The sequence below is a fragment of the Colwellia sp. M166 genome, from assembly GCF_024585285.1.
Taxonomy (GTDB): domain Bacteria; phylum Pseudomonadota; class Gammaproteobacteria; order Enterobacterales; family Alteromonadaceae; genus Cognaticolwellia.
The window spans coordinates 749,728-865,070 of record NZ_CP040755.1 but is presented as its reverse complement, the minus strand read 5'-3'; the positions used below and the strand labels follow the sequence as shown (position 1 = coordinate 865,070).

Annotated in this window: 96 protein-coding genes and 8 tRNA genes (2 of these 104 only partly in view); 87 read left to right on the top strand and 17 right to left on the bottom strand. The window is 35.3% G+C overall.

Annotated features, from left to right (window positions below):
- Window positions 1-1,257, top strand: the 3' portion of a protein-coding gene (gene gltX / locus FGD67_RS03900; protein WP_257173791.1) for a glutamate--tRNA ligase. 156 nt of this gene lie to the left of the window's left edge; 1,257 of the gene's 1,413 nt are visible here — the last part of the coding sequence; its start codon lies beyond the left edge, outside the window; it ends in the stop codon at window positions 1,255-1,257.
- A 126-nt stretch (window positions 1,258-1,383) separates the two neighbouring features.
- Here gltX and fabA read toward each other — a convergent pair whose 3' ends face one another.
- Window positions 1,384-1,899 (bottom strand): bifunctional 3-hydroxydecanoyl-ACP dehydratase/trans-2-decenoyl-ACP isomerase, encoded by a 516-nt coding sequence (fabA, locus tag FGD67_RS03895; protein WP_257173790.1) that lies wholly within the window; start codon window positions 1,897-1,899, stop codon window positions 1,384-1,386.
- Between the two features lie 176 nt (window positions 1,900-2,075).
- On the opposite strand from fabA, the gene FGD67_RS03890 reads away from it, so the two are divergent.
- The 13 genes from FGD67_RS03890 to FGD67_RS03830 all read left to right on the top strand — a co-directional run bounded on the left by FGD67_RS03890 (window position 2,076) and on the right by FGD67_RS03830 (window position 8,342).
- Complete coding sequence (locus FGD67_RS03890) at window positions 2,076-2,330, top strand: hypothetical protein (protein WP_257173789.1); 255 nt, start codon at window positions 2,076-2,078, stop codon at window positions 2,328-2,330.
- A 130-nt stretch (window positions 2,331-2,460) separates the two neighbouring features.
- Window positions 2,461-3,105: a UvrY/SirA/GacA family response regulator transcription factor gene (gene uvrY, locus FGD67_RS03885; protein WP_257173788.1), complete on the top strand. Its 645-nt coding sequence runs from the start codon at window positions 2,461-2,463 to the stop codon at window positions 3,103-3,105.
- A gap of 3 nt (window positions 3,106-3,108) precedes the next feature.
- On the top strand, window positions 3,109-4,962 hold the full coding sequence (uvrC, locus tag FGD67_RS03880) for an excinuclease ABC subunit UvrC (RefSeq protein ID WP_257173787.1): 1,854 nt from the start codon (window positions 3,109-3,111) through the stop codon (window positions 4,960-4,962).
- Window positions 4,963-5,036: 74 nt separating this feature from the next.
- A complete protein-coding gene (pgsA, locus tag FGD67_RS03875) occupies window positions 5,037-5,615 on the top strand; it encodes a CDP-diacylglycerol--glycerol-3-phosphate 3-phosphatidyltransferase (RefSeq protein ID WP_257173786.1) in 579 nt (192 codons plus the stop codon).
- 147 nt (window positions 5,616-5,762) lie between these two features.
- Window positions 5,763-5,838 (top strand) — tRNA-Gly (locus FGD67_RS03870).
- A gap of 57 nt (window positions 5,839-5,895) precedes the next feature.
- Window positions 5,896-5,969: transfer RNA gene (locus FGD67_RS03865), tRNA-Cys, on the top strand.
- A gap of 3 nt (window positions 5,970-5,972) precedes the next feature.
- A tRNA-Leu gene (locus FGD67_RS03860) sits at window positions 5,973-6,058 on the top strand.
- A 65-nt stretch (window positions 6,059-6,123) separates the two neighbouring features.
- Window positions 6,124-6,199, top strand: a tRNA-Gly gene (locus FGD67_RS03855).
- A 52-nt stretch (window positions 6,200-6,251) separates the two neighbouring features.
- Window positions 6,252-6,327 (top strand) — tRNA-Gly (locus FGD67_RS03850).
- 68 nt (window positions 6,328-6,395) lie between these two features.
- Window positions 6,396-6,481, top strand: a tRNA-Leu gene (locus tag FGD67_RS03845).
- Window positions 6,482-6,515: 34 nt separating this feature from the next.
- Window positions 6,516-6,591 (top strand) — tRNA-Gly (locus FGD67_RS03840).
- Between the two features lie 79 nt (window positions 6,592-6,670).
- Window positions 6,671-6,756 (top strand) — tRNA-Leu (locus FGD67_RS03835).
- A gap of 269 nt (window positions 6,757-7,025) precedes the next feature.
- Window positions 7,026-8,342 carry an outer membrane protein transport protein gene (locus FGD67_RS03830; RefSeq protein WP_257173785.1) on the top strand — a complete coding sequence of 439 codons (1,317 nt, stop codon included), beginning with the start codon at window positions 7,026-7,028 and terminating at the stop codon, window positions 8,340-8,342.
- A gap of 137 nt (window positions 8,343-8,479) precedes the next feature.
- Here FGD67_RS03830 and prsT read toward each other — a convergent pair whose 3' ends face one another.
- Window positions 8,480-11,269 (bottom strand): XrtA/PEP-CTERM system TPR-repeat protein PrsT, encoded by a 2,790-nt coding sequence (gene prsT / locus FGD67_RS03825; RefSeq protein WP_257173784.1) that lies wholly within the window; start codon window positions 11,267-11,269, stop codon window positions 8,480-8,482.
- A gap of 470 nt (window positions 11,270-11,739) precedes the next feature.
- Here prsT and FGD67_RS03820 point away from each other — a divergent pair, with 470 nt between their 5' ends.
- The 6 genes from FGD67_RS03820 to FGD67_RS03795 all read left to right on the top strand — a co-directional run bounded on the left by FGD67_RS03820 (window position 11,740) and on the right by FGD67_RS03795 (window position 18,753).
- A complete protein-coding gene (locus FGD67_RS03820) occupies window positions 11,740-12,528 on the top strand; it encodes a PEP-CTERM sorting domain-containing protein (RefSeq protein WP_257173783.1) in 789 nt (262 codons plus the stop codon).
- Window positions 12,529-13,110: 582 nt separating this feature from the next.
- Window positions 13,111-13,341, top strand: coding sequence for a hypothetical protein (locus FGD67_RS03815; RefSeq protein ID WP_257173782.1), 231 nt, complete (start codon window positions 13,111-13,113; stop codon window positions 13,339-13,341).
- A 29-nt stretch (window positions 13,342-13,370) separates the two neighbouring features.
- Complete coding sequence (locus FGD67_RS03810) at window positions 13,371-14,012, top strand: DUF2959 domain-containing protein (protein ID WP_257173781.1); 642 nt, start codon at window positions 13,371-13,373, stop codon at window positions 14,010-14,012.
- A 114-nt stretch (window positions 14,013-14,126) separates the two neighbouring features.
- Window positions 14,127-16,529: a DUF748 domain-containing protein gene (locus tag FGD67_RS03805; protein ID WP_257173780.1), complete on the top strand. Its 2,403-nt coding sequence runs from the start codon at window positions 14,127-14,129 to the stop codon at window positions 16,527-16,529.
- Between the two features lie 512 nt (window positions 16,530-17,041).
- Window positions 17,042-17,857 (top strand): ABC transporter permease subunit, encoded by an 816-nt coding sequence (locus tag FGD67_RS03800; RefSeq protein ID WP_257173779.1) that lies wholly within the window; start codon window positions 17,042-17,044, stop codon window positions 17,855-17,857.
- Window positions 17,854-18,753: an ABC transporter ATP-binding protein gene (locus tag FGD67_RS03795; protein ID WP_257173778.1), complete on the top strand. Its 900-nt coding sequence runs from the start codon at window positions 17,854-17,856 to the stop codon at window positions 18,751-18,753. The genes FGD67_RS03800 and FGD67_RS03795 overlap by 4 nt, the downstream gene beginning before the upstream one ends.
- 459 nt (window positions 18,754-19,212) lie before the next feature.
- On the opposite strand, the gene FGD67_RS03790 is transcribed toward FGD67_RS03795, so the two are convergent.
- Window positions 19,213-21,825, bottom strand: coding sequence for an EAL domain-containing protein (locus FGD67_RS03790; RefSeq protein ID WP_257173777.1), 2,613 nt, complete (start codon window positions 21,823-21,825; stop codon window positions 19,213-19,215).
- A gap of 423 nt (window positions 21,826-22,248) precedes the next feature.
- Between FGD67_RS03790 and FGD67_RS03785 the strand changes: the two genes are divergently transcribed.
- The 3 genes from FGD67_RS03785 to FGD67_RS03775 all read left to right on the top strand — a co-directional run bounded on the left by FGD67_RS03785 (window position 22,249) and on the right by FGD67_RS03775 (window position 24,608).
- Window positions 22,249-22,902 carry a cupin domain-containing protein gene (locus FGD67_RS03785; protein WP_257173776.1) on the top strand — a complete coding sequence of 218 codons (654 nt, stop codon included), beginning with the start codon at window positions 22,249-22,251 and terminating at the stop codon, window positions 22,900-22,902.
- Between the two features lie 536 nt (window positions 22,903-23,438).
- Entirely contained in the window at window positions 23,439-23,909 is a 471-nt protein-coding gene (locus FGD67_RS03780; protein ID WP_257173775.1) for a Pycsar system effector family protein, read from the top strand.
- 24 nt (window positions 23,910-23,933) lie between these two features.
- Window positions 23,934-24,608 carry an adenylate/guanylate cyclase domain-containing protein gene (locus FGD67_RS03775; RefSeq protein WP_257173774.1) on the top strand — a complete coding sequence of 225 codons (675 nt, stop codon included), beginning with the start codon at window positions 23,934-23,936 and terminating at the stop codon, window positions 24,606-24,608.
- A 140-nt stretch (window positions 24,609-24,748) separates the two neighbouring features.
- On the opposite strand, the gene FGD67_RS03770 is transcribed toward FGD67_RS03775, so the two are convergent.
- From FGD67_RS03770 to FGD67_RS03745, 6 genes are all read right to left on the bottom strand, one after another.
- Window positions 24,749-26,014 carry a tyrosine-type recombinase/integrase gene (locus FGD67_RS03770; protein WP_257173773.1) on the bottom strand — a complete coding sequence of 422 codons (1,266 nt, stop codon included), beginning with the start codon at window positions 26,012-26,014 and terminating at the stop codon, window positions 24,749-24,751.
- Entirely contained in the window at window positions 26,007-26,276 is a 270-nt protein-coding gene (locus FGD67_RS03765; RefSeq protein ID WP_257173772.1) for an excisionase, read from the bottom strand. The genes FGD67_RS03770 and FGD67_RS03765 overlap by 8 nt, the downstream gene beginning before the upstream one ends.
- Window positions 26,277-26,980: 704 nt before the next feature.
- On the bottom strand, window positions 26,981-27,484 hold the full coding sequence (locus FGD67_RS03760; RefSeq protein ID WP_257173771.1) for a hypothetical protein: 504 nt from the start codon (window positions 27,482-27,484) through the stop codon (window positions 26,981-26,983).
- A gap of 942 nt (window positions 27,485-28,426) precedes the next feature.
- Complete coding sequence (locus tag FGD67_RS03755; protein ID WP_257173770.1) at window positions 28,427-29,383, bottom strand: hypothetical protein; 957 nt, start codon at window positions 29,381-29,383, stop codon at window positions 28,427-28,429.
- A 90-nt stretch (window positions 29,384-29,473) separates the two neighbouring features.
- Window positions 29,474-30,691, bottom strand: a complete 1,218-nt coding sequence (locus tag FGD67_RS03750) for a relaxase/mobilization nuclease domain-containing protein (RefSeq protein WP_257173769.1) — start codon at window positions 30,689-30,691, stop codon at window positions 29,474-29,476.
- Window positions 30,681-31,217 (bottom strand): hypothetical protein, encoded by a 537-nt coding sequence (locus tag FGD67_RS03745; protein ID WP_257173768.1) that lies wholly within the window; start codon window positions 31,215-31,217, stop codon window positions 30,681-30,683. The genes FGD67_RS03750 and FGD67_RS03745 overlap by 11 nt, the downstream gene beginning before the upstream one ends.
- 250 nt (window positions 31,218-31,467) lie before the next feature.
- On the opposite strand from FGD67_RS03745, the gene FGD67_RS03740 reads away from it, so the two are divergent.
- The 6 genes from FGD67_RS03740 to FGD67_RS03715 all read left to right on the top strand — a co-directional run bounded on the left by FGD67_RS03740 (window position 31,468) and on the right by FGD67_RS03715 (window position 38,186).
- On the top strand, window positions 31,468-32,025 hold the full coding sequence (locus FGD67_RS03740) for a hypothetical protein (RefSeq protein WP_257173767.1): 558 nt from the start codon (window positions 31,468-31,470) through the stop codon (window positions 32,023-32,025).
- 348 nt (window positions 32,026-32,373) lie between these two features.
- Window positions 32,374-33,333 carry a hypothetical protein gene (locus FGD67_RS03735; protein WP_257173766.1) on the top strand — a complete coding sequence of 320 codons (960 nt, stop codon included), beginning with the start codon at window positions 32,374-32,376 and terminating at the stop codon, window positions 33,331-33,333.
- Window positions 33,334-33,523: 190 nt separating this feature from the next.
- Window positions 33,524-34,126 (top strand): ECF-type sigma factor, encoded by a 603-nt coding sequence (locus FGD67_RS03730; protein WP_257173765.1) that lies wholly within the window; start codon window positions 33,524-33,526, stop codon window positions 34,124-34,126.
- A gap of 24 nt (window positions 34,127-34,150) precedes the next feature.
- Complete coding sequence (locus FGD67_RS03725) at window positions 34,151-37,009, top strand: serine/threonine-protein kinase (RefSeq protein ID WP_257173764.1); 2,859 nt, start codon at window positions 34,151-34,153, stop codon at window positions 37,007-37,009.
- A 197-nt stretch (window positions 37,010-37,206) separates the two neighbouring features.
- Window positions 37,207-37,377 carry a hypothetical protein gene (locus FGD67_RS03720; RefSeq protein WP_257173763.1) on the top strand — a complete coding sequence of 57 codons (171 nt, stop codon included), beginning with the start codon at window positions 37,207-37,209 and terminating at the stop codon, window positions 37,375-37,377.
- Window positions 37,378-37,586: 209 nt separating this feature from the next.
- Entirely contained in the window at window positions 37,587-38,186 is a 600-nt protein-coding gene (locus FGD67_RS03715) for a hypothetical protein (protein WP_257173762.1), read from the top strand.
- 72 nt (window positions 38,187-38,258) lie between these two features.
- Here FGD67_RS03715 and istB read toward each other — a convergent pair whose 3' ends face one another.
- Window positions 38,259-39,023, bottom strand: coding sequence for an IS21-like element ISShfr5 family helper ATPase IstB (gene istB / locus FGD67_RS03710; RefSeq protein ID WP_257172029.1), 765 nt, complete (start codon window positions 39,021-39,023; stop codon window positions 38,259-38,261).
- A 28-nt stretch (window positions 39,024-39,051) separates the two neighbouring features.
- Window positions 39,052-40,596: an IS21 family transposase gene (gene istA, locus FGD67_RS03705; protein WP_257173761.1), complete on the bottom strand. Its 1,545-nt coding sequence runs from the start codon at window positions 40,594-40,596 to the stop codon at window positions 39,052-39,054.
- A gap of 702 nt (window positions 40,597-41,298) precedes the next feature.
- On the opposite strand from istA, the gene FGD67_RS03700 reads away from it, so the two are divergent.
- Both FGD67_RS03700 and FGD67_RS03695 read left to right on the top strand, forming a co-directional pair.
- Window positions 41,299-43,173 (top strand): ATP-dependent endonuclease, encoded by a 1,875-nt coding sequence (locus FGD67_RS03700; protein ID WP_257173760.1) that lies wholly within the window; start codon window positions 41,299-41,301, stop codon window positions 43,171-43,173.
- Window positions 43,174-43,175: 2 nt separating this feature from the next.
- On the top strand, window positions 43,176-45,083 hold the full coding sequence (locus tag FGD67_RS03695; RefSeq protein WP_257173759.1) for a UvrD-helicase domain-containing protein: 1,908 nt from the start codon (window positions 43,176-43,178) through the stop codon (window positions 45,081-45,083).
- A gap of 381 nt (window positions 45,084-45,464) precedes the next feature.
- On the opposite strand, the gene FGD67_RS03690 is transcribed toward FGD67_RS03695, so the two are convergent.
- The gene (locus tag FGD67_RS03690; protein ID WP_257173758.1) at window positions 45,465-45,719 is read right to left on the bottom strand and encodes a helix-turn-helix domain-containing protein; all 255 of its coding nucleotides are present in this window, start codon (window positions 45,717-45,719) and stop codon (window positions 45,465-45,467) included.
- Window positions 45,720-45,867: 148 nt separating this feature from the next.
- Between FGD67_RS03690 and FGD67_RS03685 the strand changes: the two genes are divergently transcribed.
- The 20 genes from FGD67_RS03685 to FGD67_RS03590 all read left to right on the top strand — a co-directional run bounded on the left by FGD67_RS03685 (window position 45,868) and on the right by FGD67_RS03590 (window position 64,910).
- Window positions 45,868-46,284, top strand: a complete 417-nt coding sequence (locus FGD67_RS03685) for a hypothetical protein (RefSeq protein WP_257173757.1) — start codon at window positions 45,868-45,870, stop codon at window positions 46,282-46,284.
- A gap of 60 nt (window positions 46,285-46,344) precedes the next feature.
- Window positions 46,345-47,166, top strand: coding sequence for a hypothetical protein (locus FGD67_RS03680; protein WP_257173756.1), 822 nt, complete (start codon window positions 46,345-46,347; stop codon window positions 47,164-47,166).
- 49 nt (window positions 47,167-47,215) lie between these two features.
- A complete protein-coding gene (locus FGD67_RS03675; RefSeq protein WP_257173755.1) occupies window positions 47,216-47,593 on the top strand; it encodes a hypothetical protein in 378 nt (125 codons plus the stop codon).
- 7 nt (window positions 47,594-47,600) lie between these two features.
- Complete coding sequence (locus FGD67_RS03670; RefSeq protein ID WP_257173754.1) at window positions 47,601-47,951, top strand: hypothetical protein; 351 nt, start codon at window positions 47,601-47,603, stop codon at window positions 47,949-47,951.
- Between the two features lie 138 nt (window positions 47,952-48,089).
- Window positions 48,090-50,075: a M10 family metallopeptidase C-terminal domain-containing protein gene (locus FGD67_RS03665; protein WP_257173753.1), complete on the top strand. Its 1,986-nt coding sequence runs from the start codon at window positions 48,090-48,092 to the stop codon at window positions 50,073-50,075.
- Window positions 50,076-50,397: 322 nt separating this feature from the next.
- Window positions 50,398-50,823, top strand: a complete 426-nt coding sequence (locus FGD67_RS03660; protein ID WP_257173752.1) for a hypothetical protein — start codon at window positions 50,398-50,400, stop codon at window positions 50,821-50,823.
- 19 nt (window positions 50,824-50,842) lie between these two features.
- The gene (locus tag FGD67_RS03655) at window positions 50,843-51,094 is read left to right on the top strand and encodes a DUF4113 domain-containing protein (protein ID WP_257173751.1); all 252 of its coding nucleotides are present in this window, start codon (window positions 50,843-50,845) and stop codon (window positions 51,092-51,094) included.
- Between the two features lie 287 nt (window positions 51,095-51,381).
- Entirely contained in the window at window positions 51,382-52,401 is a 1,020-nt protein-coding gene (locus tag FGD67_RS03650; protein ID WP_257173750.1) for a hypothetical protein, read from the top strand.
- A 143-nt stretch (window positions 52,402-52,544) separates the two neighbouring features.
- Window positions 52,545-53,507, top strand: a complete 963-nt coding sequence (locus tag FGD67_RS03645; protein ID WP_257173749.1) for a hypothetical protein — start codon at window positions 52,545-52,547, stop codon at window positions 53,505-53,507.
- A 211-nt stretch (window positions 53,508-53,718) separates the two neighbouring features.
- Complete coding sequence (locus FGD67_RS03640; protein WP_257173748.1) at window positions 53,719-54,978, top strand: hypothetical protein; 1,260 nt, start codon at window positions 53,719-53,721, stop codon at window positions 54,976-54,978.
- A complete protein-coding gene (locus tag FGD67_RS03635; protein WP_257173747.1) occupies window positions 54,978-56,114 on the top strand; it encodes a hypothetical protein in 1,137 nt (378 codons plus the stop codon). The genes FGD67_RS03640 and FGD67_RS03635 overlap by 1 nt, the downstream gene beginning before the upstream one ends.
- A gap of 138 nt (window positions 56,115-56,252) precedes the next feature.
- Window positions 56,253-56,801 (top strand): recombinase family protein, encoded by a 549-nt coding sequence (locus FGD67_RS03630; RefSeq protein WP_257173746.1) that lies wholly within the window; start codon window positions 56,253-56,255, stop codon window positions 56,799-56,801.
- A 199-nt stretch (window positions 56,802-57,000) separates the two neighbouring features.
- Window positions 57,001-57,402, top strand: a complete 402-nt coding sequence (locus FGD67_RS03625; protein ID WP_257173745.1) for a hypothetical protein — start codon at window positions 57,001-57,003, stop codon at window positions 57,400-57,402.
- A gap of 13 nt (window positions 57,403-57,415) precedes the next feature.
- On the top strand, window positions 57,416-58,474 hold the full coding sequence (locus FGD67_RS03620) for a ComEC/Rec2 family competence protein (protein WP_257173744.1): 1,059 nt from the start codon (window positions 57,416-57,418) through the stop codon (window positions 58,472-58,474).
- Entirely contained in the window at window positions 58,474-59,769 is a 1,296-nt protein-coding gene (locus tag FGD67_RS03615; RefSeq protein ID WP_257173743.1) for an ABC-three component system protein, read from the top strand. Before FGD67_RS03620 ends, FGD67_RS03615 begins: the two co-directional genes overlap by 1 nt.
- A complete protein-coding gene (locus tag FGD67_RS03610; protein ID WP_257173742.1) occupies window positions 59,747-60,322 on the top strand; it encodes an ABC-three component system middle component 1 in 576 nt (191 codons plus the stop codon). Before FGD67_RS03615 ends, FGD67_RS03610 begins: the two co-directional genes overlap by 23 nt.
- On the top strand, window positions 60,312-60,758 hold the full coding sequence (locus FGD67_RS03605; protein WP_257173741.1) for an AAA family ATPase: 447 nt from the start codon (window positions 60,312-60,314) through the stop codon (window positions 60,756-60,758). Before FGD67_RS03610 ends, FGD67_RS03605 begins: the two co-directional genes overlap by 11 nt.
- Window positions 60,758-63,484, top strand: a complete 2,727-nt coding sequence (locus tag FGD67_RS03600) for a hypothetical protein (RefSeq protein WP_257173740.1) — start codon at window positions 60,758-60,760, stop codon at window positions 63,482-63,484. The genes FGD67_RS03605 and FGD67_RS03600 overlap by 1 nt, the downstream gene beginning before the upstream one ends.
- Before the next feature lie 29 nt (window positions 63,485-63,513).
- Complete coding sequence (locus FGD67_RS03595) at window positions 63,514-64,272, top strand: DUF4145 domain-containing protein (protein ID WP_257173739.1); 759 nt, start codon at window positions 63,514-63,516, stop codon at window positions 64,270-64,272.
- A gap of 44 nt (window positions 64,273-64,316) precedes the next feature.
- Window positions 64,317-64,910: a hypothetical protein gene (locus FGD67_RS03590; protein WP_257173738.1), complete on the top strand. Its 594-nt coding sequence runs from the start codon at window positions 64,317-64,319 to the stop codon at window positions 64,908-64,910.
- A gap of 8 nt (window positions 64,911-64,918) precedes the next feature.
- Here the strand turns inward: FGD67_RS03590 and FGD67_RS03585 are convergent, their stop codons facing one another.
- Complete coding sequence (locus tag FGD67_RS03585; protein WP_257173737.1) at window positions 64,919-65,767, bottom strand: WYL domain-containing protein; 849 nt, start codon at window positions 65,765-65,767, stop codon at window positions 64,919-64,921.
- A 98-nt stretch (window positions 65,768-65,865) separates the two neighbouring features.
- On the opposite strand from FGD67_RS03585, the gene FGD67_RS03580 reads away from it, so the two are divergent.
- The 8 genes from FGD67_RS03580 (at window position 65,866) to FGD67_RS03545 (ending at window position 78,995) form a co-directional block, all read left to right on the top strand.
- Window positions 65,866-66,663, top strand: coding sequence for a hypothetical protein (locus FGD67_RS03580; protein ID WP_257173736.1), 798 nt, complete (start codon window positions 65,866-65,868; stop codon window positions 66,661-66,663).
- On the top strand, window positions 66,663-69,602 hold the full coding sequence (locus FGD67_RS03575) for a hypothetical protein (RefSeq protein ID WP_257173735.1): 2,940 nt from the start codon (window positions 66,663-66,665) through the stop codon (window positions 69,600-69,602). Before FGD67_RS03580 ends, FGD67_RS03575 begins: the two co-directional genes overlap by 1 nt.
- On the top strand, window positions 69,602-71,032 hold the full coding sequence (locus FGD67_RS03570) for a hypothetical protein (RefSeq protein WP_257173734.1): 1,431 nt from the start codon (window positions 69,602-69,604) through the stop codon (window positions 71,030-71,032). The genes FGD67_RS03575 and FGD67_RS03570 overlap by 1 nt, the downstream gene beginning before the upstream one ends.
- Window positions 71,029-71,580 (top strand): hypothetical protein, encoded by a 552-nt coding sequence (locus tag FGD67_RS03565; RefSeq protein ID WP_257173733.1) that lies wholly within the window; start codon window positions 71,029-71,031, stop codon window positions 71,578-71,580. The genes FGD67_RS03570 and FGD67_RS03565 overlap by 4 nt, the downstream gene beginning before the upstream one ends.
- A gap of 66 nt (window positions 71,581-71,646) precedes the next feature.
- The gene (locus tag FGD67_RS03560; RefSeq protein WP_257173732.1) at window positions 71,647-75,324 is read left to right on the top strand and encodes a hypothetical protein; all 3,678 of its coding nucleotides are present in this window, start codon (window positions 71,647-71,649) and stop codon (window positions 75,322-75,324) included.
- Complete coding sequence (locus tag FGD67_RS03555) at window positions 75,324-76,655, top strand: hypothetical protein (protein WP_257173731.1); 1,332 nt, start codon at window positions 75,324-75,326, stop codon at window positions 76,653-76,655. The genes FGD67_RS03560 and FGD67_RS03555 overlap by 1 nt, the downstream gene beginning before the upstream one ends.
- A gap of 426 nt (window positions 76,656-77,081) precedes the next feature.
- Window positions 77,082-78,252, top strand: a protein-coding gene (locus FGD67_RS03550; protein WP_257172610.1) for an IS3 family transposase whose coding sequence is annotated in 2 segments (ribosomal slippage) — window positions 77,082-77,294 and window positions 77,296-78,252 — 1,170 coding nt in all. Because the reading frame shifts where the segments join, the coding sequence is not laid out codon by codon here.
- Window positions 78,253-78,509: 257 nt separating this feature from the next.
- On the top strand, window positions 78,510-78,995 hold the full coding sequence (locus FGD67_RS03545; RefSeq protein ID WP_257173730.1) for a low molecular weight protein-tyrosine-phosphatase: 486 nt from the start codon (window positions 78,510-78,512) through the stop codon (window positions 78,993-78,995).
- Between the two features lie 306 nt (window positions 78,996-79,301).
- Here FGD67_RS03545 and rne read toward each other — a convergent pair whose 3' ends face one another.
- Window positions 79,302-82,406: a ribonuclease E gene (rne, locus tag FGD67_RS03540; protein WP_257173729.1), complete on the bottom strand. Its 3,105-nt coding sequence runs from the start codon at window positions 82,404-82,406 to the stop codon at window positions 79,302-79,304.
- Window positions 82,407-83,044: 638 nt separating this feature from the next.
- Here rne and rluC point away from each other — a divergent pair.
- On the top strand, window positions 83,045-84,007 hold the full coding sequence (rluC, locus tag FGD67_RS03535; protein ID WP_257173728.1) for a 23S rRNA pseudouridine(955/2504/2580) synthase RluC: 963 nt from the start codon (window positions 83,045-83,047) through the stop codon (window positions 84,005-84,007).
- A 617-nt stretch (window positions 84,008-84,624) separates the two neighbouring features.
- Here the strand turns inward: rluC and FGD67_RS03530 are convergent.
- The 3 genes from FGD67_RS03530 to FGD67_RS03520 all read right to left on the bottom strand — a co-directional run bounded on the left by FGD67_RS03530 (window position 84,625) and on the right by FGD67_RS03520 (window position 86,808).
- Window positions 84,625-85,200 (bottom strand): CBS domain-containing protein, encoded by a 576-nt coding sequence (locus FGD67_RS03530; RefSeq protein ID WP_257173727.1) that lies wholly within the window; start codon window positions 85,198-85,200, stop codon window positions 84,625-84,627.
- 264 nt (window positions 85,201-85,464) lie between these two features.
- A complete protein-coding gene (locus FGD67_RS03525; protein ID WP_257173726.1) occupies window positions 85,465-85,761 on the bottom strand; it encodes a hypothetical protein in 297 nt (98 codons plus the stop codon).
- A 450-nt stretch (window positions 85,762-86,211) separates the two neighbouring features.
- On the bottom strand, window positions 86,212-86,808 hold the full coding sequence (locus FGD67_RS03520; RefSeq protein WP_257173725.1) for a nucleoside triphosphate pyrophosphatase: 597 nt from the start codon (window positions 86,806-86,808) through the stop codon (window positions 86,212-86,214).
- Between the two features lie 119 nt (window positions 86,809-86,927).
- On the opposite strand from FGD67_RS03520, the gene yceD reads away from it, so the two are divergent.
- The 27 genes from yceD to FGD67_RS03385 all read left to right on the top strand — a co-directional run.
- Window positions 86,928-87,443 (top strand): 23S rRNA accumulation protein YceD, encoded by a 516-nt coding sequence (gene yceD, locus FGD67_RS03515; protein WP_257173724.1) that lies wholly within the window; start codon window positions 86,928-86,930, stop codon window positions 87,441-87,443.
- A 35-nt stretch (window positions 87,444-87,478) separates the two neighbouring features.
- Complete coding sequence (gene rpmF / locus FGD67_RS03510; protein ID WP_077286058.1) at window positions 87,479-87,649, top strand: 50S ribosomal protein L32; 171 nt, start codon at window positions 87,479-87,481, stop codon at window positions 87,647-87,649.
- Window positions 87,650-87,658: 9 nt separating this feature from the next.
- Window positions 87,659-88,693, top strand: coding sequence for a phosphate acyltransferase PlsX (plsX, locus tag FGD67_RS03505; RefSeq protein WP_257175059.1), 1,035 nt, complete (start codon window positions 87,659-87,661; stop codon window positions 88,691-88,693).
- 114 nt (window positions 88,694-88,807) lie between these two features.
- Window positions 88,808-89,743 carry an ACP S-malonyltransferase gene (gene fabD, locus FGD67_RS03500; protein WP_257173723.1) on the top strand — a complete coding sequence of 312 codons (936 nt, stop codon included), beginning with the start codon at window positions 88,808-88,810 and terminating at the stop codon, window positions 89,741-89,743.
- Window positions 89,744-89,749: 6 nt separating this feature from the next.
- On the top strand, window positions 89,750-90,484 hold the full coding sequence (fabG, locus tag FGD67_RS03495; RefSeq protein WP_257173722.1) for a 3-oxoacyl-ACP reductase FabG: 735 nt from the start codon (window positions 89,750-89,752) through the stop codon (window positions 90,482-90,484).
- A 164-nt stretch (window positions 90,485-90,648) separates the two neighbouring features.
- The gene (gene acpP / locus FGD67_RS03490) at window positions 90,649-90,882 is read left to right on the top strand and encodes an acyl carrier protein (RefSeq protein WP_077286054.1); all 234 of its coding nucleotides are present in this window, start codon (window positions 90,649-90,651) and stop codon (window positions 90,880-90,882) included.
- Window positions 90,883-91,042: 160 nt separating this feature from the next.
- Window positions 91,043-92,275, top strand: coding sequence for a beta-ketoacyl-ACP synthase II (gene fabF / locus FGD67_RS03485; RefSeq protein ID WP_257173721.1), 1,233 nt, complete (start codon window positions 91,043-91,045; stop codon window positions 92,273-92,275).
- Between the two features lie 120 nt (window positions 92,276-92,395).
- A complete protein-coding gene (gene pabC, locus FGD67_RS03480; protein ID WP_257173720.1) occupies window positions 92,396-93,199 on the top strand; it encodes an aminodeoxychorismate lyase in 804 nt (267 codons plus the stop codon).
- Between the two features lie 8 nt (window positions 93,200-93,207).
- A complete protein-coding gene (gene mltG / locus FGD67_RS03475; RefSeq protein ID WP_257173719.1) occupies window positions 93,208-94,245 on the top strand; it encodes an endolytic transglycosylase MltG in 1,038 nt (345 codons plus the stop codon).
- 48 nt (window positions 94,246-94,293) lie between these two features.
- On the top strand, window positions 94,294-94,929 hold the full coding sequence (tmk, locus tag FGD67_RS03470; RefSeq protein WP_257173718.1) for a dTMP kinase: 636 nt from the start codon (window positions 94,294-94,296) through the stop codon (window positions 94,927-94,929).
- Between the two features lie 3 nt (window positions 94,930-94,932).
- On the top strand, window positions 94,933-95,871 hold the full coding sequence (locus FGD67_RS03465; RefSeq protein ID WP_257173717.1) for a DNA polymerase III subunit delta': 939 nt from the start codon (window positions 94,933-94,935) through the stop codon (window positions 95,869-95,871).
- Window positions 95,872-95,881: 10 nt separating this feature from the next.
- Entirely contained in the window at window positions 95,882-96,208 is a 327-nt protein-coding gene (locus FGD67_RS03460; protein ID WP_257173716.1) for a PilZ domain-containing protein, read from the top strand.
- A gap of 60 nt (window positions 96,209-96,268) precedes the next feature.
- Entirely contained in the window at window positions 96,269-97,048 is a 780-nt protein-coding gene (locus FGD67_RS03455) for a TatD family hydrolase (RefSeq protein WP_257173715.1), read from the top strand.
- Window positions 97,049-97,453: 405 nt separating this feature from the next.
- Window positions 97,454-98,683 carry a nucleoside recognition domain-containing protein gene (locus FGD67_RS03450; RefSeq protein ID WP_257173714.1) on the top strand — a complete coding sequence of 410 codons (1,230 nt, stop codon included), beginning with the start codon at window positions 97,454-97,456 and terminating at the stop codon, window positions 98,681-98,683.
- 272 nt (window positions 98,684-98,955) lie between these two features.
- Complete coding sequence (locus FGD67_RS03445; RefSeq protein ID WP_257175058.1) at window positions 98,956-99,636, top strand: GntR family transcriptional regulator; 681 nt, start codon at window positions 98,956-98,958, stop codon at window positions 99,634-99,636.
- Window positions 99,637-99,694: 58 nt separating this feature from the next.
- A complete protein-coding gene (prpB, locus tag FGD67_RS03440; protein ID WP_257173713.1) occupies window positions 99,695-100,585 on the top strand; it encodes a methylisocitrate lyase in 891 nt (296 codons plus the stop codon).
- 93 nt (window positions 100,586-100,678) lie between these two features.
- Entirely contained in the window at window positions 100,679-101,803 is a 1,125-nt protein-coding gene (gene prpC, locus FGD67_RS03435) for a 2-methylcitrate synthase (protein WP_257173712.1), read from the top strand.
- 208 nt (window positions 101,804-102,011) lie between these two features.
- A complete protein-coding gene (acnD, locus tag FGD67_RS03430; RefSeq protein ID WP_257173711.1) occupies window positions 102,012-104,630 on the top strand; it encodes a Fe/S-dependent 2-methylisocitrate dehydratase AcnD in 2,619 nt (872 codons plus the stop codon).
- Window positions 104,631-104,832: 202 nt separating this feature from the next.
- Window positions 104,833-106,026, top strand: coding sequence for a 2-methylaconitate cis-trans isomerase PrpF (gene prpF, locus FGD67_RS03425; protein WP_257173710.1), 1,194 nt, complete (start codon window positions 104,833-104,835; stop codon window positions 106,024-106,026).
- 664 nt (window positions 106,027-106,690) lie between these two features.
- Window positions 106,691-107,167, top strand: a complete 477-nt coding sequence (locus tag FGD67_RS03420; RefSeq protein ID WP_257173709.1) for a GAF domain-containing protein — start codon at window positions 106,691-106,693, stop codon at window positions 107,165-107,167.
- On the top strand, window positions 107,167-107,454 hold the full coding sequence (locus FGD67_RS03415) for a hypothetical protein (protein WP_257173708.1): 288 nt from the start codon (window positions 107,167-107,169) through the stop codon (window positions 107,452-107,454). Before FGD67_RS03420 ends, FGD67_RS03415 begins: the two co-directional genes overlap by 1 nt.
- Window positions 107,455-107,474: 20 nt before the next feature.
- On the top strand, window positions 107,475-108,215 hold the full coding sequence (gene proQ, locus FGD67_RS03410) for an RNA chaperone ProQ (protein WP_257173707.1): 741 nt from the start codon (window positions 107,475-107,477) through the stop codon (window positions 108,213-108,215).
- Between the two features lie 15 nt (window positions 108,216-108,230).
- Entirely contained in the window at window positions 108,231-110,267 is a 2,037-nt protein-coding gene (gene prc, locus FGD67_RS03405; protein WP_257173706.1) for a carboxy terminal-processing peptidase, read from the top strand.
- 290 nt (window positions 110,268-110,557) lie between these two features.
- On the top strand, window positions 110,558-112,015 hold the full coding sequence (gene nhaC, locus FGD67_RS03400; protein WP_257173705.1) for a Na+/H+ antiporter NhaC: 1,458 nt from the start codon (window positions 110,558-110,560) through the stop codon (window positions 112,013-112,015).
- 126 nt (window positions 112,016-112,141) lie between these two features.
- Complete coding sequence (gene pepN, locus FGD67_RS03395) at window positions 112,142-114,697, top strand: aminopeptidase N (protein ID WP_257173704.1); 2,556 nt, start codon at window positions 112,142-112,144, stop codon at window positions 114,695-114,697.
- Between the two features lie 9 nt (window positions 114,698-114,706).
- Window positions 114,707-114,922, top strand: a complete 216-nt coding sequence (locus FGD67_RS03390) for a DUF2835 domain-containing protein (protein WP_257173703.1) — start codon at window positions 114,707-114,709, stop codon at window positions 114,920-114,922.
- Window positions 114,923-115,229: 307 nt separating this feature from the next.
- A protein-coding gene (locus FGD67_RS03385) for a DUF1302 domain-containing protein (RefSeq protein ID WP_257173702.1) crosses the window boundary here: on the top strand, window positions 115,230-115,343 show its 5' portion. 1,932 nt of this gene lie beyond the right edge of the window; 114 of the gene's 2,046 nt are visible here — the first part of the coding sequence; it begins with the start codon at window positions 115,230-115,232; its stop codon lies off the right edge, out of view.

The window sequence follows — 115,343 nt, the reverse complement described above, 5'->3', positions numbered from 1 at the left end:
TCTGTTGATGCCATTATGGATGGTATGAACTGGCTGAATTTAACATGGACTCATGGCCCGTACTTTCAAACGCAACGCTTTGATCGTTACAAAGAAGTAATTGAGCAGCTATTAGCATCAGGTAATGCTTATCGTTGTTATAGCACCGCTGAAGAAGTTGACGCGATGCGTGAAGAAGCCAAAGCTAAAGGTGAAATCGAGAAATATAATGGTTTTTGGCGTGAACGCACAGATCACCCTACAGATAAGCCTTATGCTATTCGCTTTAAAAATCCATTAGCTGGCGATGTTGTTATCAAAGATATGGTTAAAGGCGATATCACTATCAGTAATGAACAGCTTGATGATTTAATTATCGCACGTTCAGATGGTACTCCAACCTATAATCTTACTGTGGTTGTTGATGACTGGGATATGAAAGTATCGCATGTGGTTCGTGGTGATGATCATATTAGTAACACACCAAAACAAATTAATATCTTAAAAGCATTAGGTGCAACAGTACCTGAGTATGCGCATATTCCAATGATATTAGGTGATGATGGCAAACGTCTATCAAAACGCCATGGCGCTGTTAGTGTCATGCAGTATCGTGATGACGGCTACTTACCTGAAGCATTACTTAATTATTTAGTACGTTTGGGTTGGTCACATGGTGATAAAGAAATATTCTCTCGTGAAGAAATGATTGAGCTATTTGATCTTAAAGATTGTAATCGCGCGCCATCAGGTTTTAATACTGATAAGCTGATTTGGGTCAACCAACATTACATGAAAACACTCGATCCTGTTTATGTGGCTTCTCACCTCGAGTGGCACATGAAAGAGCAGGGCATTAACATTGAAAATGGGCCAGCGCTAGAAGAAATTGTCAAAATACAAGCCGATCGGGTGAATACTCTAAAAGAAATGGCGCAAATTAGTCGCTATTTTTATGAAGACTTTACTGAGCTTGATGCCGGCGCCGTTAAAAAGCATCTACGACCAGTAGTTAAAGAACCGTTATTATTGGTTAAAGCTAAGTTAGCCGCACTGACTGATTGGTCACCTGAGTCAATTCATGCTGCGATTAACGACACCGCTACTGAACTTGAAGTAGGTATGGGTAAAGTGGGTATGCCATTACGTGTTGCAGCCACTGGTGGTGGTAATTCACCGTCGTTAGATATAACGTTAGCGTTATTAGATCAGCAGAAAGTATTAGCTCGTATCGATCAAGCTATCGACGTTGTTGAAGCGCGTATCGCTAATAGCTAATGTCGTGATAGTTTATTTGAACGTTTGATAAACAAAAGCCAGCGTAGTCGCTGGCTTTTTTATGTCCTTGTAGGCAATGTCACGCTCACAGGGCAGTGCAAAGCGAGCAGTGTTAGTTAACCGTAACTAGAACTTAGTTGTATCGGTAAATAAACCAACTTTTAAATCTTTTGCTGTGTAAATTACACGGCCATCAACAGAAACTGTACCGTCAGCAATACCCATAAATAACTTACGTTTGATAACACGTTTTAAGGTAATTTTATAAGTTACTTTTTTTGCCGTTGGCAGAATTTGTCCAGTAAATTTCACTTCGCCTACACCCAAAGCACGGCCATGGCCTGGGCCACCTGACCATGCTAAATAAAAGCCGGTTAATTGCCACATAGCATCTAGACCAAGGCAACCTGGCATGACTGGATCACCCTTGAAATGACAATCAAAAAACCACAAGTCAGGGTTAATATCTAACTCGGCAATGATTTCTCCTTTGCCATGTTCGCCACCATCGTCAGTAATGCTAACAATTCTATCCATCATTAACATATTGTCAGAAGGTAATTGGCTGTTACCAGCACCAAACATTTCGCCAGTACCCGCTTTTATTAAGTCTTCTTTTGAGAACGAATTTTTTTGTTCCATGGGTTCACTTACATTTATTGAGAATTTAAAGGCGTTACTTTAGCGAACAGTTGTACGCTAAACAACTCCGAACAGTTAAATAAATATTGTTTTTGCTTAACAAAGAGTAAAAAATTTGTCAGTATTAGTTATGCGTAACCACTGCGGTTTAAAAAAATAAAACAGGTAAGTTATTGATGAATATTGAAAAGAAGGCATTAACTAATGCTGAAAAGCAAAAGCGCTATCGTGAAAGACAAAAAGATAGAGGTAAAAAAGAAATGCGTGGTTATCTATCGCCAGAAGCGCAAAAATGCTACGAATTGATTGCTGAACAAACAAAATGGAATGACAGTATTATTTTAAGCAATGCCGTGCGCTTGACTTATGCGGCCTATAAAAATGGTCAAATTGGTTTATTAAATAGCTGGTTAAACAAAAATGAGCTTTAACAAGGCGTATTTCCTGTAAAGCATGGAAAATAAAAAGCAGAAAATTAGATTGTGTTAAAGGGCAATTAACTATATTATTTTTGTCTTAATGCTACTGTTTTTTATAAAGTAATTATAAGGTAATTCTACGTTGATAAATGTTTTGCTAGTTGATGACCATGAGTTAGTTCGTACTGGAATACGAAAAATCCTAGACGAAGTAAAAGGACTTAAGGTGGTTGGTGAAGCTAAAACAGGTGAAGAAGCCGTACAGTTTTGCCGAAAGAACGAACCTAATGTCGTGCTGATGGATATGAATATGCCGGGCATCGGTGGTTTAGAGGCAACTAAAAAAATTATTCGTTATGCACCTGATGTTAAAGTTATCGTGTTAACGGTGTATTGTGAAGAGCCTATTCCCACTAAAGTAATGCAAATAGGTGCCGCGGGTTATCTTACCAAAGGCGCGGGGCCTGATGAAATGATCAATGCCATTCGTGCAGTTAATAGCGGCCAACGTTATATTACGCCTGAAATAGCTCAGCAAATGGCGCTAAGCCAATTTAAATCAGTCGATGAAAACCCCTTTAGCACTCTATCTGAACGTGAATTACAAATCATGTTAATGATCACACGTGGTGAAAAAGTCCCGGATATTTCTGAGCAATTAGTCTTGAGTACGAAAACGATTAACAGTTATCGCTATCGAATGTTTGAAAAGCTCAATGTCGGTAATGATGTTGAGTTGACGCACTTGGCTATTCGCCATGGTATGTTGAAAACTGAAGCCCTGTAACCTTTGTCTGAAAAAACCTTGTCAAATGATGCGGTAGTCTTTGATCATAAAGCTTTTCTAGCTGCTGTTTCTGAACAAGCTGGGGTATATCGTATGTACGATATAAACCAAACAGTGATTTATGTTGGCAAGGCGAAGCAGCTCAAAAAGCGATTAGCAAGTTACTTCCGCAAAGATCTTGGTAGTAATAAAACTCGCGCACTGGTAAAACAAATTACCGCGATCGACGTGACCGTAACGCATACCGAAGGCGAAGCGCTGATCCTCGAAAATAATTATATTAAGAAATACCAGCCTAAATATAATATTTTGTTGCGCGACGATAAGTCTTATCCTTATTTATTGATCACCGACCATAAACACCCTAAATTAGGGTTACATCGTGGTGGAAAAAAAGTTAAAGGTGACTATTTTGGCCCATACCCAACGGTAGGTGCGGTATGGGAAAGCTTGCGCTTAATGCAGAAAATCTTTCCATTAAGGCAATGTGAAGATAGTTATTATCGAGCGCGAAGCCGACCGTGCTTACAGTATCAGTTAGGGCGATGCTCGGCGCCTTGTGTTGATAAAATATCACCAGAAGATTACCAAAAACAAGTCCAATTAGCTAAGTTGTTCCTCAAAGGTAAAAGTTCAACTGTGATTGAGCACTTGGTCGAGAATATGGAAAGCGCCAGTAAAGCGCTGAACTTTGAACATGCGGCAAAATATCGAGATCAAATTGCGACCTTAAGAAAAGTGCAGCAGCAACAGTTTGTTAGCGGTAGTGTTGCTGAGATGGATGTGATTGGTTTGTATCGTCATAAATCTCAAGCTTGTATTCATTTATTGTTTGTTCGAGAGCAAAAAATATTAGGCAGTAAAAGTTACTTTCCAACGGTGCCGATTGATACCAGTGATGCGGAAATAATTGCTGCATTTATTAGTCAGCATTATATTGGTAATGAGCTGAATTTAGGTGCTATTCCAAAAGAAATTATTATTTCGCAGGCAATCGATAATCAACAAGATATTGTGCAAGTCATTTCAAGCCAAGCGGAGCGAGAGGTAAAGCTGTCGCATAATGTGCGTAGCGAACGAGCACAATATTTGAAGCTAGCCTGCACTAATGCAACCACGGCATTAATGACCCGAAACTCCCATAAAGAATCTATGCAGGCAAGGTTTTCAGCGCTTAATGAAGTGTTTGAACTAGCTAATGGCATATCCCGCATTGAATGTTTTGATATCAGCCATACCATGGGGCAACAAACCGTGGCCTCGAATGTGGTATTTAACCAAGAAGGGCCATTAAAAAGTGATTATAGGCGCTATAATGTGCACGGCATCACCCCCGGTGATGATTATGCCGCGATGGCGTTCGCTTTAGATAAACGCTATAGCAAAGTCACCAGTGAAGAAAAAATGCCTGATATTATTTTTATTGATGGTGGCAAAGGGCAGCTGTCAAAAGCAGAAGAGTTTTTTGCCGGTGTAGATAAAGTTAAAACACCTTTATTAGTTGGGGTTGCTAAAGGTGAATCAAGAAAGCCGGGATTGGAAACCTTAATTTTAGCGGGTAGTCATCAATTGATCTCATTACCAGCAACATCTCCAGCATTACATTTAGTGCAACATATCCGAGATGAGTCACATCGCTTTGCTATCACAGGACATAGGGCTAAACGACAAAAGGCCAGTAAAAAGTCGACATTGGAAACTATACCAGGAATAGGGGCAAAGAAAAGACAAGCACTTCTACAATACTTAGGTGGCTTACAAGAAGTGCTAAAAGCAGACAAAGCGACCTTAGAAAAAGTACCAGGTATCAGTAAACTCTTGGCGGAAAATATTTATGACGCCTTGCATGACAATTAGAACGCGATCTGTGTAAAATGTGTTTTAACTCGGCTCACCTTTGATTAGATAACGATAAGAATATTAGACATATTATGTGGACAATTCCCAACCAAATTACATTATTTAGAATTATTTTAATTCCGGTTTTTATTCTGGTATTTTATTTACCTGTGTCGTGGAATCATTTTGGCGCCTTTGTGGTTTTTTGGTTTGCCGCGATAAGTGATGCGCTTGATGGCTATTTAGCGCGAAAACTTAATCAGTCTTCAGCCTTTGGTGCTTTTATCGATCCCGTTGCTGATAAATTGATGGTGGTTGCCGCATTAGTTATCTTAATTCAAGATTTACAAGTGTGGTGGATATCAATTTCGGCGATATTAATGATTTCACGTGAAATCTTTATCAGTGCCTTGCGTGAGTTTATGTCTTCACGTGGTCATCGAGATGTTATTGCGGTTTCACAAATGGGTAAATATAAAACTGCGGCGCAAATGTTAGGCATTATGGGCTTAATTTGGTACCCCACTTATGATATTCCATTAATTTTATTTGAATTTCCACATGAAATATTAATTTTTGCTGCTTATGGCTTTTATGCTGTAGCCACTGTGCTCACTTTTTGGTCTATGGTGATCTATTTTAAAGCGGCTTGGCCAGAATTAACCAAGTAATTTATCGTTAAATTGTCTGTTTTTAGCTAAAAAAACACCATATTAGTCGCTTTTTGAGCAGTCGAAATAAAATTGATATTAAAGGGTTGACTCATAAGTTTTTCAATGTAGAATGCGTTTCCAGTTGACAGGGAGTCAGCAGATGAAGCGGCTGTAGCTCAGCTGGTAGAGCATCACGTTGCCAACGTGAATGTCACGAGTTCGAGTCTCGTTAGCCGCTCCAATTTCTCTTTAAGAGAAAATCTAGGGAATACTATCTTACGGTAGTTTGTAAATAAAGGGCGGGTTGGCAGAGTGGCCATGCAGCGGATTGCAAATCCGTTTACCTCGGTTCGACTCCGGGACCCGCCTCCATTTGCCCGGGTGGTGGAATTGGTAGACACAAGGGATTTAAAATCCCTCGCTCATAGAGCGTGACGGTTCAAGTCCGTCTCCGGGTACCATTTGCCTACTTAGTAAGATTGTTAATACATATTGGCATATGTATAGAGTCAGTTTGATATATGAAGCGGCTGTAGCTCAGCTGGTAGAGCATCACGTTGCCAACGTGAATGTCACGAGTTCGAGTCTCGTTAGCCGCTCCAAATTTCAAATGATGTGTAGTCTTAATTAATAGGTGTTAATTAAGCAAATGAAGCGGCTGTAGCTCAGCTGGTAGAGCATCACGTTGCCAACGTGAATGTCACGAGTTCGAGTCTCGTTAGCCGCTCCAAATTTGATAGTGTTAGTGTAAAAAGAAAAAGTAAATCATCAATATTTACTATAAAAATACTTCTCGATGCCCGGGTGGTGGAATTGGTAGACACAAGGGATTTAAAATCCCTCGCTCATAGAGCGTGACGGTTCAAGTCCGTCTCCGGGTACCACTTTTGTTTAGAGATGTATTTAAAGTTCTACGAAGCGGCTGTAGCTCAGCTGGTAGAGCATCACGTTGCCAACGTGAATGTCACGAGTTCGAGTCTCGTTAGCCGCTCCAATATTTCAATCTCTTATTTCATTATCATGCAAATAAGAAGAACGTAGTTACCAAGATTACGTTAAAAATACTCCTCGTTGCCCGGGTGGTGGAATTGGTAGACACAAGGGATTTAAAATCCCTCGCTCATAGAGCGTGACGGTTCAAGTCCGTCTCCGGGTACCACCTTAGAAAATCTCAATTCTTTGCTCAATAACTATCATTTTATCTGTATCAGATTTTATTTTTTAATAAAACTTATCGCTTTGCCATGATTTTTTCAATATTCTTGTATTAATAATGCTATTGCTTGGCTTTAATATTTTTTATGAAGTGTCCGCTGTTTATTCGATGTGAAAGTTACATTTTTTAACAGAGTGGCTGCGTTTTGTCGCGTATTATTAAGTGTTTTTATTAAAAAATTTATTATTTTCAACAATTTCCGAGAACTTAGTATGACATTACAAAAATCAATTCTTGCAGCGGCCATTACATTGGCAACTTTTAATAGTTACTCTGCATCTTTTCAATTAAATGAAACAAGCGCTTCAGGCTTAGGCCGAGCCTTTGCTGGTGATGCTGTGATAGCAGATGATGCTGCTGTTTTAGCTCGTAATCCTGCCGCAATGGCTTTGTTTGACAAAGCAGCTTTCTCTCTTGCCGCAACCTATGTTGATCCTGGTGTAAATATAAAAGGCATTGATGCGCCAGATATCCTTGGGGCTGATTATGATGTTAGCCAACTTAAACAAGATGGTGTCGTACCAACAGCTATTATTCCAGCAATGTATTTTATTAATCCGGTCAACGATACATTTGCCTATGGTGTTGCTTTTAATTCGAATTTCGGCCTAAAAAGTGAATACGATAACGACTATGAGGCAGGCTCTATTGGCGGTAAAACCGATTTAAAAACCATGAATGCTAATATTAGTGGTTCGTATCGAATCAATGAGCAGCTTAGCTTAGGTTTGGGGTTAAATGTTGTTTATGGTGAAGCTGAATTAATTAGACATGCGGGCAGTGTACTGGAAAATGGCGTATCAATTCCTGGTGTTGGCCTAGTCGTTGCACCAGTGCAAGGCAGCACTGAGGTTGTCAATATGGCAGGTGATGATTTTGGTTATGGCTGGAATATTGGCCTTGTTTATGAAATTAATCAAAACCACCGTTTTGCGCTTACTTACCGTAGTGAAGTCGAATTAGCATTTGATGGTGAGTTTTCTGGACTGGGTGTGCAGGAGCAAGCAGCGAGCTTGTCTGTTGATATGCCTGCAATAGCTGAGTTTTCAGGTTTTCATCAACTTACCGAACAGTGGGCAACACATTACAGTATTATGTATACTCAGTGGTCGAGCTTTGAAAAGCTTGAGGCATTTATCGGTGATACGCTAGCATTTGAAAAACAAGAAAATTTTGAAGACAGCTATCGTTTTGCTTTAGGTGCAACTTATGATGTGAACCAAGATCTTGTTTTAAGAATTGGTATTGCCTTTGATCAGTCAGCTGCGGAAGACTATCGTTCAATCTCAATTCCTGACAGTGACCGATTGTGGTATAGCGCCGGTGCTACTTATCAACTAGCAAGTAATGACAGTATCGATTTTGGTATTTCTTATATCAATGGCGATAATGTGATTGTTACTGAAGAAGATGCATTATTAGGTAAATTACCTAGTTCTTTAGATGGCGTTGTTGGCAATAAGGATTGGGGTTTTAGCTCGGAAGGTAATGCCTTAATTGTTGCTATTCAATATAACAAAAGCTTTTAGTTAATTATAAAACTTTATGTTTTTGGTATTAAAGACATAACTTTAAGCACAATGATGACAAAAAAGCCAACCGAATTTAAGGTTGGCTTTTATTTTTACTATGTTCTGTAGGTATCTTCGTTAGACTGCTACGCTACTTACCACGTTGCTAATAGTCGCTTTGCTTGTTCTTTTCCTTGAAATAACTGCTGACTATTAATTGCTTCAATGAGGTGACCTTTGGCTTCTGTTGTCCTACCAAGCTTATCTAACGTGACGGCTAAATGGTATTTTATTTCGGCATTGTCATAATCTTTAGTCAGTGCGTATCTGAATAATGCTAGTGCTTCTAGGTGATTTCCTAAGCGACTTTCAATCCATGCATAGGTGTCTATAATAGCAACATTATCTTTTAAGTAAGAGTATGCTTGAGCAGCGTATTGACGGGCTTTCTTTTGTTGGTTAAGTGAAAAATAAATATTTGCTGCATTATTCAGTAATATCGGCAGTTGACCATGCTTACTTAATAGCTTTTCATAATTATCCGCGGCCTGTTGTAGCTGTCCTGAACTTTTATAACTATCAGCTAATGATATTTCTACAGCAATATCATCCGGATACTTTTTAAGCCAATCCTTTAAATAAGGAATAACTTGCTCTAATTCATTGATTTTTTTAAAGCTGCGGTAAAGCCCTAAAATAGCCTGCTTTTGATCAGAAAAACTCAGTGCTGTTAAGTAATGCTTCTTGGCTTTTACGATATTATCTAAGGTATAGTATAAATCACCTAATAATACTTGCTCTAAGCTTTTGCTGGCTGTTAATTTAGCTATGTTTTCAATTAAGCTTAATGCAAAGGCCTCATCTTTATTACTAATAACAAGGTTTACCAAACCGATATGAGCAGATACTGATTTTTGGTCTGCAACAATTGCTTTCTTGTATGATTGCATCGCCCCGACATTATCTCCTGCTTTCAATTGGGCTTGTGCAAGCGTTATATTAGCTGAAGATTTATCGGTAGATTTTTTAACATAATCTCTAAGCGCCATTATGGCTTGTTGGTGTTTATTTTGTTGTTGATATAATCTGGCGATCAATTTTAAGCTGTCTAAAGAGCTAGGATTTTGACCTATATACAAATCGGCAAACTCAGTAGCTTCAGTGAGTTGTTTATTAGCAACTAAGGTATTTACAAGTTTAGATAACACATAGAAATTGTTAGGTGCTTGGACATGTGCTTTATTAACCCAGAGTAGGGCTTCATCATAGTTATTTTCAAGTAAAAATATATTCGATAATTCTGTCATTATCAGTGGATCTTGAGGGAATTGTTTTAGTTTTTCATTTAAAAAAACTTTTGCACTTTCGAGATCGTTTTCAATGATATCCATTCTGGCTAAATGTATGATGGCAGCAATGTTAGTGTTATCAAGTAGCAATGCTTTAGTAAAGGCTACTCTTGCGGCGATTATTTTATTGTTCCAGCCTAATAATGCACCTAATCTTTGCTGAAAGTAACTATCGTTTGGATATTGTTGAACGAGTTCTTGTGCAATAGCGATCGCATCATCATAAAGCTTTCCTTTTTCGTATGAATCAATCAATAATAACTTTATTTGAATGTTATTAACTTTATTATCTTTTATGGTAAGTAATGCATCTATTGCTAATTGATACTCCCCCGACTGCATTTTACTACGTGCTAGATTTGTTATACCAATTTCAGAGTTAGGCTTTAATACTAAGACTTGCTTAAAGTAATTTTCGGCTTTTTTTACATCCCCTAGCTGCAGGTAGGTCATACCTAAGAGTGTTAATATGTCAGGATCATCAGGTTGAGATAAGTTGGTTTTTGATAAGAGGTTTTTGGCTGATATTGTATTGCCTTGTTGCAAATCAATTTGAGCAATCATTTTGACCGACTGTAAATGCAGCTCTACATAGCTGAGATATTTTTCTAGATACCTTTTGGCATCAACAAGGTTACCATATTGAAAGTTTGTCAATCCCGCGAGAAAATAATAATCAGGTGTTGTTTTCATTATTTCATCAGGAACTGCAGCTAAAGTAGCAATGACCTCAGTTAATTTTATATTAGCAGACTTATCACCTTCTTTGTTTAAGTTAGCATTAATTATTGCTTTCAAATAGCCTGCTCTTGGCTCATTAGGTATTTCACTAATGATGTAGTCTACATGTGCTTCAGCCAAGGCATATTCTTGTAAGCTAATGTGCAACATGGCTTTGGTTAATCGTGCTGCTAAATGTGTATTGTCAATTTCCAATGCTTGTTCAATCGCCGTCATTGCCCCTTGTAGTTGATTTGACTGTGCTAATATATTCGCTTTTAATATCCAACCATTAATGAAAGGTAGAGGTCCTGCGATGGCTTGCTCAACAAAGGTTAGTGCGCTATCGATTTTTAATGTATTAAGGGCTATTTGTGCTCTGCCAAGTAATGCCATTTGATTATCAGGAGAGAAGGATAACGCTTCTTCAAATGCACTGTCTGCTGAGCGCAACAGCTTTTGCCCGATTAATGCTTGACCTTTAAAAACTAATAATTCAGCCTCAATTTTATTTCCCCGAGTACTAGGTTTAGTTACACGTAAAACTTCATCGTACTTATGCTGTAATAAATAAGCATGTGCAAATAGGGTTACTAATCTATTTTGATCTGCGTTATAAGCCCTAGCTTTGTTTAATTCTACTTCTGCTAATGCACCATCACCTGTTGCTATTAAAGCTTGTGCCAATAAAATTCGAGAGGCTAAGTGATCTTGTTGTTTTTGTAGAGCATTTTTTAGATGAATTATTGAGGTTGTAATATCTTTATTTTGGTACGAAATTAAGGCATTTTCATAAAGTTTATCAGCGTTCTCATCTGCATTTGCTTGCCAGGAAAGTAGACTAGAAATAATGAAAAAGGCAGTAACTGTTTTCAATGTTGCTTTCCGGTTTGAGACTGTTGTTAGCTTTGCAGGTATATTTCTTTTCATTATTGGGCCCGTTGGTAACATTAAATTTAAAAGATTAGCTAAGTAATGATGATCAGTTTGAAATATGGTAAATACTTTTATTAAACTAGGCTAGCAAAATTACTTTATTTGGGGGGGCGTTTACAAACAATCATTTAATAAACTTTTAGTTTCGTATACTATCTATACAGATAAAGTTGCATTGGTTATGCTATTTAAAATGTTGTTTTAAATAGCATTGTCAGTAAAATTTACACTTGAGATACTTATCAATAATAACAATATCTGTAATAGTCTAAGTCATTGTTTTATTTTGATTTTATATTGTTGGTTCGATATTTGCTTTTGTTTATGGTTAAATACGGTGTAAAGACAACAAAAGCCATCACTTAAATAGTTGATGCGAAACTTGTAAATACGTTAATTGGAAAATTATGATGTCGATAATTACAAACAGTTTAAAAATGTTAACCTTCGGTGCTTTATTAGCCACTACGAGTGCATATGCTACAGATATAGCTTTAGATGGGACAACAGTTTCAGTAAATGATCGAGCAGACGCTGGTCAAGGTGGCTGGATTTATAATGTTGATCAGATGGATGTTTCTTGGGGAGATGATGATACTATTACTGTTGATGTTTTCACTAAGTTTGCATCTTCATATCGCGGTAGAAATAGTAACAATACATACAGTGATGGTAGTAATCATAAAAATATTATTTTTGGCGATCTCCTTATAGGAGCCAATAGTGCTAGTAATTCTGGCTTTAACTATGCTTTCTCATTAGGTGATCTTTACAGCGGTTGGAATACGCGTTTTAGTAGAATAGAGCGACTTGATCAAACTAATGGTGGACTTTATAAAATTAATGGCACCACCTCTGCCGGCAGTTACCATGGTTATTCTGATGATCGTGGTGCTGTATTTGGTCAAACAAAAGGGCATGAATTGAATGAAAATGCTTCTACGTGGTCATCTACCAATGAAAAAATAAGTTTTAGCTTTAATGTTAGTGGCTTAGATGCATTTAGAGAGGCTACTTCTTTATCGTTAAGCTGGGCAATGTCTTGTTATAACGATGCTGTCCATGAGACCTTTGCTGTAAATCGTGGCAATAGTCCGGTAGTTGATGTACCTGAACCGGCTACAATTATACTTATGTTACTTGCCTTGGCGGGTATAGCATATCGTCAGAGAGCTAAGAGCAATTTATTATCTGCTTAATTTTATAACTTAGCATGTAACTGAAAATAAATTTTTTGAAAAGCCAAATGCCTTTGCATCTGGCTTTTTTATTTGCGCTATTTGATTCGTTGGTTAATACCAATTCTACTAATACCAATTTTACTAAGTTTCTTCCCACTCAGTGAAATGTAAAAGGTTTAGCGGCACAGGTTCATAGTTCCAGACTGAACCTAAGTATCGACATCCATGCAGGCAAGGCATTGGTTGAAGATAATGGTTATTCTCGACAACTGCTCCTGCGTTGTTCTCAAACCGCTGGTAAGCGTTGAGAGAAAACAAACTCATACCTGTCTTCAGTATTGTTCAAAAAGTACAATACGTTTTAATTTATATTATCTTTACTTTATTAGTTTTTAACTCTAAGTGGTCAAAATGCTGTTTTTGATGTGTGTTTATTTGCAAAAAAAGATCATAAACTTAATGGCTTGGTACAATAAAATATATTTTTACAAATTGAAGTTAGCTAAAGTCAATAACAGCAGTTTACCAAGAAAGGTAGTGTTATACTTTTGACCATAAAAATATATTATTAATAACTATTTTACACTTTGGAGGTTTAATATGGCACAGCAAGGTTCGGGCGGAAATGTTTTAGCGGCAATATGTAGTTTTTTTATTCCTGGTTTAGGGCAGTTAGTGCAAGGCCGTATATTACCAGCAATTTTATTCTTTGTTTTTGCTAGTATTTTTTGGGGACTTTCGTGGTTAATTTTCCCGATAGCATTTGCAGTGATTACCCATTTATGGGCAATAATTGATGCGGCAAGGTACTCTAACAGAAACGGTCTGTGAATAAGCTTAACATAAATAGAGGTACTGACATGGCTAAATTATATTCCACCATCATCATGCTTGTATTACTAGTGGGCTGTCAGTCAGCCTATTATTCTGCAATGGAAAAAGTCGGTGTTCATAAGCGTGATATTATGTTGAACAGGGTTGAGAGTGCGCAAGTTGCACAGCAAGATGCTCAACAGCAGTTTACATCGGCATTAGAACAATTATCTCAACTGATAAGTTATGAAGGGGGGGATTTAGCAGCTCAGTATGAATTAATTAATGACCAATATGAAGCCAGTGAGTCGTCTGCACAAGAAGTTGCCTCTCGTATTGCCGCGATTGAGAGTGTGGCAGATGCTTTGTTTGATGAATGGAATGATGAGATTCAGCAATATTCTAGCAACAACTTAAAGCAGCAGAGTCAACAAAAGTTGAAAAAAACGCAGCGCAACTATCAAAGCTTAATTAAGTCTATGCATCGGGCTAAAGATAGAATGGCTCCGGTATTATCAGCCTTAAAAGATAATAGTTTATATCTTAAGCATAATTTAAATGCTCAAGCTATTGGTGCCTTGCAAGGCGAATATAAAACCATTAAACGCGATGTTGAGTCGTTAGTTGCTGAAATGAATAAAGCGATAGAGCAGTCACAACAGTTTATTGATTTGTTACAGCCAGAATAGTTTGTTAGGTTTTCGTATGGGCTACTGTAATTTTTGTGATGGTCGCCCGTTTTTATTTTAAATCAGGTAAAATACGCGATTATTTTACCGTCGACGTATTTATAGGAATGTAGAATGGGTCGTTATTTCAAACGCCTTAGTCAAGTATTAATTATTGGTTTTATTGCTCTTTATTGTCTTATTTGGTTACTGTCTCCACTTGTTATTCGCTCTATAGTTAATCATTACGGTTTGCCAAAATCTCTATCACTCACTTCTACTTCTAGTCTTCGCTATAACCCATTTACTGCTCATTTAACCATTAGCGACTTAGAAGTGAAAATTAACGAGCAAAGTAGTGCGCTGAAATTACAAAGCCTAGAGGCAGAGGTGGATTTACATCAATTATTGTTTGATAAAATTTATATCTCTGAATTTAATCTTAAGGGTATTTTTATTCCTGTAACGGTGAATGCATCATCATTTAATGTTGCTGGCATTGAATTAATGGCTGAAAAGGCAACCTCTACAGCAACTGAACATGAAGCAGTTACAGAGCAAACGGGTGCCGACTTTCCTTATCAAGTTATTTTACCTGAGCTTAGCTTAACCGATGCGCATATAGCGTTATTATACTTTTCAGAGACGCATAATATTCAGCTTGATTCACTTGTTTTGGAAAATATTTTGCTTTCAAAAAATGAGCAAGATCTTAAATTAAATTTACTGAGTCAGTTCAATGGTGCGCCAATAGAAATTGCGCTAGATGGACGTTTATTACAGCAACAAGGTAAGCTTAATATAAATGTAAAAGCCCAGCAGGTAGCATTAAAATCTGCACAAGCTTTTTTGCCTTCATCAATATCTTCGCTTGATGGGCAAATTAGTTATTCCAGCAAAATTGCTATCGAGCTAGCTAATGACAGAACCTCAACCGAGGTTAGTGATTTATTACTGGTTATTGAAGAGCTCAATATTGCGCAAGAAGATTTTAACCTTGCTGTTAAGAAGCAAAAAATTCAAGCAGAGTTACTCACTATTTCATTACAACCGAATAAGCCTATTAGCATTAATACTAGGTTAGATTATATTGCCAATGGTATTTATGCCAAGTCGCAAGTCAATGAGTCAATCTTAGCAGATATATCGCGTATCAAGGCTGACAATATTGCGCTAGATTTTGATAATAACATTGCAAAAATAAATATTGAGCGCAGTGAATTTAGTGATGGTCAGTTTTCGAAAAATCAACAAATAAAGATGCCAGCACTGGCTGCTTTCAATCAACTTGTCATTAATGATCTAGTGTATGCACCTGAGCTTATTGCTGTTGATAGTATTACTTTATCTGGGCTTGTTAGTCATCTTCTATTAGATAAAGACAAGAAGCTAGCAACCTTAGTTGCTTTGTCGACCGCCCCTGAAAAAGTTAATCAGAAAAATGACAACCTTGATACTGTTCCAGAGCATAATAAACCTGAGCTTGATGATGCAAATCAAGCACCTGAACTAGCGTTTAAACTTGGCCAATTTACCGTTATCGATCCGGCGGTTATAAATTTTAAAGATGCTAGTGTTACACCTAACTATGAACGTGACCTTGTCATTAGTCAGCTTTCTTTATCTGATGTTGATAGCAGAAAACCAGAGCAAGAAGTGTTGTTTAGCATGAAAGCAAAAAGTGATAAATATGCATATCTAGATATAAAAGGGCGTGGTTTTCCTTTTGCATCTGAGCAAAAATTTACTTTAGATGCAGCAGCTAAAGAAGTCAGTTTACCTGGTGTCTCTAGTTATATTAAAGATGCGTTAAGGTATGAAATTGAGAGCGGACAGCTTGATGTCGTTATTAAAGCTAGCTTAATAGCAACTAAACTCGATGGCGATGTCGATTTGTTGCTCAGAGGTATAGAGTTTACTGCTGCAGATGATCATGAGACAGGCACGATAATTGATCAAACTAGCGTACCATTTAATGTCGCTTTAGGGATGTTAAAAGACTCAGATGGTAATGTTGAGCTATCGTTGCCATTAGCCGGTGACACTAGTGCCCCCTCATTTGGCTTTTCAGGCTTTTTAACCTTACTGGTTAAACAAGCGACTATGTCAGCGGCTAAAGATTATTTAATTACAACATTTGTTCCTTATGCGAGTGTGATGAAAGTAGCAATGGCGGCGGGTGAATTTGCTCTTAAATTAAGAATAAATGATTTAAATTACGCGGCCGGTGAAACAGAGTTAACGACTGAACAGTTAGAGTTTAGTCGTCAGATGTCGGTGATGTTGGCAGATAGAGGTGATGTTAACGTCAAGCTTTGTGCTATCGCAACGGCAAGTGATATTGAACTAGAAGATGTATCAACAATACATCAAGCTGAGAATATTGAACGCTTAAAAGCCATATCTCGACAGCGTGCTGAAAATTTTAAAATACACATGGTTGAGCAATTAAACGTGCCTTCTGCGCGGTTATTATTTTGTACACCGCAAATAGACAGCTCGAAAGGTGCTAAAGCCAGAATAAAATTTGTTATTTAGAATAAGGCCATTAAAAGCGACTTGTCGTTTATTGACATAGTCAGAATGCAATTCTGACTATGTCGCTATTTTATTTATGGTTGCACAATATTCCAACGTTAAGCACTGCATTCTTTGTTGTGCTCAACACTAACCTTCGAGTCTGCAAACACTTAGGTACATCGCTATGTTGTTAACTAAGGTATTAATACCAATTTTACTAAGTTTTTTCCCACTCAGTGAAATTTTAAAGGTTTAGCGGCACAGGCTCACAGTTCCAGACTGAACCTGAATACCTACACCTATATTGATTGAAGATAATGGTTATTCTCGACAACTGCTCCTGCATTGTTCTAATGACTCACATCCCTGTGAGAACCTTATCGAAATCAATAACACGGCCTGTAAGCTCTGAGTGGGAACAAACTTAATAGACTTGGTATAATTATTTAACATTACTGCTTAGGATAAAGCTCGCTTTTTATGACGTTTACTTTTAAGGTATTAAAAATACTAAATATAATTGGTGCCGATTGAATATTAATCTATCTAGACTGTTCAATATCATTAGCTTTGAAATGGTCCGCTTATTTAAAACTAAACGCGGTTTATTATCGTTATTAGCATTTGCTACTATCTGGTTTATTATCCTTTATTATTTTATCAGTTCAGCAGCTGATATCGTCAATTCTAATTCCTTTGAGAGTATGGCATCAGATCTCTTTGGTGCTTTAGGCTTATCTTCTTTATTAGAGTGGCCAGTATCAGAATATGCCATTTATTGGCTAGTGGCAGTTTATTTTTTCCCTATGTTTGCCTTATCAGTCTGTAGTGATCAGATTTGTTCTGATAAGCACCGTGGCACATTACGGTTTTTGACTTTGCGTTCAACTCGAACAGAAATTATTTTGGGGCGATATTTAGGCCAACTGTTTATTATTGCGGTATTAATCGTGATGACCGCATTAGCTACGGCGGTTTTAGCCAGTATTCGTGATTTAAGCCTACTGTTAGCAAGCTTACAGTTGGGCGCTAAATTGTCATTTGAAGTGATTATTGTTGTGATGCCATTTATTGCCCTTATGACATTATTAAATACTTGGGTTCATTCGGCTAGGTTTGCAATAGTCGCAGCCGTACTTTTTTTTAGCTTAGGTCCGTTAGTTATTGCTTTTATTAACTATCAATTCGGACAGGAGTTTTATCTCAATTTATTATTTCCAGGTGAGCAAATAGAGAGTATTTTATCTCAAAGTGGTGTTGTAGCAAGTCAGTATTGGTTGCCTTTAATACAAACACTTGTGTTACTTTTTGCGAGTAACTTAGTTATGAAGAGGGCATCAATATGAGTTTAATTATCGATGTTAAGCATGTGACCAAACGATACGGTGACAAAATTGCCCTAACTGATGTTGAGTTCTGTTTAGAAAAAGGTGCACCAGTGGCTTTAGTTGGCCCCAATGGTGCAGGTAAAACGACACTATTTAGTTTGTTGTGTGGCTACATTCAGCCATCATCAGGCAGCATTAGTGTTCTAGGACATGCACCAGGGAATTCAGCATTATTCGGCCGCTTATCGGCCTTACCACAAGATGCTCAATTAGATCCTCGATTTTCTATTGCAACTCAATTAAGTTTTTATGCACGTTTACAGGGGATGAGTAGTAAGCGCGCAAAACACGATACGGCGAGAGTTTTAGAAATGGTGGCATTAACCGATGCCAGTAACAGCCAGCCAAGTGAGCTATCGCACGGAATGCGAAAACGTGCGACCATTGCACAAGCTTTATTAGGTAGTCCTGAAATTGTTATGTTGGACGAAGCAACGGCAGGTCTTGACCCTGCAAACGCGAAAGAGATCCGTGCTATTGTTTCTGAGCAAGCTGGTGATGTTAATTTTATTTTAAGCTCTCATGATCTTAGTGAGCTGGAACGTTTATGTGACCAAGTTCTTTATCTTGAAGCAGGTCAGTTAAAGCAGCATCGTTCAGCTAATATTGATGATAGCGTTAGGTTTATCACCCTCAGAATGAAACAAGACTATCCTGAAATTATCGCGACAGTTTTACAATTGCAAGGGGTGAATCAAGTCACTATGACACAAGATAAAGAATACTTACTGACCGTAATGAACGGACAAGACAATGCGAGTATTGAAATGGATTTACTCCTGCTTCTGCAAAAAAATAATTGGTTATATGCGCAACTAATTAATGGCAAAACGCTAGAAAATCAATTGTTTTAATCGCTTATACTGATATTGTTGTACTGGGCTAGAACGTAGCTATGCACAACGTAATTACCTATCAATAATACCAATTTTACTAAGTTTCTTCCCACTCAGTGAAATTTAAAAGGTTTAGCGGCACAGGTTCATAGTTCCAGACTGAACCTAAGTACCGACATCCATGCAGGCAAGGCATTGGTTGAAGATAATGGTTATTCTCGACAACTGCTCCGGCGTTGTTCTAATGACTCACATCCCTGTAAGAACCTTATCGAAATCAATAACACGGCCTGTCAGGCTTTTAAAATCACCCTCAGGGAGCTTACCAGGCCGATAATTTCCTTCGTATAGAATAACTATATTCACAAAATGATCGTTGTTCTCAAAACGCTGGTAAGCGCTGAGTGGGAACAAACTTAATAGACTTGGTATAACCTTGGTTTGAGTGTTATCTTGAACCAAGGTTGTTATTTTTGACTATTTACTTGCTGGTATATATTCACCTTCTAAACTTGCTGGTATTTGGCCATTAGATAAGTTATTAAGCCATGTTAGGTAATGATCATATGACATGGGTTTAGCATAGTAATAACCTTGACCAATATCGCAGCCAAAACTGCGTAATGTTGCTTCATCTAAGCTACTGTTTATGCCTTCTGCAACAACTTCTAAGCCCAGCCCTTTAGCCATTTTTACTGCCGCTTCAGCAATAACTTTACGCTTTTCATCACTGCAAACGTTCTCAACAAATTCTCGGTCTATTTTTAACTCTTGGAAAGGGAGTTTATTAATTTGTGATATTGAAGAATAGCCAGTACCAAAATCATCAATACTAATGGTAATGCCAAGGGCAATAAGTTGTTCTATGGTCGTTATCGCTATATTGCTTTGGGCAAAAGATATTGACTCTGTTAGTTCAAAAATCATCTTCTCTGCTCTAATATCACAGCGTTTAATTATTGTAGATACATCGTCAATAAAGTTTGCTTGAATAAGATCTTTACCACTGATATTGATAGATACCATATGGTTAAGCCCGGTGTTTTCAGTGAGTGCTGCTTGTTGGCGAAGTGCTGTTTCTATTATCCATAATGTTAACGATGGCATTAAGCCAAAGTCTTCAGCAATGGTAATAAAGACATCAGGTGAAATATTGCCAAGTACAGGATGCTGCCAGCGAATTAAACATTCACTACTGCAAACTTTATTTGTTTTTAAATCTATCTGTGGCTGATGAAATAACTCGAAGCCCTGAGCAGTTATTGCTTGCTGAAGATCAATAGCCAACTGAATTGAAGAGTGATTGTGTTGGTTATTTTGTGGTGAAAAGTAAGACCACTTATACTGTTTTGATTCTGCATCATTTGCGGCGATTGATGCATTACTAATGAGGCTAGCACTTGAACTGCCGTGTTCAGGAAAGTCGGCTAAGCCGATATAGGCTGATAATGGCAGTTTAAGGTCTTTAATGTAAAAAGCCTCATTAGCGGCGAGTTGGATTGAATTAACGGTTAACTTAATATCTTGTTCATTACGTGTGTTATCAATCACCATAGCTAGGCTAGAATTTTCTAAATAACAGAGCTTTTCATATTGATCAGTAATACTTAACACTGCATCATTAAATCTAAACAGTGATGATAATTTTTGGTTTAAGTGTTGAAAAAATTCAATACGAGTTTGTTCATCAATGTACAGCTCGATGCGTTGAAACTGTTCTGGTTTGATCACTATAACCGTAAAGTCTTGATTATCTGCTTCTAAAATTTGGCTGATTTTATGATCTAAATTTGTCTGTCTAGGTAAGTGGTTACTTTGATGATAAGCAATCATAGTCAGTTTTTCTTGTTCATTTCGACGAATACGATCAGCCAAAGCAAATGCCATAAATGTTACTTCAATCATGATACCGAACAGGAAAGCATTAGCGGTTAAAAAACTATATTCAAGTTTGTTTAGTAGCACCATAGGTTGAATAACAGCGCCAATTAATAACGGTAACCAAGATAAAAAGTAAAAACGTGCCCAGGAAAAATCATGTTTTAAACGATTAAAAATCAGAAAGAGTGCAACGATATAAAAAACTGGCTGTAAGGAAAAAAACAGTTTGGTTTGTGCTAATTCATCAAGTACAAGGGAATAAAACGCACATAAAATTAAAATGCCCGCTACTATAAGTGAGCATTTATAAGCCCAGTGCTTTAAGCGGTCATAACGGAGATAATAAAGGGTAAACAGCAATAAAAATGCAATAAGCAAGAAGTCTGCAAATATCAGGTACTGGTTAAATAGCTGCATTACCTGATTGGAAAACAGAAAGTAGCCATAACCTGTTAATGAAGAAAGTACCACAAAAGCAGAAATTAAGTAGCCAATATACAATAAATAAACTTTGTCTTTACCAGCAAAAAATAGCACTAAGTTATATATTGCCATAATGATCAATATACCGATAAATGCCCCATATACCAGTTGCGATAGCATTTGCCGCTGTTCAAAGTCTTGCGCAGTAAATAACAGTAAAGGAATATTAGGTGGTCCAGAGTTCTTAAGCTGAATAAGGTATTCACTATGACCGAATTGATTGAGCTGTAAACGGGCGTAAGGGGATATCTGTTGATTTAAATCTTCTAAAACTAACTGCTTATTATATATTACTGTTGGTGGTGTTAATGCATTGAGTTCGTAGATGGTAAAGGTTTCAAGTCTACTGTGCTCAGCCATCAGTATCACTGGCTCATTGTGATTATTTTTCATTAAAATTTGTTGATTTTCACTCGTTGACCTTGATATTTCACCAATAGGATAATGCAGAGATAATTTTATCCAATAACTTTGCTTTGCTAGTGCATAAGGTATTGCATTTAAATCACTGTCGGTGAAGTTAACATCATTCAAAACACTATTGAGCGTAATGGTGTTAGTTTCATCTATGTAATAACTACTCGTGATAGTAAAGCGACTATTGTTCTCAGTAATGTTTTTTTGGTCAATATCATAGATAAGAAGAGAAAAACTAATAACGATGCCGACTAATAGCGTAGTAATTAATACTGTAGAGAACCATTTGCTTAACTGTGAAAATATCAAAAATAAATGCTCATCTGAGTGAATGATAAAGTGTTGGTGTATTATAAATAATGTTTTGAGATGGTAAATATTTTCTCATAAACATGACCTATGATGAAATTCAGTACCTAACTTTTCGTTTTTGGACTATGTTGTTACTAGCGTTGTCTTTTAAGTGGAGTTTAGCCTATACATACCTTATCTTAGACAAATAATGTAAAAACGGTAAAGACTAATACTTTTGTAAGATTATAATCTTCCTATATAAAATAATGTAGCAGAAATATTCATATCAAGGCATAGTTTTATGAAATAGTTAGTTGATTTTTTAATGTAAATACCAAATTAGCTATTTTATGGCTATCGATTTAATAACAAGCGATTATTGATTGCTTGTTATTAAATTATTTTAAATAAGTATAAATGCAAGGAACAGGAAGCATTATGTTGAATATGGATTTCACAAAGCGCGTAGTTATTCACACTCAAGAGCAACATTGGCAAGCGAGTCCTTTACCTGGAGTATGGCGCAAACCGTTAGCGCGTGAAAACCGTGAAAGTGGTCATGCAACCAGTATGGTTAAATATGATGCAGGAGCAAGTTTTCATTCTCATAACCATCCTTTAGGAGAAGAAATTTTTGTCCTTTCAGGTATTTTTTCGGATGAAACCGGTGACTTTCCTGCCGGCAGCTATTTTCGTAATCCTCAAGGCTTTATCCATGCACCATTTAGTAGAGATGGCTGTGAACTATTGGTAAAACTTCACCAATTTTCCCCGTTAGATACCCAGCGCATATCTGTTGATACACAACAACAAAAGTGGCAACAGGGTAATGGTAATTTAAAAGTTAAACCTTTGCATTGCTTTGAAACTGAATCTGTTGCTTTAGTTTTTTGGCCGGCAGGTGAAAAATTTATTTTACATCGTCATTATAGCGGTGAAGAAATATATGTTATTAGTGGTGAGTTAATTGATGAATTTGGCCGTTATCCTACTGGGTGTTGGATTAGAAGCCCACATTTGAGTCAGCATCAACCATTTGTAGAGCAAGATACATTGATTTGGGTTAAAACCGGCCATTTAACTCAAGGCTAATTGTTTTCAATACTTGAATTCAAACCAGAGTCATTGAATAATGGTTTATTGTTATAGTATTTATCATCCGTCGATTTATTTGAAGAAAAAATAGGAATTTATCTGTGGCTAACCAACCTGACTTATCAACTGTGAAATCGATATTGTTTATTTGTATGGGCAATATCTGTCGTTGCATATAAATCAATGGCTTACGTGCATTCCCCAATGATTCCCCAACGATTCCCCAAATGAGCTACTTTATTTGTAAACTTTATATATTTCATTACTGTTTTAAATGAATGTTTAAAAGTTTATAAATATTGGGGTGCATACCTGAATGTAATAAAGTAATTAAATATTAATTTATTGAATCTGACAGTCGCAAAGGCCACAATAGAAGCGGTCAACAACAGGGGGGCAGTGTACAGAATAGCTAGACCTAACCTTACCCTAATAGACAACTAATCCACCATTCATCAATTTCCATATTCTTATATAGCTATAATATATTTAGTCTTATAAAGTACATGTTTTCGATTATATTGATTTCTAGAATGAAAATAGAGCGTGCTGAAAAAATTTTACAACTTCAATTAGATTGGGTCAAAACCGCTGATGCAAAGGTTCCAGCTCTATTTGCAATAAATATATCTATGCTAGGAGTGCTTTCAGCTTTAGCGAAAGCTGCCACCTCATGGTCACTAGTTTCAGGCATATTTGTAGTTATTTGTGCTTCACTATTAATTTATAGTATTGGCAATATGGCATTTACAATGTTCCCTTCATTGCTCGGCCCAAATACTTCCAATTTATATTTTGGTGGAATAGCAAAACAAAGTAATGAAGATTTTCATGAAAAAATAAAACAATTAAGTGATGATGAATATTTAGATGATTTAATTAATCAAGCATACAGAAATGCTGAAATAGCAAAAAGTAAGTATGGGTATATTAAGAAGTCATCGGTTTACTTATTATTGAGCTTTCCTATATGGCTGCTTTCAATTTATTTAATTTATACATAGATAATTATGACTCTCAGAAACGACTTGGAAGCCCAAGTTAATAAAATTTTTAGTGAACAATGGTCAGAACGTAAAGGCCAAAACGTTCCTTCAGCTGAAGCTCTGCGATTATCGAATGATGCCGTTAAACTTCACGCAGTCGTTTTATATGCAGATTTATCCGAATCTACAAAGTTGGTTGATACTAAAAATGACTTTTTCGCAGCAGAAGTTTATAAGACTTACTTACACTGTTCAGCCAAAATAATTAGATCACAATCAGGGGAAATAACTTCTTACGATGGCGATAGAATTATGGCTGTTTTTATTGGTGATAGAATGAACTCTAGGGCAGCAAAAGCGGCTCTTCAAATTAATGATGCAAGATTGAATATTATAAATCCCATCTTGAAAAAGAACTATCAAAGTTCTAATTATGAAGTACAGCATACCATTGGCATAGATAGTTCTGACTTATTTGTAGCAAGAACAGGTATACGAGGGTCAAATGATTTAGTTTGGGTTGGGCGTGCAGCAAATCATGCAGCAAAACTTGGCAGTCTTTCGAATGATTACCCTACAAGGATAACACAAGAAGTTTATCAAAAGCTAAGTGATGACTGTAAGTTTACTAATGGAAAACCTATGTGGGAGCAAGTGACTTGGAATCCAATGAATAGAACCATCTACAGGTCAACTTGGCATTGGTCAGTAAGCTAATACCTTTAAACTGAATTTCCGCTTTAGGTTAAAAGTTAGCATCAATTCATGGACAGCTATGAGCTTATTATTGCCTGTCAGTTTTAGTTAAGCTCTTATATTTAGCTACTAGAAATATAGTCTAATTTGTTACTACCTTATTAAATACTATCTACTTTTTCCCAATCACAACCACGAAGGTCATCATATTCATCAGTCATTTTCTCATGTTTATGCCCTAATAGTTTTTTTGTATTTACTCCTTGATCTTTATACTCCCGTTCAGATAATGATCTTAATTCATGGAATGAAGGAGGCTTCAAAATATATTCAATACCAGTTGCTATAATAGCTTTGGCGAAAGTTCTTGAAACTGTATCTGCATGTAACGGATCACCCAATTTATTTACTGCTCTAGCCGTAGTATGGTGAAGTACGAAAGGTGAGAATTTAAATAAGTTAGCTTTATTAATCACATCACCGACAGATAAGTTGAGTTTTTCCAGACTTAAACTTAAGGGTATTCTTAATAGGTTTCCTGTTTTCAGTTGAAATACACAAAGCTGATCATCTTCAACGAATGAATAAGGTGCATATTTTACTAAATCAGCAAAGCTTGTGTAATCATTATTAACAAAGTGGTTTGGATTTAGCCTGTATGCCTTATAACGTTCATCCCAATCTTTACCTTTACGTTTTCTCATTAAACATAAATCAGTTCTTCGTTGCCCTGTTATAACAGCGAGTAAAGCCGATAGTCTATGAGGTTCATATTTATAAGCCTCAATAATTTTTTCAAAATGAGGAAAGCTTAAGCGTTCACGTTTGACTTTTGCATCAGGGTTTATTGTCATAGATGCAATATTAACGGTTATGTTATCAATACCGTTGCCAATAGCTATTTTATAAATATCAATATATATAGATCGAACAGATTGAGCCATTCGATTTTGATCTAATTTTATATAACTATTAAGTAATTCAGCAATTTTACGGACATTAATGTCTGCGAAAAATAAATCACCATGAGCCTTATGAATAGCCATAGTAATATTTTTCTTAATTTTGAAAGTATTCGGCTTGATTTCTCCATTTTTTAACTTTTTTCTACAATAAGATAGATATTGTTCAAGCCACACTTTTAATTGAATACCTGTGCAGGTATTTGATGGAGGAGTTAAAACTCTATTTACTTTTGCATTGGCGATCTTTCCATATAAAACTGCATTTAGCTCAATAGCCTCTTCTTTAGCTGCAACAATATCAGACCCAAGACTGTGAAATTGCTTTACTGCGTCAGGGAACCTAGGATCATTAAAGCGAGGATCTTTATACTGGCAAGAAAAGCCTGTCTTGCTACGTTTGTCTTTTTTAATATATAGGTTTTTTATATTGTGCGCGTTTAAATTGTTACGTGGTTTAGCCATTATTTATAATCCTTTGAGTTCTATTATTTAGCTTAAAGTTTACTGGTATTGACTGTTTTAACTCTTTTAAAGCATGTTCTGTTCTTTTACATTCAATAGTTTTCTGAACATAAGTAGCATTAGGATGAACTAGCCAACTTCCTCCTATTTTTACTGGAGCAGGAGTTATCAAATTATTTCTCGCCCATTTATTCAAAGTGCCTATACCGAATTTTTTACTATAATTTTTTTCAGCCCATTCAAGTAATGTAATTTGTTTCATTGATGATACCTCTTACTTAAAAAAGTAAATGGATTTGCATTACCTAATAACTTAATTAAATTAAGTATACACCTTTTAATTGTAACTAACTGATTTTGTCCAGGTTTGTGGTTTTTTCTACACGTAGGGTTAGCTATTGAATAGCTAGATAGTGGGGGTGGATGTTTAAAGTTTTTCATTTTTTAGACCTCTAATATTGAAATTTTATAAAATTTGAATATAGGAGGGCGTAGAACAAAATTATTAGTTTTTTGCCCTCCTATATTCTGCTTGATTTTGTTTAAAAGCTTGCATTTGCAAACTCCTGTTTTATGTAAAAAAGTTTTGTTTGTTTATCTTCTAATTTATCTACATTTTCGGTTCTCCAGTATTTTTTAAGTTGTGTTATTTATGATTTTTCGTATTTTGTAGCACTCTTTAGCCATCCCTCACTTTCAAGCCATACCATCATTTCGTACTGTGCCTTATTACTGAAATCAGGCTGTAAAGTGATATTCGTTAAGCCCCACATTAGTTTTTTATCATATTTGTCCAACTTATATGATGCTTGATAAAGGTTGACACCATAATTCTCATTACAACCTGAGGCTGCTACCTATGCTAGTAAGTGATTAGACGAACATCGTCCATTTTTTTCGAGCTGATTTTTAATTTCTTCAAGTGAAATCATTATAATTACCTCGTTAATTTATTAAATAATGAGCTTAAGCTGCTTGGTTTAAGTTAATGTACTCATATGCTATGAGCAAATAGATAGTTAGCAATCCTGTAACATCACCATGTTCGTTGTTTACGGACATACCTAACTCTGTACATACCTGAGTGTAACCTCTGACTAGATATGAAAAGCACCCAATGGCTTTCTTATCAACTTCCGCTAAGTCGAGTTCATCAAATAGAACATGTAGCATGGTTATTATGTTTTCTATTTCTTTATTATTTTCTATTAGCTCAATTGGCATATTCTGAAAAGTTTCTGTAATTAACTCGCAACCATGCATCATTAAATTAACAACCCTGTCAGATGTAATTACCTTAGTGCCTATGTATTTACGATGTTTAACGCTAATTTTTTCCATTGCTTTTTCTGAAGTAGCTTTTGTAACTTGCTTCAACATTCTTTCGTAATCTATAAATGTTTTCGCCTCAGGTGTTATTACCGAAATTTTACTCGTGTGATGTCTAAAATCTTTTTTCTTTGTATTCATTTTTTGATTTCCTATGTAAAAATTAAATTTTATTCAAGAAGCCAAAAAATTTGACCTCTTAGTTTTTAAGTTGATAGAACATCGTCATGTTCATATTTCCTGTTTTATAAACGTTTATAAAAAGACTTTACTGAAATTATTTAAAGTGAAGCCTTAGTTAATTCGATATAGATCTTAACAGAGTTTTTTTTAAAAATGAAATCACAGTCGACTGATTTTGTTGGTTTTTATCTTTAAATACGGGGCTTTTACAACTTTTTTATTGACATTTTATTTATTTCAGTGGTAGAAATTGATTGACAATTAAATAAAAAAAATGGTATTTATTTTTATGTTTTTTAACAACGCCTTATGTTGATTATTGAACGTTTTATTAGTTTGTTTTTGATGTTTTTTTTATTATTTATGCAAGTTTGAAATATTTTGTTACACTTTTGTATGTTTTATTTTGAAATTAATGTTTGCATTATCTAATTACTATTGGGTTGTTTATAAAGTGACCAATTGAATGTACTGAAAATTAATTATATTTTGGAATATTGCGTATGTTTATTGTACTTTTGGGATTTATATCTAATTTATTTGACTTAAAATATCGTTCAAGCAATTCTTCTAGCTACTGATCTCGCAACACGATTAATTGTTGATTTTTGAAAATGATCTGTTGCAGGTTTTGTAAGTTGCTCAATTGTTTTATTAATGTGTCCATACGATTTTCTCCCTTTATTATTTTTTAATCGGCTTATCATCACTAAGAAACTGAGTCTGTTTATTATTAATTAATGCTTTTAAACAAGCTTTATGCTTTACATAACCCTGTTGTAGTTTTTCTGAGTGCTTGTTGGTTATTCTGGTAAGTTCAGATTCATCACTGGCGAATAGCTAGACGCATTATTTTTTTGTGTCAGGTTAACCGACTAAATTAACTCCGTTTGTTATTTCTTAATAAATAATATTTTCTAATTTATCCCTTATTGATAAATCTTCAACATCACTTAAACAAAAATGAATATTCTCGTCAGAACAAGTCCCAGATACAAAGACCTTGGTTAAATAAACGGGTAAATTGACTTTCGTATCATTCCTTCTTTTTCTTGCTGGTTTGTTTGGTTCTATCGCTGTTACTGGACTATCTAATAAAATAACGCCATTGCAGATATTTGAGGTGCTCTCATTATTAGTTGAATCAATGTAGCGTACACGGTATGAGTGAGACTCTAGGATTATTCTGAAGTGTTTTAATAGACTGTTTTGTGGATCAATAGCATTAAGTTCGTGCATTGTTTTTATAAAATTACGGTGAGATTTAACAAAATCTGAAATTAATTGAATTTTATCGAAATGAGTATCACAGTTATGAATTCGATCTTTACCTTGAATTTCAATGTCTTTAGAGTATTTTATCATTTCTGTGTATGAAGTAAGGCCAAGCTTTCTTACGCTTTTCGCTCTACCTTTATTTATATATATTTGTGTGTCAGGCTGGAATGATTCAAGGATCTGAATTGGTTTTAACGATCTAAATTCTGGTTTTTTCAAGCGTGTTTTTTCATCTCCCTGATCTAAATCTTCAGTATAAGAAACTGCAAAATCATGGATCATTTTCTGGAGTTTTATTAGTTTCACAATATTGAAATTTTTTTGATGATCGTCAGAAGAAAGGTGATAAACATATTTATTGTACTGTTCATCATTATCAGTTTTTATTTCAATTGCTTCCTCTTCAAGCTCAATATGAATAAGTGCGATTGACCTAAAAAATAGCTTATAAAGTGACGGTATGGGATTACTCTCTTTATTGACTATTAACTTAAAATCCGTCTTAAGTATTGAAATAGTGTCTTGTTGATATTTCTTATTGTGTCCTCTTAATTGAGATGCGTAGTTTGTGGGTTTCATTATTTTACCTTATATAATAGTAGGTTATATACTTTTAACCTATACCTACACAATTACATAAGAAAATTATTTTTCAATAGTAAAACTGAATTAATTTTTATTTATTTTGGTATGTGACTCATTTTTGTTTATTTTATTCGTTTCTATGATGACTCCTGTAGTTGTTGTATAAGGTGCTGGTTGTGAATTAAAGAATCTTGCAAGCAGTTTTGAAGTTTCTGATTTTGCTTTAGTAATTCGTCTATCTGTGAGTTTCGTTTGTTTATTAGCATCTGATTGCTTGAAATGATCTTTTGCAAATCGTGCAATATTTTTAATTGCTCTTGATATTTTGTTAATTGCGTTACTAAATTTTCCATTGTTTTTCTTCCTTGATTTTATTTTTATATTTTGTGCTTTAGTATTTTTTTGACGTTGAATATCATTTTGTTTATTTAATGCTTTAGTACTGTTCTGATATTTTAAAAATGACTGTTTCAGTTTTTGGGCATGCTTATCTACTATTCTCGTCAGTTCCTTTTCATCATCAAGTGAAAAACCTGAACCAGTCTTAGAAGACTTCAAATTGTGCCTGTAACGGATCATTTCATTTATTGAGTCCTCTCCATAGAAAACCCCTTTTAATCTTACTGATACGCGCATCTCATCGTTTTTAATCGAAATGTAGTTCTTACCAATGCGATTAACATTAAAGCCAAGCTGGTTGAGATGTTTTATAATTTCATCCCTTGAACCAATTTGATTATCAGCAACCTTTTCTTCTATCAAAGTTGTAAGGCAACTTAATCTTTCTTTACTGGTTTTTAGCATTTTAAATGTATCAATGATGGTATTGGTTTGTTTGATATCATTTGGGTTTTCAAAACCATGCTGGTTATTAATTTTCTTTTGTAATAGCTGTAACTTTTTTAAATATTCCCCTTTATGAGATGGACTGAATCTAACCATTTTGTTACTGTCATACCGCATATTTGATAATAAAATATGAATTTCATTATTCCCCTTATCCTCATGTTTCACCGCTAAAATATTGAGAAATGGCTTTGGAATTTCTGGACAATAAACATCTAAAAACTGCTGAATAACATTTTGTTCTATTTCAGGTGTCAGTTTTTCAGAATCAATACCAGAAAAAGCATAAACAAATGATAAATACGGGTGATTAGCTTTAAATCCACGCATTTTATTGAGCCAAACATTTTTATCACCATAAATACATTGAGCGGTATGATCATCTAAACGGTCATTTAACAGGTAGTTTGCCATGACTGTAGGTTTAGCCTTTGCTGAGCAAAATTTAGCGATCATAAACACCTCTAATATCACATAAGGCACAATCAATACTTAGTAATGTGGCATTAATCTCATTCGGGTCAAAATCTTTATAATCGTCAATTGCTACTGTATTTATGTGTTTGGCTATTTGATTCATATTTTTAAATGTTGCTGCTAATTCTGCTCTGAGTTTGTTTATTTCACTTAGCCTTTGCTGTTCCAGAACTGCCATTACAGGGTCTGGTTCTGTAATAATGATCTTTGCTTTACGCATTAATATTTCGAATAAATCATTATAATTAAGTCCAGAAGCATGTTTTAAAGAGGTTATGAATAAATGCATATCCTCAGAAAAACGCATCGTCAATCGCTGTGTTTTTGTATCGGGGACTAAATGCTGTTTTGATCTTTTTATCTGGTTCAAAAAAGTTGTGGCAATAAAACTTTTTATTTTTTTGTATTCTGATTTGTCTTGAGCTTTAAAGCTCAATTCACACAGTATTTCACTATTCTTGCTGTTGTATTTTGCTGTTTTTATCTGATATTTGTATTTCTTCATTTCGAAAATCCTTTTCGTAATTCTTAAAGGAGCATGAGGACTATCCTCATCAAGAAATGGCACACAGGCGAAGCCGATACGTGTGCCATTGTTTACTCTTGCCTTTACTAAAAACATATCCTAATAAAAAATTAATTCAAATTAATAAAAAATAATCCAGCAGCTTATCGCTTTTTATTTTTTAAGATCTATTAGCTATTGCAGTTTTTTAATTTTTTGCAAGAGTGATAAGTAACTAAGGATGGTACTTATGAATATACAAAAACAAATAAGAGCCTTTACTGTTTCAGATGAAGAAGCAGTACAGGCATTTGAAAAATTAACGCAGAGATACAACTTACAGAACCGAATAATTGACAGATTTATTTATGTTATGACACAGGATTATTCTGAAATTTGCGAAGAGCTTTATGAGCGTGGTGAGTTATCCCACGATCAACAATCACGTTTTGAATGTTTATTGCTTAAGATAAAAAGACAGATAGTTCGGTTTTGTATAGAAGGTGCTGAAACGAAAAAATTATCAGCTAAAATAAATAGATTAACTGATCTTTTTAAAAGATTAAAAAAGTTTATGTCTCCAAAAATGAGAAAAAGAGTTAAAGATAATATTTTTAATTTACATGTAGATTTGAAAAGAAAATTTGAACAATTACAACTTGAAGCAATGGATCTAGCAGCAATTGAGTCTGAACATCAAGTATTAATGGAAAGATTAGCACCGAACCATCCAACATTTATATGGTACAACTCGAAGTCTAAAAGTTATGAGTTTAAGCGAATTGGTAAAAAGTATAAGAAAAAATAATTTATAGAAAATGTATATTAGCAATAACCATATTTAATCAGTAACGTTGTTAATCATAAAACAAAAAATACAGAAATAAAGGAGAGATCATTAAGTGTGTTTTTTGTTTTCTACGTAGTGCTAATTATTATTAACGAAAACCAATAATCTTTAAAAAAATAAATTTTTAGCTTACGGTCTTAATCTTAAAAGACTTTCGTGTGTTAATAAGTAGTATAAAACCTAAATGTTCAGTCTTTTTTACTTAAATTGGTTCCCTACGAAAATAACATGTTTAAGCGTTTTCTTCCTACGAAAATTACATTACACTGTTTTCCTTTGCTAAATTCATATCATATGTAGATGGAAATGTTATATAAAACGACCACTTTAAAAAATTTACCCATGCATAATGTGTTCAATAGAACTTGTATTTTTGAACCCGTGGTCAAAAACAACCAATCGTTACTTAGAAAAAGAGAATATTCCGACACAGTTTACAAGGTTCTTATAGAAGGTTGTTACCTAAATTGTAGTGTTGATTATCCACTGTTTGCAATTTTAATCGCTCAGTATATCAATAACGTGATTGATGAAGTTGATAATCCTATAATCACAACTATACCTTTAAGCATAATTGTTGACTCTATCGGTGTTTCAGGTGCAGGTAATCGAGATGCTAATTTTAAAAAAATTTATGGTAGCTTAGCTCGATTAGAAAATACCAAAATTTCATATATGAACCAAATATCTAAAAAAGTGGTTGAGGGAACATTAATTATTAACTCTGATTTAGATTTTAAAAATAAGTCGTTAACTGTTCATTTTACGCAATTAATTTTAGATTTATATAATCTAGAGTCGATAAAAGAATCTGAAGTAAAATTTATGAACATCCAGCAATTAACCGAAATAGATACTGAGGGAGCAAAGGCACTATATAAGTTTCTAGTAACTCAATCTAAAGGGTATATAGATTTTACTTTTGAGCGTCTCTCAATGGTTTTAGGTTATCACTATAGGACTGTAGCAGGTAAGAGAAATGCAAAACCAGAAGAGAGAAAAATACCGCTTAAAGATTCGAAAAAACGTGGATATATAAAAGAGGCATTAAACATCTTGAAAAGTAATGGAATGATTGCTGATTTTCATTACTATGCAAAACTTGGCCACTACAGAATGCTACAAACGGAGTATTATCCCGATATTGTTCAAGATATAGATATTCACAAGCTAAAATCAAATATAAAACAAATTAAGCAAGTTAAGTTCAAAAAATCGAAATCGGCTCAAGATGATGATTTCCCATTTGATCCAAAGAATAATTAGATTAATTGAGAAGCAGGGCATGCTTTCATGCAAAGAATTGAATACAAAAGAGCAAAAGAAATTATTCAGGCAGAAAATATCTAGGTTTAATTATTAACAACTTACTGATTTTAATATTTTATTTTAGGTGTACAATAAAATGTATAACAAAGAATTCACTTAAGTAGTGAATTCAAAAGGACACAATCGAATGGATTCAATCAGTAATAACCCTGATGTTACAAGCTTAATAGTAAAATGGTCAGAGGGTGATAAACATGCTCAAGAGCAACTTTATTTATTTTCATACCAAAAGTTTAAAGAACTAGCTCGTAAAGTAAAAAATAAAGTAGTGGAAAAGCACGGGGAAGAGCAATTTTCTTTAATGGATGTTGCCGCGAATACAACTTCGCTTGTCCATGATGCTTATATAAAAATAAGTCAAAGTAAAGAAATTGACCACCCATCCCGACAAGCCTTTTATAGTCATTTTAGCCAATCAATATATTCTATTTTAATTGACCATTCTCGTAAGTTGCTTGCTGGAAAAAGACAGAATAACTATCAAAAAACAGATTCATCTCATCAAATTGAAGAGAAAGAAGTGATTCAATTGGAACGCTTAATTGAACTCGATTCTGAATTGAAATTTCTAGCTAAATCACATAGCAGACAAGTCAGAACTTTTTTACTTAAATACGTTTGTGCGGTGCCTCATGCTGAAATAACCGATATTCAGCAAGTTTCAGCATCCACGGTTGAAAAAGATTTACTGTTTGTTAAAAGCCAACTATCCAATAAACTTTCAAAATAAGAATAAGAATAAGAATAATAATAAATGAATAACCTATATCAATACTTTAGTGAATTAATTTCACTGACTTCAGATGAGCAAAAAAAATATTTAGATAATAATATTTCTGATAAAACTATCCGAAAAGCATTAGAGTCTATGTTATCTAATCAAGCATTCGATTTTACGGCATTATTTTCAGATGGTATGTCACTGAGTAATGATTTGGTAAATGGTGATAACTTTATAGGCCAGAACATTGGCAAATATGAAATTACATCATTGATTGGTCAGGGAGGCATGGGTTGCGTATTTTTAGCTAGTCGTGTTGATGGTGAGTTTGAGCAACAAGTTGCTATTAAGGTTATTCCTAAAGAGTTATTTCAACAAACCTCAGAGCAATACTTAAATCATGAAGCGCAAAGCTTAGCTCAACTAAACCATCCCAATATCGTGCCTATATTTGATGCAGGAAAAACTGATCAAGGTGCGGTTTATATTGTAATGCGTTATTTAGATGGCTTGTCATTAAATCACTATATCAAACAGCACTCTCTTGATGATAATTTAAAATTAAAACTGTTTATTAAATTATTAGATGCTGTAAGTCATGCTCATGCAAACCAAATTATACACCGAGATATTAAACCTCAAAACATTCTGGTTGATAAAGAAGGTGAACCATCGTTAGTTGACTTCGGTATTGCACGTTTAATTGATGATGGTACAAACCCTATTAATCAAGCATATTTAAAAGCTTTATCTTTTGCCTATGCCAGCCCTGAACAAAAATCAGGCGGTAAAGTTACCACTGCTTCGGATGTTTTTAGTCTAGGTCAGGTGTTAAAATTTATCATGACAGAGCAAGATCCAAATTTATTAATAGAGGAGGATTACACCGATAAAAAACTGCCTGAATCAATTAAAGCTATCATTAAAAAAGCGACTTGTGAAAATGTGGCGCAAAGATATGAAACAGTCGCCCAGTTTAAACAAGACATTATTTTATTTATACAGAATAAACCGACCCAAGCTTATGAAAATAAATTACACAACTTTAAGTTGTGGTTTAAACGCAATAAAGTTGCTATAGCTGCTTCTGCTGCTATTTTTACAGCAATTACCTTGAGTGGCGTTAAAGTTTATAGCTCATCCGTGGAGACACAAAAACAGGCTATTTTAGCTGATGCTAATTTAAAGCTTGCTGAAAACATGCTCAAGCAAGTGGATGTGAAACTTTCAACAGAAACAGAACGTCAGCAATCATTAGTGGATGTTGCACAAAGTATAAATATTAAATTATTACCAGAAAAACAGGCTGTTAGATTAACCAAATCACTGGCTGATGCATCTAAAGCAATCGGTAATTATGATGCATATAAGGTATATGCTAATAACCTATACCAACTTACTCAAGGTAAGAGTGATTATAAAATAGAGCATGTTTTAGCGAGAAAAATGCTGGTAGAAGTGGGCGTTTTATATCAAAAATTTGACCAAGCTAAACTAAATGTCATTGCTTTAGTAGAGCAGATAAAAGAGCTTGAGGATAAAAATGATCCAAGGTTAATTGAATTATTGGATTGGGAAATGAGAACACTTGATCCTTATTTAGTCAAATATGCTCTTAAGGTTTACCGTGACATCAAACCATTTTTATCTGCAAAAACCACCATTCAGCAACTTAATATACAAATGTTTGATACGTATGAATTGACTGCAAAAGGTGAGTTTATGGTGGCTATTAAATCATCAGAACAAACATTAACATTTGCTCAAAAACATATTAAGGATATTCCGATCCGTTATTGGGTGAGGCAGTTGATTATGTGGGATACCATTCAAAACGCACATGATGAACCGTCAGACTTTAGTTTATTTGAGGCTAATGTGATGAAAGGTCTAGATGATATGGAAGTCTTGCTAGATAAAAATCACCCCGTAGTAACAGCACTTGCGTTAACTGTTATTAACCGTCTCTCAGCTCGTGAAAATAAAGCAATAAACAGTTTAATTGAGCATTTTAAAGACATTAAATTAGAAGCGTTAGTGCCTTTGTTTCAAATTGATAAAGGCATACAAGATCTCAATACTTATATAGACAACTCTCAGTATGAAAAAGCGTATAGCTTAATTCAGGTTTTATCTGATCGCATCCCATTAGCATCAGCGGATTCTATTCCTTTATATCAAGTTTTTTCATACTTTGTGCATGACTTTAGTCGTTATGACTTAGTTTATAACAACCACTACAAAATAATAAAACTCGCAGAAAAAAATAATGACTTATCAACATCTTCTCATTACAACTCTGAGCTTTGTTATTTCCTCGTTAGTAAAGGAGTCGGTAAAGTAGAAAATAACTGTAAAAAGGCTGTTGATGATGCGGTTGCGCTATATGGAGAAGACAGCTTTTGGACATTAGAAGCCAAAGGCACAATGTTGAAATATTACCGAACAGCTAAGATGACAGATCAAGCAAAAGAGTCATTTGAAGAACTTTATGCAGCTAAAGATAAATTTAAAGGTACTTGGAAAATGGCATTGATGGCTAATTTTGTTATGTATCATCTGGGTATTGATGAAGTTGAAAAAGCGCGCATTTTTTTAGATGAATATAATAAAGTAGTTGTTGAACTTTCTCGTAAATACGGCATTGTGCAAAGACTTTATAATTCTCATGTAATGCATGCCGAAGGGCGTGATGATGAGGCAAGAGAAGCTATATCAATTGATATTTCTAAGTTTTGTAAAATGTGGCCTTATGACCATTCGGGATTAAAAGAAATCAGACGCTTCAAAAAAGAGCTTGGTATAGAGCCATTTGATACTTGCCCTAATGCAACAAAGTGGGAAGATATTGTAGAAGACGAAAATGTTATAAATCAGATTTATTCACTGTAATTGCTTATAGTAGTAATTGCTTGTAGTAGCTAAAACTTGAACTGTCACTTTGGATCTATAAGTTGGAATGAAACCTGACAGTCGCAAAAGCCACCATTGCTTTCTAGAATCACAAGTAATGGTTTTTCTTATATAATTTGTATTGTCTAAAGTTTTGAACCATAGTTTAAATACAAATAAACAAGGAATGTTTTACTATGAATCAGGATGAATTTGATCGTTTAAACCACCTCTCAGAAAAAGCTCTTCAAGAAATGGCTACCGATAATGAATTAGAAGAATTCTCTCAACTGCTGAATGATTGGAATCTATCTGTAGAGTTGAATTTATTTAGTGGCCTTCATAATAATATTCTTAAAAGCGACTAACATCATTTTTAAGCCATACAATGAACATTTCATAAAACACAGGTTTTACCTATCCAACAATTCATCCAATGACTGGCAACAACGCCACCATAGCCGTCAGTCATTATTAAACTTATGTCTTATTTACTCATTTCTATTTACTACATTTTTTAATCAGTACATTATAGTGTAATCGTTCGTGATTTAGCTTATTAGAAGGAACTAGGTATATGAGTGAAATGTTAGAATTAACTCTTTCTTACAATGGAAATGATGCAAATAATCATGAAATAGATCTTTACGATGTATCGCAAGCATTGATTGGTTTTCAAAGAACCTTAGCACTGACAACACACCTCGTTCTTAATAATAAAATAATTACCCAAGCTCCTGCATTAAAGAATGCCAAAATATTAGCGTCACCAGCGGAAGAAGGAAGCTGGAAAATAAAGGCTGGTGTTGTACTTACAGGAGCTTACTTTGCTACAACTATCCCACAAAATACTGTATTAGGTCACGTTGTCTTTTCTTTGTATGATTATGTCGTTTCCGAAAGCTTGGGGTTTCATGTGGATTTTAATAAGTCCTTAGGTAAGTTGTATGAAGAAAATCAAGTTAACAATTTAAATATACCAATCATAAAGCAACATCAAGCCGACTCTTTAATAGAAAAATGTTCTACGGCAATTAAAGAAATTCATAGACCAATATTTAAAACAGAATCAGCAACATCAGCTTCAATTACAGCCAAACTTGGTAATAGTATCAAACCTATTAATGCTAATTTTTCGATCGATTCGTATAACTATATTGATGAAGTATTTGCGTAATATCATGAAGCCGATCGGTCAATACTATTCAAGCCGATCACTTTTTTGTCTGCCAGTAGACCTTAGTAAAATCTAACTTGAGTGATCGCCATCAGTCAAGGAATTTAGTTTTTTTCGCATCGATTCGCCTTTTAATTCCAACTTTATTGCTCCGTGAACAAGCCGATCTAGGATCGCATCAGCATGTGTCGATTCTCCGATCATTTCATACCAATTTTCTATCGGTAATTGGCTGGCAATTAAGGTCGATTTTGTGTCATATCTCGCATCAATTAATTCCAGTAAATCACTGCGTTGTTGAGCTGTTAATGGCTCTAATCCCCAATCATCTAGGATCAGTAAATTGGCAGAGCTAAGCTTGTTGATCAGTTTTCGATAACTACCATCGGCTTGCGCTAAGAACATCTTTTCTAATAGCTCTTTAAGCCTAAAATAATAAACGCTACTCCCTTGTTGGCAGTGGTTTTGACCAAGAGCACAAGCGAGGTAAGTTTTGCCACACCCCGTTGCTCCCGTGATCAAAATGTTTTGGTGAAGGCGTAGCCATTCACCTTGTGCTAATGAACGGATCTGAGTTTTATCTAGTTGTCGTGCTGCGCCATAGTTGAGTTGAGCAAGCGTACCGCCAACTCTGAACTTTGCTTGTCGAGTTAGGCGGTCAATTTTACGCTGATCACGCTGAGTTATTTCATGGTCAAGCAATAAGCTTAGTCGCTCTTCGAAGCTTTGTTCAACGTAGAGATTGGGTTGCTCATATTGCTGCAATAGTGCATCACGTATACCGCTTAGCTTTAAGTTACTTAACTGGTTATTGACTTGTTGATTGATATTTTGCATAAGATTTCCTTTGGTTTGTTAGTTTTGATTAATGGTAATAGTTGTTGCCGCGGATATTTTTATGATCAATATCTTGTAGTAAATCACCTTGAGCTTGTGGCAAGGGTTGCTTATCCAAGCCCTTTTCTAAAATGTTTTTTACTTGTTTTACGCGAGTAACACCTGTGGCTAATGCGCGATGACAGGCTGCTTCAAGACGTTGGTCAGTAAACTTCTTACCTAGGCTTAATAACCCCATACAAGCACGGTAGCTTTGCTCTGGATGCTTTTTAGCTTGCATCAATTGCATAACAAACTGCTCCGTTGAACCACCGAACTTAGCTGCCCAACGTTCGAACCGTTGTGGTGACCATTGCTGCTGCTTTTGATGAGCTATTGGCATATGTAGATCAAGCGTGGTGTGTGCACCTTCTCGGTGTGATCTTGGGTGAACGGCTACTTGAACACCCTGATGGTAAAGTGTCACCAGTTGACCTGTGGCATGGGCTTCAAGCTTTTGTTTGATCAAGGTATGAGGTACTGAGTAGTAGTGTTTTTCAACTTCGACATGATAATCAATATGCACGCTTACTTGTTTGACTAAGGTGTAACTGTAAGCCTGTGTGGGTAGTGGTTTGAGAGCAGGTTTATCAATGGATTCAAACTGACTGAGCCTTGAACCAGGGTGCTTCTTCATTTTCCGCTGGTTTAAGTCGACAAGCAGTTTTTGTATCTTTAGGTTTAATTGGCGCAAGCTAAAGAAGCTTTCATTGCGAAGCCGTGCCATTATCCAGCGTTCGACAATTTGCACACCCACTTCTGCTTTGGCTTTATCCTTGGGCTTATAAGGTCTAGCAGGCACAATGACCGTATCATAATGTGTCGCCAATTGTTGGTAGGTTGGATTTAAATCAGGCTCATATCGACAAGGTTTAGTTACCGCACTTTTTAAGTTGTCAGGGATTACCAGCTCTGGCACACCACCAAGAAACTCAAAACAGCGAGCATGACTCATCACCCAATCTTCTAGCTTTTGGCTATACGTTGCCTCCGCATACGTATAATTAGATGCGCCCATAACTGCGACAAACACTTGAGCTGTACGGTATTCACCTGTACTAGCATCAACAATATTCATAGTTGGGCCGCAGTAATCAACAAACAGTTTTTCACCTGCTTTATGGTTTTGTCGCATGGACGGTTTTTGACATTTAAGCCATGCCTTGTACTGTCGGCAGAAGTGGGTGTAACTGTAAAATCCTTCCTCGTGTCGCTCTTTGTATTCTTGCCAAAGCAGCAATAGCGTCATGGTTTTGGGTCGCAGCTCCTGCTGAACTAACAACCAGTCAGGAATACTAAAGCCTTTTAGTCGGGGCTTTGTTTTGAAGAATGCTCGTTGCAGAGAATGATCATCCCATTTTTCATCAAGCGGCCAGCAAGTGATACCTAACTCTGCTGATTTACAGGCATATTTAGAAACAATTGAAGGTGAAATAGATAAGCTGTTTGCTATCTTTCGATGACTGAGTTTACAGTCGTATTTTAGTCTTAAAATCTCTTTAAGTTTACGCATTGAAATAGGTGCCGTTGGCATGGTTATTCTCATCATCAAAAATGAAAAGAATAACGGTTAGAAACACCTACTGGATAGACAAAAATGAGTATAAATTGAACGATACCATTCAAGCCGATCACTCAATACCATTTTGACCAAAAAGTGATCTGCATCGATGGTATTGAGTGATCGCGATGGATAGTATTAAGTGATCGGCTTAGATGGTATTAGGTGATCGCGATGCATGAGAATATGCAGTATTCATGAATACAGCACCTTGTATCATAAAAGGTAGGATTTCTAGTTACAACAGTAACACTTTTAAGGGGCGAATATATTCGGCTGAAGAGGGGCGTCCCATTTCCTTCGAGCTACAGCCATCGGCAAAGGGTGACTATTCACTACAATTAATAATTGCGAGTTTAAGTGCATATACACGAAATAATTTTGATGATGAATGGATAGATTTATATTGTGTCGTGCATAAAATAACAAGCAGGTCAGGTCAACTCAAAAGCTACAAAATAACTTCAATCAGTCATGATACAGCTAGTCTGGTTACTCAATAAAGTGAATAGTTAATGCATTGGTCAACTACATGGGTTTTAAACCGATACTGTTATGTCATTTTGCATAACTAAGTGAATATAAATTGGAGTTGCTTTAACCTAATGACTCAACAGAGATGACTTTATTATATACGTCGTTGTTATTTATAAGGTTTATTAATAAAGGAATGAAATGTTTTTACATAGTTTAAAATTAGATAACTTTAGAAGATATGAAAAACTAGAGGTTGAGTTCAATTCTGGTTTAAATTTATTAGTCGGTGAAAATGATTCAGGCAAGACGGCGATCGTTGATGCGATTAAATATGTGTTAAACACTCAAAGTTATGAGTATTTCAGACCTTGCCTAGAGGACTTTTACTTAGAATCAAGTAAAGGTGAATCCCAACGAACCACAGAATTTCGCATTGAGTGTACATTTAAGGGATTTGATAAACACGAAGCAAAGCACTTTATTGAGTGGCTTGGTACAGATAATGACAAAAAATATTTTTTAAATGTATGGATTTCAGCTTCAAGAAAAAATGGTAGGGTCTTTTACGATTTTAAAGCGGGTAGTGACGATGAAGGGTCTACAATTCATGGCGAAGCTCGTGATTTGCTAAGAGCAACATACTTAAAACCACTTCGTGATGCTGAGAGCGAACTAACACCTAAGAAAGGCTCTCGCCTATCTCAAATACTTTATAACCATGATATTTTCGAGGATGAAGAGAACAATAGATTACTTCGAATAATGTCCTTAACTAATAAGGCCATCGAGAAGTTTTTTACAACACATAAAGGGAAAGACTTACTTGAAGATATAAACACATATCTTGATGGTTTCTCCCTTGAAAACAACAAACTAAATTCAAGGTTTAATGTAAGTGATAGCTCCCTAAAATCTGTTTTAGAGAAACTATCTCTCAAACTATTCAATCAGCCTCTATCTGAGAACAACAACCATGGTCTTGGTTCACATAACCTGTTGTACATAGCCGCAGAGCTATTACTACTAAAAAAGAGCACCTATCAAGGTTTGAAATTGGGACTAATCGAAGAAATTGAAGCTCATTTACATCCACAAACACAAATCAGATTAATTGAAGCTATCCAAAAAATTAGTGATGATAGTCAAATTCAATTCATACTCACAACACATAGCACTAGCTTGGCGTCTAAAGTCAAATTGAAAAGTATAATCTTGTGCAAGGGAGGGAACCTTTATCCAATGGGCAAAGAGTACACGATGCTGAGGGAAGGAGACTATCTATTTCTTGAACGTTTCCTTGATTCAACTAAGTCTAATTTGTTTTTTGCTAATGGAGTGATTCTAGTCGAAGGAGATGCAGAAAACATTCTTTTGCCTTCTTTTGCAAAAAAACTAGGTCGTGACCTTTCACAACATGGTGTTTCTATCGTAAACGTTGGTAGTACAGCATTTTTACGCTATTCAAATATCTTCTTGAGAAAGGATGACAAAAAGTTAAATCTCGATATTTCATTGATAACAGATGTAGATGTAAAACCGTCTATTCATGAAGATAAACAAACCAAAAATAAAAAAGACGCAGAAGGGGGGAATATTAAAGATGGAGAAGGTAAGAATATTAAAGTAGATATGACCCCAGAAGAAATTGAAGCTAAAAGAATAATGACAGCTCAAGACATTCGAAATAAATTTGAAGCACCAGTAACTACTTTTGTTGCACCTCATTGGACTCTTGAATATAGCATTGCTAAAAGTTGCTTGAGTGAGTTATTCCACCAAGCTGTTTATATTTGCCATAAAACAAAGTCAAAGGACTATGTATATCAAGAAGATGAAAAGGTGATATTCATTGAAGATGCGAAAGTCGAATTTAAAATGTGGAAAGATGAATTAAGCGATGATGAAATAGCTTACAATATCTATAAGAAAACCATGCTCGACAAGCAGTTATCAAAAGCTGTAGTAGCTCAAGTTTTCGCAGATTTGATCATTGACGCTGACTTTGATGGCGTAGAAGCAGATGAAAACCTTTCCTATCTTGTAGATGCTATTAAGAATGTGACGGGCAAATAAGTATGAACTTGATAACAGATCAAGATATTTTAGATGTAGAGAAAAAACTATCCTTAAAGTTTGATGACGGAAGTAAGGCGTTTATCAAATGTGCTGTTACAAAAGATATACAGGCTTGTCCTGGCGCAGGCAAAACTACTTCTCTGGTAGCTAAGCTGGATATACTTGCTTGCAAAATGCCATTTCCGAATAAAAGTGGAATTTTAGTTCTGACTCACACCAATGTTGCTGTTGATGAGATCAAACATAAGCTCGGACTTAATGGGAGTAAACTTTTAGGATATCCCAATCATGTAGGTACATTTCAATCTTTTGTGAATAAATACTTGGCAATCCCAATGTATGTAAAACTTTTCGGTAAAAAACCGAAAACAATAGATTCTGAAATATTTCATGAAAAGTTAGTTTCTTTAATGACCTCTCATTGGATAGGAAGGATTTTATTAGAGCGATGCCAAGAGAATAAGTTTAAAAATGTTGAGAAATTTCTTGATAACTTGGAGATACATGACACCAAAATTTCGTTAAAGCTATCTGGAGGAAGGGAAAAAATAATGGTTTACAGCAAAAAGCCATTTTATGCCCAAATGAAATCTTACCTTAAAAATCAAGTTGTAAATGAAATAATCTCAAGAGGTTATTTGACATATAATCATTGCTATGAATTTGGAAAATCATACTTAGAAGAAGTTCCTGAGATAGCGAGTGTCATTAGTGCAAGATTCAAATATGTTTTTGTTGATGAGACACAAGATACAGATAATAAACAATTTGAACTGTTGAGAATGATTTTTGAAAACTCGGACTCTATCATTCAAAGAATTGGTGATAACGACCAATCTATATTCAATTTTGAAAGTTCAGATGTATTGACATGGGATGTCGATGATGATCATATTAATATACCAAACACAAAGAGATTATCGCCAAAAATATGTAAGGTCGCCAGCAGTTTTTCAATAACAGACCATAAACTTATTAGCTATAGCAAAGTAGAAATTGATCCTGTAGTCATAGTATTCGATGATGAAGATATTGATGAAGTCTTACCTAAATTTGCAGAGTTAATTAAGAGTCACAACTTACATTTGGAAGATAACCCTATATTCAAAGCGGTTGGAAATATAGGAAAAGTTAATGATCGTCATACAATACCGAGCTATGTTGATTCACATACCGTAAAACCTCCTGAATTAGTCGGTGGAGACAATCTTAGATATATACTTTCCAATAGTCACTGTGAAGTTACGCCTTGCTTTATTAATAATATTTATTGGAACTTGCTAGTTCAATACGTTGATGAAATAGGGATAAAGAATGAAGATAAGGCTTTTTCCGTAAGGACATTAATACACTACATTAAGCTCAATAGTAAAGTGCTTCACGATGAACTCAAACTAAACTCTCTTAATATATTTGAAGAATTGCCCTATGAGACAGATCTTAATCTATACCTTGAAAAATCAATTCAATCTCTTGCTAAATTCTTAAATTTTAAGTACGAGAAAACTCTACTAACCAGCTTACTTATAAATTATAGACCAGCAAAAATTAAAGAAGAACCAAATAAAACTTCATTCATTGTTGACGGTTCACCTATAGATATTTATTTTTCAAAAATACATAAAGCTAAAGGAGAAACCCATACTGCAACTTTGATTTTGGAAACATATAATAGAACCTACGACTTACATCAACTTTTGCCACTTTTAAAAGGAAAACGTCAAAAGAGCGCTATAGCAAAGAAAAAAGTGCTTTATGTGGGCATGACGAGGCCTACACACTTACTATGTTTCGCAATTCACAGGAGTTTTACTAACTCAGCCAATAGCCTAGTCAAATTAAGTGATCAAGATTTGGATCAAATTAGAGAGAATGGATATAAAGTTATTGTTTTAAATAAAGAATAACTTTATATGGTTTGTTACATACTACATATTTGTTTAATATTCTTTAAAGTTGATATGAAGATCTAATACGATCGGCAGCTTTGAGCTTAATGCTGGCAGTCAGATTGAGTAAACCCTGAGGTTTTGAATTGTTAGGTCTAGTCTGAGTTAATACAAATTACTTCTTTATCATCCGATCCCACAAAAGTGAGTGTTAGATTAAATACACTCACTTTTAATAATAAATCATACCTTAATAACCTATACCATTAAATTATCTAAATGATTTTACGGGTTTTTATTTAAAATACGTACCTTCCTCTATCGCTCCACTTTTTATAAAATATCTTTGTTGACTAAAAATGATTATTTATAAAAAAAGTTAGATAAAACAATAATAAATTAATCTTTGTTTTCTGTTGTATCAAAATAATTTTCATTAAAAAATTGATTCATATCAACGGAATATTCTTGAGCAATAAGAAATAGCTGATTTGCATTAATGCTATTTTGACCTGTTTCGAATTTTGAATATTGTTGGTTAGTAATTTCTAAAATATCAGCAAAGCATTGTTGGCTTTTTCCTAGCTTCAAGCGTAGTGATTTTAGGTTTTTACAGATTAATTCATCAGCTTTAACACTATCAATTTTTTGCATTTTTTATAATTTAATCAGTCTATTATTGACAGCTAGACTAAATTTATTTATAAAGTAACGCTCCAACCCTAGGTTGGAGGTTGTTTATTTATAACAAGTTTGTATAAAAACAACTAAAAAACACTATTTTATTATTCATGGAGAGAACATGCTTAAACTTTTAATCCCCGTTTTATTACTTAGTTCTGGCTTAACTTTAGCTCAGACACCAAAAACAGTATCTGATGTAGTCCAGCTCCAAGGCTCTTACAACGCAACGATTGAGCAAGTACAAAAAAATGTGGTTAATATGTATGTGCCAGATGGAGGAGTGGCTGTGCTTGATATAACAGGACAAGATAGGTTTTTAAGCTATACAAAAAATACTACTTACATGAAGGTAGAAATAAAATCTTCAGGAAAAACCGTTGCCATTAAAAGTGATGTCGATGATGGATATACCTATTCTCTTGCCGTTGAAACACTATGTGGACGTTCAATTTCCGTTAACATTATTGGTATTTCATCAAAAAACACGCCCGATAAGATAAAACCTAAACTACTTATTTCAGCGCCAAGCTGTTAATTAATTTCTTCAATAGCGCCTTTCAAAAATTAATGATTTATTACAGGAATAGATGAAAATATGGAAAATCAACAACTGATTAATTACAACCGAGCCGATGCTTTGAATCACTTTAAAGTGATGAATAAACTAGGTGCTACTTTTTTTATTCTATTTTTAATTGGCGCATTTTTACCTTTAGCAAATTTAGGGGGCTGGTCTAAAGAAACTTTTAACCTCTATACCCTTGCTGAGCCAGTCTTTCTAATAGTTCTGGCTGCAAGTGGTGCTGTGGTTTATTTAACTGGCATAAGTCGTTTTACAGGCCGAGTAATATCGTTATTATTTACAGTACTTGTTTTAGGCTGGTTTTTATCACAACTCTACGATATCTATGATTTAGCAAAAAGTGCTAGAGAATTACGAGGACGTGATTTTGAATGGAAACACTTTGCTCGCTCATTTAAAGAAATGATTGGGGCATTGCCAATTCGGGGCAGGGATCTTGTTTCACCTGCTAGTTTTTTATTAGCGTTGTCTTTTGTTGGTATTACAGCGTGTATATTTTCTCCTCGTTATAAAGAAAACAAACAATTTAAATCATCAATTCTAGGTCAGCCAATTGAAGAAAGTGATTCAACCTCAACTGTAGATAATACAGAAGTTAATAGTGCTAAAGCATCTTCATTTGTAACCAAACTAAAAAGCACATTTAGCTTAGCCATTACAAAGGCTATAGCATTCATCAAATATGCTTATCAAATCGTTAAACCCTTAGTTAATTCACTGCTAGATAAAGGTGCAGATATTATTTGTAAACAACAACCCAGCTTGAAACGTGAACAAGTAAAAATGGCATTATTTGGCGTAATGGTGGTTCTAATTTATCTCATCATTTTTTGATTTTTAAATAATCTATAACGAATGAAAAAATATAATAAAGGACTGGTTTATGAAATGTATAAAAACACTTGGTTTGGCTGCTATAACGTTATCTCTTACGGCATGTGGTGGTATTAAAAGCCAAGAGGATATTGCAAAAATGTCACCAACAGAAATCGCTGTACTGGCGTGTAATGCATATAAAAACATTGAATTAGAGCAGCTTCAGTTTTTATTTCCTGAAAAAACGTACAAAAGATTTGTTAGTAAGACAAGTAAGTATCCAGAGAAGTTTGCTGCACATGTAAAAGATGCAAATTGTGAAGTTAAAAATACAGAATCAATAACCTATAAAAAGATAGATTCGACTCGTATTATTTTTGAAAAATTCGATGCTATTAAAGTATTTAAAGTAGATGGTCAGTATCAAATAGCAGTAGAAGGATAAGCTCATAATGAAAAAAATAATAATATTATCGGTTTTAGCAATCTTAGTATTAAGCGCTTGTGGCGACCCAAAAGACGAAGCCAGTGAAATAGCACAACAAGCGTGTATTGCCGATAAAAATAGCGATATAGACACCTTAAGTGACTTGATGAACGATGAAATGTTTGAAATGAACAAGGCCATGCATGAAAGCGCGGATCCGCTAATGAAAAACATATTAAAAATGCTTAACTGTGATTTAAAAAACACGGAAGCATTAGAAGGTGGTGGTTTTGTCGTCAGCTTCAAAAAACACAATAGTTATGAAGTTAAAGAGATTGATGGTGATTTAAAAGTTGTTGGTGAACAGTATTACTAAATTTACTTAGCTTTGTTTTTTATGGTAATTGTTTGAAATTAAAAATGATTATTATTCATTTTACGTTTATCATTGCTGTCTATATTGGACTGGAAACTCTCCAATAATGATAGGGACTTTCCACTTAAAGGATTTAAAATGTATAAAAAAGTTATGCGTTCTGCACTATGTATATCTCTCATGGCAACATCGGCATTTGCAACAATGGCAACAGCAGATGTTGTTCAAGATTTCACACAAGTTCATTATTTTGGTAATGAAGTTGAAACTCAATATATCACCGATGCTTTAGCTCCTTATGGCTTATCTCGTTGGAATAACGCAAGTCCTTTAGGAACTCCTGTTACCGTTTATTATGCTTTTGCAGGTGAAGAACTTGGTTATATTTCTCCAAGTGATGTTCAACGTAGTTTTCATCAATATGAAAAAGATGCAATTGTTGAACAATTAGATGATGTTATGAGCTTTACTAACATTACTCTTATTGAAACCACTGATATTTCTATTACCAATTTTGTATTTAGAATTAGTGCTGGTGAAGGTAATGGCGCATCTTTACCTCCACAAACTCCTAGTGATACTGGCTATAAAGCAGTCTCTTTTAGTGAAAGCCATAACTTACGTTATTTAAACCCTGATCGTGAAACCAATTATGTACGCTATGAAACTTATGATGTTGATTATAAACATGATATTTCTCGTTCTAAATGGTTTGTTGCTCATGAAATTGGTCATGTTTTAGGATTGTTTCACCCATTTAATGTAATTGGTAGTAATGCAGCACCTTTTCCTCTTGATGATGAAGATAATCATCAATTTAATACTGTAATGTCTTACCAAATTGGTAATGTTAGTTCTGAGACATATAGGTCTTCAGGTTTTAAGATTTATGACATTATCGCTTTACAAAATCTTTATGGTGTAAACGCAGATAACAAATTAGAAGATACTCTTTATGAATATGATGATACTTATAGTTTTCATCAAGTAATTGCTGATGCTGGCGGTAATGATACTATTAGTGTTGAAAATAGCGAAAGAGATAATGTTATTGACTTGCGTAGTGGCAAATTTAGTTCAATTGCTCCTAACTATGTAGGTTTTTATGAAATTTGTGATGATGGTTCATCTACTGGTTGTGGTGATAATCCACACGAACATTTAAACCGTAGTCATAACAGTTTGTCTATTGATATTAACACTGTTATTGAAAATGCAACGGGTGGTACTGGTGATGATACTTTAATTGCTAACTCAGTAGCTAATACAATGAATGGCGGTGATGGCACAGATACAGTAATGTTTGCAGGTACTAAAGCTGATTACACTATTGATTTTATTGATGCTTATACAGTTGTAGTTACTTCGATTGCTGATACGGACGATGAAGATACACTAACAGATGTTGAGTTTTTAAACTTTGTTACAGACTTTTCAGACCTTAGTACAGCAGAAGTTGTTAATCTTAATCAAGCTCCTGTAGTTACCTTAGCAGAAACTATTACAGTAAGAGAGACATTACAAACAACCATTACAGCAACGGCTGTAGATGCTGAAAATGATGCTCTTACTTATACTTGGACTCAACTTGATGGTACAGATGTTACTTTAACAAATGCTGATACATTAAGTGTTACCCTTACTGCTCCAAGTGTTGATGCTCAAGAAACAATTACTTTACAATTAGAAGTTACAGATAGTGTAAATACAGTAACAAGTTCTATCTCAGTTGTAGTTATCCCTAACACTGTACCAGTTATCACAGATGTTACGGCAGACCAAACTGTTGATGAACGCACAGCAGTTACACTAACAGTTACTGCAACTGACGCTGATAATGATGCTTTAACCTACCGTTGGACTGTAGATGGTGCAACAGTAACACTAACTGGTGATGATAGTGACACTGTTACATTTAATGCTCCAAGCGTTACAAGTACAACAACATTAACAGTTACAGTATTTGTTTCAGATGGTATTGATGAAGTAAGTGAAACAAGAACTGTTACAGTGAATAATACAGATGTAGCAGTTGTTGAACCACCTAAAAAAGAAAGTAGTGGTGGTGGCTCTTTTGGTTATCTTCTCTTGTTAGTTGCAGGATTGAGATTATTTAAAAAATAAATTTAAAAAATAAATATAAAAAACATATTTAAAATAATTTTTTAATTAAAGGCACTTCATTTTAGAAGTGCCTTTTTTATTGTCTTAAATATAATTAAAAGCAATTATCTGTATGATTATATAGAATTTAATTACTTTTATATATTTATTGAAAAATACTAATTATTTATTGGTTTTTCTATAGACAGATTGCTTTTTAGATGTACTCTTCTTTTTACGAAGACTAATTTACTGACAATATACAAAGCATTAATTTATTTAATAGAGGTTATAAAAGTTGTAAAAATAGGCTTCCTTTTAATCAAACAAAAGGAAAATATTAATGATTAACAAAAAAAATATGGTGGCAAAAAATTTATTAGAAAAGTTCGAAGTAAAAAATAATGCAGATGGCAAAAAGATCATTATTTGCCAGCCACTGACTCACCTCAAAAGCTTCATCCGACAAGTTCATGGCGAACTCTTACCTGACGACTTTATATACAAAATCATATATGACTGCATTGAATCGGTCGCTAATGGAAGCGAATGTTTAGACAGCGTTCTTGAAGAAGTTAAAGCTGATATCAATGTTTACAATCTCACTGAATGGTCAGTTTCAAATAGGCTGAGAATATATTTAGTTAATGACACTTTGAATGAATATCAGGGGGATAATTACGTAGAGTTATTACATTTAGCGCAAGCAAGTGAAATCGAGTCCATATGTGATCAGACTATTAATTACCTTGAAATTATTTCAGATTAGCGTCAGTTGTTACATATAAATGGGTAATGAAATAGTTACCTGTTTATTGAGACTAAACTTATTGCTATATAACTTTTTAGTAGAGAAATTATTAATCTTTGAGTTTCCAACCGCAACCAATAACTTCCAGAAAATGGCTGCGGCAGTTTCACATATTATAGATCAAATAAATAGCAGATATGGTAATGGCATACAGAGAATTACCAATGAAGATAAAGCTGATATATGGCAAATGAAACGTAACTTTTTATATCCTAGCTACACTTTTTAAATGGCGGGATATTTTCATTATCGTGTTACACGACTGATTAGTAACGAGTTTTTTTATAAAGCGATTGCTTTTCATATTTAGATCTTGTATACTTCTACACGTTAGAGATGACTTGCAAACTTATCTCTAAAAAACATATGGAGCTAATTACTCCGACTTGAACATTCCAAAAAACTGGAAAAATAAATGAAAGACATAATGCTAGTTAGCATAAATCAGGAGGTGTACAGACCGTTGAGGTAATCTGTGCCATAAGCCTTCTATTACCTAAAAATAAGGCTATAAAAATGAATAAAAAATTAACTCCTTCTATATTCACAAATCAAGATGATAGTGAATGTCAAATTTACTCTTTTCAAGAGTCAAATAAAAAACTTGAACCAATCGATCATTTAAACGCTTTAACTAAACGTTATCCTCAGGCATGGAAAATGATTGATACTGTGCGTAAGCATCCTATATATGGTTCAAAAACCAGACCTGCTTGGTGTTTTGCTCCTGTAGAAGCATATGATGCTGTTTCAACGATTTACAAAGAATTTGAAAATATTCAGAGTATTACTTTTGGTGTGGTTGAAAAGCTCGCTGCGCTTGCCCCGTGGCGGCTGACCAAGAGTATCTACGAGTATGAGTCAAGTGTTTATGAATCAATAGGTAAAAATGAATTAAAAGGCAATATCCCAGTTGCAGTGCTTCATAGGATACCAGAATGGTCTGTTTATATTAAAACCCCCAATTTTATGAACATAGATGGGTTCTTTGCTCACTTAGAATACGATCATGTGAGAGATAGAACACAGATACGTTTTTTGCTTGATATTGAAAATGATTTATTTCCGCTAACTATGCATTTAGGAGAATGGACAATTAAAGAAGGGCTTAATCGTTTTTTTGTTGAATCTTCAAAACAACATAATGAGATTGACTGTGAAATATTGCGTAAAGAGATGGTAGATGAAAGATTACCAATTGTTCAAAAATGTCTTTCATTGCTGTTATATCTTTGTATTGACGAACCCGACATTGAAAGAATTCAAAATCAACTGCCATGCAGACCTCGCGTTAAAAAAGGGAAGAAAAATCAAACTCTAATACCACCTAAGCATTCTACAGTATGGCAAGTTGGCAAAAGACTCGCGAAACAAATAATTATTCCTGAGGAAGCCAAAGGTAAATCTCACAATAGCCCCACACCACATATTAGGCGTGGTCATTATCACGGTGTTTGGACAGGTAAACGAAATAGCCCTGACCGCAAGTTTATCTATAACTGGTGGCACCCAACGGTAATTAATGCCGCTGCATAAAATTAACTAGTAAAGCTAATGAACAGCTAAAAATCTAGATAATTTAAAACGTAAATAATCAATAACAGCAATTCAGCAGAAGCCTGAATAGGGTTTCTGCACCCAAAATTAAACAAAAACACAAAATAATGGAGAATATTAATATGAATAATTTAACTAATGAGCAACAGCAACAAGATTTTTTAGTAAAACAGTGGTCTAAAATTTCAAAAAATAAACAGATTGATCTTTTGATTACATTCCTTGAAGAAGGTTTTTCTAATGATGATGTTTTTTATTCATTATTTAGTGAAAAATCCTATAGCGTCAATAATGAAAACATTGATGAGTTTATAAATAAGCAGTTAAATCAAATAGAATACCCAGATTTTGATAAAACCATTATTTGCTTAGAAACGCCTAATTCTGGACATGTCTATTTATATGAATCTACATATCTACAATTAAGTGAAAGTTATGATTTCGAATTTATGTTACCAGTTCTGAAAGCAATTCAATGTATCGGTGCGGATGATAAAAACAAGCTAATAGAAGAAATACGTTCTCAATTATTAGAACAATCCGTTCTGGAGTCAGATACAAACAGTTTTAGCATCTTTGATGATTTTAAAGCATTAACAAAATCTTTAATTAATGAATCATTCAGTAGACATACATATCGTTGTGGCTTATTGACCGCAGTAACAGAATTTCGACCAAGGAATATTAATGATGATGACTTTGCCGAATTAATGCAGTTGCTTTGTGCTCATAATTTAGTAAGTACTTTTAAATTGTCAAATTTTCAAAAACATAAAATATGGGTCTTTGAAAATGAATGTAAAAATAAATTAATTGAGCAGTATACAGATGACGAAATTCCTGAAGGGGATGTTTCACATAGTAATGAAGATGAGTTGTATGAACATATTTCTGAGTATGTGTTTGGTTCTGAATTTGAGAGCGACTTTTCACGTAATGTGGGTTTCTTGGATGAGTTATGTACTGATGATGGCTACAGTATGCTTTTTAATTGCGACAAAAATATTGATATTGATTACATGCGAGGTAGTCAGCATGACATCACAGATGGAGTCGTAGAGGCTATTCTGTCCTGTAATACCTAAAGCCTATGAAATTATAGTTTGTAAGCTGTCTGGATAAGATGGATCTTTCTAAATGTCTGATTATATAAATTATTAATAACGCTAATAATCAGCGAAAGACTTAGATAATTTAAACGTAAATAAATAATAACAGTAATTCAGCAGAAGCCTGAATAGGGTTTCTGCACCCAAAATTTAACAAAAACACAAAAATACAACGGAGAATATTAATATGAATAATTTAAGAAAAGATCAACAACAAACATTTTCAGCCATTTTGGAAGAAATGAGTAAATTATTACGAGAAGAATTAACTAATGAAGTCAATTATAGGCTTCAACCAGATCACAAGTTATCAAAACTGAATTCACTTAAGTTTCTAGAAGAGTGCCGAAGCAAAATTGACGCAAGTATTTATGGTGACGCGAAAGAAATATTATTAAAGAAACTCAAAAATGTTGATGATGGATATCTGTTGGAACAGCAACAAGCAACTTTTACTCAAATAGTAAATTTTTTGGATAAAATAGTTTTCGAAGCTTTAAATTGTTTTGATGTCGACAGAACGCTTAAAGCATATGAAGATTTTGCAATAAAAGGTGAAATGAAATTCATTAATCAGATTCAAACAATGAAGTTTGGGAATACTGATAGGGAAATATTTTGTCAAATTATCACTGAAGATGATGCAGATATGCAAATTGAATTTATTGTTCGAAAAAACAAGCTAACTTTGAAATTTAAAAGTTTTGTTTTTTATCAAGTTACTGACGATGACGTGAAGTCTAAATTTGAACATGAATATTCATTCGAACCACCAAGAACATTGTTTCCAGCTATTGAGGATCGCTTAATTGAGATACACAACAAATTACCAAAGCACATAATTAAAGTAAGTCATACGGAAAATAATGAAGAAAATTATATTCATTACTGTGATTTACCGAGTATTGCACAAATATATCTTGATGAAAGTTTCAATCAATTGGATTTTGACTCTTATGATGAGTTTAAAACATTATTTTTTAATGAAATCAGTGATTACGAGATAATTGATTATGAAGACGGTTATGGTTTTTTATTTGAAAATTTATTAGATTCAAACCCAAAATTATTAATCGAATCACTGACGCTTGTTCCTAACAATTTGCTAAAGCCTTCTTTGAACGAATTCACACAAGACTTTATTAATGGCACTAAAGTCGATCATTTTATTGATGTGTCACTCAGCTCAGTTAAAGAAAATTATGATATTGATGAATTTGACGATGATATTAAAAAAATTGAAGAGAGAATTGCGGAACAATTTATTTCACTTTACGTATTGGAAACGAAAATATTGCTCAAATGCTATGAAATAAATGGGGAAAAGTTTGATTTTGATAGTGAATTAATTTTAAAAGTGTTGAAGAAGCAGATCAGATTGGCTGCGCTTTCTTGGTTAGAGTTTGAGGTTAATGAAAATGCTGCTAATCAGCAAGGAGCGAAATAATGCCAATAAAAATGATAAAGCAAGACGCTCAGATACTGGTTATTACCCCATATTTAGCAAGAGTTAGTACTTATTTAAAAAATTTAGGTAACGCTAAATGGGATGCATCACAACAAGGTTGGCTTATTGATGCTGATTTTGAGAATGAAATTAGCCAAAAACTGATAAAAACATTTGGATCAGACGGTAGTACAGAAGTCGAAACAGTGAGTGCTTATGTTACTTTCACCGAAAATAAAATTGAGAAGAGAAAACCAATTGGAGTTGCTGGGCTTGTTTTTGCTAGGGCTAATGGCAGAGATGGTGGAGCAACAACAGGAGAGGGGGTTGCATTACTTGAGGGAGAAATTTCTTCAGGTGGCTCTGCAAAAAATTGGGAATCTATTGTTAAAGAAGGGGCTAAGTTCAAAGTAACAAAGTTAATAAAAACACTAATTAAAGACATAGAAAAAGTAGATGGTATTGAACTTGAAATTATTAACGAATCTATGATCAAACCTAATTCAATATCTACAATGTCAAAATATAACGATGCTGAATTACTAGAAGAATGCAAAAAAAGAGGGCTATTAAATTCGATAGAAAATAACAAAGATAATGGTTATATAAAATACAGTAAAGATCAGGATATTGCGGTAGAAGCTTTCTTCAAATTAGCTAAAGGGATTGCAGAAAAAGAACTTGTAACTTTAACAGAAACAGAAGTTACTCAAATTAAAAATACATTTGGTATTAATTTATGGGAAATCACCGTAGCTCAGAATATTGTTAAGAAATATATTCAAGGCAAGACAAATCCATTACTAGAAATTGCATTTAGATCGAAAGGTAACTCTGATGTACATATGTCAAAACGTTACTTTGAGTTTCAGGTGAAAGAGACAAAACAGACTCATTATAATTTTGGGAAAAGTTTATCTATTGAAGATTTATTCAAGCAACATATTCAATCGGGTGAACTAAAAACAGAAAAAGAATTTTATAGTGATTCTTTAAAAACTTGGGAGTTAACTGGTTATTCACAATTAGATAAAGTTGAAAAAGTATTTGAATATAGTTTAGCGAGTGCAACAAGAGTGGCTCGAATCTCGAAAATAGAGCTAGATGTTATCGAATCAATTAAAAATAGAGTTTGATCCTTTTGTGTTTTTTTGAGTGTACTAAAAGACCTATGTTTGTGAACAGTACGAATAATATTAAATAAAGTGTTCTTAAGGTCTTGATTTTAAATAGTTACATGTAACAGTGATAGTAAGTAACTTTAAGGACACTTTATGAAAATAGGCTACGCAAGGGTAAGTTCAACTGAACAAAGTTTGGAGGTGCAATCACAGCAATTGGAAAAGATGGGGTGTGAAAAAATATATCAGGAGAAGATAAGTGGTAAGTCTGCGGATAGACCTGAATTAATTTCAATGATTGAGTTTGCTAGGGCTGGTGATGTTATTCATGTGACTAAAACAGACAGGTTGGCTCGTTCAACAATAGATGCATTACAAATAGCTAATAAATTAGAAACTAAAGGTGTTGGTTTGATCTTGCATGATCTCGGTGATGTAGATATCAACTCAGATATTGGTCGTGTTATTTATACGACCATTTCAGCATTTGCAGAGATGGAACGAAAACGCATATTACAACGTTGTGCAGAAGGAAGAGCACTAAAAAAATCTCAAGGAGGCCACTTAGGCCGTTACAAAAATGAAAAACTCCATTCTCAAATAAAAGATTATTTTGCTAAAGGAATGAATAAAAACTTGATATCTAAAACACTTGGCTGTTCAAGAACAACTGTTTATCGAGTTTTAGGAAACGAGTTTTAGGAAACGAGTTTTAGGAAACGAGTTACATTAATGCTACTCATTACGATTACACCTGAACCTTTAATTTCATGGGCGTGATAACTAGTCATCAAATAACAGTATCGGTATCTAAATCATGGAATTAAAAGTGATAAAGTTATATGATTTCAACTCAATGTAACTTATTAAATTATTATAAATTTTAAACGGAACTTTTATTATGGAAGAGATTAAATCTTACCATTCCTTAGCAAAGGATGCTGGCAATAAACTACGCGCTTATATTCTCTCAATGTCCACAGGTGCAACGGGTGTTTTTTTCCTTGCTCTTACAAAGTCTGATGTTAGCAAATTTACCCATTCTGAAAAATGGTTATTACTCTGTGCATTAATTGCCTTTGTAACCACTGTAGCTATTTGTCTATATGAATTACGCATAGATGCGAAAAGGTTTTTTGACTTAGCTAAACAACTTGAGAAACCAAAAGAAGATCAACAGTGGCAGTTAAATGAAAAGTATAAAAGGTTGAGGTATAAACTTATTCATTTTTCATATCTTACTCTCGGTATTGGAATGTTATGTATCAGCATCTATTTAGCTTTGAATATATTTAAAGCCTAGTTTTGGAGGAAGTATGAAAATTCAATTTTTAAAAGCATTTAATGGTGATTCAATACTTATTTCATTTGTAGACAAAGAAGGTATTAATAGAAACATTCTAGTTGATGGTGGTACGGGAAGAGCATACCAATTTAAAAATAAAAGAGGTAAACCCGAAGCTGGTGCTTTACAACTAGCTATTCAAGAGATACATAAGAGTAAAGAGAGCATTGATTTATTAATATTAACTCATGTTGATGATGATCATATAGGTGGCATTTTAAAATGGTTTGAGAAAGATCCCTTAGCTAAAGACTTAGTTAAAAAAGTTTGGTTTAATTCTGGTCGCTTAATTTTTGAAGATAAAGCTGTTCCTGAAGTTTCTTCTAATCTACAAATAGTTAAAGACAGTAGCAGTTTGGATACAAGTATTAAGCAAGGTATCTCATTTGAAGACTATATTGAAAAGCATGGAATATGGGACAGAAAGTTAATTAGAAAATTAGAAAATAAAACAGTATTACATGAACTTGGCTTGAGTTTTACAATACTTTCTCCAGATGAAGTGAAACTCAAATCATTATTAAAAAAATGGACTGCTGAGGATAAGAATCTAGATACTGCAAAGTCAGATGATTACGACAAAACGATAAAGAAATTACTACTTCAAGATCAATTTACAGAAGATAAATCTATTCATAATGGTAGCTCAATTGCCTTTATTCTAACCTTTAATGAGAAAAATATGTTGTTTCTCGGCGATGCTCATCCTTTACTTCTAATAAAAAGCTTGAATGAGTTAGGTTACAGTAAGGATAATCCTATAAAGGCTGAATTTATGAAGGTATCTCATCATGGTAGTAAGAGTAATACTTGCTACGAATTATTAGAATTGGTTGATACGTCCAAATTTATACTTAGCTCAAATGGAGATAAGCATAAGCTTCCGCATAAGCAATGCTTGGCAAGAATAATAAACCATAACAATAATGCAGAGCTTTTATTCAATTACAATTTAAAAGTTTTCTCTGAGCAAGATGTTTCTGACTTCCCTAATTTTAAATATTCAGAAATACATACGATGGAATTTTAATGAGTACTATAGATAAATTTAGGCTCTTTTCAGTAAAAGTTGGAGAAGGTAGCGGTTGTTTATTTCAACCTACATCAGAAAGCTACACTTATGTTTTAACAGCAAGACATGTTGTAGAAGGAACTAATGTAACTCAAGTGCAAAGAGAGCTAATTGGTGAAAATGAAGTAATACAGATTGAGTCAATGGATGTTATTGGTGAGCCGTATTATCATGCAAATGAAGGTATAGACGCAGCAATTTTAAAAGTCCCTTTCATTAGTCAGCTTCCTAAGCATTTAAGAATAGATAATCTTTTCAATAAGACGGAAGATTATTATTTATGTGGGTTTCCTGATGTTAGACGTGAAAACACATCTTCATATAGACAAAATAAATTATCAATTCAGAATCAAACAGCTAACGGTTATGTTGAAGCTGAAATAAATAGTTCAGTTAACCATGGTGAAATTGTAGGGCAGTCAGGTGGGGGCATTTTAAAGCTACTAAATGATAGTTTTGCGATAGGTGGTGTTCAAAAAAGGATGTCTATGCCAGACGATGGTGAATCTTTAAGTAGAGTAGATTTAGTTCCATTGAAAGCATTTGATGAAATAATTGGGCAAAATATTGAAGAGCTTTCACTGCTATTTCCTCCCTTCATCAAATCATTCTCAAACTTGGTTTGTAAAACATATCTTCTTGCTCAATTTCCATTGCAAGATAGTCGAGGGTTTCATTTACTAAAAACTGATTTACATAGTATAGCTAATACGCTTTGTGCCGAATTTAGTCCTGAGAAGATCATGGACGGATACCCAACAAACTATTTATTAAGCCGACATGAAGATGAATTTAAAAATCATCAAAATTTATGGACAGCTTTATTGGAAATATTGACTTTAAACCAGATACATAGCCAAAGAAGTTTAGTTCTTGATGATTTGCCAGAGATAAATAAAAAAAACAAGTTGTTTTTTGGCACTGTTAAAAAGAATTGGACTGAGTTAATTAAAGATCTATGTGAAGCTGATTTATCAGAACTAGAAAGAGGAGGGAATGTTTTTGTTGCAACTCTAGGTGATGATGAACCAACACTAACGGTAGCTCCCTCTAGTCTTGTTATGAGCATATCTGAAGTTCCTCAAAGTATGATGTCAATTCACAACACAGTACAAAACCTTGCACAAGATATAAAGTTTAAACACATCTATGATATTCAAAAAACAATTATTGAAAACCTCGAACTATTCATTGATGCCAATATGGGCAATATTAGGGAAAATATAATAAATGGCACAAGAAATATCATATAAAAAATCTAAATCAGGATTTTCAAATAAATTAAATTTAGATTATCAACTTGACGATATTATTATTGTTGAAACCCCATATATAGATAACATTTTTCTTTGTATTTTAAGTGTTAGCTCTGAGGCCAAGTTAAATGAACTGTGGGATATATTAAATAGTGTGATCTCTTCAGAGCTGAGTAAAGATTTTAAAAATGATTTTCAAATGTGGAATTTTTACTTATTTTACCTTTGTAAGGAAGAAGTAGGTGTAGAACTTAAATATAAAATTATTAACAATAAATTTTCGAGTAGAAAGGTTGTTATAGATAAGTTTGATAAAAAAATAGATAAGCAAGTGGTAGAAGGTATTATTTCTGAATATATTGTTGGAAGTGATATTTTACTTGATGAAAAAGTTAAAACGCTACCAGAGGAATCTTCATATCATTCAGAATCAAAAGTATTTAAAAATATTGAATCTATTTACCTGCAAGGCAATGAAAATTTAAATGACAAAGAACTACTCGAAATGACACTTTCAAGAATAATTTTGGAGATCAAGGATGAAGATTAAGAAAGTAGAAATACAATCTTTTCGTGTATATGACAATGTAAATCGTAGCACATTTGATTTTATGACAGAATTAAATGAAGTAGCTGGTTTTGTTTCAATTCATGCGCCAAACGGTTTTGGGAAAACATCTTTTTATGATGCAGTGGAGTGGGCTTTTACAAATAAAATTACTCGCTATGATAGAAGAAGAGGATTTAATTCTGATTTAGCAAAATCAGAAAGAGCAAATTCTACAGGTGATGATGGAAAAAGAAAGCATCAACTTATACTTAGGAATAAGTTCTCAGATCTAGAAGAAGGCTTTGTCAATTTATACACCACTCTTGGTGATGTCCCGTATTCTAGAATAATCCCTAAAGTTAAAAAAAAGGAGTACCTGATTACAAATTTGAAGCCCAAAAAATTGAGCAGGGAACTGAACATTTTCATGAAGTAATGTTAAGCCAAGAGTGGATAGATGCGTTTCTTAAGGAGGATGATGCTGAAATACGATATGAGAAGTTTGTATCATCATTTGGCGATGTATCTATAAACAAAAAATATAATGCTGTGATTAACCTCATTAGTCTAAATAAGGCTAAAGTGAAGTCACTGAGAGGTGAATTAAAAGATCTTAGTGAAGATACCGAAGTTGAATATGATTCCAATTTACTTGCATTAACAAATAAAGAAATAAAAAAAATTAATGTTATGAATTGTAATTTTCCATTAATAACCCCTTCATTTTCTGAAGAAGATGATTACTTGTTTATTAATCTAATAAAAGACAAGTTAGAAGAACTTAGTAATGAGATAAATAACAATGAAGTAATGCTTCGTAAAATAAATTTGGTCAAATCAGGTTCATCTCAAGAACAAATAGGGTTGAAGTCTTATTTTACTTTGAGAGATAAATTGGGGGAAAATGAACTTGAGTTAAAAAAACTAAATAATCTTAAAGATTCTTGTAATGAACGCTTTGATAAGCAAGAAAAAATTAAAGAAATAAAAAACCTTGCCTCATTGAATCAACAACAAATTTCTGAGTATGAGTCTTTAATTAAAGTTGCCCCTCAATATGATGTCATAGAAAGTAAAATTAAAAATATTAACTCGGAGTTATCAACAATAGATTATTCTAGAGTTGAAGCAAAAAGCTCATTAGAAGATAAAAAAGATGAGCATAAAGAATTAACATCAAAGCTTCAAATTGAAAATTCAGCTTTAAATAAATTACTTTCTAAGAAAAGAACTTTTCCTCAAGTATTCAAAAGTATAGACGAAAATAATGAAAAAATCATAGCATTAGGGGTAGTAATAAATACGGATACAAATTTATTAAAAGCTAAGATAACGGATATAGAAACAGTAAAAAGTACAATTTTAAACATTGAAAGTGCTATTAAAACTATTGAAAAAGATATCTATAGTTTAGAAGGAAATATTAACTTTGAAATTTATGGGGAAAGTATTTTAGCTATCGAAAATCAAGAAAAATCGCTTAAAGACATAAAAAATAATATTGTCAGTGTTAATAGTAAAATTGAAAAAATAGATTCGTTAAACAATGAACTGAAAGAATTGCTAGACCTAGGTGTCAAAGTTATCAATGGTTCTGAAATGTCTGAATGTCCATTATGTCAGAGTCCCTATGAATCATATGCAGAACTATCTAATAAAGTATCAAATAATCCTCTATTAAAAGATGAACTTGGAAAACTTGTCGAAGAGCGTTCCGAGCATCAAAATAAATATGATTACCTTGCTAGTTTACTCGAAATAAACAAGACCAAGTTGTTAAGTCAGCTTAATGATCTTCTTAAAAATGAGACAACAACTCTTAATCGCGACAAAGCTTCTTTGGGGAGTTTGAAAGCTTCCATAATGTCGAATCAAGCAAGTATAGAGCGATTAGAGCTAGAAAGTGAAAAGCTAAAATTATCTGTTGATAACCTTAGCATGGACAAATATCTCCTCTCAGTTTCTAATAAAATATCAAGTCAGACCAAAGAGTTCGAAAGAGTAGAAGCATCTTTAAAGCTTATAAATTCAAAAATAGCCAAAGATGAAGAAAGCCTTAAGTTATTTGAAGTACAGCTCAGTAATGCAAAAGAGCGAATTGAACTGTTAAAAAAAGAGCTTGATTTTCAAAATATTAAATCATTCAGTAATAAAGAAGCCTTATCTGAAGAGGGAAATTATTTTAATACTCTAAAAAAACTAGTCACAGAAAAGAATCAAGACATGACTAAGTACAAAATAGAGGTTGATCAACTTAGTACTGATATAGATACACTCAGCAAAAGACTACCAAGCTCTGATTTAGCCTACTATGCGAATAAAATTATTGAAATAGAGGTGATTATAAAAAATATACTAACTGAACTGACTAAATTTGAGGTGTTTTTTAAATCTAATTTAAATTTTAATATTGGGGATACAGAAGTTGATCGAGTCAATCTAGAAAATGTCCTTGAAGAAAACATTGAAGTTTGTGTTTCTAAAATTGAAAGCATGAAAAACTTGAAGGGTGAGATTGAAAAGTTAGAAAGATATAAAACCAACGTTATTCCATTTTTAAAATCAGAAGGAAATAAAAAAGATAGAAGGAGGTTGGAAGCTGAGATTATATTGCTAGATAGTTCCGTGAATAAAGAATTAAGAGATGAGAAAACGAAACTATCTAATTTTATTAATAAACAAATTGAGTCATTTTTTTATCAGAGGTTAATCAATTCACTGTATAAAAAAATAGACCCCCATCCTAGATATAACGAAATTTCGTTTCAATGTGATTTTTCACAAGATAAGCCCAAGCTTAACGTATTTGTTTCAAATGATTGTGATGACGATTCAATTGTACCTACTTTATATTTTAGTACGGCTCAACTTAACATTTTAAGTTTAAGTATTTTTCTTGCTAAAGCTTTAAACACTACTGATAGCAAAGGTAAACCGATTGATTGCATCTTTATAGATGATCCAATCCAATCAATGGATAGCATTAATATACTATCAACTATTGATTTGTTTAGAAGCATTGTTACAAACATGGGGAAGCAAATTATTCTATCAACCCATGATGAAAGCTTTCAGAATTTGCTAAAGAAAAAAATGCCTGAAAAGTTGTTCAAATCAAAATTTATTGAGTTCGAAACATTCGGGAAATTGAAAGCAGGATAAAGCTTGTTAATCTTAGGAAGTAATTTAAAGTGAAAAATTTTCTATCAGAAGAGTTTAATATTGAGCATTTACCTCAATGGTTTTGTCCTACCTGTAAAATAGGTATATTAGAAATAGGAGAAAAATCTGCTGATATTGAACAAACCGCAGAGTCGACTGCATTAAGGTGGCATCCAAATTATGACCATGAATTTGTTGAGTACACCATAAATGTAATTCTAAAATGTAATAATAAAAAATGTTGTGAAACTGTCATGTCTGTTGGGAGTGGACATGTAGATGAATATCATGACTATTCAGAAAAAGGCGAAGAAATTCATGAATATGTCACTCTGTTTAAACCGAAATATTTTCATCCCTCACTTAATATATTTAACGTTCAAGAAAATGTACCAAAAAACATAGTTAATATGCTAAACAAGTCATTTGCTTTATTCTTCTGTGATAGTGACTCCTGTGGTAATCGGATTAGAGCATGTATCGAATTTTTACTTGATGAATTAAAAATACCTAGAGAATTTGAAAACAAAAAAGGGGAAGTAAAGCGTGCTAGTTTACATTCTCGAATTGAAAATCTTCCTCAAGTGTATGAAAAAATCAAAACATTATTATTAGCTATAAAATGGTTAGGTAATGTTGGCTCTCACGGTAACGAAGGGTTAACAAAAAAAGAAACAATAGATGCGTATGAAATATTGAAAGTGGTATTAGATATTATATATAAACCCTCTGATGAACATATCTTTGACCTTGCTAATAAAATTAATGAAGCCAAAGGGATAATTTAAATATTATGTCTACTAATAGTCTCGATTATTATCTTGGTAGGTCATTGGAATTAGAAAATGATCTGTTAGATTTTCTCTCAATAGATGATAGATGTAGTGATAAAAGAGTTAAAGCTTCAAAAATACTCTGCACAATTGTTTTTGAACACTCAGAGAGCATTAAAATACTCATTTCTACAGGAAACCTAACTTCAGCTACTGGTTTAGTGAGATTACAGTATGAAGCTCTAGTTCGTGCTATTTGGTTGTTATATGCCGCATCAGATATTGCAGTTGATAAATTAATGACAGAACTCACCAACGAAAGTGCTAAAAAAGCTAATAATTTGCCAATGTTGAGTGAAATGCTAACTAAACTTGAAGGTAAAGCTCCTGAAGTTGCCATGGATGCGTTAAATGAATTTAAGCAATATTCATGGAAGGCATTAAGCTCTTATGTACATGGTGGCATTCATGCGATTAGTCGGCATAGTAAAGGTTATCCTGTTGAACAATTAATTCAGTTATTAAAAACTTCAAATGGATTACTAATTATGGCTGGTATGCTTTTGGTTATTTTGTCAGGAAATACAAATCAAAAAAATAAAATTCCAAGTATACAAATGAAATTTAAAGACTGCCTACCAGACCAAAAATAATTGAATATCTATTTAAATAGATAAGCTAGTGATGGTAAATCTTTAAGGTCATGTCTATTCATTAACCTCAGTTGATAATTAAATGGGTTTTCTGAAGCATCACTGGTGATGTCAATTTTCATAGAGGATAATACAATTCCTGCTATCCCTTCGTTGGTTTTAATATTAAATACAGGTTTATCTTGTAAGTTTAAGTCTAGTAATGCTGTTTCAGGGTGCGGAAGTTTAGGATGTGGTGCAACGGTAAGTATTAGTTCTGAATTCCAAGCTTTATCTTCAAGTAAATAATTTATTGAACGGTCATTCTTCTCTGATAAATCAGCAGATAAGATCCTTGATAGCTTCAAATTAATATAACTATCATTTTCCACATCAAAAGCTCTTGTATACCATTTTGAGCCAAGCTGATAGATGCTATGTGGAAATAACTTTTTTGATGATTTTCCTGAACTGTTAGAAACATATTCAACTTTCAAAAAACTATTAGAGTAGATAGCTTGTGTTAAGTTACAAATAACATTTTCAGCATATTTGCTTTTGATATATTGAGTATCAATACCTATTAACTTATTTGTTTCTATTTCACTTACCCATTCACCAGACGACAAAAATTGTAGTGCTGATTCATCATTATGATCAAAGTTCTTTATAAAAGAAGTGTTATTCTTAACGTAACTTTTTGAACTAACATCATAAATTATATTTTCAGGGTAAAGTTTTCTATATTCTTTTATATCTCTCGTAGCTGTAACTGAGCCAATGTCAAAGTGGTTCATTAGATCGTTACGTTGAAAAGAACCTACATATGTTAAATAGAAATCTATTAAAGAAAGTCTTTTAAAATATTGTGATGACATAAAGAGTACCCTAATCATTTGTATGTGTATAAATTAACACTTACGTTCAAATGTGTACAGGTATATAATAATTTCAAGTTTTAATTAAAGGTGTTCTTGTGAAGATCGATAACTATTTTGAAGATATTAAAAGTAGAAAACCAATCAACTATCGTAGCTTTAAGAAAAAAGCGTTTGGTATTGGTTTGACTGATAGCGATCTTTTAAAGCTTTTTGAAGTAAAAAAATTCGATAATAATAAAGTCATTGTTAACATTATTCATGAAGATGAATTTAATAAACTTTTCCAAAAATATAATTCAGTAACTACATTTAAAAGTAGAAAAGAAGCAGCACCAACTGGCCGAACCCATGCGCTTAAAGTGAGTGGAACAACTTGTAACGTAAGGCAGGGATTAAACCATCCTCATACTGTTATTGTAAGTAAAGACGGTGAGATATTCTCTAATGTAGAAGCAAGAAAACAGCTTCTGATTATTGAGAATGAAGAAAACTTTTTAAAGATTATGGATACACAGAAATTTCTTAAAATGCATGCAAATATTGATTTAGAAAAAATGGATGTTATGTGGGGCAGTGGTAATAGAGCAGCAAACAGTTATTTAGCTAACTATTATTCTAGATATGAAAAAATATTTTGTTTTTTTGATTATGAATTAGGTGTAATTAAAACAGCTCAGTCCATTTATAGCCTTTTAATCAATAAAGAAAGTACACATTTTGAATTTGTGATCGCAGATAATGCTCACATGGATCTTAAAGAGTTTGGCGTTGATTTAAATAAAAGTCATATCAAGAAATTAGAAAAAATCAGAAATGAATGCAATGTATTAGCTAAAGCCGTTAATTTAATGATTAACACAGGGAAAATCATGGAACAGGAAGTATATCTATAATGAATCTAAATAATTTCACCTCGTTAATTGAAGAAAGCTTCGGTTTTAAATCACTTTGTTTAGTCAACAGTTCAGCTCATGCTTTCACACATCTACTGATCAATCAGCACTTGGTTTTATCGGGTGGAAATAATCAAGGAAAAACGGCAGCATTAAATGTTGTAAAGCTTTTCTTATTTCCAGAATTTAATTTTTCTAATTGTAAAACTAAGTTTGGCTTTCAAGGACGTGATGGTACTCACTATACAAAGCAGGATAGCTTTGAGCATTACTTTCCGTCAAATAAGTCTTTTATTATTGCGGAAGCAGAAAACCCTGAAGGAAGTTTCTGCGTTGTTTTATTTCGTTCAAGTGAAGAGTTTGGTTATGGAAGAGCATTAGTACCATGTGCATTTGATGACCTTAAAGATCTATTTTGGGATTTTGAAAGTGATAAAAATGAAAAAATGGGGGAAGCTAAAAATATAGATAAAGCTGAACTTATTAGTATATTAAAAAAGAAGAAAGCTACTTTTGTAAATGACTCGAAAACTTTATCAGAACACCTTTTCGGTGGTGCTAATAAGTTAACAAGCAGACGGTTTTGTTTAGTCCCTCTAATTGATGGTGGAAGCAAAGAATCTATAGAGTGTTTAAGATCTTTGATTAACTTAGCTTTCGATCTAACAGCAAGTAATAAAGATACATTACCTAAAGTTTTGTCTTCTGTAATAGAAATGGGGAAAGACCGTGAACAAAGCAAGGTTAAAGTCAATTTACATAAATCTTTAGCCCAATTTAAAGAATTAAAACAACGAAAAGAACTATTAGAAAGAATAGAAAATCATCGTTTTTTATGGGATAAAACTGATAACTCAATAAAAGAGTACAAGAAGGAACTTGTAGAAGGTGCAAAGCTTTATTTTGGTATTAAATATCAGATAGAAGAAGAGCTTAAGTTAATAGAACCAAACCTTAAGCAACTTCAACAAGAGCATGAAACACTTAATACTTCCTATTTAAATGAAAAGCAGATTTTTGGATCATTGAAATCCGACTTAATTGGAATCAAAGCTAATTTAAAGCAAAAGCAAGATGATTTTAAGCCTGTTAAAGAGCAGTTGAAAATCCTAAATGCAACAATGGGTTCATGGGGAAGTAACTGGAATCCAGAGCAAGCAATAAATGACTGTAGAAATGATTTAGATAAATTTCAAAATATTGTTAATGCTTATAACGACTCTTCGGGTGCAGGAGTATTACTTGAAAATGCACTTAAAAAACAAAATGAATTAGCTAAAGAAGTAAAAAGTATCCAAAAGTCGATTAACAATACAAATACTTTATTACTTGCAAAGATTTCACCTAAAGCAGCATCAGTTCTAAATACATTGAATGATAAGTTTTCTGGTTTATCTTCAGATATATCACCGCAAGACTTAGACATTATTGAAAAGTTTACGTCCTTATTTTCTATCAATCATAATAAAGTGTCTTTTTTACAATCAGATTTCTATGGCGTTTCAGCGAAACATTTTAATATAAATCAGGTGGTTAATGATTTAAACGCTAGCCATAATGAAAAGCAAAAGCAGCTTGATAATGCGGAAGACGAAGTTCAACGTATAAATGGTATATTGAAAGGAACTCCTAAAGGTACAAGGGAGGATGCTGTTAAAGAAAGAGATGATGCGGCTCAAGAACTGCATGTGTTAAAAAGAGCTGAATTTATTCCGCAAGAGCACCAAAGCTATGTTGATGCAATTAAGCAGTTGGAAGATGAATTTACAACTAAAAGTATACAACGAGATAATCTTAGTGAATCACAAGGAATGTTTGAAACTAAACTTGGTACATTAAAAGAAAGTATTGGCTTATTACAGCCTAAGCGAAATGACTTAGGGCGGTATCAAAAGCGTATTCAAACAGCATCAATAGAATATCAGGAACGTTTTGACTCACTAATAAACTTATGTGGTGATGAAAATTCATATGAATTAAATGAAGAGTTCATCGATCAGTCTCACTCAAAGATAATTTCAATAAAATCGTTCTATTCTGAGTCCATCAGTAATTTAAAACAGTTATTTACACAAAGTTTTATACCTGAATTTGATGAAATGACACATAAAACGCAATATCAAAGTCATGAAATCGATCATGCTCTAATTGAGTTTGACACACTGTTTAATACTGTTTATCAAAAGAAAGATCAGTTATCTAATGAAATTCACGCACATAACAGTGATGTTAATGCAGAAATTGAAGAGATACGAGATGGTTCGCGTTTGATTGACAGTAAAGTAAATGAGATCAATGCAATATTTAATGGTCGTGAAATATCTAATCTTGAGTCAATAAAAATGCTCGTAGAAAAGAATACTCAATTTGATGAATTGATGAATCATTTGGACAGGAATAACGTCCACGGTAATGAATTATTAGATGAGGAGTTTTATGAACGTTTAAATCACTTTTGCCAAAGTCACTTTACTTCTAAAGATGGTATCACGACAATTCAAATGCAAAGTTTGATTAAAAGTGTTAAGTACCAATATCAGAAAAAGGGAACGAACATTGTAACTTCAAAACCTCAATCAGGTGGCACTACAGCAGCAACCAACTGCATTCTTCTTGCCGTACTAATGAATGAATTGGTCAGTGACTCTGTGAAGCTTAGTTTGCCGCTTGTTTTAGATGAGATTGGTAACTTAGACGACAATAATATCCCTGAAGTCAGAAAAGTTGCTGATCAATATGGTTTTAATGTTTTTGCCGCAACTCCCGATTTAAATCCTTCAGCCTTAGATTCATTGAATAACTTTGTGACTTTAGGTGAATTTGTTTGTGAGGGGGCAATAGACCCTGAAGCAATCACTATTTGTTATGATAGAAATGAATTCTTTGGTAAAAAAATAGAAGAAGCTGACGAGTTTATAGAAGCTGAGGAATTAAGTTAGTGGCTACAAAAATAGATGCAGGTAAGTGTATCGAGTTATTCATTCAGTATAAAAACATAATGTTCACACTCATTGATGAGATGGATCAAAGTGAAGCTAACTATGGTGTTAACCTTCATTTATACACCAGTGAGTGCCGTAAGCTTATAAAGTTACTAGAAAAGAGTGACTCTGCTGAAGCCAAAAGAATTTCTTATGCCTTTGATATTAGCAATTTAGAGCACAATGGATTAATTGTTGGTGTAGATAAAAACCGTAACTCTAACAAAATAACATTTCAGACTTTTTTTATTGATTTATTTAGGCACTTGGATAATAAAAGAGTAAAAAGTCTATCAAATTCAGATTATGAAACTATTAGAATTGATTTCTTAGTATTATTAGATAAGTTCAAAACTATACCTTTATCTAATGATAATACTGAATTTACTGAAGCATATGAAACATTGACTCAAAAGCTAACTGATACGCTGGTTTTGATAAAAAGGAACACTGACTCGCTAGATGGTAGTGCAAAAAGGTTATCTGAGTTTATTGATAAGGTCGATAGTAAATTATCTAATTCTAACTCTAATCCAGCAATTCAAAAACTTGAAGAGTTAGCCAATTTATATGAAAGAAAGGTTATTCCAAGCATTGAATTTTTGAACCCCAATCAACTTATTGAAGGTAATAATACTTTTGTAAGGATAATTCGAGAGATTGAAGATTTATTTGCAGATAAGTTTCCGAAACTTGCTACTTATATTCAATATAGACACACAGCAATTTCCAGCTATCACAAAGACATAAAAGAAATTCAAAGGACATTATTAAGTTATTACAAACGACATAAGAGAAGTCGCGATGTATTCAATGCTTTGGAGAATGTTTTCAATAAGTTGAAAAAAGAAACTTATCAACTTCATGATGGCAAGATGATTAACAATCAAATACCGCTATCAGATCTTAACAGTGTCATTATTAGAGGTAATGCACTCAAAGGATTAAAGTCATATTCAAACTCATTTTCTTCTAAAATCGCATGGAATGATGAATATTCAGTGGCTGATTTAAAGGAAATAGTACGAGTTCATAAAGAAAAACTAAACCAAGATTTAAGCAAGCCAAAACAAACCTCTACAATCAAAAATGATGATTTGAAAAGCAATAGGCTGAAGAAGCAAAAGCAATTAAGAATTATTAAGTTGATAAATAGCCTAAATGTGAATTCAGAATATTTTGATGTGTTTGATGCTATTCACTCATTACTCGTAACTTCACTTGATGACTATGAATTAATTGATTCAATACACGGTTATAGAAACTTCATAGCAAAAGAAAAAGTTAAAAATAGATTGATACAAAGCCAAGACAAAAAAATTATTACGTTAAGTGGTTACGAACATCAATATTGGAGAAGGTCATTGAAGGAGAATAAAGCAATATGAATAGTAAGCGAAGTACAGAGATCTTTAACTTATTGATGAACGGAAAAGTTATTAACAAAAATGTATTAGATATTAATAACGATCAAAAAATACCAAATAAATATTTTACTGAAATATCGTCAAATATTGATGGATATAAAGAGCATTATTTTAATAGTGGTTTTGAATTTGTTGACAAAGTTCCCAATTGTTTTTTTATAAGATCTTTAGGAGAAGATAAGGGAAATGTAAAAATAGCTTCTAAAATTCAAGCACTGTTAATCGTTTTAGGTCGTGGAATTACTCAAGATAATTTTGAGTTAGATGTAATGTTTGATTCTCATGCAGGATTGACTAAAGAAATGGTCAACAAGATAAATAAAAATGAAGAATATAGAACTGTTTTAGATGCAACAAGAATAGAAAGTGACTTGTGGGATGAATGCAAAAAGCTGCTCGTTGATAGACAAATAGCTGTTGTTAACCGTTCAGGAAACTATGTTGTACTTGATGCTGGCAAATCAATATATGAGGCATTGATTAGACAAGGCGCAGAAGAAATTGTTTAGGTCATGTGATTATCATAAATACTGCTCTTCAAATTTAATATTTAAACTATAAATGGATATTAGGATATGGACACACCTATAAAAAAATATTTAAAAAAGTATTCAGCAGTTGAAGCCGCTGCTGTATTTTCCGCATTATCTTTAAAACCTGCTTACCAATCAAATTTGTGTCGATTAGAAAAAGCGGTTCATTATTGTTTATCTTATTGCAAAGGAAAGCTTAGACCAGATCCTAAGTTTATTAATAAACTGTTTTTACTTATGGAACAGCAGGGAATAGCTTCAATGGAAGATCCTGCGGAAAACGTATTTACCTCAAATTTATGGCTAAGTGATAGATCTTATCAAGTACCATTAGGACTTTGGGAGGGGGGTATATATCAAACTCAGCTATTTTTGAATGTAGTTGATAAGATGCCAAAAGTTGGTGAGTTTTTAACTTTATATGAAACCATCAGTCAGGTATTGAAAGCCAGTGATAATGTTCTAAAACGTAATCGAGTGCCTTTGAATAAGGTTGGTGGTGACACACCAATAGATTCTCTTAAAAAAGGCGATACTTCAAATATTACAAATTTAATTTTGTCAGCGTTGGTGAAAATTGATAATAAGGATTTATTACCAACTTTACAGCCTAATGAATGGGCTGAATTATATAAACAAGATTTTGGTAATACAAACCTTGAAGAAAAACCATTCATTAATTTTAATAACCAAGTTTATATAATTCTACCTTCTGCAATAACAACGTCAATTAGAAGGTTAATCTTTTCATTCTGTAAGGATAATGATGTTTTCACTCAATTCATTGATTCATTGGCTGGTGAGCTTGAAAAGAAGCAGTTCGAAACAAGGTTACTAGGGAAGTATGACCACGCCCCTATAAGATACCGTGAAGTACCTAACGTTAAAAGCTGGTCATCTAGTGAAGTTCTTTTAAATTTTGATGAAGGGTATTATTTTCATTTTATTTTTCTTATGGATAAATTGGATGGTTTTGATGAAGAATGGTTTAGTGGCTGTACTTCTGATGATGAACAACTATATGATTATATTGATAATAGAATTAGTCAAACAAAAGAGGGGATAATACGAAAAGATAAAAAAGCGAAAGGCTGCTCGATAGTTGTTCCTTGCTCATTCGGTAGAGGGGTAATGATAAAGTCTGACTTTAAAAATGATGAGTCTTGGATTTCTCAAGTGATTCCGCCAGATGATCTTGATGTTTTAAGCAATGATAAAGACTGCTCTCCACATAAAATTTGGAGAATTTTAGAGTCTGAATACAAGGTTAAGGAAATGGGGGCTAAACTATTTAATTTTAATGGTTTTCTAAACCTTTATGCCTATGCAAAAGGGGAGAATTATAATCTTATTCCTCATGAACAATTTCAAGAAGCTGGTCAATCACCAGAATCCATATTTATTGCCATTCCTACAAACTGTCAAGTTGGCCTTCGAGAGCAGGTATTGAACGATTGCGACATTAAAAATGCATTTCATAAAGAGCATGGGTTCATAAAGGTTAGGAGGGGGTTTGTAAATAGTCTTTTCATTGAAAACGATAGGTATGATTTATTTTGCCCAGTAGTAGTTGATCGAAATACACTTCAAGTTTTATATCAAAAAGGTGCTATATCCTTATGGATTGAGATGGAAATTATTGAAGGTGTAGAATTTTCTCTACAGTTTCAAATTTTCGATGCAACTGTAAGTTGGGTTCCTCAATTAGTAAAAGCTTTGAATGCTGAGAAAATATCTATTTCAGAGATTAAAGTTTGGAAAGTTAATTTTTCATTTCCTAAAAATATACGATTAAAAAAAGATATAAGTATTGAAAAAGTTACCCAATCGGAATCATCACTTTTTAAAGATAATGTCCTAACTTCTTATTATAATGAAGACCTTATTAATGGGCTTAATCTACCGATAAACACGGCAGAAAAAACAATAATATTTTCTTTTTTAAAGCACGTAAAAGCGGAAGAAAATATAATTCATAATATTTTCTTAGATGATTTTGCAAGACATACCCATTTTTTTCAAGCAAATGGATATCGTGAACATCTAGATATTCAAATAGATAGGGAAGAACCTATAGTTGTTGAGGAAACCGATGATAAAAATATAAAGTTAGGCATGGGCTGGAAAGATAACAAACCAAGTAAAAACAACCTCATTGAAGGAAAAGAACCGTGTAAAAAGTACCTTAGCGGAATAGTTGCTTCAACTTGGGAAAAAATTCAAAAGAGATTAAAAAACCTTGATAGAAAATCTTTAATTAGCAAGCTATTAAATAATTTAGAACTAAGTGAGCATCAGAAAAATAGATGGAACAGAACCTATAAAGCTAATTTATCCTTACATGAAAATAAAGAAGATCTATATAAAGTTGCCTCTGAAAAAACAAGTCAATTTAACGGTTCATCACTAGGCTCTCGATTATTAATTGAAATGGCTGTTTGCGAAACGGTTTTAGATGGAGGGAAGAACGCTGGTATTTTGGATATTCAGGAACTTTTATGTTTAACAATGACAATGCATATTCTAGGTGGTGTTTCTGAAGCTATAAATTGTGATGTAATTGAACCAAGATTGGTAATCTCAAGTTTTGGAGATATATTATATGACCATGGTTTTTACGATACTATTGTCTCACCATACCACAGTTCAAATCAGCAGAGTGATTTTCAACATTCAGCTAAAAACTACATAACTCATTTTGATGAGAATAAGCCAATTGCCAGTGTCAAAGATCATTTTGATGATGAATTTCTTGATGCATGGTTTACTGAGTTTCAATTTGATATTGACGAAGCTAGAAGGTTCATTGATTTTATTGAAGATTACGGACTTAAATTAAATAAACTTGTTTTTGAAGTGCCTTATTCCACTTTAACTAAAGCTTTCCCAACAAGCGAATTGGAAGCATATAATAAAGTCTTATCTGTTTTGACCATTTATCCTAGAAAAAACTGGATTGATATTCCAAAGCCATTCAAAAAAACTGATTGGCAACCTTGGAAGTTTAGAAGGAGATTTTCTAATGCATTCAAGCCTATTGTAGAAATAAATGAGCAAAAAGATTTATTTATATCCCCTGAACATATAAGGAGAGGTTTTTTTCATCTATTGAAAAGTTCCTATCAAGCTCATTTGGATGAAGACCATTTTACATCAAAAAAAATGCGTAAGTGGATTGGTAAGGCGAGATCAAAAGCAGGGTTGGCTTTCAACACTAAAGTAGCTGAAAAATTAAATTCTCTTGGTTGGAATGTAAGGGAAGAAATTAAAATAACTGAAATATTAAATAAGAAGTTGATCGACTTAGGTGACATTGATGTTTTAGCTTGGAATGATAACCTAAATGTAGTTTTAGTCATTGAATGTAAAGATCTAGAGTTTGCAAAGACTCAGGGAGAAATAGCGCGGCAGCTTAATGAATTTAAAGGCGTTATAAATAATAAAGGAAAGAATGATCGACTGTATAAACATATCTTAAGAATTCGTGAACTTGAATCTGATCTCGATGGAGTTGCAAAGTTTATTCATTCTAAGAATCTAATAGTATTAAAACCTTGTGTTTTGTTTTCTAGAATTGCCCCAATGAACTTTACAAACTCATCTGAGTTTAATAAGGATATTAATTTCTTATGTTTTGAAGAAATAGAAGAATTTTTACAGAAGCTTGAGATTAATGTACCACATAGCTTAGTCATGGATTTAACAAGGGATATTGTTTAGTGAAAAGTGTACTTCTATTAGTTTGGACGTTATTTCTTCTTTTTGTAATGGGGTTAAGTATTTTTTTGTTAAGTGCTGATCGTTTATATGTAGAAAAACATATGGGAATAAAAACAAATGATACAGTTTCATTATTTGTTAAACCGACCACTAAAGCTTTACCTAAATATAATTTAGGTAAAGGTGATTATGCAAAGTATCAGTATTTAAGTAAATCAGGACAATGGATTTACGTTTTATATAAAGGTGAGGTATTAACAGCTAAAACTGACCAGTTACGTGTAAAATACATTAAATATAAATCCAACTTTATTTCCACATTAAGTATTTACTTATCAATCATTGTCAGTCTTTTATTTTTTGTAATTACTCTTTTTAAAGTTAAAATCAGTAGTTCTTCTTCAAAAAAAATGTCGATATTAAATGGTCAATATTTACAGGATATTAAAAAGCTGTCCATCTTGAATGATCAGCATCTATTAGGTATTACTAGGCTCGATAAACGTTTAATTGAGCGGCAAAAAGTGTTAAATACCATTGTTGATGATTGTGATTTTTTTAAAAATAAGTGCTCCTTAGTAGAGAGTGAGAATAAAAAATTACAAAAAAGGATAAAAGCGTTTAAGGAAGAGCTTGATAGTGCAGAAATAGTTAAGCAGCAAGTTATTAAAAAACTGAAGCAAGAATTAGATGAATTTTATAAAGAAGAAAGCTTAACTATAGTACATCCCTCAATTACTGATATGAAGACATCTGAAGCTCGCTTAGTCACGCAGTTAGATAAACAAGTACGAGAAGGTTTGATATTTGGTGTCGATTTCAAGCATGATAGATATGAAAATATTTTAAAAGGGAGAAAATTTGAAATTTTCATCGCGACTTGGCTTACGAAAGAGTTGGGTTTTGAAATTGAAGAGTGGTCTCCAGATAAAGGGTTTGAACAAGACATATTAGTTAAATCAAATTTAAATCCTGATCTAATTGTTTCGAATTCAACGGGTGAAAAATTCGGGATAGAGTGTAAATATCGAAGTAAGTATTTCAAACAAAACGAGACAGAGTTTTCTTGGGGGACTACATATCAAGGCAAGCGATATGAAAGATTTCAAGGAGAAAAGAACTATCCTGTTTATGTTTGTTTAGGAGTGTTTGGGACTGCTGATAATCCTGAATCATTTTCAATGTTATCTATTAAAAAATTAATTGATAAATCCTTTAAAAAGAAATTTTCAAAAGCTAGCTCTGAACAATTTGTTGTTAGTAAAGCTAATATTGAGGCTCTTGATGAAAGTAGTAATAGTTTATTTTCTGCATTAGAGCCAATTAATTAAAGACATATCATTATATAGTTGTTTAAAAAACACTCTGTGACACATGATTCTTTAAAGAATCAATAAGACTTAAGTTATGCTATGTAATGATATTTAATCCTTCTCTACATTGCTGAAAATTAGGCTTTTAATTGTATTTTTAATGAATCGTGTACTTTTAGATAATATCTAAAAGTTATTATGTACATATTTGCGTACAGAAAGTTACCTTTACCTATTGTATCCCTTTAAATTCAGTGCTTATTCATAATCGTGCCAATTATTGGATCTTTTATAGTCCTAGTTATTCTCAAATAGTACGGTTGTATCATTATATAACCCTCATTATATGGGGGCAGTATTGATATTTCCTTAAATGATATTGACGTGGTTTAATGGATTCGACTACCCCAGTTAAGACATAATAACCTTAACTGGAGAACATAAATGACAAAACGTAAAAAATACACCAAAGAGTTTAAACTTGATGCAATTTCTTTAGTCAGAGATCAAAATATTAGTGTATCTGAAGCGAGCAGAAATCTAGGTATTGGAAATCAAATGCTTGGCCGCTGGATCAAAGAAGCAGAACAAGAAGATGGTCAAGCTTTTCGAGGTAACGGTAAGCTAACACCTGATCAAGAAGAAATACGTAAATTAAAAAGCCCAAGTAAAGCGCCTGGAGATGGAGCGTGAGATATTAAAAAAAAGCGACGGTCTTCTTTGCAAAAGAAACGAAGTGAAATATTCGTTTATTACCCATCATAAGAAGATCTGGCCTGTGGTACTTATGTGCCGAATATTGGGTGTAAAAAGCAATAACTATTATAGTTATCAAAAGCGTAAATTAGATAAGCCAAGTGATTCAACACACCAAGAGATGCTTGAGTTAGTAAAGGATATTGCCAAATTTAGTGACAATACCTATGGCGAAAGACGTATTAAAGCGGTACTGAATGCGTTGAGTTTCCGTGTAAGCCGATGGACAGTAGCCAAATTAATGAAAGAGGCTAATGTTTGGGTTCGTTACAAAAAGAAATATAAAGCAACAACCAATAGCAATCACAATAAGCCGCTTTATAAAAATGAGCTTGAGCAAAATTTCATCACAGAGCAGCCAAATCAAGTGTTTGTTGGTGATATCACTTATATTTGGACTGCGGAAGGTTGGCTCTATTTAGCGGTTGTTATCGACCTATACGCTCGCAAAGTTGTTGGCTGGAGCATGGGGTCAAGAATGAAAGCTCAACTTGTCTGTGATGCACTAACGATGGCTGTTTGGCAAAGAAGCCCAGAGAAAGGACTTATTGTTCATTCCGATCAAGGTGTTCAATATGCAAGCCACCAGTACCGAAAATTACTTAATAACAATGGCTTTATTGGCAGTATGAGTAAAAAGGGCTGCTGTTGGGATAATGCCGTTGCTGAAAGCTTCTTTGGTAGCCTAAAGCAAGAGCGTGTTCATTGGAGAAATTATGAAACACGCTATGAAGCGCAACAAGATATAATGAATTACATAACCATGTGGTACAACAGTAAGCGACTACACTCTTACTTAGGGTATCAAAGCCCAAATGATTTTGAATTAAAAATTAATGAGTTAGAAAAAGTAGCTTAACTAGGGTGACTGAATTTACTTGACCAGGTCATATTGTTGACTCTCCATCGAATCAATGGATAGTTTAAATTCAGTTTTGATGACTTTACTTTTGTTATATTAAACTATGTTTTTATTTTCTTAATTGGGTTATTATTTTAGCCTAGCGTTTGAATTATAGGGTAAATCCCCTTTAAATATTCCCCAAAACAAAACTACAAGTTGTTGATTTGACTAGGGCGTAAACACTCAAAAAGCAACAGGTAATACAAGCCAAAATGACAAGTAACCAATTGAATTTTAAAGAAATTAAAAGCATCCTTTTTGTCTGCATGGGCAATATCTGTCGTTCACCAAGCGCAGAAGCTGTTTTCCGTCAGAAAGCACAAGCGCTTTCCTTGATGATAGACTCCGCTGGTGTTATTGGCTCACACGCACGAGAGAAGCCTGATCATCGTGCGCAAAAGGCAGGTATTGCACGTGGATATTCATTTGATAAAATTAAGGCACGTAAAGTTACTGTGCAAGACTTTGAAAAATTTGATTTAATATTAGCCATGGATCAACAAAATATTAAAGATTTAAGCAAAGTTGCCCCTGCAAATCTGCAATATAAAATACAACTTTTTCTCGATTATGCTGAAACCTTTGATGAGCAAGAAGTGCCAGATCCATACTATGGTGGCGCTAAAGGCTTTCAATTTGTGTTAGATTTAGTTGAAGATGCCAGTGATGGTTTAATTAAACGCTTAACAAACGCGTAAGTCGTTTTCAAACAACAATCGAGATAGTTTGCCTTCATACTATTCGTCCTTTAGTGCTAACCAATATTATTTAAGTTTATTCTAGCGCCTGGCAATTAACTTTTACCTGTATTTCATTAAATTGCTTTGTTGATTAACGGGGTATTATCTACCTCTCCCGTGATTTTTATATTGGTATTAGATGGTGTGCTAGTACATATATCTAACAGAATTTAGCTTAAGATAACAAAAAGCCAATTGTATAATACAATTGGCTTTTGACTTTTCAGTGCTTCATATTGTTACAATGAAGACAAGCGAAACAACTTAATCAAGTGTTGGTTTCGTTGGACCCGCTGAATGACGGCTAGTGGCATCACTAACCAGTGCCGTTCGACCAGATTTAGCATGTAATGCACGCTGTTCGCTCGCAACAAACTCACGAGGAATATTACCATGACTGACAATAGTTTCTGGTTTCGTCATAGGCGCTGATGCTTTACCTGATGTTTTACTTGCTGCCGCTTTAACTTTGCGTTTAATGTTTTTTACTTTAGCACGTACTTTTTTCGGTTTTTCATCCGCAACTTCAGATTTAGTGTCAACCGTGGCTACTGGAGCATTTGCAGTATTATCATCTGTCGATGTTACAACGTCAGGTATTACAGCCGGTTGTTCAATAACCATTGGCTCTTCAACTTTAGCTTCAGTTACCGTAGGTGCCTCAGCCTTATCATCTTCAGTATCAATAACATCTTCACTACTGGCTGAATTATCAACATTGACGTTAGCTACCTGAACTATACCATCAGTGGCTGCTTCAGCTGCTTCAGTTGTTTCAACTTTTACTGTTTCAGCGACAATCGCTGCTTTTTCCGTTGCTTCTACTTCAGTTTTAACATCTGTAACTTCAGGCTCATCAAAAGCTAGGTTTTGTTGAACTTCATTGTCAGGATTGTTGATAACTTCAGTTAAGGCATCAGCTTGTACTTTTTGAACTTCAGCAACCGTAGGTGTCGACTCTGTTATTTCACTTGCGCTGTCATTAGATGCAGTAGCACTTTGCTCAGGATATCGAGCGGTAACTGGATCTTCAGTTATTTCACTTTTAATATCGCTTGCATCAGCGTTTTGTCTACGGCGTTGACCGTGTGCACGCATATGTCGAGGAGAACGTCGACTTCTTGGACGTTGTTCTTCTTTTGCTTTGTCAGTCGTTTGTTCAACCGTTGTGTTCTCAACATTATTGGTTGTTGCTACTGTGTCCACTACTGGTAAAGTTTCAACTTTACTTGCGTCAACAGCATTTTTTTCAGTTGCTGTTGCTTTAACTGGATTACTGGCTGTTTTTCTATTTTCAAGGTTAGCATTGCTACTGTTTGTATCGCTGGCATTAACCCGTATTTTTTTACGATTGTTACGGCGTTGACGACGTTCAGCAACTTTTTCTTCTTTCGGCTTTTGCACTCTTTCTTTTTGAGGCTTAGCAGGTGTTGAAACTTTAGTTGCAGTATTCGCTTTATTGTCAACAGTATCTTGAGGTTTACGCTTGTCATTGCGCGTATCGTTACGGCTGGTCTTACGAGTGTCATTACGACCTTCATTACGTGAATCGTTACGGTTATTACGGCGTTGACCTTGACGGCCTCTCTGTGGACGGCGTTCATCATTATTTTTAGCCGTGTTTTCTGCTGGCATTTTCGGTGCCGGTTTAACTTCTTCCTCTTCAGCAAAAAGTGATTTAACCCAAGAAACAACGCCTGCGATGAAACCTTTTGATTCAGCGGTTTGTTCTACAACAGGCGCTGCCTCTTGTTTTTTCGGTGCTTGTTTAGGAGATGACATACCTTGTAGTAAAGGCTCGTCGCGCTTACTGACTTCTTTATCAAATTTAGGCATAACAGCTTCTTCAAGTGCTGCTTGCTTAATTGGCATGTCGTAGCTAGCTTCTTCAATACCTTCGTCTTTGCGTACACGGATAACTTCATATTGTGGTGTTACCATGTTTGGATTAGGGATGATCAGAATTTTTACGCTGTGATGCTTTTCAATATGAAATACTGAACGACGTTTTTCGTTTAACAAATAGGTCGCAACAGGTACAGGTACTTGTGCTTGTACTTGTTGAGTATTGTCTTTAATGGCTTCTTCTTCCATTAAACGTAATACCGATAATGCGAGTGATTCAACGCCACGAACATGACCTGTACCACTACAACGTGGACATACACCTTGGCTAGTTTCACCAATAGAAGGGCGTAAACGTTGACGCGACATTTCGAGTAAACCAAAGCGAGAGATACGACCTAACTGAATACGAGCTCTGTCTTGTTTGACAGCATCACGCATTCTATTTTCAACTTCACGCTGATGACGAACAGGGGTCATATCGATGAAGTCGATAACCACTAAACCACCTAAGTCACGCAAGCGTAATTGACGAGCAATTTCTTCGGCGGCTTCTAAGTTGGTATTAAAGGCTGTTTCTTCAATATCACTGCCTTTAGTTGCTCGGGCAGAGTTAATATCGATTGACGTTAATGCCTCGGTTGGATCAATAACGATTGAACCACCAGAAGGCAAACGCACTTCACGTTGAAAGGCAGTTTCAATTTGCGTTTCAATTTGATAATGGGTAAATAAAGGTACGTCATTGGTGTAAAGTTTAACTTTACTTAAGAAGTCTGGACGAACAATTTCAATGTGCTTTTTAACACTTTCAAAAATTTTCGGGCGATCAATTAATACTTCACCAATATCACGACGTAAATAGTCGCGAATTGCACGTAAAATAACATTTGTTTCTTGGTGAATTAAGAATGGGGCCGGACGACTTGCTCCCGCTTCTGAAATCGCGTTCCAATGATGTAATAGAACGTTTAAATCCCATTCAAGTTCTTCATATTCTTTACCAACACCAGCAGTACGAACAATTAAGCCCATACCTTTGGGTAAGGTTAGCTTGCTTAATGAGGCTTTTAAGTCCGTGCGTTCATCACCTTCGATACGACGTGAAATACCACCGGCACGAGGGTTGTTTGGCATCAGCACTAAATAACTACCAGCAAGGCTAATAAAAGTAGTTAACGCTGCACCTTTTTGGCCGCGTTCTTCTTTATCAATTTGCACGATAACTTCTTGGCCTTCGCGCAATACTTCTTTGATGTTAGGACGACCTTGGAAGCTATAACCTTTAGGGAAGTATTCACGAGCGATTTCTTTCATCGGTAAGAAACCGTGACGATCAGCACCATAATCAACGAATGCCGCTTCTAGCGACGGTTCTATACGGGTGATTTTTGCTTTATATATATTGGATTTTTTTTGTTCGTGACCAGGACTTTCGATGTCTAAATCATAAAGTTGTTGACCATCTACAAGTGCTACACGCAATTCTTCAGATTGTGTAGCATTAATTAACATACGTTTCATAGTTTGTGTGACTCATTTTAGTCACAACACACCATTGCTTAGAACACAAAGTCATCTATCGCTATGGTAACAGCAATTTGTCAGCCTCACGGGTGTCAATCTTACTACGCCATATTACGCAGCAAGCTGTTAAAAATTCTGATTGTTTAATATAACTGCGACGCTTAACGTCACAGTAAAATTGATTCTTTATGTGCTCAGTCTGTGTGCTGTGCGCAACAGAAAATTAAGTGCTTCGTTAATTTTAGTTCGATATTTTTATCGTGTTTTCTAATAATTTAACGATTGAAAATTTGACTTGTTTTTTCTGTTTAATTACATAATCGCTTTATTGCGCCGGACAATATGTTTATGCGCTGTTTTTGACAAGTTACACGCGTCAAATTCGCAATAGGCCTTACTTTTAATATCTAGACAATGATATTTGGTAAAATTGTCTAATACTAACGTGGCCGCATTTTGCCTCTTACGTCTCGCTTAAAGCATCCTTTTTACTTGTTACGGCTAGAATATAGCGGTAACCATCCTATTATCACACTTTATTTTCAGATAAGCCAATTAAATCCTCGTTTTAATTGCCTCTAATTCGAAAAAAATATGCTAAACTGCGCGTAATTATAGTTCCTAGTAAAACTGATATGACAGATAGCCCAAAACCTCAAGTTAGATTTTTCACGGTAGACAGCGAAGATGCCGGTCAACGTATCGATAACTTTTTAGTTAAAACCCTAAAAGGTGTGCCCAAGAGCATGTTATATCGCTTATTACGTAAAGGCGAAATTCGCGTTAATAAAAAGCGTACTAAACCTGAATATAAGTTAGTTGACGAAGATATTATTCGTGTTGCGCCTATTCGCGTTTCGGAAAATACTAATACGGTTTCTACGCAGTTAAACGTTGTTGCGAACTTAGAAAAGCAAATATTATTTGAAGATGAACGTTTAATTGTGATTAATAAGCCTTCAGGTATGGCAGTGCATGGTGGTAGTGGTTTAAGTTTTGGCTTGATTGAAGCGCTGCGAGCTTTACGCCCAGATGCACGAATGCTTGAACTAGTGCATCGACTTGATAGAGATACTTCGGGCTGTTTAGTGGTTGCTAAGAAACGTTCGGCTTTGCGACATTTACATGAACAATTGCGTAATAAGACCGTACAAAAGTTTTATCATGCGTTGGTGAAAGGCCGCTGGTCGACAAAATTAACCCGTGTTACTGAAAGTTTAAAGAAAAATGATTTAAAATCAGGTGAGCGTGTTGTGGTCGTTGATAATATTAACGGTAAAGAGTCAGAAACACGTTTTAAAGTCCTTCAGCATTATAAAAACGCCACGCTGGTTAGAGCTTTTCCGGTGACCGGACGTACTCATCAAATTCGCGTGCATTGTCAAACAAAGGGGCATTCGATTGCCTGTGATGCTAAATATGGTCATGAAGATTTTGATCTAGAAATGAAGACTTTAGGCTTGAAACGTTTGTTTTTGCATGCGGCCAGCATTGAGTTTACTCATCCGTTAAGTAATGAACGAATAAAAATTGAAGCACCGTTAGAGCCATCGCTTGAAAAAGTATTAAAAAAATTAACTAAAGCTGATGTGCAGTAAGCATGTTTATATTTAGTTCTACGGTTACTTAACTAGCCTCAGTTCGGGTTAATGGACTTTGTAACCTGTTGATTCATAGTGTTATTGGCTAAATTATTCACGATATTTTTTAAGTGAAAGATTAAAAGAAGTGCAATGATGGAATTTAGGCGCTTAGCAAGGGATTTTTACAAACCAATAGCGAGCTATTGGGCGTAAAAATAACGCTGATAGGCATTTAAATAGCATTGTTGGGTAAAGTAGCTTAACCCGAACGGGGATTAACTAATAACTGAATTATATAGTTAACAGTAGAGCTTTGTCAGGTAAAGCTGACTTTAAACGAGAAAATTTAAAAGTATAATAATGGATAAGAGTTTTTCTTCATTATTAGGCTATTGGCTTTCATACCTTTAAGTTTTTTCGATTACTTTACATTGTCTTCATTTTGGCATCATTAACTCAGACTTAGTTAGGTATCAATAGTTAATCAATAAGCTTTAATAGCGATTCAGATAACGGCCTTGTGCAAGCCAAGTTAACTAAACCGCTCAACAGGTAAAGTTAAATAATTACTCGTTTTTAACTGTAAATGCAATGACATCACTTAGTGAATGCCAGGCCGTATTCTCGTTTATTTACATCGAACTGGCTTTTTGATGGACAACATCATAAACCGAACCAAATGACTGCTTAACATTTAGGTCCATATTGATATGTAGTTTCCTTGCTATATCACTAGATGAAATTACGCCCCGGATATGATGACTTTCTCGATCTAGTACTAGGCAATGGCGAAGTTGATAATCTTCTAAAGTTGACACTACATCACCAACAGACGCGCGTAGTAACTCATTGTAATCAAACGCATGAAAATCTGATTTAGGGATCATTAAATCTTTCACCAATACATCTTCGCGGGTAATACCTTTAGAAAGCTTTGCTACAATATTTTGTTCTGACAATTCATTGGTACTGATAATACCAATAAAACTATCGTGTTCAGCAACGACAATATTCATTCGAACATGTGTTTTTAACATCAATTGTAATGCCGTTATTGCCATAGTTTCACCATCAATCATCAGAGCTTGATGAACCTTAAAGTCAGTGAATATTTCTACCGCTGGCGATGCTAGATTAATTTCTTCAAATTGCTCTGGTGATATTATGTTGTCTGTGGCTGCTAAGTTAACTAAATGTAATTTTTTCATATTTATCTCTTAATTTTTTACGCACTGGGTAGTAAGCGCTTTTATGGGCTGCTTGATATATCCACAAATGCTCTTAAATATTTATTTTTCATCAGTTAATAACTTTGCTGCTACCGCAGTATATTGCTTTGTGGACAGAACCAATAGTTACCAAAACAAGATACGCGGTTATGCTATATATCTTTCATTCAGATTTTGCTATTTAGCGCTGTTATTAACTTAACGTGGTGATAAGACCATTAATCAATAACAAAAACTTGAATGTTATGTGATAAACGTATCTGGCAAAATAAATCGTGGTGGGGCACGAGAGTGAAAACCTTGAAAATAAGATTGAAAAATGAAAGGAGTAAAATAACTTAACTTAATGTATTTATCATGTGGAAATTGAATAATGGTGTGTGGTATCAATGCTGAACTATCAAAGTCTAACTCATCAGTTTGATCAATTTCAGTAACGCTTAATTCGACAAAATTTAAATCACTTAACGCGTTTACCCCTATTTCATTTGCAGAAACAGTAGGTAATAACATGCTTATAATGAAAAGAAATTTAAACATCGCTTATACAAGCTTAAAGTAAATGATTATCATAGTTTAAGTTATGGAGCAGCGATGTTGATAATTCAAGCTTAAAATATAAATAGATCATCTCAGTTACAATTATATACATTGAAATTAATGAAATTTAACTGATAGGTTCGACAGGCAATGTGCAGAGCAGGGTGCATGCGACCCGAATAATAATTAAAACGATACCGGTCATATTTATCGTACGAGTATCGTTTGTTTTGTCGTTAATTATATATACTCGATATTAGCGTCACTAGGCCAAGCACTATTTTCTTGTTCTAGCCGTGTTGATTGTACGGATTATTTTCATCACCAGTAACACTCTATATAAGAAGTAATACCAAGCCTATTAAGTTTGTTCCCAATCAGAGCTTACTTAATGGACTTAATAGGTCAGCGCTTTTGGTCGAAGATTGGTTGTTAACTTTAAACCTATAATTAAGCACTTTTTTGTTCAGCTAAAACATCTAAGCCGTGTTGTTTTAAAAGTTCTACCAGTTTAATCAAGGGTAAGCCAATAAGTGTATTAGGATCATTGCCTTCAAGTTTTTCAAACAAACAAATACCCAAACCTTCGCTTTTAAAACTGCCTGCGCAATTATAAGGTTGTTCGGCATGAAGGTAATTTTCTATTTCGGTACGGGAAAGATCTTTAAAATGTACGAGAAAAGGTTCAATTAATGCTGTGGTGTAATCTAAGCCGCTGTCATAAACACAAAGACCGGTATAAAAAACGACGGTCTTGTTGCTAAATTTTTCTAGCTGTTTAACGGCATTTTCAAAATTATGTGGTTTTCCTAGGATTTCACCATCACACATGGCAACTTGATCTGAACCTATGATCAAGGCGTCAGGAAACTCACTGGCAACAGCTTTGGCTTTTTCAATAGCTAAACGTTCGACTAATGCAACCGGCGATTCATTGTCTAATGCGCTTTCATCAATATTAGGTTTAGCACAATCAAAGGGAATGTTCAGTTTAGCTAAAATTTCTTTGCGAAAAGCAGAGGTGGAGCCTAAAACAAGTTTTTTCATTAATATCACTCAAAATATAAACAGATAGCTGTTAATATATGGCCTATCTTGAGTTTTTAAACAAATTTAGCTATTTTTCTTTTGACACAGGCCGGTAGGCACTTTATTATGCGCGCCTTATGAAAAATCTTAAACTCCCGATAACGATAGACCCATCTAGAAGCGCACAGCGAAAGCTCGTGTGTGACGGATACTTTGAAGTATCTGGGATGAATAGATTGCTTGCTGTGTGTGATGCACAATGTGAGCAAGTCCAAGTGAGTGCTAATTTTGCTGTGGATGAACAGGGGTTGATAGTAATATCAGGCACTTCATCGGCAACAGTTGCATTAATTTGTCAGCGATGTACTGAAAGGTTCGAATTGGCATTAGAGGTAAGTTTTACTTTTAGTCCAGTGAAAGACGTTGAAGCAGAAGCTGAGTTGCCGTCATATTATGACGCAATTGAATTAGATGAAAATGGTGAGATTAATCTGCGAGAATTAGTGGAAGATGAGTTTTTACTCGCGATTCCATTAATTCCAAGGCACTCAATCAAGGACTGTCAAGCTCCATCTGATAGTGTTTGGGGTGAGTTGCCGGAAGAGCTAGAGAAACCGAACCCATTTGATGTATTGAAAAACTTAAATAGTTAATTATTAGCTAATAACCGAATTTTTAGGAGTAGGCAATGGCAGTTCAAAAGAGCAAAAAGTCTCGTTCAAGACGTGGCATGCGCCGTTCACATGACGCAGTAACGGCAACGCATTTATCAACAGATCCAGTATCTGGTGAAACTCATCGTCGTCACCATGTAACAGCTGATGGCTTTTACAAAGGTGTTAAAGTAATCAATAAGTAATCTGTAACGATTACCTTGATTAATCTAACCATAGCGTTAGATGTTATGGGGGGCGATCAAGGCCCCCATGTAACACTCTCTGCTGCTATACTTGCAGTAGAAAATATTCCTGATCTCCACTTATTATTATGCGGTGACGAAAGTGTCATTGTTGAAAAGCTTTCAAAAAAACAATTTTATCCACACCCAAGAATAACTATCTTCCCGACAACACAAGTTGTTGCAATGGATGATAAGCCCATTTATGCCTTGCGCAATAAAAAACAGTCATCTATGCGTAAAGCACTAGATTTAGTACATGATGGTCAAGCCCAAGCTTGTGTTAGCGCGGGTAATACCGGCGCACTTTTTTCAATGGCTCACTTTGTGCTAAAAACTTTACCGGGTGTTGAGCGTCCAGCATTAATCTCTGCATTACCGAGCAATAAACCCAATCAACATGTTTTTATGTTGGATTTAGGTGCCAATGTTTTTTGTGACTCTAGCGTCTTATATCAATTTGCCATCATGGGCTCAGTCATGGCAAAAGAAGTCGATGGCATTGAAAACCCGAAAGTCGCTTTATTGAATATGGGCGAAGAAGACAATAAAGGTAGTGATCATATTAAACAAACTGCCAGTTATTTATTGGCCAATGATGATATTAATTATATTGGTTTTATTGAAGGTAATGATATTTTTACTAACAAAGCCGATGTCATTGTTTGTGATGGCTTTGTTGGTAATGTTGCCTTAAAAACCTGTGAAGGTGTGGCCAGAATGGTCTACACGCAACTGCAAGAAATTATTAAAAAGCACTTTTTAGCACAAATTATCGGCAAATTGTTATCAAGTACCATAAAAAAACTGTTTAAACCCATGAACCCCGACCAGTATAACGGTGCAAGTTTGATAGGATTGCGCGGTATTGTGGTAAAAAGCCATGGTAACGCCAATGTAACAGCTTTTTATACCGCTATTATTGAGGCAGTTACTGAGGTTGAACGACAAGTTCCAGCAAAAATTAAAGATAAGCTTGAACATAGTTTATGTCATAAAGAATAAGTTTCTTGGTGACGCATTGTTTATAACGTTAAGCTTGACGAATTAAGGCGGTGTAGAACAATGTGAGCTTTACACTGTCACAGTTAAAAAAATTAAATATAATTAGGTCTAATAATGCAAAATAATTTAGCGTTTGTCTTTCCCGGTCAAGGCTCTCAATCTCTAGCGATGTTAGCAGATTTTACTGAGCATGAAGTTGTACAAGCAACGTTTTCTGAAGCCTCTACAGCTCTAGGTTACGATTTGTGGCAGTTGGTGCAACAAGGACCCGTTGAAAAGTTAAACCAAACAAACTTCACTCAACCAGCCTTGCTAACCGCAAGTGTTGCACTGTGGCGCTTATGGCATGCTTCTACACTGACAACACCTGCCATGTTAGCTGGCCACAGCTTAGGTGAATATTCTGCCTTAGTTTGTGCGGGTGTGCTTTCTTTAACCGATGCGGTAAAATTAGTAGAAAAGCGCGGTGAATTTATGCAAGCATCAGTACCAGAAGGTGTTGGTGCCATGGCAGCAGTCATTGGCCTTGATGATAAAATGATCATTGAAGCTTGTTTAAAAGCTGAAAATGGCGAAGTTGTTTCTGCAGTAAATTTTAATTCACCTGGACAAGTAGTGATTGCCGGGCATAAAGATGCCGTTGAGCGCGCTGGCGTATTATGTAAAGCAGCAGGCGCAAAACGGGTATTGCCATTACCGGTCAGTGTACCGTCACATTGTGCATTAATGAAAGATGCAGCAGAAAAACTGGCTGAAGAGTTTAATAATGTTACTTTTAATACACCGAACATTCCGGTAGTTAATAATGTTGATGTAGCAATCGAGACCTCAGTTGAGGCGATTAAAATTGCATTAATTAAACAATTGTATAGTCCGGTACGTTGGACTGAAACCATACAGTTTTTAGCCGAAAGTGGCATTGAACAAGCCATAGAAGCTGGCCCAGGTAAAGTATTGCAAGGTTTGTTAAAACGCATCGATAAGAGCATAGTTTGTCAATCTGTTAATGACAGTGCGTCATTAACTAAAGCATTAGCATCAGTAGAGTAAAATTATATGTTTTCATTAGAAGGTAAAGTCATCTTAGTAACAGGTGCAAGTCGTGGCATAGGTAAAGCTATTGCTACGCAACTTAAAGCCCTAGGGGGTACGGTTATTGGTACAGCAACATCAGAGCACGGTGCGGCGAATATCAGTGAATACTTAGGTGAAGGCCAAGGCTTAGTGTTAAATGTCACTGATGATGCATCAATTAGTGCTATGTTTGAGTTAATTAAAGAGCAACACGGTGCAGTTGATGTTTTAGTCAATAATGCCGGTATTACGCGTGATAATTTGATGATGCGCATGAAAGATGATGAATGGAATGATATCATTGAAACCAATCTCACGTCAGTTTTTAAAATTAGTAAGGCAGTTTTGCGCGCTATGATGAAAAAACGCCAAGGACGTATCATTAATATTGGTTCGGTCGTTGGTACGATGGGCAATGCTGGTCAGGTTAATTATGCGACCGCAAAAGCTGGTTTGATTGGCTTTACTAAATCATTGGCACGTGAAGTTGCTTCACGTGGCATTACGGTGAATACGGTTTCTCCTGGTTTTATTGATACTGATATGACACAAACATTGACGGATGAGCAAAAAGAAGGCATTTTTGCACAAGTTCCGGCTAATCGTTTAGGGAAACCTGAAGAAATTGCTAATGCTGTTGCTTTCTTAGCTTCTGATTCTGCAGCGTATATTACGGGTGAAACATTACACGTAAATGGTGGTATGTACATGGTTTAACAAAAGTTCGCTTTTTGCTTACTTTGTGTTAAATTCGAATAAATTATAAACTGTCAACAGGTTAGACCAGCAAAAAAGTAAAATTAGAAGCTTGCATGGTTGGCTTTTGACGAATAAACTACACACAATTTTGAAAAATTGTATTTTCTAGTAAAGGAAAAAAAATGAGTACTATCGAAGAACGCGTAAAAAAGATTACTATTGAGCAACTTGGTGTAAGCGAAGACGAAGTAAAAGTTGAAGCTTCTTTTGTTGACGACTTAGGTGCAGATTCTTTAGACACTGTTGAATTAGTAATGGCGTTAGAAGAAGAATTTGATACTGAAATTCCAGATGAAGAAGCTGAGAAAATTACCACAGTTCAAGCTGCAATCGACTACGTTACTGCTAACCAGTAATAACAAACGAATGTGATTGATTTCAGGCGGTTTAATTACCGCCTGATTTGTTTTTACTGTTTTAAAATATTAATAACTGTTTTAAATCATGGATTAATTTTTTAAATCAGTTAAATAAAACACCCGTTATTATTCAATTCTATCGGAGGCAGCACATCTCATGAGACGCGTTGTGGTTACCGGTCTTGGCATGCTTAGCCCTTTAGGCAATAGCCCTGAATCAACCTGGCAAAACTTACTACTTGGTAAAAGTGGCATATCTAACATTACGCATTTTGATACCACAGCGTATCCAACGCGATTTGCCGGTTTAGTAAAAGATTTTGATGCTCAAGACTATATGGCTCGTAAAGAAGCCAAGAAAATGGATCTATTTATTCAATATGGCGTTGCCGCTGGCGTGCAAGCTATTAAAGACTCGGGCTTAGACATCACGGAAGAAAATGCTCAACGGATCGGTGTAGCTGTCGGCTCTGGCATTGGTGGTTTAGGTCTTATTGAAGAAAACCATGAGAAATTACTAAAAAATGGCCCGCGTAAACTGTCGCCATTTTTTGTTCCTTCTACCATCATTAATATGATTGCCGGTCATTTATCTATTATGTTTGGTATGAAAGGGCCTAATATTTCAATAGTGACGGCTTGTACTAGCGGCGTACATAACATAGGTCATGCTGCACGTATGATCGCCTATGGTGATGCTGATGCTATGGTTGCTGGTGGTGCGGAAAAGGCATCAACAACCTTAGGCATGGGCGGATTTGGCGCGGCACGTGCTATGTCAACACGTAATGATGCTCCACAAGAGGCTTCCCGTCCTTGGGACAAAGACCGAGATGGTTTTGTTTTAGGTGATGGTGCGGGTGTATTGGTACTCGAAGAGTACGAGCATGCGAAAGCTCGTGGTGCAAAAATTTATGCCGAACTGGTCGGATTTGGTATGAGTGGCGACGCTTATCATATGACTTCACCTCCGGCAGATGGTGCCGGTGCTGCCTTAGCTATGCAAAATGCCATTAATGACGCTAAGGTAAATATTGCGAAAATTGGTTATATTAATGCCCATGGTACATCAACACCGGCTGGCGATATTGCTGAAACTAATGCGGTTAAATCGGTGTTTGGTGATTTGGCCTATGACGTTATGGTGGGGTCAACGAAATCAATGACCGGGCATCTACTTGGTGCAGCTGGTGCAGTTGAAGCGATATTTAGTATTCAAGCGTTAGTTAACCGTGTAGTACCGCCAACGATTAATTTGGATAACCCTGATGAAGGCTGTGATCTAGACTATGTTGCGCATACGGCACGAGATGCTAATTTAGATTATGTTTTGTGTAATTCATTTGGTTTTGGTGGTACAAACGGTTCATTGATCTTTAAGAAAATTTAAACACTGAACTGATCAACTACTGAGGTTAGATTTAATTTAACTTTAATGCGAATAGCGCTTGAACTCAAGGTCTTAAGCCTGAATACTTACTCTAAGTATTCAGGCTTTTTTATGGTAATTATGGTGGTAAGTTTTGTAGATGGACAAGCAGCTAACACGATTGCAATTGATGATCGTGGTTTAGCTTATGGCGATGGGTGTTTTACCACCGCTTTAGTACAACACGGTGAAGTGCTGATGTTAGCACAACACATCGATCGCTTAGTTCAGCAAAGTCAGCAACTAGGTCTACCTAAGTTTGATCTGATGGCATTAACAGACAACTTGCATAACATTAGTGCAGGTATCAAAATTGGCATAGTCAAAGTAATGATCACTTGCGGTAGTGGTGGGCGTGGTTATTCACGCCTTGGTGCAGAACAGGCTAGGGTAATTGTTTCATTGCATGATTATCCAGCCTTTTATCCCCAATGGCAACAGCAGGGGATTAGTGTGGGGATTAGTGAACAGCAGCTAGGCATTAACCCAATGCTAGCGGGTATCAAGCATCTAAATCGTTTAGAACAAGTGTTATTAAGAGCTGAGTTAGATAAACGCCTAGAGGATGATTTGTTAGTAACTGACGCTAATGGTTATGTGGTTGAATGTTGTAGCGCTAATGTTTTCTGGCTAAAGGCCGGTCAGTGGTATACGCCCTCATTAGCTACAGCAGGAGTAGCCGGTTTAATGAGAGCTAATATCTTGTTAAACAACCCAAGTATTCAACAGGGACAATATTTATCTGATGATTTGGATAATATTGCTGCGATGTTTATTAGTAACGCCATTTTAGGTATAGTGCCGGTTAAAACATTTAATGGTCAGCAATTAGATATTTCAAGTGTTGCCAGCATACAAAATCAATGTTTAGGTATGGAAAATTAAAAGACAAAATGATAAATAAACTGCTTAGTTTGCCCTTAATGGTTAGAAAATCACTTATCACCTTAACACTGGTGATAATGTTAAGTATTTTAGCTGTTGTTGGGCTCTTTATCACTGCCCAACTCAAGGTTCAGCAACCATTAGCCGTAGAGCAAGTCGCTTTTATTACCATTAAACCGGGTACGTCATTTAATGCTTTCTCAACACAGTTAGTCACTAAAGGTTGGCTAGAGAGTCGTTTTTGGTTACGCAGTTATATTATATTTAATTCTGAGCACAGTGAAATAAAGTCAGGTACTTATCAAGTACAGGCAAATATGCCGATTATCGAGCTACTTAAAGTCGTTGTTTCAGGTAAGGAACATCAATTTTCTATTACCTTTATTGAAGGTACTACGTTTAAGCAAGTACTAGCACAATTAGCACAACATCCTGATATCAGTCACCAACTGGCTAATTTATCGATAGCGGCTATTGCGAAAAAATTGTCAATTAAGCAAGCTAACCCTGAAGGTTGGCTTTTTCCTGACACTTATGCCTTTACCAAAAATACAGCCGATATTGATATTATTGACAGAGCGCATAAAAAAATGCGCAAGACCCTGGATGAGTTGTGGCACAATAGAGCCACTGACTTGCCTTATACTTCACCTTATCAAGCGTTGATCATGGCATCAATTATTGAAAAAGAAAGTGGTAAGCACGCAGAGCACCCACGTATTGCATCCGTTTTTATTAACCGTTTACATAAGAAAATGCGCCTTCAAACCGATCCAACCGTCATTTATGGCTTAGGTGATCGTTACCAAGGAGATATTACTTATGCACATTTACGTGAAAAAACAGCTTATAACACCTATAAGATAAAAGGTTTACCGCCAACACCGATAGCTTTGCCAGGCGCGCAAGCATTACAAGCGGCTTTAAATCCGGAGTTAAGCCACTATTTATACTTTGTCAGTAATGGTGCCGGCGAACATATTTTTTCAACGAATTTGGCCGATCATAACCGTGCTGTTACTAAGTATCAGCGCAACAAGAAGTGACTTAAAGCGGCACAAGAAATTTAATATATTGTATTATGGAAGTTTAAAATGAATAAAGGCAAGTTTATTGTTGTCGAAGGAATTGAAGGCGCTGGTAAGTCCTCAGCTATTAATGTTATCGAAGCTGTATTGCAAAAGCATAATATTGCTTTTATAAAAACACGAGAGCCTGGTGGTACGCCGTTAGCTGAAGCTTTACGTGATATTGTAAAATCAGCAAGTCATGATGAAGAGTTAACACAAGAAACTGAACTATTTTTGATGTATGCAAGCCGCAGCCAGTTAATGGCCAATAGAATTTTGCCAGCTTTAGCGCAAGGTACATGGGTGATCGGTGACCGTCATGACTTATCATCGCGCGCATATCAGGGAGGAGGACGGCAATTTGATGACAAGGTAATGAATGCTATTGCAGACGTCACGTTAAAGGGGTTTACCCCTGACTTAACACTCTATTTAGACATTGCACCAGAGTTAGGTTTAGCGCGTGCACAAGCCCGAGGCGAATTAGACCGTATTGAATTAGAAAAAATAGAATTCTTTCAGCGCGTTCGAAACAAGTATCTTACATTAGCAACGGCGTCAGAAAGCACCGATATTATAGATGCCAGTCAAGCCATGCAGGCTGTACATAGTGATGTAGCCAAAAGCGTTGAAGCTTTTATATCTCGCAAAGAAGATTAATTAATGAATACTTGGTTGCTTAATATTCAACAGCAATTGTCTAGGCAAATTTTGGCAAGTAAGCTGCCTCATGCCTTATTATTTGCAGGGGTACCAAATGCTGGACAAGAAAAGCTTGCAGATTGGCTTATTAATGTCCTGTTGTGTCAAGCGCTACATCAAGAAAATGTTGGTCACGAGCAACTTATTATTCAGCCTTGTGGTCAGTGTAAAACGTGTAAACTATTTTTGAGCTCGAGTTATCCTGATCACTTGAGTATCATTAGTGATAAGAGCACTATCGGTGTTGATGCAATACGTAAACTAAGTCAATTTTTTGAGAAAACTGCACACATAGGTCAAGCGAAAACAGCGTTAGTTAATCATGCTGATCAGATGACCATTTCAGCAGCTAATGCCTTATTAAAAACATTAGAAGAGCCAACATCAAATAGTTTTATAATTTTAACAACCGATCGTAGTGATCTTTTATTACCCACTATTATAAGCCGCTGTCAGCGTATTGAAGTACGTCCGCCAGTAGGTGAAAAGCTTTTGGCTGAATTTAATAAGCAAGGTGATGATGCTTTTGTTAATTTAACTCACCTTAATGAATTAACTGATGAAGGTGCGGCGGTTGCTTATAACGAGTTTCGTGCTCAGGTTGTGCAATATCTATCTGCATATCAATGCCGAGCCGAAGTACTTGTGACTTTAGCTGGACATACTGATAGTTTTCGCTGGTTAGAAAAAGTATTGGTTGATTTGATGCGTGAACAGTCGGGCTGGAAAATCGCAGCGTCTGATAGCACACTCAATAAACAGCAGTTATGGCAAATTTATAGTTTAGCCCAAGCTGCCAATACTAAACTGAAAACATTAGTGCAAGTAAATCGACAGTTTTTAAGTGAGAAACTCTTAGCCGATATTTGCTTTGCTATACAAAATAGCGGCCAGAAATAGAGGAACAATTTTGGAAAATATTACACTTGAATTTATTTCGGATCGTGATTTATATCAGTCATATATGCCATTTATGAAGCACGGTGGCTTATTTATTCGTACGACCGAGCAATTTGAGCTAGCAACAGATATTAATTTAACTGTTACTTTGCCAGACTCTTTAGAGCCCTCAGAGATTAAAGGTAAGGTTTCTTGGATAACCCCTATTGGCGCGCAAAATGGAACACCGGCTGGTATCGGTGTCAGTTTTGTTGAAGATCCGGATAATGTCCGTAATCAAATTGACAAATTGATAGGGCGTTTGCTTAACTCTTCAGAGCCAACCTTATCAATGTAAGATTAGCGTAAAAGAAATTCATTAATAATAATACAAGCACATTCGTGCGGAGTAACCCCTGTGTTTATAGATTCCCATTGTCATTTAGATCGCCTGAAACTCGAAGATTTTGACAATAATTTAGATAATGTCATCGATGCCGCGTCTGCAGAGAATGTTAATACCTTACTGTGTGTCAGTGTCACGATAGAAGAATTTCCTGCCATGGCAGAAAAAACGGCAAAATATGATCATGTTTGGTTAACTTGTGGTGCACATCCATTAAATCAGGATGATGAAATAGACCCCGAGCAGCTAAGCCAGTTAGCGAAACACCCGAGAGTAGTCGCGATTGGTGAAACTGGATTGGATTATTTTTATGCGCCAGAAACTAAAACTGTACAGCTAGACTCTTTTCGAAAGCATGTACGTGTTGCTAATCAATTGAATAAACCGTTGATCATACATACTCGAGATGCCCAAGCTGATACCTTAGCTATTTTAAGAGCAGAAAAAGCTGAAAATGTTGGCGGTATTTTACATTGCTTTACCGAAAGTTGGGAGATGGCAGAGCAAGCAATTGCAATGGGCTTTTATATTTCTTTTTCAGGGATTGTTACATTTAAAAACGCCAGTGCATTGAGAGAAGTGGCAAAAAAAGTCCCTGCAGATCGATTTCTGATTGAGACTGATGCACCATATTTAGCACCAGTGCCACACCGAGGTAAACAAAATCAACCCGCTTACGTCGTTGAGGTTGCCAAGCACCTTGCAAGTATTCGAGGTACTTCTGTTGCTGAAATAGCGCAGCAATCAAGTGATAACTTTCATCGTTTATTTCCTCGTACACGTAAAGTTTAATTATTAAGTGATGAAAAAAAAGGCCCAAAACTATGAATAGTTTTGGGCTCAGGGAACGGCTCAAAAGGAGATGAGCCTGCGCTAATAAACTGTCAAATTTATCGAACGTCTAACATTAAACACGAGTACTAAATTTTACTGCCTCAATGAAGAGGCTAGCGAGCAATAAGCTAATAACTTAGCTTCAGAATTAAGTGTAGTGTACGGTTTTATAAATGCAAAAATTAATTTATTCTATTGAATTATAAGATATTATTGTGAGTTTTTTGATAAGCTCTAGTTTTAGTCATCAGAAGATATTATTTATTAATGCCCAATGTTTTTAGTACAAGTTAGGTAATAATATCCATCTATGTCATGATATTTAGCATGATAGGCAAGTAAAAATATAAAAAGAGAACAAGTGTGTTAAATCGTATTTGGAGTGGATTTTTTTTTGTTGCGTTTATCTCTTCCATTTTGCAATGGTTGGTTTTTGATCAAGTTTTAATTTTTGAAGAAATCGTTAAAGCTATTTTTGATATGTCGCGGATCACGGTTGAAATAGCGATTGGCTTAATTGGTATTTTAAGCTTTTGGTTAGGTATGATGAAAATAGCTGAGCATGCCGGCATTATAGATAAATTTGCCCAAATTATTTCGCCATTATTTGTGCGTCTTATGCCCGGTGTGCCAAGCGGACACCCGGCAATAGGTTCAATGACCATGAATTTGTCAGCAAACTTTTTAGGTTTGGATAATGCCGCAACGCCTTTAGGCTTAAAAGCAATGCAAGATCTACAGCTACTAAATCCAAAAAAAGAAACGGCTACAAATGCACAAATACTTTTTTTGGTTTTAAATACTTCCTCGGTTACGATGTTTCCGGTTACTGTTTTTGTTTATCGCGCTCAACAAGGAGCGTTGAACCCTACTGATGTTTTTGTTCCGATATTACTTGCCACTTTTGCTTCAACCTTAGCGGGTTTATTAGCCGTGGCTTTTGTCCAAAGAATAAAACTTTATCAGCAGGTGATCTTACTTTACCTCGCGACGGGCATGGCATTGGTTGGAGCCATCGCAGTTTACTTCACCACACTCAGTGCTGAACTGTTAGCTCAGCAATCGTCATTAATGGGCAATTTATTGATTTTTAGCACTTTGATTAGCTTTATTTTACTTGCACTAAAACGCAAGGTTAATGTTTACGATAGTTTTATTGAAGGGGCTAAACAAGGCTTTGAAACCAGCATAAAAATAATTCCTTATTTATTAGCCATGTTATGCGCAATCGGAGTCTTTAGGGCAAGTGGTGCATTAGATATTTTAGTCGACGGCATTCGACAAATGGTGTTATTTTTTAATGGCGACAGTCGATTTGTTGATGCGTTACCAACGGCATTTATGAACCCATTAAGTGGCTCTGGTGCACGCGCTATGATGATTGAAACCATGAATACTCACGGTGCTGACTCATTCGCTGGCCGTTTAGCTTCAATCGTGCAAGGCTCTACAGAAACTACTTTTTATGTGTTAGCGGTTTATTTTGGCTCGGTGGGGATTCGTTATAGTCGTCATGCGTTGGCCTGTGGCCTGATAGCTGATGTCGCGGGCATTACGGCAGCAATTGGTGTTTGCTATTGGTTTTTTGGCTAAAAAGTTAGATTGTCGACACTTTTTTGTTTATGTAAACGCTCATCTCACCCTTGATAAAAACGTAAATGCTTCGCTAGAAGTACGTTTAATTAACCTGATTAACAAACGCTTAGTAGATTTCTGCCTTTCGAAAAGCTTTGTTTTTACATGATAGTTCATCCAATGTACAACTAAAGTATAATGATAATTGTCGACAATATAGTGTTTTTATCATTGACTAATCAGTATATGACGCTATCATTAAGGCATCTTTATAAAAAGTGTCGACAATTATGGCGTTAGATAACCCCACAACTCAAGCCGCGGTGACTACTGCAGATAAAGTATTTGAACAAATACTTCATGCCATTGTTAATGGCAATATCAAAGCTGGCAGTAAAATTAGTGAGCCTGAGTTAGCGAAAAACTATCAAATTAGTCGTTCTACTTTGCGCGAAGCATTAAATCGCTTGGAAAAGTGTCATTTAATCGAACGTAAAGCTAATGTCGGCTCGCGCGTTGTTGAATGCTCCATTGCTGGACTGTTAGAAATCTATGTTGTGCGAGAAGCACTTGAAGGCATGGCATGTCGTCAAGCAGCGAGTAATATGACTGAAGATGAAATTATTGAAATGAAGGCTATGCTCAAGCAACATGCGAGTGCGAAAGCATTGCGTGATGGTGTGTCATATTACCAAGAAGAGGGTGACTTAGACTTCCATTATAAAGTGATCCTTGGTAGCCATAATCAGCAACTGATTAATATATTATGCGGACAACTTTATCATCTTGTACGTATGTATCGTTGCCAGTTTGGCATGAATAGTCCACGAGCAACGAAAGCTTTCGATGAACATTCACGGATTATTGAAGCCATCGCCGATCGTGACGGTGAACTAGCTGAAATGCTGATGCGACGTCATATTGCCGCGTCGCGTAAAAATATTGAAAATAAAATTGCTCTGCAACAATAGCAGTAAACTTTAAATGAACTTACTTATAACTTATAGATAACTAAAAAAGGATAAAGCAATGTCTAACTCATTATCTCCTGGCGCTAAGTTTCGTCAAGCTTTAGTAAATAATAAACCCCTGCAAGTGGTTGGTACTATTAATGCCTATTGCGCAATGATGGCTGAGCAATTAGGCCATCAAGCCATTTACTTATCTGGTGGCGGAGTTGCCAATGCTTCTTACGGTTTACCTGATTTAGGCATGACATCACTGAATGACGTCATTGCTGATGTTCAACGTATCACTAGCGCATCAAGTTTACCTTTATTGGTCGATATTGATACGGGTTGGGGCGGGGCATTCAATATTGCAAAAACGATTCGTGATATGGAAAAAGCCGGCGCTGCAGCCGTTCATATCGAAGATCAGGTCGCGCAAAAACGTTGTGGTCACCGTCCAAATAAAGAAATAGTTTCAATTGATGAAATGGTTGACCGTATCAAAGCTGCGGTTGATGCACGTATTGATAAAGACTTCTTTATTATGGCTCGTACTGATGCCTTTGCTCAGGAAGGCCTAGAAGCCGCGTTAGAACGTGCCAAAGCTTATGCTGCTGCGGGTGCTGATGGCATTTTTGCTGAAGCGATTAAAACTGAAGAGCATTATCGCGCCTTCACTGAAGCACTTGATATACCTGTTCTAGCTAATATCACTGAATTTGGTCAAACAGAGCTGTGGAATAAAGCGCAGTTAGGTGAGTGGGGCTGTGCGATGGTACTTTATCCTTTATCAGCATTTCGAGCGATGAATAAAGCGGCTGAATCAGTTTATAAAACTTTGTTAGAAGACGGCGACCAGAAAGCGCAAATAGATAATATGCAAACTCGCATGGATTTGTATGATTACTTGGGTTATCACGATTATGAACAAAAACTTGATGTTTTGTTCTCTGAAGGAAAAAACAAGTAATTAAACGCTAAAATATATTCACAATTATAACTAATTTATCCCCTAATCTCGTATTGGATACGTACTTTTGGTTAAATAGCAGAGGAAAGAATGATGACAGATAAAAAATTATCAGGTGCAGGTTTACGTGGTCAAAGTGCAGGTGAAACCGCGTTATGTACGGTAGGTAAATCAGGCTCAGGTTTAACCTATTGTGGTTATGATATTGCTGACTTAGCTGACAATGCAAGCTTTGAAGAAGTTGCTTACTTACTGTTTAACGGTGAACTGCCTAATGAAAAAGAGTTAGCAGCATATAAAGCAGAATTATTTGCCTTGCGTGATTTACCGTCTGCATTAAAAGCTGTACTCAAGCTTATTCCAAAAGAAACCCATCCAATGGATGTCATGCGTACCGGTTGTTCATTTTTAGGTAACTTAGAGCCAGAAAGTGATTTCTCTGAACAACAACAAGCAGCTAATCGTTTATTAGCGGCATTCCCGGCTATTATGTGTTACTGGTATAAGTTCTCTCATGAAGGTATTGAAATTGACTGTACTTCTGATGAGACATCGTTAGGCGGACACTTTCTCCGCTTGTTAAACGGTAAAAGCCCATCAGCCCAACATCAAAAAGTGATGGATGTGTCATTAATTTTATATGCAGAGCATGAGTTTAACGCTTCGACGTTTACCGCCCGTGTGTGTGCATCGACATTGTCTGATATGTTCTCTTGTATCACGGGTGCTATCGGTACTCTGCGTGGTCCACTTCATGGTGGTGCTAATGAAGCCGCAATGGATATGATTGAAAAATTCAAATCACCTGCTGATGCTAAAGAGCAAATGGCCGGTATGCTTGAGCGTAAAGAAAAAATCATGGGCTTTGGACACGCGATTTATAGTACCTCTGATCCACGTAATGTCATTATCAAAGCTTGGTCTGAGAAGTTGGCCGCGAAGAACGGTGATACTTCACTGTATGATATTTCAGTTGCCTGTGAAGAGTTTATGTGGGATAGCAAAAAACTATTCTGTAATGCTGATTTTTTCCATGCTTCAACGTATAACTATATGGGTATTCCAACCAAGTTATTTACGCCTATTTTTGTTTGTTCACGTTTAACGGGTTGGGCTGCACACGTAATGGAACAACGACAAAATAACCGTATTATTCGTCCTTCAGCAGACTATACTGGTGCAGAGCCGCGTAAGGTTGTAGCAATCTCAAAAAGATAGATAAGACTCGCTCTTTAGTGCTATTTCAGCAACAGGAAATAATCACATATACTTATATGCTCATATTTTGTCTTTGAAATAGCAATAACTTTCGTCGTCTATTGGCTGTAATAGACAATAGCGTCGTTGAGAATCAACTATATTTATAAAGGCGAATTTATTGATTGAAATTCGCCTTTATCATATAACAGAGAATGTGGAATAAATTATGAATTACGATTACCGCAAACCTTTGCCAGGTTATAAAATAAATGGTGTAGGAATAGATTTTTTTGATACTCGCGAAGCGATTGAAGCGATTAAGCCCGGTGCCTATAAAACCTTACCTTATACGTCTCGTGTACTTGCTGAGCAATTAGTTCGCCGCTGCGAGCCGGCAACATTAACCGACTCTCTCAAGCAGATCATCGAAGGTAAGCAAGATTTAGATTTTCCTTGGTATCCAGCACGGGTGGTATGTCATGATATCCTTGGCCAAACTGCTTTGGTTGATTTAGCCGGTCTTCGTGATGCAATTGCCGAGCAAGGTGGCGATCCGGCTAAGGTTAACCCAGTTGTACCGACTCAACTTATTGTTGACCATTCATTAGCGGTTGAAGCGCCAGGTTTTGACCCAGAAGCATTTGATAAAAACCGCTCAATTGAAGATCGCCGTAATGAGCAGCGCTTTCATTTTATTGAATGGACTAAAACGGCTTTTAAAAATGTTGATGTCATCCCAGCTGGTAACGGCATTATGCATCAAATTAACCTTGAGAAAATGTCGCCGGTTATACAAGCACGTGATGGTGTTGCGTTTCCTGATACTTGTGTTGGTACTGATAGCCATACTCCGCATATTGATGCCTTAGGTGTTATTGCCATTGGCGTGGGTGGTTTAGAGGCTGAAACCGTTATGTTGGGCCGTCCATCAATGATGCGCTTGCCAAACATTATTGGCGTTAAGCTAACAGGGAAACGTAAAGCTGGTATCACAGCGACTGATATGGTTTTGGCGATCACTGAATTTTTGCGCAATGAGAAAGTGGTTTCGAGTTACTTAGAGTTTTTTGGTGAAGGCACTGAAAGTTTAACCATTGGTGACCGAGCAACTATCTCAAACATGACGCCAGAATATGGTGCATCGGCAGGTATGTTCTATATCGACCAACAAACTATTGATTACTTGAAAATGACTGGTCGTGAACCAGAGCAAGTGGCCTTGGTTGAAACTTATGCTAAACACACCGGTTTATGGGCAGATGATTTAGTTGAAGCGCAGTACAAGCGTGTACTTGAATTTGATTTATCTACCGTTGAGCGTAACTTAGCCGGGCCATCTAATCCGCATCGTCGTTTAGCGACTGCTGAGCTGGCATCAAAAAATATTGCTAAAGATTTAACGGCTTGTAAAGCACAAGAAGCGAACGGTGAAATGCCAGATGGTGCGGTTATTATTGCGGCTATCACGTCATGTACCAATACCTCTAATCCACGCAATGTTGTTGCGGCAGGGCTTATTGCCAAACGTGCAAATGAATTAGGTTTAGTACGTAAACCTTGGGTTAAATCATCATTTGCACCGGGCTCAAAAGTCGCCAAGCTTTATTTAGAAGAAGCAGGGCTATTATCTGAAATGGAAAAATTAGGTTTTGGTATTGTTGGTTATGCCTGTACAACTTGTAATGGTATGTCCGGTGCGTTAGATGCTAAAATTCAACAAGAAATTATTGACCGTGATTTATACACAACGGCAGTGTTATCAGGTAATCGTAACTTTGATGGTCGTATTCATCCACACGCTAAACAGGCATTTTTAGCTTCACCACCACTCGTGGTGGCCTATGCTATTGCTGGCACGATACGTTTTGATATTGAAAAAGACATCTTAGGACAAGATCAAAATGGTAATGACATTACTTTAAAAGATATTTGGCCGAGTGATGAAGAAATTGATGCCATTGTTGCGTCTTGTGTTAAGCCTGAGCAATTTAAACAAATTTATACGCCTATGTTTGATTTAGGTGCTTTTGAGCCAGCAGAAAGTCCGTTGTATGCTTGGGATGAAACTAGTACTTATATCCGTCGTCCGCCATATTGGGAAGGGGCCTTAGCTGGTGTTCGTACCATGAAAGGCATGCGTCCTCTAGCGGTATTGGGTGATAACATCACAACCGATCATTTATCACCATCGAATGCGATTCAGTTAAACAGTGCTGCTGGTGCATACTTGCATAAAATGGGCTTACCAGAAGCTGATTTTAACTCTTATGCAACGCACCGTGGTGATCATTTAACCGCGCAACGTGCTACGTTTGCTAACCCGAAATTATTCAATGAAATGTGTAAGGATGATAACGGCGATGTAAAACAAGGCTCGCTTGCTCGTATAGAGCCAGAGGGCATTGAGTCACGTATGTGGGAAGCTATTGAAACCTATATGGAGCGTAAACAGCCACTCATTATTATTGCTGGTGCTGATTATGGACAGGGGTCTTCACGTGACTGGGCTGCTAAAGGTGTTCGTTTAGCGGGTGTCGAAGTGATTGTTTCTGAAGGATTTGAACGTATCCATCGTACAAACTTAGTGGGCATGGGCGTTTTACCGTTAGAGTTTATTAAAGGTGAAACCCGTCATACTTATAGCATTGATGGCACTGAAACATATGATGTAGAAGGTACGACCGCACCGGGCGCAGCAATGACAGTTGTGATGACGCGTAAAAATGGTGACGTTGTCAATATTGCTGTTAAATGTCGTTTAGATACTGCTGAAGAAGTGTCTGTCTACGCCGCGGGCGGGGTATTGCAAAAGTTTGCTAACGATTTCTTAGAGTCAAATTCATAATTGATTTTTAGCTTTTTGCCAAGGTTGGAAGTGCTGACTTAGATGCTAATCTCAGTAACTAGACGCCACATTTTTGCCTTGTTAAACACTAAAGCTCTTCTGATGAAAATTAACTCAACCTATTTATAAGCAGCAATAAGTTAGCGCTTTTTGTTGCTTTTATTTTAGTAAAATATCAAACAACCAAATTCAGAGGTGTTATATGTCTCATGTTCCTCAAATACACTTACCGCAAGTGAAAATTCCAGCTACCTATATGCGTGGCGGTACATCCAAAGGCGTATTTTTTAATTTAACTGATCTGCCTGAACAGTGTCAGGTAGTCGGTGATGCGCGTGACAATATGCTACTGCGGGTTATTGGTAGCCCAGATCCATACGGTAAACAAACCGACGGTATGGGCGGAGCGACCTCAAGCACCAGCAAAACAGTGATCCTTGCTAAATCAGCACAAGTGGATCACGATGTTGATTACTTATTTGGTCAAGTGGCTATTGATAAAGCTTTTGTAGATTGGAGTGGTAATTGCGGTAACCTTACTGCTGCTGTTGGCTCTTTTGCTATCAGTTCAGGATTAGTTAGTGCTGACAGAATTCCAGAGAATGGTATTTGCCAAGTACGCATTTGGCAGAAAAATATCAGTAAAACCATTATTGCCCATGTACCTATCAGCCAAGGGCAAGTGCAAGAAACCGGTGACTTTGAGCTTGATGGAGTAACTTTTCCAGCTGCTGAAGTGCAAGTTGACTTTGTCGCACCAGTTGATCCAAGTGAAGCGATGTTTCCGACAGGAAATTTAATTGATGAGCTCATCGTACCAGAAGTAGGTACATTCAAAGTCACCATGATCACAGCAGGTATTCCTACTATTTTCTTAAATGCCAACGAGATAGGTTATACCGGTACTGAGTTGCAAGAAGCGGTTAACGGTGATGAACAAGCACTGGCGCGTTTTGAAAAGATTCGAGCTTATGGCGCTGTGAAAATGGGCTTGATTAATGATATTTCAGCAGCTGTATCACGTCAGCACACGCCTAAAGTTGCATTTGTTGCACCCGCACAGGCTTATACTTCTTCTAGCGGCAAAGATATTACCGCCAGTGATACTGATTTACAGGTACGAGCGCTCTCAATGGGGAAACTACACCATGCGATGATGGGCACAGCTGCAGTTGCTATCGGTACGGCGGCAGCAATCCCTGGCACCTTGGTTAATTTAGCTGCGGGCTCCGGTGAAAGAAGTACAGTAACTTTTGGTCACCCTTCAGGAACATTAAAGGTTGGTGCACAGGCCGAGTGTATTGATGATAACTGGACGGTAAAAAAGGTCAGTATGAGTCGAAGTGCCCGTGTGTTAATGGAAGGTTGGGTTCGTATACCGGTTGATGCCTTTTAATACCAAGTCTATTAAGTTTTTTCCCACTCAGCGCCTTACCAGCGTTTTGATAACAACGATCATTTTGTAAATATAGTTATTCTATATGAAGGAAATTAACGGCGGTTATCGAATCACTGGTAAGCTCTTGAAGGTTGATTTTAAAAGGCTTACAGGCCGTGTTATTGATTTCGATAATCAATGCCTTGTCTACATGGTTGTACTTAGGTTCAATCTGGAACTGTGAGCCTGTGCCGCTAAACCTTTTAAACTTCACTGAGAGGGAAGACACTTAGTAAAATTGGTATAAGTTCAACTCTGCTGATAAATAGCTGAAAATAAAGCGCTGTTAGAAATATTACTAACAGCGCTTTTTAGTTATGAAGTACGGTATTGATTAGCAAGTACCTTTGACAGTGGTAAGTGTGAAAATCCTAGTTTGGTAAAGCGCAGATATAGGAAATATAGTAATAAGGTATCTGGCTACTAGTCATTAAGGCAAGAAATTGAACCTGCCCTGTAATAAAGTATTTGGTCAATGAAAAGTGATAAATAGGTAACTAATGTTAACATTTATCATTAAAGCACAATAAATTGACATATAATTGCCAATTGCGGCTGATAGCACTTTAATTTAATCTGCTATCAGGGTATGTTATGCGTTTTATTGTAGGCATGTTTATTAATGACAAAAAATACCTTTTATCGAGACTTATATACTCAAGTTGAAGCATTGATCAATGAGGAAGCCGATGTTATTGCTAATATGGCAAACGTTAGTGCTTTGTTGTTTGAACAATTATCTGAGGTTAATTGGGTTGGGTTTTACCGTATGGTGAATGACCAACTTGTGCTTGGTCCCTTTCAAGGTAAAGTTGCTTGTATTCGCATTCCTTTAGGTCGTGGTGTTTGTGGTACTGCTGCAATTGAAAATACCGTGCAGCGTGTTGCTGATGTTCATGAGTTTGACGGTCATATTGCCTGTGATGCTAGTACTAATTCTGAAATAGTATTACCTTTGACACTAAACGGTAAAGTTATAGCGGTGCTTGATATTGATAGCATGGCGTTTAATCGTTTTGATAGTGATGATCAAACAGGACTCGAAAAAATAATTAGTTTATTTGAAAATGTCATGATCAAGCATGGCGTGGTAAACTAATGAAAGAGTTTATCGTAATTCATGATTATCTAGTCTCTGAAGCTGTAGTAGGTGACTGGGATGGTCAAGAAGAAGAAGTTGCTGAGCGTATTAATGAAATTTATCATACCGTTTACGACTTAGCAGAAGAAGATATTGCACCAGAGGTATTAGAGCACTTGCTCTCTTTGGTGTGGGATACGTGGATAGGGCAAGAAGCCTTAACTGAAATTGAAAGTGAAGATATTTATGATTGGTGCCGACATTTGTTGGAAAATCGTGAACAATATCTTGCAGAGCAAAATTAGAATTTTTAAAAGTTGTATTTATGGAAAATAAAACAGAAAGTGAAGTAAAAGTGGTAGCAGAAACAACAACAGAAACAACAGTGGCAACAACGTCAAATGTTGAAGCTGAAGTTAAGCGTGTCAGCACCAAAGAAATTATTGCCTATTTGGCCGAAAAATTTCCTGCATGCTTTTCTATTGAAGGCCATGCGAAGCCACTAAAGATTGGTATTTTCCAAGATTTAGCTGAAAAATTAGCTGGTGATGAAACGGTAAGCAAAACTCGTTTGCGTCAAGCGCTTAGACATTACACTAGTAGTTGGCGCTATTTGAAAGCTATAAAAGTAGGTAGCTTTCGTATAGACATTGACGGTAATGATTCTGCAGAAATTGATCAAGAGCAAGCTGATTATGCTAATAAAACGTTAAAAGAAAGCCAAGAAAAATTTGGTAACAAAAACGTTAAAGACAAAGCAGCGAAAAAACCTTATAAAGGTAATGCTAACAAACCGGCTAAACCGGCGAATAAAGATGTTGCAGATAATACTCGTAAAGAAAAGTTCAATTCGGTTAAATCAAGCAAACGTGCACCTGCTAAAGTTGCCGTGAAACTTAAACCAGTTGAAACCAGTAACGTTGTTGTTGGCAAAAATATCAAAGTACAGTTAGGGCAATCGTCAATGGATGCTGTTATCACTGAAGTTTCTGGTAAAGATGTTAGCGTTCAGTTGAATTCAGGTATGGTTGTTAAAACACAAGTTAAAAATATTTTTACGGAATAAATTTGGAGTATGTGTATGCATAAATTTTGTCGTATAGCTGTTGCAGTAGCATTGTCAATTGCCAGTATCTCGGTATTAGCTCAAGAGATAGAGGCTGATAAAGATTTACCGATCTTAGCACCTGAAAGCCAACATGCTACTTCCACCAAACGGATTACGGCGCAGTTTACACGTGCACATTACAAAAAAATAAAAATAGACGATTCACTTTCTGAACAAATTTTTGATCGTTATATTAAGCAATTAGATTATGCTCGAAATGTTTTTCTTGCCTCTGATGTTGAGCGTTTTGCTCAATATCGTGATGAATTTGATACCGTTATTGCTCGTGGTAAACTCGATATCGCTTATCAAATCTATAACCTAAATTTGCAACGGCGATTAGAGCGTTATCAATATGCTTTAAGCCTATTAGAAAACGATCAGCCATTCGATTTTAAACTTGATGAATCTTATAACTTTGATCGTGAAGAAGCTCAAAGACCAACTTCTGTTACTGAGTTAAATGAATTATGGCGTAAAAAAGTTAAATATGATGCGCTTAATTTAACGCTGGCAGGTAAAGAGTGGGAAAAAATTCAAGAAATATTAACTAAACGCTATCGCTATGCAATTAAACGCTTAAAGCAAAGTGAAAGTGAAGATGTTTTTCAAATTGTCATGAATAGCTTTGCCCGTGTCGTTGAACCACACACTTCTTATTTATCGCCTCGTAATGCTGAACGTTTCCAAATGGAAATGAATTTATCACTGGAAGGTATTGGTGCAGTATTGCGTGCTGAGGAAGATTACACGGTTATACAAAGTGTGGTTTCTGGTGGCCCAGCAGATAAATCGAAAGAATTAAAACCTAAAGATCGTATTGTTGGTGTCTCACAAGATGATAAAGATTTTGTCGATGTTATTGGCTGGCGTTTAGATGATGTTGTTGAGCTTATTAAAGGCCCGAAAGGCAGTAAAGTTAGACTACAAATTTTAGGTGCAGAATCAGAAGATGACAGCAGCATTAAAGTGGTTTCTATTATTCGCGATACCATCAAGCTTGAGGACCGCGCAGCTAAATCAGAAGTTTATGATGAAAAAACAGGTGATGAAAACACTAAAAAACTCGGTGTCATCACTATTCCAAGTTTCTATAACCACCTTTCTCGTGATGTGAAACTTGAAATCGCAAAACTAAAAGAGCAAAACGTTGCGGGTATTATTGTTGATTTACGTGGCAATGGTGGCGGTTCTTTAACAGAAGCAACCTTGTTAACCGGTTTATTTATTGATAAAGGCCCCGTAGTACAAGTTCGTGATGGCGCTAATCGGGTACAAGTTAACAGTGATAAAGATGGCATTAGTTTTTATGATGGACCGTTAACTGTCATGGTTGACCGCTATAGTGCTTCAGCGTCAGAAATTTTTTCAGCGGCAATTCAAGACTACGGACGAGGCGTTATTGTTGGTGAACATACTTTTGGTAAGGGCACCGTGCAACAACACAGAGGTTTAGGTCGCGTTTATGATCTCTATGAAAAGCCGTTTGGTAGTATTCAATTTACTATCGCTAAATTTTATCGCATCAATGGTGGCAGTACCCAACATCGCGGTGTGTTACCTGATATCGAATTTCCTTCGGCGATAGACCCAGCTGATTGGGGCGAAAGTAAAGAAGAAAATGCTCTGCCTTGGGATCAAATCCCTAAAGCGCGATACAATAAACTTAACGATATTAGCCAAGACGTATCTTATTTAAGTTCATTACATAGTTCACGTATTCTAGAAAACAAAGAATTTAACTATTTGTTATCTGATATTGAAGAGTATAAAGCGGAAAAAGACGATAAAACTATTTCATTAAACTTAGCTCAACGTAAAGAAAAAAGAGAAAATCGTAAAGCTAAACAGCTAAAGCGTGCTAATGAACGTCTTGTCATGATGGGTAAAGAAAAAGTCACAGACTTGGATGACTTGCCAGAAGACTTGGAAGCACTCGATCCCTTTTTAGATGAAACCGCAAAAATTACCTTTGATTTAGTTTCGTTGGGTAGAGTCGCGAAAAAGTAAATATTTTTATGGTCGCATCATAACAGCCACCTCAGGGTGGCTTTTTCATGCCTAATTACCCTGATAATGTCACCGGTAACAATACCACCCCATTATATAGTGACTAGCAGACCACAGTTTAGATGAATTGCTATAATTGCATAGTTATTCTTGAAAACCGTATAAACAAAGGGGTTGTTAGCTTAACGTTGTCAAAAAAAACTTGCACAATCTGCTAACAGTCGGCATGTTAGCTATCACAAATAATTTAATCACTATAATAACTAAGATAATAAGGTGTAAATTTATCTATGTCTGATCCTCAATCTCTACGACAACCTACGATGTTGGACGCTATAATCCCGATTATTGTCCTTATTTGCTTATTAATTGCTGCTGTTACTTTTTTTGGTGATGGTTCATCGTCAGGACCTAATCAAATAGCTTTACTACTTGCTACCGGTGTTGCTGCGGTTATTGGGCTTAAAAATGGTCATACTTGGCACGCGATGGAAAAAGCCATTATCCATGGGATATCTATCTCGCTTGGTGCGGTACTAATTTTATTAGCCGTAGGCTCTTTAATAGGTACATGGTTGTTATCAGGTACTGTACCCACGATGGTTTATTACGGTCTAAAAATTATTGATCCCAGTTGGTTCTACGCCGCAACTTGTCTAGTTTGTGGTGTGGTTGCCATGAGTATTGGTAGTTCATGGACAACGGCAGCAACGGTCGGTGTTGCATTTATCGGTATTGCCGGTGGTTTTGAATTATCAACTTCTGTTACCGCTGGTGCTGTGATATCAGGGGCTTATTTTGGTGATAAACTATCACCACTGTCTGAAACAACAAATTTAGCCCCCGCAGTAGCAGGAAGTGAGTTATTTGAACATATTCGTTATATGCTCTGGACGACTATCCCTTCAATTACTATTGCACTGATCTTATTTCTTATTATTGGTTTTAATCATTCATCATCAGATATAGGTAACACTGACAGTATAGTGTCATTAACCAATACCTTAGAAAACACCTACAACATATCAGCCTTGAATTTAATCCCGTTATTTATTTTATTAGTATTGGCTTATAAAAAAATGCCGGCATTTCCAGCTGTTGCTATCGGTGCAATTATTGGTGCTATCTGGGCATTAATTTTTCAGCAAGAACTAATTTCAGCAATGGTTGCAGAAGGTGTAGAGTCGACAAGAGGCATTATCATGGTGGTATGGACTGCTTTCTTTGATGGTGTTGTCGTGGAAACCGGTAATATTGAAATTGATGAATTGCTAAGTCGCGGTGGTATGGCGGGTATGCTAAATACAATATGGCTAGTGGTTACAGCATTAAGTTTTGGCGCCATTTTAGAACATTTAGGCATGTTGAAAAAGTTTGTCGAATCAATTTTAGCTTCAGCGAAATCGACAGGCAGTTTAATTGCGAGTACCGTCGCTACGTGTATTGGTACTAACTTGATTACGGCTGATCAATACATGGCGATTGTGATGCCAGGAAGAATGTATAAAGAAGAGTATGAAAAAAGAGGTTTACATCCAGTCTTGTTGAGTCGAACACTGGAAGATTCAGGTACCATCACCTCACCATTAATACCGTGGAATACTTGCGGTGCCTTTATGTTTGGAGCACTAGCACTGACCTCTTATGATTATATATTTTATTGTTTCTTTAATTTGATTAACCCTATTTTAGCGATAGCTTATGGTTACTTAGGCTTTAAAATAAAAAAAATAGTGACAAACGACTAAATTATTTTCACAATTAATAAATATTCATAAAGCCTGTCTCGTACAGGCTTTTTTATTCCCTCTGAGAAACGTTATAATAAGCGCATAAGTGCCAACCAAAATAAAGTTTTTATATTAAGGATTTACATGAGTGATTTTACCCCACGTTATTTAGCTGATTACCGTGAAGCAAACTTTTCTATTGCTACTGTTGAGCTAACCTTTGCACTCGATGAATATAAAACTCGGGTGACTAACCGGATGAAATTAAGCCGAGTGGCAGACGATAACCAACCGTTAGTCTTGGATGGCGAACACTTAACTTTAGTGTCTGTTTTAATTGATGATCAAGCGCTAAATGCTGAGCAATATCAAGTTAGCGATAGCAGTTTAACTATTGCTATTGATCGTAAAGAGTTCACGCTTGAAATTATTACTGAGATCAATCCAGTTGAAAATACGGCACTTGAAGGTTTATTTAAGTCAGGTGATGCTTATTGCACCCAATGTGAAGCAGAGGGCTTTAGACGCATTAGTTATTATCTTGACCGACCCGATGTGATGGCAATATTCACCACTAAAATTATTGCCGATAAAGTACAGTTTCCCTACTTGTTATCAAATGGTAATAAAATCGCTGAAGGGGATTTAGCTGACGGTCAACATTTTGTGCAATGGCATGACCCTTTTCCTAAACCTTGCTATTTATTTGCTTTAGTAGCGGGTGATTTTGATGTTTTATCTGACCATTATCGTACGGGCTCTGGCCGTGATGTTGCGTTAGAAATATTTGTCGACAAAGGTAATATTCACAAAGCTCATCATGCGATGGCCTCGTTAAAGCATTCTATGGTCTGGGATGAAAAAACCTTTGGACTTGAATATGATCTTGATATTTATATGATAGTTGCGGTCGATTTTTTCAATATGGGCGCCATGGAAAACAAGGGCTTAAATGTTTTTAATAGCAAATTTGTCTTAGCTGATGAAAAGTGTGCCACCGATGTCGATTACTTTAATGTTGAAGCGGTTATTGCACATGAATATTTTCATAACTGGACCGGTAATCGCGTGACTTGCCGAGATTGGTTTCAATTAAGTTTAAAAGAAGGTTTAACGGTATTTCGCGATCAACAATTTAGTGCCGACATGCACTCAGCAGCTGTAACCCGTATTCAAAACGTGAGAGTGTTACGCTCGATGCAATTTGCTGAAGATGCTGGTCCAATGGCACATCCTATTCGTCCAGAAAAAGTCATTGAAATGAACAACTTTTATACTTTAACGGTTTATGAAAAGGGCGCTGAAGTTATTCGTATGATCCACACGATCTTGGGGGCTGAAAAATTTAGAAAGGGTATCGATTTATATTTTGCACGTTTTGATGGTATGGCTGTCACCTGTGATGATTTTATCAATGCTATGACGGATGCGTCAGCTACAGACTTAAGTCAGTTCAAGCGTTGGTACCAACAAGCAGGCACGCCACAATTACGCGTCAGTGAACACTTTGATGCTGTTAGTTGCGAATATCAATTAACCCTTGAGCAAAATAATGGTAATAATCCGGCGTTGCATATTCCCGTTGGTATAGAGTTAATTTCAGGGCTTGGACAATCTAATCAGTCGCAGTTATTGCAACTCACTGAGCAGAAGCAAACGTGGACTTTTCAAGATTATCATCAAAAACCCGTGTTAGCGTTATTAACTGGTTTCTCAGCGCCGGTAAGAACACAGTTTTTACAATCTGATCAAGAGTTACAATTGCTCATGACTTGCGCAACAGATGAGTTTTGTCGTTGGGATGCCGGACAAAAGTTATTAACTACTTATATAGTGCAAGCGATGCAACAACCGACATTAAATTTACCTGATAATTTATATCAAGCGTTTAAAGATTTATTAACGGCAGATATGTCAGCGGCATTTAAAGCCGAACAATTAACATTACCCAGTTTCAGTGAACTAGCCGATAATATTGAAGAGGTTGACCCTATTGCTTTGCTTAATGCTATTGATAGTGTGAAACAATGTATAGCCAAAGCGTTAGCACCATTATTTCTTCAGCAGTATCAGCAAAATATGGCAACTGTTTATGCCAATGATGGCAACGCTATCGGTAAACGTGCCTTAAAGAATGTTTGCCTATCTTATTTAGCAACCTTGAGTGAATACCAAAAGCTGTTGACTGAGCAATATCAACATGCAAATAATATGACTGATACCTTGGCAACGCTGAATTTTTCCGCAGGTCAACACCATGCCGCCTTCTCTAGTATGATGACTGATTTTGAAAGTAAATGGTCGGATACGCCACTAGTGATGGATAAATGGTTTGCAATACAAGCCAGCGTTAATGCTGAGTCAATTTATGATAATTTGTCACAGTTAATCTCCCATCCGCTTTTTAGCTTAAAAAATCCTAATCGTGCTCGTGCGCTTATTGGTGCGTTTATCATGAATAACCCACGATACTTTCATTGTGCTAGTGGTCGTGGTTATCAATTTCTTATTGAACAATTACGTTTACTTAATGATATTAACCCACAAGTTGCCTCTCGTTTAATTACCCCACTTATTCAATTTAAAGCGTTTGATAAGCCAAGACAAAAATTGATTAAAACTAAACTTGAACAGCTTATGCAGCAGGTAAACTTGTCAAAAGATTTGAAAGAAAAACTTGATGCGGCCCTAGAATATTAGGATAAATGTATGACCTATTATTTTAGTTTGAACTTAAGTAACCAAGACTATTTACTCTATTATCAAGGGGCAATTCATACTATTGTGGTGACGACAGATGAAGGTCTTCGGCTTGAATTTCCGGCAATGCATTTGCGAAAATTTTTAACAGCTACAGGCATAAAAGGGCGGTTTTGTTTGCAAACACAAAGCAATAAATTTTTGTCTTTGGATAAAACATCCTGATTAGAGCCTTTGCTTTAAACAGTGGTCTGACCATCAAAAGTAAAGTGTTACTAATTGTTGACAGGATTAGGGGGCTATTTCTGTTCACTATTTGCAGATAAATGCTTGTGAAAAACACGCGTTTAAAACAAGTGTTTTAAACGCACTTTTGTTCTTGATATACAATTTGTTTTAAGTCTTTAATATAAAGGACTTTAACTAAATTTTTAGCGCTTGCCACTTGGTCAAAATGATGTAATTATTGATTCATACCATGTAAGTGGACTTATAAAAATAAAATGCAAAATCGCATCTGGGGAGAGAAGAAATGAAACAAAACCTTCGCAACGGTTTTTACAAGAAGCCACTGGCTCTGAGTATTGCCGCCGCTATGATGACATTAGCTACTGCTAATGTGCAGGCAAAAAACTTTGAGTTAGGC

What these genes read in the sequence shown, in the direction of transcription:
- fabA (WP_257173790.1), bottom strand. Translation starts at nt 1,899, where the DNA reads ATGGAACAAAAAAATTCGTTCTCAAAAGAAGACTTAATAAAAGCGGGT.
- FGD67_RS03890 (WP_257173789.1), top strand. Translation starts at nt 2,076, where the DNA reads ATGAATATTGAAAAGAAGGCATTAACTAATGCTGAAAAGCAAAAGCGC.
- pgsA (WP_257173786.1), top strand. Translation starts at nt 5,037, where the DNA reads ATGTGGACAATTCCCAACCAAATTACATTATTTAGAATTATTTTAATT.
- FGD67_RS03830 (WP_257173785.1), top strand. Translation starts at nt 7,026, where the DNA reads ATGACATTACAAAAATCAATTCTTGCAGCGGCCATTACATTGGCAACT.
- FGD67_RS03820 (WP_257173783.1), top strand. Translation starts at nt 11,740, where the DNA reads ATGTCGATAATTACAAACAGTTTAAAAATGTTAACCTTCGGTGCTTTA.
- FGD67_RS03815 (WP_257173782.1), top strand. Translation starts at nt 13,111, where the DNA reads ATGGCACAGCAAGGTTCGGGCGGAAATGTTTTAGCGGCAATATGTAGT.
- FGD67_RS03810 (WP_257173781.1), top strand. Translation starts at nt 13,371, where the DNA reads ATGGCTAAATTATATTCCACCATCATCATGCTTGTATTACTAGTGGGC.
- FGD67_RS03805 (WP_257173780.1), top strand. Translation starts at nt 14,127, where the DNA reads ATGGGTCGTTATTTCAAACGCCTTAGTCAAGTATTAATTATTGGTTTT.
- FGD67_RS03795 (WP_257173778.1), top strand. Translation starts at nt 17,854, where the DNA reads ATGAGTTTAATTATCGATGTTAAGCATGTGACCAAACGATACGGTGAC.
- FGD67_RS03785 (WP_257173776.1), top strand. Translation starts at nt 22,249, where the DNA reads ATGTTGAATATGGATTTCACAAAGCGCGTAGTTATTCACACTCAAGAG.
- FGD67_RS03780 (WP_257173775.1), top strand. Translation starts at nt 23,439, where the DNA reads ATGAAAATAGAGCGTGCTGAAAAAATTTTACAACTTCAATTAGATTGG.
- FGD67_RS03770 (WP_257173773.1), bottom strand. Translation starts at nt 26,014, where the DNA reads ATGGCTAAACCACGTAACAATTTAAACGCGCACAATATAAAAAACCTA.
- FGD67_RS03765 (WP_257173772.1), bottom strand. Translation starts at nt 26,276, where the DNA reads ATGAAACAAATTACATTACTTGAATGGGCTGAAAAAAATTATAGTAAA.
- FGD67_RS03760 (WP_257173771.1), bottom strand. Translation starts at nt 27,484, where the DNA reads ATGAATACAAAGAAAAAAGATTTTAGACATCACACGAGTAAAATTTCG.
- FGD67_RS03755 (WP_257173770.1), bottom strand. Translation starts at nt 29,383, where the DNA reads ATGAAACCCACAAACTACGCATCTCAATTAAGAGGACACAATAAGAAA.
- FGD67_RS03750 (WP_257173769.1), bottom strand. Translation starts at nt 30,691, where the DNA reads ATGATCGCTAAATTTTGCTCAGCAAAGGCTAAACCTACAGTCATGGCA.
- FGD67_RS03745 (WP_257173768.1), bottom strand. Translation starts at nt 31,217, where the DNA reads ATGAAGAAATACAAATATCAGATAAAAACAGCAAAATACAACAGCAAG.
- FGD67_RS03740 (WP_257173767.1), top strand. Translation starts at nt 31,468, where the DNA reads ATGAATATACAAAAACAAATAAGAGCCTTTACTGTTTCAGATGAAGAA.
- FGD67_RS03735 (WP_257173766.1), top strand. Translation starts at nt 32,374, where the DNA reads ATGTTATATAAAACGACCACTTTAAAAAATTTACCCATGCATAATGTG.
- FGD67_RS03730 (WP_257173765.1), top strand. Translation starts at nt 33,524, where the DNA reads ATGGATTCAATCAGTAATAACCCTGATGTTACAAGCTTAATAGTAAAA.
- FGD67_RS03725 (WP_257173764.1), top strand. Translation starts at nt 34,151, where the DNA reads ATGAATAACCTATATCAATACTTTAGTGAATTAATTTCACTGACTTCA.
- FGD67_RS03720 (WP_257173763.1), top strand. Translation starts at nt 37,207, where the DNA reads ATGAATCAGGATGAATTTGATCGTTTAAACCACCTCTCAGAAAAAGCT.
- FGD67_RS03715 (WP_257173762.1), top strand. Translation starts at nt 37,587, where the DNA reads ATGAGTGAAATGTTAGAATTAACTCTTTCTTACAATGGAAATGATGCA.
- istB (WP_257172029.1), bottom strand. Translation starts at nt 39,023, where the DNA reads ATGCAAAATATCAATCAACAAGTCAATAACCAGTTAAGTAACTTAAAG.
- istA (WP_257173761.1), bottom strand. Translation starts at nt 40,596, where the DNA reads ATGCCAACGGCACCTATTTCAATGCGTAAACTTAAAGAGATTTTAAGA.
- FGD67_RS03700 (WP_257173760.1), top strand. Translation starts at nt 41,299, where the DNA reads ATGTTTTTACATAGTTTAAAATTAGATAACTTTAGAAGATATGAAAAA.
- FGD67_RS03695 (WP_257173759.1), top strand. Translation starts at nt 43,176, where the DNA reads ATGAACTTGATAACAGATCAAGATATTTTAGATGTAGAGAAAAAACTA.
- FGD67_RS03690 (WP_257173758.1), bottom strand. Translation starts at nt 45,719, where the DNA reads ATGCAAAAAATTGATAGTGTTAAAGCTGATGAATTAATCTGTAAAAAC.
- FGD67_RS03685 (WP_257173757.1), top strand. Translation starts at nt 45,868, where the DNA reads ATGCTTAAACTTTTAATCCCCGTTTTATTACTTAGTTCTGGCTTAACT.
- FGD67_RS03680 (WP_257173756.1), top strand. Translation starts at nt 46,345, where the DNA reads ATGGAAAATCAACAACTGATTAATTACAACCGAGCCGATGCTTTGAAT.
- FGD67_RS03675 (WP_257173755.1), top strand. Translation starts at nt 47,216, where the DNA reads ATGAAATGTATAAAAACACTTGGTTTGGCTGCTATAACGTTATCTCTT.
- FGD67_RS03670 (WP_257173754.1), top strand. Translation starts at nt 47,601, where the DNA reads ATGAAAAAAATAATAATATTATCGGTTTTAGCAATCTTAGTATTAAGC.
- FGD67_RS03665 (WP_257173753.1), top strand. Translation starts at nt 48,090, where the DNA reads ATGTATAAAAAAGTTATGCGTTCTGCACTATGTATATCTCTCATGGCA.
- FGD67_RS03660 (WP_257173752.1), top strand. Translation starts at nt 50,398, where the DNA reads ATGATTAACAAAAAAAATATGGTGGCAAAAAATTTATTAGAAAAGTTC.
- FGD67_RS03655 (WP_257173751.1), top strand. Translation starts at nt 50,843, where the DNA reads ATGGGTAATGAAATAGTTACCTGTTTATTGAGACTAAACTTATTGCTA.
- FGD67_RS03650 (WP_257173750.1), top strand. Translation starts at nt 51,382, where the DNA reads ATGAATAAAAAATTAACTCCTTCTATATTCACAAATCAAGATGATAGT.
- FGD67_RS03645 (WP_257173749.1), top strand. Translation starts at nt 52,545, where the DNA reads ATGAATAATTTAACTAATGAGCAACAGCAACAAGATTTTTTAGTAAAA.
- FGD67_RS03640 (WP_257173748.1), top strand. Translation starts at nt 53,719, where the DNA reads ATGAATAATTTAAGAAAAGATCAACAACAAACATTTTCAGCCATTTTG.
- FGD67_RS03635 (WP_257173747.1), top strand. Translation starts at nt 54,978, where the DNA reads ATGCCAATAAAAATGATAAAGCAAGACGCTCAGATACTGGTTATTACC.
- FGD67_RS03630 (WP_257173746.1), top strand. Translation starts at nt 56,253, where the DNA reads ATGAAAATAGGCTACGCAAGGGTAAGTTCAACTGAACAAAGTTTGGAG.
- FGD67_RS03625 (WP_257173745.1), top strand. Translation starts at nt 57,001, where the DNA reads ATGGAAGAGATTAAATCTTACCATTCCTTAGCAAAGGATGCTGGCAAT.
- FGD67_RS03620 (WP_257173744.1), top strand. Translation starts at nt 57,416, where the DNA reads ATGAAAATTCAATTTTTAAAAGCATTTAATGGTGATTCAATACTTATT.
- FGD67_RS03615 (WP_257173743.1), top strand. Translation starts at nt 58,474, where the DNA reads ATGAGTACTATAGATAAATTTAGGCTCTTTTCAGTAAAAGTTGGAGAA.
- FGD67_RS03610 (WP_257173742.1), top strand. Translation starts at nt 59,747, where the DNA reads ATGGCACAAGAAATATCATATAAAAAATCTAAATCAGGATTTTCAAAT.
- FGD67_RS03605 (WP_257173741.1), top strand. Translation starts at nt 60,312, where the DNA reads ATGAAGATTAAGAAAGTAGAAATACAATCTTTTCGTGTATATGACAAT.
- FGD67_RS03600 (WP_257173740.1), top strand. Translation starts at nt 60,758, where the DNA reads ATGTTAAGCCAAGAGTGGATAGATGCGTTTCTTAAGGAGGATGATGCT.
- FGD67_RS03585 (WP_257173737.1), bottom strand. Translation starts at nt 65,767, where the DNA reads ATGTCATCACAATATTTTAAAAGACTTTCTTTAATAGATTTCTATTTA.
- FGD67_RS03575 (WP_257173735.1), top strand. Translation starts at nt 66,663, where the DNA reads ATGAATCTAAATAATTTCACCTCGTTAATTGAAGAAAGCTTCGGTTTT.
- FGD67_RS03565 (WP_257173733.1), top strand. Translation starts at nt 71,029, where the DNA reads ATGAATAGTAAGCGAAGTACAGAGATCTTTAACTTATTGATGAACGGA.
- FGD67_RS03560 (WP_257173732.1), top strand. Translation starts at nt 71,647, where the DNA reads ATGGACACACCTATAAAAAAATATTTAAAAAAGTATTCAGCAGTTGAA.
- FGD67_RS03545 (WP_257173730.1), top strand. Translation starts at nt 78,510, where the DNA reads ATGACAAGTAACCAATTGAATTTTAAAGAAATTAAAAGCATCCTTTTT.
- rne (WP_257173729.1), bottom strand. Translation starts at nt 82,406, where the DNA reads ATGAAACGTATGTTAATTAATGCTACACAATCTGAAGAATTGCGTGTA.
- rluC (WP_257173728.1), top strand. Translation starts at nt 83,045, where the DNA reads ATGACAGATAGCCCAAAACCTCAAGTTAGATTTTTCACGGTAGACAGC.
- FGD67_RS03530 (WP_257173727.1), bottom strand. Translation starts at nt 85,200, where the DNA reads ATGAAAAAATTACATTTAGTTAACTTAGCAGCCACAGACAACATAATA.
- FGD67_RS03525 (WP_257173726.1), bottom strand. Translation starts at nt 85,761, where the DNA reads ATGTTTAAATTTCTTTTCATTATAAGCATGTTATTACCTACTGTTTCT.
- FGD67_RS03520 (WP_257173725.1), bottom strand. Translation starts at nt 86,808, where the DNA reads ATGAAAAAACTTGTTTTAGGCTCCACCTCTGCTTTTCGCAAAGAAATT.
- yceD (WP_257173724.1), top strand. Translation starts at nt 86,928, where the DNA reads ATGAAAAATCTTAAACTCCCGATAACGATAGACCCATCTAGAAGCGCA.
- rpmF (WP_077286058.1), top strand. Translation starts at nt 87,479, where the DNA reads ATGGCAGTTCAAAAGAGCAAAAAGTCTCGTTCAAGACGTGGCATGCGC.
- fabD (WP_257173723.1), top strand. Translation starts at nt 88,808, where the DNA reads ATGCAAAATAATTTAGCGTTTGTCTTTCCCGGTCAAGGCTCTCAATCT.
- fabG (WP_257173722.1), top strand. Translation starts at nt 89,750, where the DNA reads ATGTTTTCATTAGAAGGTAAAGTCATCTTAGTAACAGGTGCAAGTCGT.
- acpP (WP_077286054.1), top strand. Translation starts at nt 90,649, where the DNA reads ATGAGTACTATCGAAGAACGCGTAAAAAAGATTACTATTGAGCAACTT.
- fabF (WP_257173721.1), top strand. Translation starts at nt 91,043, where the DNA reads ATGAGACGCGTTGTGGTTACCGGTCTTGGCATGCTTAGCCCTTTAGGC.
- pabC (WP_257173720.1), top strand. Translation starts at nt 92,396, where the DNA reads ATGGTGGTAAGTTTTGTAGATGGACAAGCAGCTAACACGATTGCAATT.
- mltG (WP_257173719.1), top strand. Translation starts at nt 93,208, where the DNA reads ATGATAAATAAACTGCTTAGTTTGCCCTTAATGGTTAGAAAATCACTT.
- tmk (WP_257173718.1), top strand. Translation starts at nt 94,294, where the DNA reads ATGAATAAAGGCAAGTTTATTGTTGTCGAAGGAATTGAAGGCGCTGGT.
- FGD67_RS03465 (WP_257173717.1), top strand. Translation starts at nt 94,933, where the DNA reads ATGAATACTTGGTTGCTTAATATTCAACAGCAATTGTCTAGGCAAATT.
- FGD67_RS03445 (WP_257175058.1), top strand. Translation starts at nt 98,956, where the DNA reads ATGGCGTTAGATAACCCCACAACTCAAGCCGCGGTGACTACTGCAGAT.
- prpB (WP_257173713.1), top strand. Translation starts at nt 99,695, where the DNA reads ATGTCTAACTCATTATCTCCTGGCGCTAAGTTTCGTCAAGCTTTAGTA.
- prpC (WP_257173712.1), top strand. Translation starts at nt 100,679, where the DNA reads ATGACAGATAAAAAATTATCAGGTGCAGGTTTACGTGGTCAAAGTGCA.
- acnD (WP_257173711.1), top strand. Translation starts at nt 102,012, where the DNA reads ATGAATTACGATTACCGCAAACCTTTGCCAGGTTATAAAATAAATGGT.
- prpF (WP_257173710.1), top strand. Translation starts at nt 104,833, where the DNA reads ATGTCTCATGTTCCTCAAATACACTTACCGCAAGTGAAAATTCCAGCT.
- FGD67_RS03420 (WP_257173709.1), top strand. Translation starts at nt 106,691, where the DNA reads ATGACAAAAAATACCTTTTATCGAGACTTATATACTCAAGTTGAAGCA.
- FGD67_RS03415 (WP_257173708.1), top strand. Translation starts at nt 107,167, where the DNA reads ATGAAAGAGTTTATCGTAATTCATGATTATCTAGTCTCTGAAGCTGTA.
- proQ (WP_257173707.1), top strand. Translation starts at nt 107,475, where the DNA reads ATGGAAAATAAAACAGAAAGTGAAGTAAAAGTGGTAGCAGAAACAACA.
- prc (WP_257173706.1), top strand. Translation starts at nt 108,231, where the DNA reads ATGCATAAATTTTGTCGTATAGCTGTTGCAGTAGCATTGTCAATTGCC.
- nhaC (WP_257173705.1), top strand. Translation starts at nt 110,558, where the DNA reads ATGTCTGATCCTCAATCTCTACGACAACCTACGATGTTGGACGCTATA.
- pepN (WP_257173704.1), top strand. Translation starts at nt 112,142, where the DNA reads ATGAGTGATTTTACCCCACGTTATTTAGCTGATTACCGTGAAGCAAAC.
- FGD67_RS03390 (WP_257173703.1), top strand. Translation starts at nt 114,707, where the DNA reads ATGACCTATTATTTTAGTTTGAACTTAAGTAACCAAGACTATTTACTC.